107 protein-coding genes (1 of these 107 running past the window's edge) are annotated in these 115,343 nt (G+C 34.2%); 59 read left to right on the top strand and 48 right to left on the bottom strand.

What is annotated here, in order from left to right; translation table 11 throughout:
- On the bottom strand, window positions 1-196 hold the beginning of the coding sequence (locus tag Q1A60_RS17690; RefSeq protein ID WP_299767427.1) for a GNAT family N-acetyltransferase. The gene continues 350 nt to the left of window position 1, outside the view; the window shows 196 of its 546 coding nt (coding positions 1-196); the start codon lies at window positions 194-196; its stop codon lies beyond the left edge, outside the window.
- On the bottom strand, window positions 190-972 hold the full coding sequence (gene dapF, locus Q1A60_RS17685) for a diaminopimelate epimerase (RefSeq protein WP_299767428.1): 783 nt from the start codon (window positions 970-972) through the stop codon (window positions 190-192). The genes Q1A60_RS17690 and dapF overlap by 7 nt, the downstream gene beginning before the upstream one ends.
- Window positions 973-1,104: 132 nt before the next feature.
- Here dapF and Q1A60_RS17680 point away from each other — a divergent pair, with 132 nt between their 5' ends.
- The 5 genes from Q1A60_RS17680 to trmD all read left to right on the top strand — a co-directional run bounded on the left by Q1A60_RS17680 (window position 1,105) and on the right by trmD (window position 6,220).
- Window positions 1,105-2,520: a trypsin-like peptidase domain-containing protein gene (locus Q1A60_RS17680; RefSeq protein WP_299767429.1), complete on the top strand. Its 1,416-nt coding sequence runs from the start codon at window positions 1,105-1,107 to the stop codon at window positions 2,518-2,520.
- Between the two features lie 190 nt (window positions 2,521-2,710).
- A complete protein-coding gene (locus Q1A60_RS17675; protein ID WP_299767430.1) occupies window positions 2,711-4,156 on the top strand; it encodes a glyceraldehyde-3-phosphate dehydrogenase in 1,446 nt (481 codons plus the stop codon).
- A 206-nt stretch (window positions 4,157-4,362) separates the two neighbouring features.
- Window positions 4,363-4,980, top strand: a complete 618-nt coding sequence (locus tag Q1A60_RS17670; protein ID WP_299767431.1) for a hypothetical protein — start codon at window positions 4,363-4,365, stop codon at window positions 4,978-4,980.
- Window positions 4,981-5,034: 54 nt separating this feature from the next.
- Window positions 5,035-5,481: a GNAT family N-acetyltransferase gene (locus Q1A60_RS17665; RefSeq protein WP_299767432.1), complete on the top strand. Its 447-nt coding sequence runs from the start codon at window positions 5,035-5,037 to the stop codon at window positions 5,479-5,481.
- Window positions 5,482-5,539: 58 nt separating this feature from the next.
- On the top strand, window positions 5,540-6,220 hold the full coding sequence (gene trmD / locus Q1A60_RS17660; protein ID WP_299767433.1) for a tRNA (guanosine(37)-N1)-methyltransferase TrmD: 681 nt from the start codon (window positions 5,540-5,542) through the stop codon (window positions 6,218-6,220).
- A gap of 143 nt (window positions 6,221-6,363) precedes the next feature.
- Here the strand turns inward: trmD and rho are convergent, their stop codons facing one another.
- Complete coding sequence (rho, locus tag Q1A60_RS17655) at window positions 6,364-8,121, bottom strand: transcription termination factor Rho (protein WP_299767434.1); 1,758 nt, start codon at window positions 8,119-8,121, stop codon at window positions 6,364-6,366.
- Window positions 8,122-8,321: 200 nt separating this feature from the next.
- Here rho and Q1A60_RS17650 point away from each other — a divergent pair, with 200 nt between their 5' ends.
- Window positions 8,322-8,732: a DUF4293 domain-containing protein gene (locus tag Q1A60_RS17650; protein WP_299767435.1), complete on the top strand. Its 411-nt coding sequence runs from the start codon at window positions 8,322-8,324 to the stop codon at window positions 8,730-8,732.
- A 156-nt stretch (window positions 8,733-8,888) separates the two neighbouring features.
- Here the strand turns inward: Q1A60_RS17650 and Q1A60_RS17645 are convergent, their stop codons facing one another.
- From Q1A60_RS17645 to Q1A60_RS17635, 3 genes are all read right to left on the bottom strand, one after another.
- Complete coding sequence (locus Q1A60_RS17645; protein WP_299767436.1) at window positions 8,889-10,148, bottom strand: aminotransferase class I/II-fold pyridoxal phosphate-dependent enzyme; 1,260 nt, start codon at window positions 10,146-10,148, stop codon at window positions 8,889-8,891.
- Window positions 10,149-10,289: 141 nt separating this feature from the next.
- Window positions 10,290-11,330: a cysteine synthase family protein gene (locus Q1A60_RS17640; protein ID WP_299767437.1), complete on the bottom strand. Its 1,041-nt coding sequence runs from the start codon at window positions 11,328-11,330 to the stop codon at window positions 10,290-10,292.
- A gap of 78 nt (window positions 11,331-11,408) precedes the next feature.
- Complete coding sequence (locus tag Q1A60_RS17635) at window positions 11,409-13,544, bottom strand: S9 family peptidase (RefSeq protein ID WP_299767438.1); 2,136 nt, start codon at window positions 13,542-13,544, stop codon at window positions 11,409-11,411.
- Between the two features lie 68 nt (window positions 13,545-13,612).
- Here Q1A60_RS17635 and Q1A60_RS17630 point away from each other — a divergent pair, with 68 nt between their 5' ends.
- Window positions 13,613-13,936, top strand: coding sequence for a YbaB/EbfC family nucleoid-associated protein (locus Q1A60_RS17630; RefSeq protein WP_299767439.1), 324 nt, complete (start codon window positions 13,613-13,615; stop codon window positions 13,934-13,936).
- On the opposite strand, the gene Q1A60_RS17625 is transcribed toward Q1A60_RS17630, so the two are convergent.
- Window positions 13,929-14,237 carry a hypothetical protein gene (locus tag Q1A60_RS17625; RefSeq protein WP_299767440.1) on the bottom strand — a complete coding sequence of 103 codons (309 nt, stop codon included), beginning with the start codon at window positions 14,235-14,237 and terminating at the stop codon, window positions 13,929-13,931. The two genes, Q1A60_RS17630 and Q1A60_RS17625, sit on opposite strands and share 8 nt — an antisense overlap.
- 106 nt (window positions 14,238-14,343) lie before the next feature.
- Window positions 14,344-14,940: a GTP cyclohydrolase I FolE gene (gene folE / locus Q1A60_RS17620; protein WP_299767441.1), complete on the bottom strand. Its 597-nt coding sequence runs from the start codon at window positions 14,938-14,940 to the stop codon at window positions 14,344-14,346.
- A gap of 250 nt (window positions 14,941-15,190) precedes the next feature.
- On the opposite strand from folE, the gene Q1A60_RS17615 reads away from it, so the two are divergent.
- From Q1A60_RS17615 to Q1A60_RS17505, 23 genes are all read left to right on the top strand, one after another.
- Window positions 15,191-17,629, top strand: coding sequence for a DUF5916 domain-containing protein (locus Q1A60_RS17615; protein ID WP_299767442.1), 2,439 nt, complete (start codon window positions 15,191-15,193; stop codon window positions 17,627-17,629).
- A gap of 57 nt (window positions 17,630-17,686) precedes the next feature.
- Window positions 17,687-18,352, top strand: coding sequence for an ABC transporter ATP-binding protein (locus tag Q1A60_RS17610; RefSeq protein ID WP_299767443.1), 666 nt, complete (start codon window positions 17,687-17,689; stop codon window positions 18,350-18,352).
- A gap of 1 nt (window position 18,353) precedes the next feature.
- Window positions 18,354-20,057 (top strand): hypothetical protein, encoded by a 1,704-nt coding sequence (locus Q1A60_RS17605; protein ID WP_299767444.1) that lies wholly within the window; start codon window positions 18,354-18,356, stop codon window positions 20,055-20,057.
- Window positions 20,050-20,814, top strand: a complete 765-nt coding sequence (locus tag Q1A60_RS17600) for a TIGR02757 family protein (protein WP_299767445.1) — start codon at window positions 20,050-20,052, stop codon at window positions 20,812-20,814. Before Q1A60_RS17605 ends, Q1A60_RS17600 begins: the two co-directional genes overlap by 8 nt.
- A gap of 124 nt (window positions 20,815-20,938) precedes the next feature.
- Window positions 20,939-21,643 carry a hypothetical protein gene (locus Q1A60_RS17595; RefSeq protein ID WP_299767446.1) on the top strand — a complete coding sequence of 235 codons (705 nt, stop codon included), beginning with the start codon at window positions 20,939-20,941 and terminating at the stop codon, window positions 21,641-21,643.
- Window positions 21,644-21,753: 110 nt separating this feature from the next.
- Window positions 21,754-22,866: a hypothetical protein gene (locus tag Q1A60_RS17590; protein WP_299767447.1), complete on the top strand. Its 1,113-nt coding sequence runs from the start codon at window positions 21,754-21,756 to the stop codon at window positions 22,864-22,866.
- Between the two features lie 122 nt (window positions 22,867-22,988).
- A complete protein-coding gene (locus Q1A60_RS17585; protein WP_299767531.1) occupies window positions 22,989-24,620 on the top strand; it encodes an alanine/glycine:cation symporter family protein in 1,632 nt (543 codons plus the stop codon).
- Between the two features lie 45 nt (window positions 24,621-24,665).
- Complete coding sequence (locus Q1A60_RS17580; RefSeq protein ID WP_299767448.1) at window positions 24,666-25,082, top strand: hypothetical protein; 417 nt, start codon at window positions 24,666-24,668, stop codon at window positions 25,080-25,082.
- A 183-nt stretch (window positions 25,083-25,265) separates the two neighbouring features.
- Window positions 25,266-26,288: a hypothetical protein gene (locus Q1A60_RS17575; protein ID WP_299767449.1), complete on the top strand. Its 1,023-nt coding sequence runs from the start codon at window positions 25,266-25,268 to the stop codon at window positions 26,286-26,288.
- A gap of 218 nt (window positions 26,289-26,506) precedes the next feature.
- Window positions 26,507-26,809 (top strand): hypothetical protein, encoded by a 303-nt coding sequence (locus Q1A60_RS17570; RefSeq protein WP_300008078.1) that lies wholly within the window; start codon window positions 26,507-26,509, stop codon window positions 26,807-26,809.
- Window positions 26,810-26,836: 27 nt separating this feature from the next.
- Window positions 26,837-27,694: a hypothetical protein gene (locus Q1A60_RS17565; protein WP_299767450.1), complete on the top strand. Its 858-nt coding sequence runs from the start codon at window positions 26,837-26,839 to the stop codon at window positions 27,692-27,694.
- A 70-nt stretch (window positions 27,695-27,764) separates the two neighbouring features.
- Window positions 27,765-28,127 carry a glyoxalase gene (locus Q1A60_RS17560; protein WP_299767451.1) on the top strand — a complete coding sequence of 121 codons (363 nt, stop codon included), beginning with the start codon at window positions 27,765-27,767 and terminating at the stop codon, window positions 28,125-28,127.
- 149 nt (window positions 28,128-28,276) lie between these two features.
- Window positions 28,277-28,960 (top strand): TetR family transcriptional regulator C-terminal domain-containing protein, encoded by a 684-nt coding sequence (locus Q1A60_RS17555; RefSeq protein WP_299767452.1) that lies wholly within the window; start codon window positions 28,277-28,279, stop codon window positions 28,958-28,960.
- Window positions 28,961-29,036: 76 nt separating this feature from the next.
- Window positions 29,037-30,362: an AarF/UbiB family protein gene (locus Q1A60_RS17550; RefSeq protein ID WP_299767453.1), complete on the top strand. Its 1,326-nt coding sequence runs from the start codon at window positions 29,037-29,039 to the stop codon at window positions 30,360-30,362.
- A gap of 253 nt (window positions 30,363-30,615) precedes the next feature.
- The gene (locus Q1A60_RS17545; protein WP_299767454.1) at window positions 30,616-31,623 is read left to right on the top strand and encodes a beta-ketoacyl-ACP synthase III; all 1,008 of its coding nucleotides are present in this window, start codon (window positions 30,616-30,618) and stop codon (window positions 31,621-31,623) included.
- A 1,279-nt stretch (window positions 31,624-32,902) separates the two neighbouring features.
- On the top strand, window positions 32,903-34,591 hold the full coding sequence (locus Q1A60_RS17540) for a hypothetical protein (RefSeq protein ID WP_299767455.1): 1,689 nt from the start codon (window positions 32,903-32,905) through the stop codon (window positions 34,589-34,591).
- A 125-nt stretch (window positions 34,592-34,716) separates the two neighbouring features.
- The gene (locus Q1A60_RS17535; protein WP_299767456.1) at window positions 34,717-35,889 is read left to right on the top strand and encodes a hypothetical protein; all 1,173 of its coding nucleotides are present in this window, start codon (window positions 34,717-34,719) and stop codon (window positions 35,887-35,889) included.
- A gap of 69 nt (window positions 35,890-35,958) precedes the next feature.
- Complete coding sequence (locus Q1A60_RS17530) at window positions 35,959-37,668, top strand: S41 family peptidase (RefSeq protein ID WP_299767457.1); 1,710 nt, start codon at window positions 35,959-35,961, stop codon at window positions 37,666-37,668.
- Window positions 37,669-37,739: 71 nt separating this feature from the next.
- Window positions 37,740-38,282, top strand: a complete 543-nt coding sequence (locus tag Q1A60_RS17525; RefSeq protein ID WP_299767458.1) for a GNAT family protein — start codon at window positions 37,740-37,742, stop codon at window positions 38,280-38,282.
- Window positions 38,283-38,314: 32 nt separating this feature from the next.
- Window positions 38,315-38,818: a cupin domain-containing protein gene (locus Q1A60_RS17520; RefSeq protein WP_299767459.1), complete on the top strand. Its 504-nt coding sequence runs from the start codon at window positions 38,315-38,317 to the stop codon at window positions 38,816-38,818.
- Between the two features lie 96 nt (window positions 38,819-38,914).
- Window positions 38,915-39,388, top strand: coding sequence for a thioredoxin family protein (locus tag Q1A60_RS17515; RefSeq protein ID WP_299767460.1), 474 nt, complete (start codon window positions 38,915-38,917; stop codon window positions 39,386-39,388).
- 23 nt (window positions 39,389-39,411) lie between these two features.
- A complete protein-coding gene (locus Q1A60_RS17510) occupies window positions 39,412-39,765 on the top strand; it encodes a hypothetical protein (RefSeq protein ID WP_299767461.1) in 354 nt (117 codons plus the stop codon).
- Window positions 39,766-39,901: 136 nt separating this feature from the next.
- Entirely contained in the window at window positions 39,902-40,285 is a 384-nt protein-coding gene (locus Q1A60_RS17505) for a hypothetical protein (protein WP_299767462.1), read from the top strand.
- 105 nt (window positions 40,286-40,390) lie between these two features.
- On the opposite strand, the gene Q1A60_RS17500 is transcribed toward Q1A60_RS17505, so the two are convergent.
- The 3 genes from Q1A60_RS17500 to Q1A60_RS17490 all read right to left on the bottom strand — a co-directional run bounded on the left by Q1A60_RS17500 (window position 40,391) and on the right by Q1A60_RS17490 (window position 43,442).
- The gene (locus Q1A60_RS17500; protein WP_299767463.1) at window positions 40,391-40,921 is read right to left on the bottom strand and encodes a YfiT family bacillithiol transferase; all 531 of its coding nucleotides are present in this window, start codon (window positions 40,919-40,921) and stop codon (window positions 40,391-40,393) included.
- Between the two features lie 151 nt (window positions 40,922-41,072).
- On the bottom strand, window positions 41,073-42,005 hold the full coding sequence (locus tag Q1A60_RS17495; RefSeq protein ID WP_299767464.1) for a peptidylprolyl isomerase: 933 nt from the start codon (window positions 42,003-42,005) through the stop codon (window positions 41,073-41,075).
- Between the two features lie 57 nt (window positions 42,006-42,062).
- Window positions 42,063-43,442 carry an alanine/glycine:cation symporter family protein gene (locus tag Q1A60_RS17490; protein ID WP_299767465.1) on the bottom strand — a complete coding sequence of 460 codons (1,380 nt, stop codon included), beginning with the start codon at window positions 43,440-43,442 and terminating at the stop codon, window positions 42,063-42,065.
- 102 nt (window positions 43,443-43,544) lie between these two features.
- Here Q1A60_RS17490 and Q1A60_RS17485 point away from each other — a divergent pair, with 102 nt between their 5' ends.
- Both Q1A60_RS17485 and Q1A60_RS17480 read left to right on the top strand, forming a co-directional pair.
- The gene (locus Q1A60_RS17485) at window positions 43,545-44,825 is read left to right on the top strand and encodes an acyloxyacyl hydrolase (protein ID WP_299767466.1); all 1,281 of its coding nucleotides are present in this window, start codon (window positions 43,545-43,547) and stop codon (window positions 44,823-44,825) included.
- Between the two features lie 181 nt (window positions 44,826-45,006).
- Entirely contained in the window at window positions 45,007-45,861 is an 855-nt protein-coding gene (locus Q1A60_RS17480; RefSeq protein ID WP_299767467.1) for a mechanosensitive ion channel family protein, read from the top strand.
- A gap of 8 nt (window positions 45,862-45,869) precedes the next feature.
- Here Q1A60_RS17480 and Q1A60_RS17475 read toward each other — a convergent pair whose 3' ends face one another.
- The 3 genes from Q1A60_RS17475 to Q1A60_RS17465 are packed head-to-tail and all read right to left on the bottom strand — an operon-like array spanning window position 45,870 to window position 49,866.
- Entirely contained in the window at window positions 45,870-48,389 is a 2,520-nt protein-coding gene (locus Q1A60_RS17475) for a TonB-dependent receptor plug domain-containing protein (RefSeq protein ID WP_299767468.1), read from the bottom strand.
- On the bottom strand, window positions 48,373-49,293 hold the full coding sequence (locus Q1A60_RS17470) for a FecR family protein (protein ID WP_299767469.1): 921 nt from the start codon (window positions 49,291-49,293) through the stop codon (window positions 48,373-48,375). The genes Q1A60_RS17475 and Q1A60_RS17470 overlap by 17 nt, the downstream gene beginning before the upstream one ends.
- A gap of 48 nt (window positions 49,294-49,341) precedes the next feature.
- Window positions 49,342-49,866, bottom strand: coding sequence for a sigma-70 family RNA polymerase sigma factor (locus Q1A60_RS17465; RefSeq protein WP_299767470.1), 525 nt, complete (start codon window positions 49,864-49,866; stop codon window positions 49,342-49,344).
- 142 nt (window positions 49,867-50,008) lie between these two features.
- On the opposite strand from Q1A60_RS17465, the gene Q1A60_RS17460 reads away from it, so the two are divergent.
- Together Q1A60_RS17460 and Q1A60_RS17455 are read left to right on the top strand one after the other, a co-directional pair.
- Complete coding sequence (locus tag Q1A60_RS17460) at window positions 50,009-51,844, top strand: hypothetical protein (protein WP_299767471.1); 1,836 nt, start codon at window positions 50,009-50,011, stop codon at window positions 51,842-51,844.
- A 241-nt stretch (window positions 51,845-52,085) separates the two neighbouring features.
- Window positions 52,086-54,329 carry an ATP-binding protein gene (locus Q1A60_RS17455; RefSeq protein ID WP_299767472.1) on the top strand — a complete coding sequence of 748 codons (2,244 nt, stop codon included), beginning with the start codon at window positions 52,086-52,088 and terminating at the stop codon, window positions 54,327-54,329.
- Between the two features lie 5 nt (window positions 54,330-54,334).
- On the opposite strand, the gene Q1A60_RS17450 is transcribed toward Q1A60_RS17455, so the two are convergent.
- The 4 genes from Q1A60_RS17450 to Q1A60_RS17435 all read right to left on the bottom strand — a co-directional run bounded on the left by Q1A60_RS17450 (window position 54,335) and on the right by Q1A60_RS17435 (window position 57,513).
- Window positions 54,335-54,985 carry a hypothetical protein gene (locus Q1A60_RS17450; RefSeq protein WP_299767473.1) on the bottom strand — a complete coding sequence of 217 codons (651 nt, stop codon included), beginning with the start codon at window positions 54,983-54,985 and terminating at the stop codon, window positions 54,335-54,337.
- Entirely contained in the window at window positions 54,978-55,922 is a 945-nt protein-coding gene (locus tag Q1A60_RS17445) for a phosphoribosylaminoimidazolesuccinocarboxamide synthase (RefSeq protein WP_299767474.1), read from the bottom strand. Before Q1A60_RS17445 ends, Q1A60_RS17450 begins: the two co-directional genes overlap by 8 nt.
- Window positions 55,923-56,028: 106 nt before the next feature.
- Window positions 56,029-56,529 carry a DUF3592 domain-containing protein gene (locus Q1A60_RS17440; RefSeq protein ID WP_299767475.1) on the bottom strand — a complete coding sequence of 167 codons (501 nt, stop codon included), beginning with the start codon at window positions 56,527-56,529 and terminating at the stop codon, window positions 56,029-56,031.
- A 30-nt stretch (window positions 56,530-56,559) separates the two neighbouring features.
- The gene (locus tag Q1A60_RS17435; protein ID WP_299767476.1) at window positions 56,560-57,513 is read right to left on the bottom strand and encodes a PhoH family protein; all 954 of its coding nucleotides are present in this window, start codon (window positions 57,511-57,513) and stop codon (window positions 56,560-56,562) included.
- Between the two features lie 181 nt (window positions 57,514-57,694).
- Here Q1A60_RS17435 and Q1A60_RS17430 point away from each other — a divergent pair, with 181 nt between their 5' ends.
- Window positions 57,695-58,528, top strand: coding sequence for an SAM-dependent chlorinase/fluorinase (locus tag Q1A60_RS17430; RefSeq protein WP_299767477.1), 834 nt, complete (start codon window positions 57,695-57,697; stop codon window positions 58,526-58,528).
- Window positions 58,528-58,824 (top strand): antibiotic biosynthesis monooxygenase family protein, encoded by a 297-nt coding sequence (locus tag Q1A60_RS17425; RefSeq protein ID WP_299767478.1) that lies wholly within the window; start codon window positions 58,528-58,530, stop codon window positions 58,822-58,824. Before Q1A60_RS17430 ends, Q1A60_RS17425 begins: the two co-directional genes overlap by 1 nt.
- 13 nt (window positions 58,825-58,837) lie before the next feature.
- On the opposite strand, the gene Q1A60_RS17420 is transcribed toward Q1A60_RS17425, so the two are convergent.
- The 6 genes from Q1A60_RS17420 to Q1A60_RS17395 all read right to left on the bottom strand — a co-directional run bounded on the left by Q1A60_RS17420 (window position 58,838) and on the right by Q1A60_RS17395 (window position 63,615).
- Window positions 58,838-59,725 carry a DUF4835 family protein gene (locus Q1A60_RS17420; RefSeq protein ID WP_299767479.1) on the bottom strand — a complete coding sequence of 296 codons (888 nt, stop codon included), beginning with the start codon at window positions 59,723-59,725 and terminating at the stop codon, window positions 58,838-58,840.
- Window positions 59,722-60,930, bottom strand: a complete 1,209-nt coding sequence (coaBC, locus tag Q1A60_RS17415) for a bifunctional phosphopantothenoylcysteine decarboxylase/phosphopantothenate--cysteine ligase CoaBC (RefSeq protein WP_299767480.1) — start codon at window positions 60,928-60,930, stop codon at window positions 59,722-59,724. The genes Q1A60_RS17420 and coaBC overlap by 4 nt, the downstream gene beginning before the upstream one ends.
- A gap of 8 nt (window positions 60,931-60,938) precedes the next feature.
- Window positions 60,939-61,277, bottom strand: a complete 339-nt coding sequence (locus Q1A60_RS17410; protein WP_299767481.1) for a DNA-directed RNA polymerase subunit omega — start codon at window positions 61,275-61,277, stop codon at window positions 60,939-60,941.
- A 12-nt stretch (window positions 61,278-61,289) separates the two neighbouring features.
- Window positions 61,290-62,102, bottom strand: a complete 813-nt coding sequence (bamD, locus tag Q1A60_RS17405) for an outer membrane protein assembly factor BamD (RefSeq protein WP_299767482.1) — start codon at window positions 62,100-62,102, stop codon at window positions 61,290-61,292.
- Window positions 62,103-62,222: 120 nt separating this feature from the next.
- Entirely contained in the window at window positions 62,223-63,101 is an 879-nt protein-coding gene (gene dapA / locus Q1A60_RS17400; protein ID WP_299767483.1) for a 4-hydroxy-tetrahydrodipicolinate synthase, read from the bottom strand.
- 1 nt (window position 63,102) lies between these two features.
- A complete protein-coding gene (locus Q1A60_RS17395; RefSeq protein ID WP_299767484.1) occupies window positions 63,103-63,615 on the bottom strand; it encodes a hypothetical protein in 513 nt (170 codons plus the stop codon).
- A gap of 61 nt (window positions 63,616-63,676) precedes the next feature.
- Between Q1A60_RS17395 and Q1A60_RS17390 the strand changes: the two genes are divergently transcribed.
- Together Q1A60_RS17390 and Q1A60_RS17385 are read left to right on the top strand one after the other, a co-directional pair.
- Complete coding sequence (locus Q1A60_RS17390; RefSeq protein WP_299767485.1) at window positions 63,677-64,441, top strand: 5'-nucleotidase C-terminal domain-containing protein; 765 nt, start codon at window positions 63,677-63,679, stop codon at window positions 64,439-64,441.
- Window positions 64,442-64,445: 4 nt separating this feature from the next.
- Complete coding sequence (locus tag Q1A60_RS17385; protein WP_299767486.1) at window positions 64,446-65,357, top strand: metallophosphatase; 912 nt, start codon at window positions 64,446-64,448, stop codon at window positions 65,355-65,357.
- Here Q1A60_RS17385 and Q1A60_RS17380 read toward each other — a convergent pair.
- The 8 genes from Q1A60_RS17380 to Q1A60_RS17345 all read right to left on the bottom strand — a co-directional run bounded on the left by Q1A60_RS17380 (window position 65,354) and on the right by Q1A60_RS17345 (window position 73,325).
- Window positions 65,354-66,010, bottom strand: coding sequence for a hypothetical protein (locus tag Q1A60_RS17380; protein WP_299767487.1), 657 nt, complete (start codon window positions 66,008-66,010; stop codon window positions 65,354-65,356). The genes Q1A60_RS17385 and Q1A60_RS17380 overlap by 4 nt on opposite strands.
- A gap of 382 nt (window positions 66,011-66,392) precedes the next feature.
- Entirely contained in the window at window positions 66,393-66,902 is a 510-nt protein-coding gene (locus Q1A60_RS17375) for a hypothetical protein (protein WP_299767488.1), read from the bottom strand.
- Window positions 66,903-67,531: 629 nt separating this feature from the next.
- A complete protein-coding gene (locus Q1A60_RS17370; protein WP_299767489.1) occupies window positions 67,532-67,894 on the bottom strand; it encodes a hypothetical protein in 363 nt (120 codons plus the stop codon).
- 352 nt (window positions 67,895-68,246) lie between these two features.
- Window positions 68,247-70,235 carry an NAD-dependent DNA ligase LigA gene (gene ligA, locus Q1A60_RS17365; protein ID WP_299767490.1) on the bottom strand — a complete coding sequence of 663 codons (1,989 nt, stop codon included), beginning with the start codon at window positions 70,233-70,235 and terminating at the stop codon, window positions 68,247-68,249.
- A gap of 184 nt (window positions 70,236-70,419) precedes the next feature.
- Window positions 70,420-71,121, bottom strand: coding sequence for an aquaporin Z (gene aqpZ / locus Q1A60_RS17360; protein ID WP_299767491.1), 702 nt, complete (start codon window positions 71,119-71,121; stop codon window positions 70,420-70,422).
- Between the two features lie 134 nt (window positions 71,122-71,255).
- The gene (locus Q1A60_RS17355) at window positions 71,256-71,846 is read right to left on the bottom strand and encodes a TIGR00730 family Rossman fold protein (RefSeq protein ID WP_299767492.1); all 591 of its coding nucleotides are present in this window, start codon (window positions 71,844-71,846) and stop codon (window positions 71,256-71,258) included.
- Between the two features lie 128 nt (window positions 71,847-71,974).
- Entirely contained in the window at window positions 71,975-72,820 is an 846-nt protein-coding gene (gene prmC, locus Q1A60_RS17350; RefSeq protein ID WP_299767493.1) for a peptide chain release factor N(5)-glutamine methyltransferase, read from the bottom strand.
- Window positions 72,821-72,839: 19 nt separating this feature from the next.
- Window positions 72,840-73,325, bottom strand: coding sequence for a GNAT family N-acetyltransferase (locus tag Q1A60_RS17345; protein ID WP_299767494.1), 486 nt, complete (start codon window positions 73,323-73,325; stop codon window positions 72,840-72,842).
- A gap of 27 nt (window positions 73,326-73,352) precedes the next feature.
- Between Q1A60_RS17345 and ribD the strand changes: the two genes are divergently transcribed.
- The 3 genes from ribD to Q1A60_RS17330 all read left to right on the top strand — a co-directional run bounded on the left by ribD (window position 73,353) and on the right by Q1A60_RS17330 (window position 75,907).
- Window positions 73,353-74,351 carry a bifunctional diaminohydroxyphosphoribosylaminopyrimidine deaminase/5-amino-6-(5-phosphoribosylamino)uracil reductase RibD gene (gene ribD, locus Q1A60_RS17340; protein ID WP_299767495.1) on the top strand — a complete coding sequence of 333 codons (999 nt, stop codon included), beginning with the start codon at window positions 73,353-73,355 and terminating at the stop codon, window positions 74,349-74,351.
- Window positions 74,348-75,214: a DMT family transporter gene (locus tag Q1A60_RS17335; RefSeq protein ID WP_299767496.1), complete on the top strand. Its 867-nt coding sequence runs from the start codon at window positions 74,348-74,350 to the stop codon at window positions 75,212-75,214. The genes ribD and Q1A60_RS17335 overlap by 4 nt, the downstream gene beginning before the upstream one ends.
- A gap of 84 nt (window positions 75,215-75,298) precedes the next feature.
- On the top strand, window positions 75,299-75,907 hold the full coding sequence (locus tag Q1A60_RS17330) for a YigZ family protein (protein ID WP_299767497.1): 609 nt from the start codon (window positions 75,299-75,301) through the stop codon (window positions 75,905-75,907).
- Here Q1A60_RS17330 and Q1A60_RS17325 read toward each other — a convergent pair.
- Complete coding sequence (locus tag Q1A60_RS17325) at window positions 75,904-76,302, bottom strand: thioesterase family protein (protein ID WP_299767498.1); 399 nt, start codon at window positions 76,300-76,302, stop codon at window positions 75,904-75,906. The two genes, Q1A60_RS17330 and Q1A60_RS17325, sit on opposite strands and share 4 nt — an antisense overlap.
- A 203-nt stretch (window positions 76,303-76,505) precedes the next feature.
- On the opposite strand from Q1A60_RS17325, the gene dnaA reads away from it, so the two are divergent.
- From dnaA to Q1A60_RS17290, 7 genes are all read left to right on the top strand, one after another.
- Complete coding sequence (gene dnaA / locus Q1A60_RS17320) at window positions 76,506-77,933, top strand: chromosomal replication initiator protein DnaA (protein WP_299767499.1); 1,428 nt, start codon at window positions 76,506-76,508, stop codon at window positions 77,931-77,933.
- Window positions 77,934-78,073: 140 nt separating this feature from the next.
- Entirely contained in the window at window positions 78,074-79,162 is a 1,089-nt protein-coding gene (locus tag Q1A60_RS17315; RefSeq protein WP_299767500.1) for a serine hydrolase, read from the top strand.
- A 203-nt stretch (window positions 79,163-79,365) separates the two neighbouring features.
- Window positions 79,366-80,340: a hypothetical protein gene (locus Q1A60_RS17310; RefSeq protein WP_299767501.1), complete on the top strand. Its 975-nt coding sequence runs from the start codon at window positions 79,366-79,368 to the stop codon at window positions 80,338-80,340.
- A gap of 91 nt (window positions 80,341-80,431) precedes the next feature.
- On the top strand, window positions 80,432-80,890 hold the full coding sequence (locus tag Q1A60_RS17305) for a low molecular weight protein-tyrosine-phosphatase (RefSeq protein ID WP_299767502.1): 459 nt from the start codon (window positions 80,432-80,434) through the stop codon (window positions 80,888-80,890).
- Between the two features lie 48 nt (window positions 80,891-80,938).
- Window positions 80,939-82,318, top strand: coding sequence for a PQQ-dependent sugar dehydrogenase (locus Q1A60_RS17300; RefSeq protein WP_299767503.1), 1,380 nt, complete (start codon window positions 80,939-80,941; stop codon window positions 82,316-82,318).
- An 8-nt stretch (window positions 82,319-82,326) separates the two neighbouring features.
- Window positions 82,327-83,052 carry an SAM-dependent methyltransferase gene (locus tag Q1A60_RS17295; RefSeq protein ID WP_299767504.1) on the top strand — a complete coding sequence of 242 codons (726 nt, stop codon included), beginning with the start codon at window positions 82,327-82,329 and terminating at the stop codon, window positions 83,050-83,052.
- A gap of 11 nt (window positions 83,053-83,063) precedes the next feature.
- On the top strand, window positions 83,064-83,465 hold the full coding sequence (locus tag Q1A60_RS17290) for a GNAT family N-acetyltransferase (protein WP_299767505.1): 402 nt from the start codon (window positions 83,064-83,066) through the stop codon (window positions 83,463-83,465).
- 18 nt (window positions 83,466-83,483) lie between these two features.
- Here the strand turns inward: Q1A60_RS17290 and Q1A60_RS17285 are convergent, their stop codons facing one another.
- The 6 genes from Q1A60_RS17285 to Q1A60_RS17260 form a co-directional block, all read right to left on the bottom strand.
- A complete protein-coding gene (locus Q1A60_RS17285) occupies window positions 83,484-83,723 on the bottom strand; it encodes a DUF3820 family protein (protein WP_299678937.1) in 240 nt (79 codons plus the stop codon).
- 3 nt (window positions 83,724-83,726) lie between these two features.
- Entirely contained in the window at window positions 83,727-84,053 is a 327-nt protein-coding gene (locus tag Q1A60_RS17280) for a hypothetical protein (RefSeq protein ID WP_299767506.1), read from the bottom strand.
- Window positions 84,043-85,671, bottom strand: a complete 1,629-nt coding sequence (locus Q1A60_RS17275) for an amidohydrolase family protein (protein ID WP_299767507.1) — start codon at window positions 85,669-85,671, stop codon at window positions 84,043-84,045. Before Q1A60_RS17275 ends, Q1A60_RS17280 begins: the two co-directional genes overlap by 11 nt.
- Window positions 85,672-85,731: 60 nt before the next feature.
- Window positions 85,732-86,202: a hypothetical protein gene (locus tag Q1A60_RS17270; protein ID WP_299767508.1), complete on the bottom strand. Its 471-nt coding sequence runs from the start codon at window positions 86,200-86,202 to the stop codon at window positions 85,732-85,734.
- Between the two features lie 257 nt (window positions 86,203-86,459).
- The gene (locus Q1A60_RS17265; RefSeq protein WP_299767509.1) at window positions 86,460-88,235 is read right to left on the bottom strand and encodes a TonB-dependent receptor; all 1,776 of its coding nucleotides are present in this window, start codon (window positions 88,233-88,235) and stop codon (window positions 86,460-86,462) included.
- A 33-nt stretch (window positions 88,236-88,268) separates the two neighbouring features.
- Entirely contained in the window at window positions 88,269-91,289 is a 3,021-nt protein-coding gene (locus Q1A60_RS17260; RefSeq protein WP_299767510.1) for a tetratricopeptide repeat protein, read from the bottom strand.
- A 254-nt stretch (window positions 91,290-91,543) separates the two neighbouring features.
- On the opposite strand from Q1A60_RS17260, the gene Q1A60_RS17255 reads away from it, so the two are divergent.
- From Q1A60_RS17255 to Q1A60_RS17245, 3 genes are read left to right on the top strand one after another with little or no spacing between them, the layout of a single operon-like run.
- On the top strand, window positions 91,544-92,914 hold the full coding sequence (locus Q1A60_RS17255; RefSeq protein ID WP_299767511.1) for a hypothetical protein: 1,371 nt from the start codon (window positions 91,544-91,546) through the stop codon (window positions 92,912-92,914).
- Window positions 92,915-92,941: 27 nt separating this feature from the next.
- A complete protein-coding gene (locus Q1A60_RS17250) occupies window positions 92,942-93,625 on the top strand; it encodes an ATP-binding cassette domain-containing protein (protein WP_299767512.1) in 684 nt (227 codons plus the stop codon).
- Window positions 93,626-93,634: 9 nt separating this feature from the next.
- On the top strand, window positions 93,635-94,522 hold the full coding sequence (locus Q1A60_RS17245) for an acyltransferase family protein (RefSeq protein WP_299767513.1): 888 nt from the start codon (window positions 93,635-93,637) through the stop codon (window positions 94,520-94,522).
- Window positions 94,523-94,543: 21 nt separating this feature from the next.
- On the opposite strand, the gene Q1A60_RS17240 is transcribed toward Q1A60_RS17245, so the two are convergent.
- Window positions 94,544-95,962 carry a hypothetical protein gene (locus Q1A60_RS17240; RefSeq protein WP_299767514.1) on the bottom strand — a complete coding sequence of 473 codons (1,419 nt, stop codon included), beginning with the start codon at window positions 95,960-95,962 and terminating at the stop codon, window positions 94,544-94,546.
- 142 nt (window positions 95,963-96,104) lie between these two features.
- Between Q1A60_RS17240 and Q1A60_RS17235 the strand changes: the two genes are divergently transcribed.
- The 3 genes from Q1A60_RS17235 to Q1A60_RS17225 all read left to right on the top strand — a co-directional run bounded on the left by Q1A60_RS17235 (window position 96,105) and on the right by Q1A60_RS17225 (window position 99,453).
- The gene (locus tag Q1A60_RS17235) at window positions 96,105-97,571 is read left to right on the top strand and encodes a hypothetical protein (RefSeq protein ID WP_299767515.1); all 1,467 of its coding nucleotides are present in this window, start codon (window positions 96,105-96,107) and stop codon (window positions 97,569-97,571) included.
- A 72-nt stretch (window positions 97,572-97,643) separates the two neighbouring features.
- Window positions 97,644-98,531, top strand: a complete 888-nt coding sequence (locus Q1A60_RS17230; protein ID WP_299767516.1) for a glycosyltransferase — start codon at window positions 97,644-97,646, stop codon at window positions 98,529-98,531.
- Complete coding sequence (locus Q1A60_RS17225; protein WP_299767517.1) at window positions 98,524-99,453, top strand: glycosyltransferase family 2 protein; 930 nt, start codon at window positions 98,524-98,526, stop codon at window positions 99,451-99,453. Before Q1A60_RS17230 ends, Q1A60_RS17225 begins: the two co-directional genes overlap by 8 nt.
- Here Q1A60_RS17225 and Q1A60_RS17220 read toward each other — a convergent pair.
- Together Q1A60_RS17220 and Q1A60_RS17215 are read right to left on the bottom strand one after the other, a co-directional pair.
- Complete coding sequence (locus Q1A60_RS17220) at window positions 99,439-99,840, bottom strand: FdtA/QdtA family cupin domain-containing protein (RefSeq protein WP_299767518.1); 402 nt, start codon at window positions 99,838-99,840, stop codon at window positions 99,439-99,441. The genes Q1A60_RS17225 and Q1A60_RS17220 overlap by 15 nt on opposite strands.
- Window positions 99,841-100,671 (bottom strand): glycosyltransferase family A protein, encoded by an 831-nt coding sequence (locus tag Q1A60_RS17215; RefSeq protein ID WP_299767519.1) that lies wholly within the window; start codon window positions 100,669-100,671, stop codon window positions 99,841-99,843.
- 33 nt (window positions 100,672-100,704) lie between these two features.
- Between Q1A60_RS17215 and Q1A60_RS17210 the strand changes: the two genes are divergently transcribed.
- Window positions 100,705-101,853, top strand: a complete 1,149-nt coding sequence (locus tag Q1A60_RS17210; RefSeq protein ID WP_299767520.1) for a glycosyltransferase — start codon at window positions 100,705-100,707, stop codon at window positions 101,851-101,853.
- Between the two features lie 12 nt (window positions 101,854-101,865).
- Here the strand turns inward: Q1A60_RS17210 and Q1A60_RS17205 are convergent, their stop codons facing one another.
- From Q1A60_RS17205 to typA, 6 genes are all read right to left on the bottom strand, one after another.
- Window positions 101,866-102,819, bottom strand: a complete 954-nt coding sequence (locus Q1A60_RS17205; RefSeq protein ID WP_299767521.1) for a Fic family protein — start codon at window positions 102,817-102,819, stop codon at window positions 101,866-101,868.
- Window positions 102,820-102,883: 64 nt separating this feature from the next.
- A complete protein-coding gene (locus Q1A60_RS17200) occupies window positions 102,884-103,624 on the bottom strand; it encodes a transferase (protein WP_299767522.1) in 741 nt (246 codons plus the stop codon).
- Window positions 103,624-105,108, bottom strand: coding sequence for an O-antigen translocase (locus Q1A60_RS17195; protein ID WP_299767523.1), 1,485 nt, complete (start codon window positions 105,106-105,108; stop codon window positions 103,624-103,626). Before Q1A60_RS17195 ends, Q1A60_RS17200 begins: the two co-directional genes overlap by 1 nt.
- Window positions 105,109-106,209 carry a DegT/DnrJ/EryC1/StrS family aminotransferase gene (locus Q1A60_RS17190; protein WP_299767524.1) on the bottom strand — a complete coding sequence of 367 codons (1,101 nt, stop codon included), beginning with the start codon at window positions 106,207-106,209 and terminating at the stop codon, window positions 105,109-105,111.
- Window positions 106,206-107,078: a GNAT family N-acetyltransferase gene (locus Q1A60_RS17185; RefSeq protein ID WP_299767525.1), complete on the bottom strand. Its 873-nt coding sequence runs from the start codon at window positions 107,076-107,078 to the stop codon at window positions 106,206-106,208. The genes Q1A60_RS17190 and Q1A60_RS17185 overlap by 4 nt, the downstream gene beginning before the upstream one ends.
- A 1,316-nt stretch (window positions 107,079-108,394) precedes the next feature.
- Window positions 108,395-110,191, bottom strand: coding sequence for a translational GTPase TypA (gene typA / locus Q1A60_RS17180; protein WP_299767526.1), 1,797 nt, complete (start codon window positions 110,189-110,191; stop codon window positions 108,395-108,397).
- A gap of 772 nt (window positions 110,192-110,963) precedes the next feature.
- On the opposite strand from typA, the gene Q1A60_RS17175 reads away from it, so the two are divergent.
- The 4 genes from Q1A60_RS17175 to Q1A60_RS17160 all read left to right on the top strand — a co-directional run bounded on the left by Q1A60_RS17175 (window position 110,964) and on the right by Q1A60_RS17160 (window position 115,241).
- Window positions 110,964-112,655 (top strand): AIPR family protein, encoded by a 1,692-nt coding sequence (locus Q1A60_RS17175; RefSeq protein ID WP_299767527.1) that lies wholly within the window; start codon window positions 110,964-110,966, stop codon window positions 112,653-112,655.
- Window positions 112,656-112,876: 221 nt separating this feature from the next.
- The gene (locus Q1A60_RS17170) at window positions 112,877-113,893 is read left to right on the top strand and encodes a DUF262 domain-containing protein (RefSeq protein ID WP_299767528.1); all 1,017 of its coding nucleotides are present in this window, start codon (window positions 112,877-112,879) and stop codon (window positions 113,891-113,893) included.
- Entirely contained in the window at window positions 113,874-114,515 is a 642-nt protein-coding gene (locus Q1A60_RS17165; protein ID WP_299767529.1) for a HEPN domain-containing protein, read from the top strand. Before Q1A60_RS17170 ends, Q1A60_RS17165 begins: the two co-directional genes overlap by 20 nt.
- 216 nt (window positions 114,516-114,731) lie before the next feature.
- Window positions 114,732-115,241, top strand: coding sequence for a hypothetical protein (locus tag Q1A60_RS17160; RefSeq protein WP_299767530.1), 510 nt, complete (start codon window positions 114,732-114,734; stop codon window positions 115,239-115,241).
- The last annotated feature ends 102 nt before the right edge of the window (window positions 115,242-115,343 follow it).

Raw genomic sequence — 115,343 nt, 5'->3', positions numbered from 1 at the left:
CTAAACGTAATTGTTTTACCTCATAAATATCTTTATGTGCATTAGCAATATACTCTTTAATATTATATACAGAAAAAGGAACTAAGGTTTCGCTTACAGACCAAAGACGCTCATCATTTTCAATACGATGTATCGCTATCAAGTCTTCTGGCTCCAAAGCTCTTAAAAAAACAGTATTTCCCTTAAGTGTTAGCATACAATCTCTCCTTCAAAAACATATGTTGCAGGACCAATTAAAAATATATGAGTGTATCCATCTTCTTCTTTTTGAAAACACACTTCCAATTGCCCTCCTTCTACGGCAAGATTCACATGGTTTTTAGTCGTTTTGCCTTGATGATGCATAGCAAGTGCCACGGCAGTAACTCCAGTACCGCAACTCAACGTTTCATCTTCTACGCCTCGTTCATACGTACGAACTGCAAAAACGTTAGGCGCTGTTTGAGATACAAAATTAATATTACTCCCTGCACTTCCGTACAGGTCACTATATCGTATACGAGCTCCTTCCATTTTCACATCAAGATCTGGTAAATTTTCCGAAAATTCAACATGATGAGGAGATCCCGTATCCAAAAAACTATACGCATCTGTCGTTTTTATAGCTGCGACATCTTGCATTTTTAAATGCACAATACCATCTTCTGTTATAGATGCTTCATGCAAACCGTCAATAGCCATAAATGTTGTAGAAGATTGTATGACTTGTAACGCTTTCGCGAAAGCAACAATACAACGCCCACCATTACCACACATACTGCTCTGCTTACCGTCTGCATTGTAATATACCATCGTAAAATCTACACGATCATGATTTTCTAAAAGTATCAAACCGTCTGCACCTATGCCAAATTTACGGTCGCAAAGGGTAGCGATAAGTTTGGTATCATCTTTGGGGAAAAATAGTTGTCGATTATCAATAATGACAAAATCATTGCCGGTTCCTTGGTATTTATTAAATGGGATCGTCATGCTTTATTAAAATAAACGACAAAAATACGGAATTAGCATATTGCCTGTGCTGTTAAAAGGCAGTTAAATATGAATTCCGTATATACTAAAATTTTAAATTTAACATTATATAATCACCTAATGAAAATGACCATGAAAAAAATAGCAAGTTTACTTTCTGTTGCTGTCCTAGCAGGTGTTATAACCCTAGGCGCATACAAATTATTTATTGAAGTACCAGCTTCAACTACAAACAATGTTCAAAACCAACCTTCTAGCATTCCTGTATATACACCAACTACATATGCAGCTGCAGCAAATTCTGGTATTGATTTTACCGATGCAGCAGAACGTACTGTAAATGGAGTTGTGCACGTTAGTAACAAACAAGAATATAGACAACCTCGCAATATGATGGAATTTCTTCGAGGTGGTGGACAACGAGGAGGAATTGTAGGAGCTGGAAGTGGTGTGATCATATCTCCCGACGGATTTATCATCACAAATAATCACGTTATTGATGGCGCTAGTGAGATAGAAGTTGCGCTAAATGATAATCGTAAATATACAGCGCAACTCATAGGAACTGATGAAAAAGCTGATATTGCTCTTATTAAAATAGATACAGGAGGAGACGAACTTCCCTATATCCCCTTTGGAGATAGTGATAATGCAAAAGTAGGAGAATGGGTACTTGCCGTAGGAAACCCATTTAACCTTACCTCTACTGTTACAGCAGGTATTATCTCTGCAAAAGCTAGAGATATTGATGAAAACGATGCAAATTACCAATCATTCATACAAACGGATGCTGCTATCAATCCTGGAAATAGTGGTGGCGCTCTTGTAAATACATATGGAGAACTTCTAGGGATCAATACAGCGATCACATCACAAACTGGATCATATGTAGGTTATGCGTTTGCCGTACCTTCAAACAATGCTCGTAAAATTGTAGAGGATATCATGCAGTATGGTTCTGTACAAAAAGGAATCTTAGGAGTACGTGGTACTTCTGTAAAATCGTTGCGCCCACAAGATGTTGAAGAATTAGAAATAAGTACAACAGAAGGGTTTTATGTAGGCGGCGTTGAGTATGAGAGTGGCGCTGAAAAAGCAGGGATTCAAAATGGAGATATCATTAAGCGTATAGATAATATAGAAATCAATAAATTTTCAGATTTATCAGGCTATATAAGCTCTAAACGCCCCGATGATGTTGTTCAAGTATATGTATTACGTGATAACAAAGAAATTACAGTACCTGTAACATTATCCAAATCTGTAACTTATGACATAAACAGATTAGGTATACAAGTCAAAAACGCTTCTGCTAAAGACCTTAAAAAGTATAAAGCAAAACATGGAGTAGTAATTAACAATACACTTACACCAGAAATGAGACGTTACAATATAGAAGGTCTTGTAATATCTGAAATAGATGATCAAAAAGTGTCAGATATAGAAGATGTAAAACGTATTTTTAAAAATAAAAACCCTAACGAACCTGTTAGTATTGTATTTGTAGATCAAAATGGAGAACGTAATCGTTTTATATTTGAAAACTAATTTTTAAATATAAAAGCAAGAGACAAACCTCTAAAATTTATAATAAAATCTTAATTCTAAAGCGCTTTTAAATTAAAAGCGCTTTTTTTTGTTTTTTTCTGTTACGAAAACGTTTGAAATCTATACTTTTGCCGAAAATTTAAAAAGGGTGTCCTAAATAAAAACGACACCCAAAAACAAAAATAGTAGCATGAGTCATCTAGATACTTACGAAACAGAACTTTCTTTTCAAGCAGATCGTCGTAAAGCGGCGGTCGCTTTTATTAAAATTGCAAGCGACCTATGGTATGATAAATCTATAGAGCTAGTACTTTTCAGAAACCAACTCATTGACAGAAATGTAAGTGAGATTTTAGATCTTCACGAGTACGCAGGTGCTTTTGTAGAAAAACCAATCTCTATTTTTGATAGTGTTGAGATTGCTGAGGCTATCAAAACACTTGAGCTTCCTCCTGCCAAGTTAGATATCGGTAAACTTACCTATGAATATCATCTTGAAGAAGATCATATTAGCGCAACTTCATTTGTTGCAAAAAAATTAAAACCAGCAAAAACAACTACTAATATTACTCCTAAAGATGTTGTATTATACGGTTTTGGACGCATCGGTCGATTATTAGCTAGAGAGCTTATGACTCGTACAGGCAAAGGAGCACAAATGCGATTAAGAGCTATTGTAACTCGTGGTAAAATAGATGCTACTGTATTAGAAAAAAGAGCTTCATTACTTAAAAGTGATTCCGTACATGGAGATTTTGCCGGTACTGTCGCCGTAGATGCAGACAAAAAAGCATTGATCATTAATGGTACTACAGTACATATTATAAGTGCAAATGCGCCAGAAGATATTGATTATACAGCTTATGGTATTAATGACGCCCTTGTTATTGACAATACAGGAGCTTTCAGAGATAAAGAGGCTTTAAGTAGACATCTTGCTGGAAAAGGAGTAGCAAAAGTATTACTTACAGCTCCAGGCAAAGGAATTCCTAATATTGTACACGGTGTAAATCATTTAGAACATAATCCAGACGAAACATCCATTTTCTCTGCTGCCTCTTGTACCACAAATGCTATCACTCCAGTTCTAAAAGCAATGGATGATTCTTTTGGTGTAAAATATGGGCATTTAGAAACCATACACGCATATACTAACGATCAGAATCTAGTAGATAATATGCATAGTAAATATCGTAGAGGAAGAGCCGCAGCGCTAAATATGGTCATTACAGAAACGGGAGCTGGAAAAGCAGTGAGTAAAGCATTACCTACATTTGAAGGAAAATTAACTTCAAACGCTATTCGTGTACCTGTACCTAATGGATCATTAGCAATACTAAATCTAGAACTTGATAAAGAAACAAGTGTAGAAGATTTAAATACTACGTTAAGAAAATATGCCCTTGAAGGAAATTTAGTAGAGCAAATAAAATATTCTATTGACAACGAACTTGTATCAAGCGACATTGTTGGATCATCAGCTCCAAGTATTTATGATAGTAATGCTACTATTGTAAGAGAAGGTGGAAAAAATGTAGTACTATATGTTTGGTATGATAATGAGTACGGATATAGCCATCAGGTAATCCGACTTGCAAAATACATCTCTAAAGTAAGACGATTTACATACTATTAGTCGTAGTATATACGTATATAATATGTAAGAAAAATCAAGATTTAAAAGCTCACTTTTTATAAAAGTGAGCTTTTATTTTTCTTCAAAAGAACCAAGTCTTATTTTCAAACGTATTTAAGTTGATTATTTCTAGTATTTTTGTCACCGAACAAACCTAAGAACTAGTCATTCAAAATAGTATAACCGACTAAAACACCCTAAAACCCATGACAAAAAGAACACTCTTCCTACTCATCTTATGTTTTGGTATACTCTTACATGTAAATGCTCAAGAACCACAAACTGAAGACACACCCCCAAAAACTGTTGTAGAACAGTATGACCAAGTTATTAAATCAAGTGGCAACTATAACAATGGAGCAAAACGCTACAAAGTCATTGAGCGCCCTAAACTGGATCGTTACAGAAAACAACTTTCTGATAGTGTTACCACGCTAAAAACTAAAATAACAACGCTTAACAAGCGTATAGAAGACCAAGCTGCAGAGATTACTGGATTAAACACAAACCTTTCAAGCACTCAAAAAAGCTTAGAAGACACCAATCTAGAAAAAGATAGTATGAACTTTTTTGGCTCACAAATGAGCAAAGGCAGCTATCAAACAATGATGTGGAGTATCATTGGTATTTTATTTTTAGGACTCTTATTATTTATCTTTAGATTCAAGAATAGCAATACATTGACACGTCAAGCAAAAAGAAAACTTGATGAGCTAGAGCTTGATTTTGATGACTATAAAAGAAAAGCTCTAGAAAAAGAGCAAAAGCTAGGCAGACAATTACAAGATGAACGTAACAAGTTATTAAAACAGTCTAAGAGCTAGGTTTAACACCATATTTAAATTTAAAATCTGTACTTTCGAGTACAGATTTTTTTTATGCACATACGATTAGCAACACTCCAAGATTTAGAATCATTAATCCCTTTATTTGATGGGTATCGCGTTTTTTATAGACAAACTTCAGACTATGATAAAGCACGTATCTTTCTTAAAGAACGTCTCACACATAACGATAGTGTTATTTATATCGCTTTCGCGAAAGCGGACTCAGAAACAGCCGTAGGGTTTACACAACTGTATCCTATTTTTTCTTCAGTAAGCATGGAACCTATGTATATCTTAAATGATCTCTATATACATACAGACCATAGAAGCAAAGGAATAGGACAAGCGCTTATACATACGGTAAAAGATTTATGTCGCAAAGAGCATCAAAAAGGAATTGTTATACAAACGGAAACCACAAATCCGGCGCAACACCTTTATGAGCGTTTAGGATTTACAAAAGACCCAGATTTACATTACTTTTGGCCCACAAATTAATAAGTCATATAAAAGACCCTAATAGTCTTAGATTTCAAAATCATAATTTATAGTACGCATGCGTATAGATATCATCACCGTTGTACCTGATTTATTAAAAAGCCCATTTGAGGCTTCTATTATGCAACGTTCTATTGCCAAAGGTTTGGTAGAAGTACATTTTCATAATTTAAGAGATTATGTAACTGATAATTATAAGCAAATAGACGATTACCAATTTGGTGGTGGCGCTGGTATGGTCATGATGATAGAACCTATAGATAAATGTATCTCTCAATTAAAATCAGAACGTGAGTATGATGAAGTGATTTATATGACGCCAGATGGAGAAACACTTAACCAAGGAATGGCAAATACGATGTCTCTTAAAGAAAACATCATTATCCTTTGTGGGCATTACAAAGGAGTAGATCAACGCGTACGTGATCATTTTGTTACTAAAGAAATTTCTATTGGCGACTATGTATTAAGTGGTGGCGAACTTGGTGCTTTAATTTTTTGCGATGCTGTTATTCGTTTAATTCCTGGGGTTTTAGGAAACGAAACTTCTGCACTTACCGACAGCTTTCAAGATGGATTGTTAGCACCTCCTATTTATACACGCCCAGCCGAATATAAAGGCTGGAAGGTTCCAGAACTTCTTACCAGTGGTAATTTTCCAAAGATAGAAGCATGGCGAGAAGAACAAGCCTATCAGAGAACTAAAGAACGTAGGCCTGACTTACTGGAAGAAGATTAATCTATAATTTCATAACGAAATTTTATATGATTGTTATTCTTTAAATCTACAAATTTTAAGGCTATATATGCTTTCGCAAAAGCGTAAAACAAAAAAATCCCCTCATTACTGAGAGGATTTATAATTTATATATGTGTATTGAATTATTGATTCATAGAAATCAAGAATTCTTCATTATTACGAGTACTTTTAATACGGTCACTCATAAACTCCATTGCTTCTACAGGATTCATATCGGCAAGATACTTACGAAGTACCCATAAACGCTGACTTGTATCTTTAGAATGTAATAAGTCATCACGACGTGTACTCGATGATGTAAGATCAATAGCAGGGAATATACGACGGTTAGATATATTACGATCTAATTGTAATTCCATGTTACCAGTTCCTTTGAATTCTTCAAAGATCACCTCATCCATTTTCGAACCAGTTTCTGTAAGTGCTGTTGCAATAATACTTAGAGAACCTCCATTTTCTATATTACGAGCAGCTCCAAAGAAACGCTTAGGCTTATGTAATGCATTAGCATCTACACCTCCAGATAGTATCTTTCCAGAAGCAGGTTGAACAGTGTTATAGGCACGTGCTAAACGTGTGATAGAATCTAACAGAATCACAACATCATGACCACATTCTACAAGGCGTTTTGCTTTTTCAAGAACAATATTAGCCACTTTTACATGCTCATGTGCTTCTTTATCAAAAGTAGAAGCAACTACTTCTCCTTTTACATTACGTTGCATGTCTGTAACCTCTTCAGGACGTTCATCTATCAAAAGAATCATTTGATATACTTCAGGATGGTTTGCAGCAATAGCATTTGCCACATCCTTAAGTAACATCGTTTTACCTGTTTTAGGCTGTGATACAATCATACCACGCTGCCCTTTCCCGATAGGTGCAAACATATCCATCACTCTTGTAGAGATACTAGATTGTCTTGCTGCCAAATTGAATTTTTCAGTAGGAAATAATGGTGTTAAATGCTCAAAAGAAACGCGATCTCTAACAATATTTGGACTTAATCCATTAATTCTAGAGACTTTAATCAATGGGAAATACTTCTCTCCTTCTTTAGGTGGACGTATTACACCAAGTACTGTATCGCCAGTTTTTAAACCAAATAAACGTATTTGAGATTGTGACACATAAATATCATCTGGAGACGCTAGGTAATTATAATCTGACGATCGTAAAAACCCGTATCCATCTTGCATAATATCTAACACCCCTTCACTCTCTATAATACCTTCAAACTCAAAATCTGGTTCACGGTAGCGATTTCTGCTATCCTTATTCCCATTTCCGTTATTACGGTTATTATTTTGGTTACGGTTATTATTACGATTATTGTCGCGATTATTATCACGATGCTGTCGTTTATTATTGTTATTGTGACGATTATCGCGTTGATGATCTCTAGACTTCTGTTCGTTAGAACCTCCATCTGAGTTTTTCTCTTTGCTCTTATCGTTTGTATGAGTTTGGGTAGGAGTCGTTTTTTTTGCTTCTTCTTTTTGAGGAGCTTTAGACTCAGTAGAAACTGTTTTTGTCTCTTCTACCTTATTATTTTTTGGGTTTTGACTTCTAGGCCTTTGTGGTTTATCGCGTTTAGGCTTTTCCTGCGCTTGTGTAGGCGCTTGCGTTTGCTTTTGTTGCGTTTGGGGCTTAGTATCTGTGCCTTTGTTTTCTGCAGCTGCCTTCTTTGGAGGCTCAGGTTTAGATGGTTTTACAGCTGCTGTATTAGCTACCTTTTCAGGTTCTGCAGCTTGTACGTCTAAAATTTTATAGACTAAATCTAATTTTTTTAAAGTTCTAAACTTAGGAACTTTAATACCTTTTGCGATTTCCTGTAACTCAGGAAGTTTTTTTGCTTTTAATTCTGAAATGTCAAACATCTAGTAACTAGAGTGAATTAATAATTGTGTGATTTTGAAAATATACCGAAAGAAGAAATCGATAATATAAACTAGCAAGAAAATAAAAAGCGGAGAGCTTATTACGTTATTACATTACAATGATACAATTTTATTTTTAAACTTTTCCAAATAACTCATAAAAGAAACTTATTTTTGCACCTGAAATTTATTTTTACACAGTGATACAACGTATACAATCCATATATTTAGCCTTAGCAGGTATTGTTTCTATAGCTTTGCCTTTTGTTTTTAGCCTTTATGCTGATGCTGAAGGAAATGCCGTGTGGGCTAAGGATGATCCTATTATTTTAGGATTATTTGCGTTAAGTGCTGTTTTATCATTTATTATTATATTTTTATACAAGAAAAGACAAAATCAGTTCGTTCTAGGACGACTAACGATCATATTAAACTTTGTTTTATTAGGTGTATTGGTATACCGATCACAAATCTTATCCGGAGGAACGGCGGTTCTTGAGAAGGGTATTGGAATGATCATTCCGCTTATTTCTATCGTTTTACTAGCCTTAGCCAATAAGGCAATTAAGCGCGATGAAGATCTCGTAAAATCTGTAGATCGATTGCGATAGACCTAAAAATCTTAGTTATTAGTGCGTAAAACCCTTCAGAAATGAGGGGTTTTACTTTTTAAAAAACTAAAATGATTGTATAATTTAATTAGTAATAAAAACAAAAACCCGATTCTATAATATAGAATCGGGTTTTTGTATATATAGTATCTTTTTTTAAGCTCCTAAAGCAGCTTCTACTCCTGCAGATAATCTTTTGTAGGTTCCGTTTTCTAAACGGGTTCTAATAGCTTCAAAAGCCACTAGTGTCTCTTCTACATCTGTAAGCGTATGTGATGCTGTAGGAATCATACGTAAAAGTATTAAGCCTTTTGGTATTACAGGATATACAACAATAGAACAGAAAACTCCATGATTTTCACGTAGGTCTTTTACAAGCGCCATTGCTTCTGGTATACTCCCTTTAAGATATACTGGAGTTACACAACTTTGTGTTGTCCCGATATCAAATCCTCTGTCTTTTAATCCTCCTTGTAATGCGTTTACATTTTCCCAAAGCTTCTCACGAAGTTCTGGCATAGTGCGTAACATATCTAATCGTTTAAGAGCTCCTACAACAAGTTGCATTTGCAATGACTTTGCAAACATTTGAGATCTTAAGTTATATTTTAAATAATCAATAATTTCTTGATCTCCTGCAATAAAAGCACCTGTACTCGCCATAGATTTAGCAAACGTAGCGAAATATACATCTATCTCGTCTTGTACGCCTTGTTCTTCTCCTGCTCCTGCTCCCGTAGCACCAAGTGTTCCAAATCCATGAGCATCATCTACTAATAAACGGAAGTTATATTTTTTCTTGAGTGCAACAATTTCCTTAAGTCTACCTTGTTCTCCTCTCATTCCAAATACACCTTCAGAGATCACTAGAATTCCTCCTCCAGTTTGTTCTGCCATTTTGGTAGCACGTTCAAGGTTTTTTTCAATACTCTCCATATCGTTATGCTTATAGGTAAATCTTTTTCCCATATGCAAACGAACACCATCAATGATACACGCGTGTGTATCTACATCGTACACAATAATATCATCTTTCCCTACTAATGCGTCTATTGTAGAAAGTATTCCTTGATATCCAAAGTTTAGGAGATATGCAGCATCTTTACTTACAAAAGCTGCAAGTTCGTTTTGTAGTTGCTCATGTAATTCTGTGTGACCACTCATCATTCGTGCTCCCATTGGGTATGCACTTCCATAGTCTGCCGCAGCTTGTGCATCAATTTCTCGCACTTCAGGACGATTAGCTAGTCCTAAATAATCATTTACACTCCAAGTAATTACTTCTTTTCCTTGAAATCCCATACGGTTAGAAATAGGACCTTCTAGTTTAGGAAAAACAAAGTAACCTTCTGCTACTGATGCCCACTTCCCTAATGGTCCTTTATCCTTATAAATCTTATCAAATAAGTCCTTCATATTCAAATTTTCAAACGAAATGCAAAACTACATAAATAATATATGTTGACCTAATTCAAAATCATAATCAGTTGGCCACCAAACATAAAAAACTCCTACGTTTAGGTAGGAGTTTTCATTATGCAATAAGTATTACATATATTACTTTATATATTCTATAGTTTGTACTTCTTCATTATGCTCACTATCAAAGAAACCTTGATCACGCATCCATTTATCACTGAATACTTTACTCATATATCGGCTTCCATGATCTGGGAATATAACAACTACTTTACTGGTGCTATCAAAAACGCCTTCTGCAGCAAGTTGTTTTAAACCTTGAACAGCAGCACCACTTGTATATCCTACAAATAAGCCTTCTGTTTGTGCTATTTCTCTAGCAGAATGCGCACTACTTTCATCAGAAACCTTTACAAAGGTATCTATCACATCAAAGTCTGTTGCTGTAGGGATTAGGTTTTTACCTAAACCTTCTATTCTATACGGATAAATTTCGCTAGCATCAAATTCACGCGTAGCATGATACTTTTGGATAACTGACCCATATGCATCTACTCCTATGATTTTAATATTAGGATTTTTTGATTTTAAGAAACGTGCTGTTCCAGAAATAGTACCTCCTGTACCACTACATGCAATAAGGTGTGTTATTTCCCCTTCTGTTTGATTCCAGATTTCTGGTCCTGTTGTATTAAAATGAGCATCTATATTAGACTCATTAAAGTATTGATTTATATATACAGATCCCTTTGTCTCTTCGTGTAAACGTTTTGCTACACTATAATAAGAACGTGGATCATCAGCGCTTACATTTGCTGGGCATACATATACCTTTGCTCCCATTGCTTTAAGAGCATCTATTTTATCTGGAGAAGATTTTGAACTTACTGCTAAAATACACTCATATCCTTTTATGATACTTACCATAGCGATACTAAACCCTGTATTACCAGAGGTAGTTTCTATAATCGTATCTCCAGGTTTTAATACTCCATTACGCTCTGCTTCTTCTAATATATGAAGTGCGATACGATCTTTTGAAGAGTGACCTGGATTAAAAGCTTCTACTTTAGCATAAAAATCTCCATCAAAATCTTTAGTAATTCTATTCAGCTTTATAAGTGGTGTATTACCTATAAGTTGTAATACATTATCATATACGTGAAGTTGATCAGCCATAAAAATTAGGTTAGATGTTGAGCTTATTTCTGGTTAAAATCTATACTCAAATCGGCACAAAAGTACTATATTTTTTTATTATTTATCGATATTTTCCAAATCTAATAAGAATGCATAATCTTTTGCGATCTCTTTTAATGCTTCAAATCTTCCTGAAGCACCTCCATGACCTGCATCCATATCGCAATAAAATAGAATTTGATTATCACTTGTGTTATGTTCTCTTAGTTTTGCCACCCACTTTGCTGGTTCCCAATATTGTACTTGGCTATCGTGATATCCTGTTGTTACAAATACATTGGGGTACGCTTTCGCGAAAGCGTTATCATACGGACTATAACTCTTCATATATTCATAATACGCTTTAGCATTAGGATTTCCCCACTCATCGTATTCTCCCGTAGTTAATGGAATAGAATCGTCTAGCATTGTCGTCACAACATCTACAAAAGGCACCGCAGCAATCACACCGTTATACAATTCTGGAGCCATATTAATAACACTCCCTATGAGTAATCCTCCTGCCGATCCTCCTGAAGCATATAAATGCTTTGCTGATGTAAAATCATTTTCGATTAAATGTTTAGAAACATCAATAAAATCTGTGAATGTATTTTTCTTTTTAAGCAATTTACCATCTTCATACCATTGTCTTCCTAGGTATTCGCCTCCTCTCACATGCGCTATTGCGTATATAAATCCTCTATCAAGCAGTGTTAAACGAATGCTTGAAAATGAGGGATCAATAGTACTACCATAACTTCCATAAGCATATTGTAAAAGGGGTGCTTTTCCGTTTTTCTTTGTGTCTTTATGGTATATAATTGATACAGGTACTTTAACACCATCTCTGGCTGTTGCCCATATACGCTCCATGACATAATTTTCCTTCTCAAACTTCCCTCCTAAAACTTCTTGCTCTTTTTTTACTTCCTTCTCTTTTGTGACCATATTAAAATCAATCACAGAACTTGGTGTATTTAACGCATTATAGCCATACCTAAGTATTTCTGTATCAAAATCTACATTGGTACCTGTATAGGCTGTATAGGTTTCGTTATCAAAAGGCAAGTAATAATCTGCGGTATCATCCCAACGTGTAATACGTATTTTATTGAGTCCGTTGGTACGTTCACTTACAACTAAGAAATCTTTAAATATGTCTATATCTTCAAGTAATACGTCATCTCTATGTGGTATTACTTCGGTCCAATTTTCTTTTTCGGTAGCTGTCTCTGGAGTTTTCATCAGCTTAAAATTGGTCGCATCATCCATATTGGTAAGAATATAGAATTCTTCGCCATAATGTGCTATACTATATTCTAAACCTCGTTCCCTCTTCTGCAACATTGTAAAGTCACTATCACCATTTTCTGCTGTAGTAAATTGGTATTCGGAGGTAAGCGTGCTACTTGACCCTATAACAATAAACTTTCTTGATTTTGTTTTGTAAACAAAGGTGTTAAAGGTCTCATCATCTTCTTGAAAAACCAGTTTATCATCTTCTGGTGATGTTCCTAAAACATGTTTAAATATTTGATTTGAGCGTAATGTTTCTTCGTCTTTTCGTGTATAATACACTGTTTTATTATCATTTGCCCAAACTGCCCTTCCCGTAGTATTTTCAATTTTTTCAGAAAGCAGCTCACCGGTTTCAAGATTTTTAAATTGAATAGTGTATTTACGTCTACTAACAAGATCTACTCCAAAAGCTGCTATGGTATTATCTTCAGAAATTGAGTAACCCGCTTGATTAAAATATGCATGCCCCTCTGCCATCTCATTATTATCAAAAAGAATAATCTCTTCTGATTCTAACGAATCTTTTTTTCTGCAATAAAGAGGATATCCTTTTCCAGTTTCATAACGTGTATAGTACCAATATCCATTTCTTTTAAAAGGAACAGAAGCATCGTCTTCTTTGATTCTTCCTTTCATTTCTTCAAACAATTCTGTTTGAAATTCTTTGGTATGCTCTGTAAGTTTATTGTAATAATCGTTTTCTCTTTCCAAATAATCTATCACTTCAGGATGATCTCTTTCATTCATCCAGAAGTAGTCATCTACTCTTATATCTCCGTGCTTTTCTAGGTTTACTGGCTTCTTCTCTGCTTTTGGGGGAGTGGTATTTTTTGTCAAATTTCTCGTGTTTTTTTTATTACAACTACTTACAAAAATAAGGGTAAGTACTAATAGGGGTACTATTTTTTTCATACTTTATTCATAGATTCAGAACCGTCAATTTAATAAATTTGTAGCAATCATTTTAAAATTAAAAAATTATGTTTGGAGATATGATGGGTCTTATGGGTAAATTACAGGAAGCAAAAGCAAAAGCTGAAGCGACTAAAGAACGTCTTAAAACGGTTCTTATAGATGAACAATCTAACGACGGCCTTCTTAAAGTTACTACCACTGCAAATGGTCGTATTAAAGAAATAGAGGTTTCTGAAAGTCTTTTGCAAGATAAAGAACAACTGGAAGATTACCTCATTTTAACGCTTAATAAAGCTTTAGAGAAAGCTCAAAACATACATGATACAGAAATGGGTGCTGTAGCAAAAGAAGGAATGCCTAATATACCTGGTATGGATTTATTTAAGTGATATCAATAATATCACTTTCTTCTTCCTTAGCCTCTACTTCTTTCTTACTAAATACATAAGTGTATAACCACATTAATGTAAAAGAAGGAATAATATCTGATACAGGCAATATCTCTTCTATAAAGGTAACTGCTCCTGCAATTTTGCCTGCATTTCCTTTATACATTTTTGTCATGATCCAAGCAGAAAGTGGTGCCCAAACAACGTCTGCAAAATCACCTATACCCAAAAAAGCGGCAGACGTTAAAATCCCTACCCCATCCATAATGAGGCCAATAATTAATAATTTGTATTTACTCATAATTGTACTAAATATAACAATTTTGTATGAGCAATTGGTATGCCAAGTATGATTACAGGTAGTTTTAGCTCACTTTACGCTTAAGAAAGCCAATTAAATAAAGTAATTATGACAAATCAGAACTTATTAATTTAAGAAATTCTGTACGCGTTTCAATCTTTTCAAATTGTCCTCTAAAACCAGATGTTGTCGTTGTTGAATTTTGTTTTTGAACACCGCGCATCATCATACACATGTGGGAGGCTTCGATAACCACTGCCACCCCTTTTGGTTTTAAAGTATCGTTAATACATTCTAAGATATCGTGTGTTAATCGTTCTTGTACTTGTAAGCGTCTTGAGAATACATCTACAATACGAGGAAGTTTACTTAATCCAACAATATGACCGTTTGGAATATAAGCGATATGCGCTTTTCCGAAGAAAGGTAACATATGATGCTCACATAAGGAATACAATTCTATATCTTTTACAATGACCATATCATCATAGTCTTCTTTAAACATGGCTCCTTTTAAAATAGCCGCAGCATCCATTTCATAACCAGAAGTAAGATATTGCATTGCTTTTGCAGCTCTTTCTGGAGTTTTAACGATCCCTTCTCTAGACGTATCTTCGCCTAAATCATCTATAATAGATTCAAAATTTTTCTTAACGTTTTCTGTAACTTCAATATTATATTCTTCAAACTTTCTATACGGCATAACTTTCTTATTCAGTAATTATTTTTCTTTGGTTTTGTTTAATCTATCTTCATACAAGCAATATATTTTAAAGAAGAAACGTAAACACAATTATTTTTTTTGTTTAACTAAATTAAATAAAAATTTCACAAAAATGGTGTTTTACAAATATACTTTTTTTGTTAACTAAGCGCTCCTTCTTTTTAACTTTTAATTAGTAGTATGAACCTGAAGACACCTTTAGATTTGCAACTTCAACAAAAGTACTTGTATGTTCAAGGGGGTATCCATTTTTTTATTTGTTTTTACAATTTTAATACAATACAATGCATTAGCTCAAAAGAAAGAGCTTACTGCTACTAGAATAAATACGCCTCCAAAAATAGATGGACTATTAGATGACGCCATATGGAGCGAACTCCCTGTTTATGGGGACTTTAACATGTTTGAACCTGGAAACGAAGGAGACATTGAAAATGATTTCCGTACTGAAGTTAAAATGGCATACGATGATAAAGCAGTGTACATTGCTGCATATATGTATGATTCGGCCCCAGATTCAATCCCTAGTCAGTTTTCTCAAAGAGATGAAGTTTTTGCACAAGCAGATAATTTTGTAGTTGCACTTAACACCTATAATGATGGTATTAATGAGACACGTTTTTACGTAACAAGCGCAGGTACAATAGGAGACCAACGTGTTACTCAAAATGATCGTGATTTTGGTTTTAATGTTGTTTTTCAATGTAGGGTTTCAAGAGATGATAAAGGTTGGTATGCAGAATATCGTATTCCATATAATGCATTACGATTTCCTGAAGTTGATGTTCAAGACTGGAGTGTAAACTTTTATCGTCGACTTTTACGTAGAAATGAAACACATACTTGGAATCGTATAGAGCGTGGTGTAGGTCGAGATACGCAATACAATGGGATTGTAAAAGGAGTAGAAAACATTGATCCCCCTGTGCGCCTTACTTTTTTCCCTTTCGCGCAAGCGCAAACCGTAACATTTGATGGTACGAATGAAACTGATTTTGCAGGTGGATTAGATATTAAATATGGCCTTAGTGATAGCTTTACATTAGATGCGCAATTAATACCTGATTTTGGACAAGTTGCCTTTGATGCTGTACGATTAAATCTAGGACCTTTTGAACAAACTTTTAGTGAAAACAGACCTTTCTTTACCGAAGGAATTGACCTTTTTCAGAAGGGACGCATTTTCTTCTCAAGACGTATAGGAGGAAGTCCCACAGGAAGCGTTGGAGATCTTGCCGAAAATGAAGAAGTTATAGATCAACCTAGTAATGTGAAACTTATTAATTCTGTAAAAATATCTGGACGCACTAGAAAAGGATTAGGTGTTGGTTTTCTAAATTCTATTGGTGAAAACACTTTTGCTACTATACGCGATACCATCACTGGAATATCAAGAGAAGAGCGTATAGAACCACTTACAAATTATAATGTATTTGTATTAGATCAGCAATTTAATCAAAACTCATCGGTATCACTTATAAACACAAGTGTCATCAGAAGTGGGAGTCGTTTTAGAGATGCAAATGTAACAGGTGCTGTATTTGATATAGCAGATAAAGGAAATAATTATAGAGTCTCTGGGCGTGGTATTTTTAGTAATGTACGCACACTTGAAGGTCTTAATAGTGGTTTTCAATCAGAATTTGATTTCAGAAAAATTAAAGGACAGTGGCGTTATCGTTTTGGTCATGACTTTGCAAATACCACACTTGACATTAACGACCTAGGTCTTAATTTCAGAAACAACTTTAATAACTTCACACTTGGTGGCTCTTATGAACTCATACAACCTAAAGGCAAATTTAATGGATATCGTATAGACTTAACAGCAAGACATAGACGCCTATATAGACCTAGTGTGCAAACCAGAAATAGTATTCGCCTAAATTCATTTTTCTTTACTCAAAAACGATTTGCTTTTGGTGCAAATACAGATTACAACTCTCGAAATAACGATTATTTTGAACCAAGAGTAGAAGGAAGGTTTGTTGTATTTGAACCCAATTGGGGAAGCGGTGGTTTTATCTCAACCGACTTCAGAAAGAAATTTGCTTTTGATTTACGCGCAAATACACGGGTATGGTTTGGCAATCAAGATCAAGTAAATTATAGCGTTAACTTTTCTCCAAGGTATCGTTTCTCAGATAAATTCCTTTTAATTCTTTCTTCAGATTATAGTACACGTAAAAAGAATTTTGGCTGGGTAGATAATACAGATACCGAAGTATTTTTAGGACTTAGAGATGTTACCTCTTTTGAAAATACCATTACGGCGAGTTATAATTTTGACCCATTCAAAGCTATTGATTTACGTTTACGTAATTTCTGGAGTGTTGCAGACCATAGTAGCAATGTATATTACATTCTTAACGAAGATGGCTCAAGAACAGAAATAGACGACTACGATACGACTGTACGAAGAGATCCAAATACCAATTTCAATATTTGGAACATGGATTTAAGTTTCAGATGGCGATTTGCTCCAGGAAGTGAAGCCACCTTGCTTTACAGAAACCAAATCTTTAATAGCGATGACCAATCGCAATTAAGCTATACAGAAAGTCTTGGCAATCTTTTTGACCAACCCGTACAACATACCGTTTCTTTACGAGTAACCTATTTTATAGACTACAACAATATCAAAACGATCTTTAAGAAGACTTCATAACCTTTAGCGTTGCTTACTGAGATATATTGTAGTATTTTCACTTCGTAAATAGATGGAATGGTAACAGCAAAACATATTTCAAAATCATACGGTGATCTTCAAGTACTTAAAGATGTATCATTAGATATAAAAAAAGGAGAAGTCGTTTCTATTGTAGGACCCAGTGGTGCTGGTAAAACCACTTTACTTCAAATCTTAGGAACGTTAGATACGCCAGATACTTCTGAAGGCGCTTTTTTAGGAATTAATAATCAATCATTATATAGGCTTTCGCCAAAAGAACTCAGTCAGTTTAGAAATAAGCATATTGGCTTTATCTTTCAATTTCATCAATTATTACCTGAGTTTACAGCCTTAGAAAATGTATGTATTCCTGCTTATATCGCAAAAACGTCTAAAGTCGAAGCAGAAAAAAGAGCCAAAGAACTTTTAGATTTCCTAGGATTATCCCATCGATACAATCATAAACCTAACGAACTATCAGGAGGTGAGCAACAACGTGTTGCCGTTGCAAGAGCATTGATGAATAAACCATCCCTTATTCTTGCCGATGAGCCTTCTGGAAATCTTGATACTGAAAGCGCAGAAAATCTCCATAAATTATTTTTCAGATTACGAGATGAATTTGGGCAAACCCTAGTCATTGTGACTCATAATGAAGAACTCGCTAATATGGCAGATCGTAAACTAACCATGGTAGACGGTTCTTTTGTAACCGAATAATATGATTGCTGTACTTACATACTGGTGCTATCTATTTCTGATCACAAGTGTTGTAGGCGTATCCTTCCAAGATATTTTTAAGTTTGGAAAATCACACCCTGTACTTCCATTTTTCTTAGGCGGATTTGCTATTTCACTTATCGCCAGTAGTTGGGCTATCTTTAATAATTTAAGCATGTATTTTGAAGGGTTCCTTATCCTTCTCACCATAGGATTAGGTATCTGGAAACAAAAAGTATATATCATTTTTTTGGGTTCGCTTAAAGCGAAAATAAAAGCACTCTCCTCCTATCTTAAAATACTCTTAGGAGTCATTACTATTTTTGCAGCAGCTCAATGCGCAAGTGCTCCATACATTATAGATAACGAATCGTATTATATTCAAACCATTAAATGGCTTGATAGCTATGGCTTTGTAAAAGGTCTAGCTAATTTTCATTTCTTCTTAGCCCAAAACTCTGGATGGCATGTTCTACAAAGCGCATTGAATATAGATATCATAACTTCGTATTTTAATGATATTAATGGATTCTACCTTGTCTTAGGAAATTTATATGCATTAGATAAACTCAGTCAGTATTTTAAACAAAAAGAAAAATATTTCTTACTCATAGGACTGTTTCCTATTTTTAATGTATTCCTATTTCAGTTTATAAGCTCACCATCGCCAGATTTACCTATATACTTGCTTTCGTTGATTATTTTTGGGGAGTTTTTATCTCAATATACATTTCATAAAGGAGCGAGCTATAGTAGCTTATTTACTTTGGGAGTCTTTGCCATATTTATAAAAGTGACCGCTGTATTTTTACTCATATTTCCTGTTATTTTATATGTGAAAAATAAAACCTCGCTAAAACAAGATATCTCAAAACTAACCTTATTATCAGGAATTGCTTTTATACTTTTTGTTGTGAAAAATAGTATTATTTCTGGCTATCCCTTATACCCTATTGCCAGTTTTAGACTTACAGATGCAGATTGGAGGTTACCCATAGCCCTTCAAGAATACCTTGTTGAAACTACCAAGCAATACGCATTCTTTTTAACACCTGAAGAGTATGAAGGTACGACACTTATACAACGTATTATTCATTGGCTCAAACTCCCAAAACTTCATGGATTATTTAATATGGCTATGTGTGGTGTTTTATTGATTTTTCCATTTTTTATAAGAAAAATTAATTTTAAAAAACCGCTTTATATACTATATACCGTTAGTGTTCTTCAGCTTTTATTTTTATGGCTTACATCGCCTCAATACCGTTTCTTTTTAGGATTCTTTATGCTTTTATCACTTACTGTCATAGCCATTTGTATAAAAAAAGAACGTATCATTAAAATAGGTTTAACACTAACTACAATACTCATTGCTATCCCACTATTTATTCCTATAAACCTTACAAATCTTACTGAACGTGAATTTCAATTAAGCCTAAGTGTATTTTCTCCTGAATACTTTATACAACCTCATCCCCAAACGAAATACCCAAAGGCTATTTATACAACACATCAAGAAGGAAATATGCGTATACATACCCCAACCAATATTGATTTCTTTTGGGCAACAGGCGATTGTGAACTTCCCTGTATTCAGTTACAACAACTCAACGATTTTAAGGCTTATTTTAGATCGGTGCCGCAAATGCGTACAGATGATCTAAAAGATGGTTTCTATTCATATACTTTTGACAAAAATGAATAAAAAAGAACTGAAGATTTTTCTAGACGAAAAAGCGATACAATATGAACGTCCAGATTTCATACCGCATGATCCGATTCAGATTCCGCATCGATTTGAAAAAAAAGAGGATATAGAAATTACCGCTTTTTTAACAGCGACCATCGCGTGGGGAAATCGTAAAAGTATTATCACCAATGCCACAAAACTGATGGAGATCATGGGCAACGAACCTCATGAGTTTATTCTTAACTATCATCCTGACCAAGCAGACCGTTTTGAAGGTTTTGTCCATCGCACCTTTAATGCTACTGATCTAGAAACCTTTATCAGAGCACTTCAAAATATCTATCATCATCACAACGGACTCGAAGCCCTTTTTGCTTCAGGAATTTCAAAGGAAGGACTGCAACCTGCCATTTCACATTTTAAGCAAGTGTTTTTTGAAGTATCGCATCAACAACGTACACAAAAACATGTAAGTGATCCACTACGGAATTCGGCGGCAAAACGTATTAATATGTTTTTACGATGGATGGTTCGTGATGCTAAGGCAGGTGTCGATTTTGGGATTTGGAAAAACATTTCTCCTTCATTACTGTCTTGTCCATTAGACGTACATACTGGGAATGTGGGACGGAAGTTAAAATTGCTTTCGCGAAAGCAAAACGATGCAAAATCCCTTGCTGAACTTGATGCCTCTCTACGAAAATTAGATCCAAATGATCCTGTAAAATATGACTTTGCTCTGTTTGGATTAGGTGCTTTTGAGGGATTTTAAATAGCTGTTAGTCGTTAGCTGTTAGTCGGCTAGTTATTAGATCATTTTTCATTCTGATTACACAAAATAAATTCTTTAGGTACGATTATTGGTTAAGAAGATTGGAATTAACTTTAATAATTAAATGAAAAAGCAACTACATTTTTTTTCTATACTATTCTTTGTAATCCAATATGGTTTTTCTCAATCCATTGATAGTTTTATAGATACTTCTATTGAAGTAGATAGTTTAAATGTGCCTGTAAACACAAAACAACACTACTTTCCTAAAGAAATGTTTCCTGAAGTTATAGTAGACTGGATTGAAACAGAAGATGGAATTAAAACTAAGTTTAAAATTAAAGAGGGTAGTTATGACGACTTTGTTATGAGTTGGTATTCTAAACACCTTCATACAATGAAAGAGCCTCTCCTTTTTAACAAAAAAATCAATAAAGAGGTTTATCGTTTTACTTGGTTAAGAACTTTTCACAAGCCTATGACTTTTAGGTTTGAAAAAAGAGATGATATTTATATACTATACTGGAAAGTATTAAGTGGTGCTGGCGGTTATGATCCTGGAAAATTAGAAACTCAAAGAATAAAAGTATTGACGAAAAAAGAATGGGATACATTTATCACACTTATCAAAAAAGCCAATTTTTGGGAAATGAGCTTAAGTCGAAAATCAATTGGTTACGACGGGTCTGAATGGATTATGGAAGGGGCTAATACTAAAAATTATAGAGTGGTAAGTGTTTGGTCTCCTAATAAAGGTGATTTTTATAATGCTTGTAATTATTTAATTACTATCTCTGGAGTTCAAATAGCAGATAAAAACAAGTATTAAAAACACGTATTAATTCGGAATAAAATCAATAAAAGATATTTAAAAATTTCTTCTCTAAAATTTAATTAAAAATCTAAGTCATTATCTTAGACATCTAAAGTCTCATGGTAATGATCTTACAATACATACATCTACAACAGCTCAATGATCCTGTATTATTCTTTTATGGGTGGTGGCAGTTTTCTGTATGTTTATTTGCATGTATCGAATTAATTGCGATCTGGTGGCATATAGGTAAAATGCAAAATGACTTTGGGCAAGTATGGTTGGCGCTTTCTGTATTGTGTTGGAGTATTTCAGGTGCTTTTGAAATTTATTTTATCAAAACAAATACCACCTCTGAAGTCATTATTGAGGGTTGGCGTAGTATTTGGTCATTATTGAATAGTCTCTTTATTTTATTGGCATTACCATGGTTTCGATATTTACCTGAGGCTATTGGGCATATCATAAAATCAAAGTATTGGATCTATATTGTGGGAATTCCCTTTTTGTTTTCAATACTCCCTACGTTAAGTCGTATGATATCGGGTACCGTGATTGCGATGATCAATGAACTGGATGTATACTATGCATTGTTTACCTTACTTTTTTTAGGATATGTTTTGTGGGAGTCCTTTTTAAAACGACGCCTCAAAGCATTGGCTTTTTTAGCCTTGTTTTGTATTCTTATTGCTTTAGTCGCCCAAATCTATAAGATATATGGCACCGAAATTAATCTCACCTTATTGTCTGCGATTTTTAAAACTTCACTGATCATGATTTTCTTTGCACTTGCCTTAAGCTGGGTCAAAGAACTAGCAGAGAATATTATTCCAAGTTCGGATGAGTTATATATCATATTTTCAAAAAATAAATTGCCTTCTGGAAAGATAGAACACCTCATCTTTTTAAAAGGATTTCCAGGCACTGAAAAGCGAAAAGTAAAATTGACTCCTGCCCTATTTGAATTATTTTTAAAATTTGCGCAACGTAAACACTCCGAAAATGACTGGTTGGAAATTAAACCCAAGAACTTCTCTATGTCAAATAAGACATTTGATATTAATGACTATAACCAAGTAAAAAGATTGCTTGTTGCTATCCTAGATGGTGTCTTTGGAAAAGACTCTTGGACCGTTGATCATCACTTAAATCCACTCAAAACAACTCTTTTTGAAATGTCAGAAAAACGAGATCGAAAAGTTCGTTTAAAAATACATTCAAAAAACATATCCTTATAAATCAATTATTTACATCTTTTTGTCAGTAGTTTTTTTACTGACATTTTTAGATTCTTTCTGATAAAGTCTCCATTAAAAAATTCAATTTTAAAGATTGCAGTCAAAATCATAAAATTAGAATGATGACTTCAAAACAACGCATACTATTTAGTGTCTTTATCAGCATCCCTTTTATCAATCATGCACAACAATCCAGAGGATTAGACGAACAGATTAATGACGCTTTTATGCCTTTTGCAACATGGTGGGAAGATTTTATACTTTCTACTGTCACCATCTTTGGATATGGAATTCCAATCGTTTTGATTTTATTACTTCTTGGAGCTTTATTCTTCACGATTTATTTTGGTTTTGTAAACATCAAACATTTTCCAACCGCTATTCAAGTGGTGAGAGGAAAGTATGATGATTTAGAGTCATTAACTATTGAAACTACAGCTCAGGTGTATGAAGTAGAAGGAGATCTTGTAGATACCATAAAAGATGAAAGTCATCATGGAGAGGTGAATCATTTTCAAGCGTTAGCAACTGCTGTTTCTGGAACTGTTGGATTGGGAAATATTGCGATGGTTGCGGTTGCTATTTCTATAGGAGGTCCAGGCGCTACCTTCTGGATGATTATTGCGGGATTGCTCGGTATGTCATCAAAATTTGTAGAATGCACCTTAGGTGTAAAGTACAGAGATATTGATAGTGACGGTAATGTGTATGGGGGTCCTATGTATTATTTATCCAGAGGACTTAAAGAAAGAGGTCTGGTTAAGCTTGGTAAATTTCTAGCTATTGTATTTGCTATATTGTGCGTTGGTGCATCCTTTGGAGGCGGAAACGCCTTTCAAACCAATCAAGCGGCAGCTCAGATTATTTCACGATTTGGAATTGAAGGAGCAGCCTCTGGAAGTATTATAGGATTCATTTTTGCTGTAGTTGTTGGTATTGTCATTATTGGAGGGATTAAACGAATTGCAAAAATCACTGAAAAAGTAGTCCCCGTAATGGCTGTACTATATGTAGCTTCGGCTTTATTCATTATTTTTTCAAACTTTAGTTTTATTGATGATGCTATTGGTTTAATCATCACGGAAGCATTTACACCCAAAGCAACGATTACTGGCGGATTTATTGGTGTGATGATTCAAGGTTTTCGTCGTGCAGCATTTTCAAATGAAGCGGGAGCTGGTTCAGCGGCTATTGCACATGCTGCTGTAAATACAAAATATGCAGCTTCAGAAGGTCTCGTAGGATTATTAGAACCTTTTATAGATACCGTAGTAGTTTGTAGCATGACTGCTATTATTATCGTCATGTTTAATATGGATGGTGCTTTTGTGTATGGAGATGTCATTAATGGACAAGCGTTATTGGCAGACGGATCAAGATTAGGTGGTGTTAATTTAACTTCCATGGCGTTTGATAATGCGATTCCAGGATCATCGTATGTACTTGTGATTGCCGTCACCTTATTTGCGTTTTCTACAATTTTATCATGGTCTTACTATGGATTACAATCCTGGAAATATTTATTTGGAAGAAGTAAATGGATGGATCTCACTTATAAAATTATCTTTTTACTATTTACCGTTTTAGGAGCTGCTATCACGCTAGATGCTGTGATAAAATTTTCAGACGCTATGATTCTTGCACTCGTATTTCCTAATATGATAGGCTTATTACTCCTGTTCCCAAAAGTAAGAAGTGAAATGAAACGGTACTTAGATGCCATTAAAGTGCTGAAATTGAAAAATGCCAACTAATTAAATCTTTTCTTATCTTTAAAACACTAACCAAAAGTACATATCATGAATTCAGTGCTTAGAAATATCCTAGCAGTTATTGTAGGATGGATACTAGGAAGTATTGTCAATATGGGATTGATTACCCTAGGGCATTCGGTAATACCTATACCCAATGTAGATCCTGATGATATGGCTGCTATGGCAGAAGTAATGCCTACCCTAGCGCCTAAATATTTTTTATTCCCTTTTTTAGGGCATGCACTAGGAACCCTTATCGGAGCCTTTATTGCTGGAATGATTAGTAAAACAGCTAAAATGAGAAGTGCGCTTATTGTAGGAGTGCTCTTTTTATTAGGAGGTATCGCCATCAATATAATGTTAACAGGTCCTACTTGGTTTACGGTAACCGATATTGCACTTGCGTATATTCCCATGGCATGGATAGGTGGGAAAATAGCACAGCAAATGTTGCGGAACTAATCTATTCAGACGTATTATGTTAACTTTTAAGTAGTATTTAATAATACAAAAGGTTCCTTGAATTTCATTCGATAGTCTCTATACACTTTTTATAGGATACCCACTATCAGGTATTTCAAAAAACACATATTATTGTATATTGGATGCTACTTGAAACAAGAACTCATATTACAATCATCATCTATGAAATCCCTATTTCTTTCAACAACCATTTGTTTATTTTTTATTCCACTAACTCAAGCGCAAGAAATTGAAGAAGCTGGATATATTGAAATAAGTACAGACCGTATTAAAAATACAAATATCAAGAGTATAAAAGAGGAGTCTGACTGTTATGTAGAACAAGAAAAACCACCCTACAAATTTGAAGATTGTGGAGAAAAAACAAAAGAAGAATACGATAAAAATGGTCATCTCACTTCTTTAAAGTTATATGAAGATGGTGATTTAACTGACACCTATACATATCTATATGAAGAAAATAAACTTGTAAGTGAAAAAGAAGATGATGGAGAAGATACTACCAAAAAAACATATCGTTATAACACATCAGGATTACTTATTGAAAAAAAGGAATATGATAACAACACTCTAGAGTATCTTTATACATATGCGTATAATAAAAAAGGATTTATGATAGAAAAGGAATATACTTCCTTAAGGGAAGATAGTGGCGCATTTGGCGGTACCACCTATTCTAAAACAATCTACACCTATAATAATAACGGGAAATGTACGTCAGAAACCGAGTACCACAAAGATGGACGTGAAAAAAATAAAATCATATATGAACATAGTAATACTAATGGACATACTATTCTAGAAAAAGAGAAACATGACGAAGATAAATATGTGCCTCAATATTCTATCACCTATGACACTAGAGGAAATATTACGGAAAAAATCTTATATAGTTATTATGGAAAACAAGAAGAAAGAAGAGTAAGAACTTTTGACGCAAACAATAATGTACTTACTTACGAATCTTATAATGAAGATAATGTTCTTGTAAATCATATTGTTTATAATTATAACGCCCAAAAAGATCCAATTCAAGAGGTTAGCACTAGAAATAAAGACGATCAATATATTAGAAAATATATGTACGAATATGATGAGCGAGGAAATTGGATCACTAGAGTCACATTAAAAGATGGTGATGAATATATATCTAATGAAGTAAAACGGACCATAAAATATTATTAATATATAAATGTCATACTATATACGCTTTCGCGAAATCGAGCTTGCGAGATTCACGACCGCAGGGAGAATGAAATGATAAATTGAGCTTGCGAAATTCACGACCCAAAGGGAGAGCGAAGCGTTAAAGCGTATACAACAAAACAAATAACTTGTAACAAATACCCATATATAAAGACTATTTAAGACGTAGCATTTTAATTAATGATAGCTACATTTCTATGAACAAAAGTATAAAAGAGCAGAAAAAAGAGATTATCGCTAGAGATATCGAAAGATTAAAAAATAACAATCGTTCATTAAAAAAATTAGTGCCATACGGTATAACATTTTTTATTATTATCTCTTTTGTTCTTCCCTTTTTTCCCAATAAGAAAGGAAATATCACGTTTGAAAACCTAGGATATATAGAATCCTCTCTAGTTAATTGTGTCATATTAATTGCTTTCTATATTGTTTTCTTCTTGTTAACCTTACGGATAAACAATAAAAAAATAGATCGTCTTAAAAAAACAGTTTTATAGATATTTGCACTAAAATGTAGAAAACAAATGCCTTCTATAGAAAAATCTAAAAAGTTATTTCCTAGACATACTACTGTTGAAGAACATCCTACCACTATTTGTTATAGATTACCTGCTGTTGTTTTTAAATATCCTTTTTTTAATGAAGGTATTAAGGCATATAGAATGAAAGGACATGCCATCACCAATGAAACATTAGATGCTATAGACATCATTCCAAATAGGCAACTGGATGTAAAGGGTTTTATTTTTCATACGTCACATTGTGGTTCTACTTTACTCGTGAGAATGTTACAAACAACTTCAAGCATCAGAGTTATATCTGAAACAGAAGCCATAAATGGTTTATTACTTTCTTACGTATTACACAATCTTCCAAAAGAAACTGTTCAAAAGCAATTAAAAGAAATTATTGAAAGTTATTGTCAACCTTTAGGAAACGAGAAACATGTGATTTTTAAACTAACTTCCTGGAATGTTTTTATGATAAACCTATTTCTAGAACTTTATCCTACTACAAAATGGATATATCTAGATAGAAAAACAGACGAAGTTGTCGCGTCTCTTAAAAAATCTAATGGTGGCTTTGCACAATGGTGGCAATACCCATCAGACTTTCTTAAAAGGCATTTTACAGCAAAAGGATATTCATACACTACAAAAGAAGATTATCTTATTCATATGGTAGAACAACATCGTAAACAAGCACAGCTACATACGAATAGTCAGGCACTTCATACAAACTATACTACATTACTAGATGATTTTGAAAAAATCATGACACATTTTGACCTGAATCTTACATCTCAAGAAATTGAAAATGCAAAAAAAGCAACAGCATATTATTCAAAATCAGTACGTAAAATACCATTTCCTATACATTAGTATACTACGTTCATAAAATCTTATAAAATTAAGCTATCTTTAAGTCAATATATTTAAATATTGCATCCCTATGGAATACAACGTTACATCAATCAGAGCTTTTATTGGCGCTAAAGATTACGAACTTTCAAGAAACTTTTACCTTGATTTAGGTTTTGAAGAGCGAATAACAGGGCCAAAAATGTCCTATTTTAGACTAGGTAATTTTGGTTTTTATTTACAAGATGCATACGTTAAAGATTGGGTAAACAACTCTATGTTATTTCTAGAAGTAAAAGATCTAGAATCTCACTTACTTCGCATTAAATCCCTAGAACTAGAAAATACCTATAAAAGAGTTAGAATATCACATATCCATTATAATGACTGGGGAAAAGAATTCTTTCTATATGACCCTTCAGGTATTTTGTGGCATATCGGGGAGTTTAAATAATACCGTTTCAGTGACATCTAAATCATATAAGAACGTAATATTCACCACGTTTCTTTCATATATTTTGAAACAACTTTAACATTATATTTTGTTTAACGATATATAAAATTAAGTAAACATTAATTATCTTTACTGTAGAATTTTTCCCTATGGCTACAGCAAAGAAAACTACCAAGAAAAAAATCACTGCAATAGATATCATTTCTAAATACATGGATCATGTATTAGAACATGGTAAAACGCCACCGACTATTTATAAATTCTGTAAAGACATCAAATGTACAGAAGCAGATTTTTATGAATACTTTGGTTCCTTTGAAGGATTAAAGCAACATATTTGGATCGCTCTTTACGATAGTACTGTTGCAACGTTACATAAAGACAAAGATTTTGAAAATTATCCTAATAAAGATAAGATGCTTTCATTCTTCTACACGATGTTTGGAAACCTTACAGCCAATAGAAGTTATGTACTTTTTGTATTAAAAGAGCATGAAATGCCACTTAAAAATTTAGCACAGCTCAAGGAATTACGTGGTAAGATTCGTCACTTTGCAACAACACTTATAGAAGAAGGAAACGAAGGTAAAGCCTACAAGATTACTAAAAACCCAGTACAACTATTCAGTGAAGGCGCTTGGGTTCAGTTTTTATTCTTATTAAAATATTGGATGGATGATAATTCGGCTGGATTTGAAAAAACAGATGTTGCCATTGAAAAGTCTGTCAAAGCTATTTTTGACGTATTTGAAACAACACCTCTAGAAAGTATCATCGATTTTGGAAAATTTATAGTGAAGGAAAATTTCGCTTTCGCGAAATCAAACTCCTAAGATTAAGACTTAAAGTAGAGAGCTAATCGTTAAAGTAACATAAAAAGGATTTCCTTTCTTCGAGGGAATAAAACATATGAAAACAATAGATCACATACCAACTAACAAATTACAACGTGCATCCAAACTCGTAAAAACAGGTGCCAAAGTTGGCGTGAATTATGTAAAATACTATGGAGAGAAAGTGGTCAACCCGTCTCTTTCCAAGGAAAAATTAAATGAAAGTAACGCGGAAGATATATACGACGGCTTAAAAAGTTTAAAAGGAAGTGCACTTAAAGTGGCACAAATGTTAAGTATGGAAAAAAATATTATGCCTAAAGCATATGTAGAGAAGTTTTCGCTTTCTCAATTTTCTGTACCACCTCTTTCGGCGCCTTTAGTTCGTAAAACTTTTAAAAAATATTTAGGAAAATACCCAGAAGATTTATTTGATACATTTGAAGCTCAAAGCGTTAACGCTGCTAGTATAGGACAAGTTCACAAGGCTATACTCGATGGGAAAAAACTTGCTGTGAAAATCCAATATCCTGGAGTTGCAGATAGTATCAGTAGTGATTTGGCTCTAGTGAAACCGATTGCTTCCAGAATGTTTAATCTACAAGGTAAAGGAAAAGAAAAGTACTTTAAAGAAGTAGAAGACAAACTTCTGGAAGAAACCGATTATACACTAGAGCTAGCTCAAAGTATGGAAATGGTTGCTGATTGTGCTGCAATACCCAACCTACAATTTCCAAGATATTATGAAGAACTATCCAGTGAGCGCATTCTTACTATGGATTGGATGGACGGAATACATTTAAGTGAATTTGTAACCCAGAACACAAGCCAAGAAGCTTCAGATCAATTAAGCCAAGCATTATGGGATTTTTATATGTTCCAGATGCATCGCCTTAGAAGAGTACATGCAGATCCGCATCCTGGTAATTTCTTAGTGAATGATAAAAATCAACTCATTGCTATCGATTTTGGGTGTATCAAACATGTTCCTGAAGATTTTTATATCCCGTATTTCGAATTGGCTGAAAAAGAAAACATCAATAACCCTGAGATTTTCAAACAAAAACTATTTGAATTAGAAATTCTTAGAGAAGATGATACACCAGATCAAATCAAATTCTTTTCAGAATTGTTTCACGAGATGTTAAGCCTCTTTACAGAGCCATTCCATCAAGAAACATTTGATTTTAAAGACACTACGTTCTTTGATAAGATTGCATCATTGAGCGAAAAATACAGTAAAGACACTGAAATCCGAAAAATGAATGGAAACCGTGGTAGTAAGCATTTCCTGTATATCAATAGAACATTTTTTGGACTCTATAATCTAATGCACGATTTAGGGGGACGTATTAAAGTGAATAACTTTGAGCAATATGCCCATAAAAATCGCGTCGCATAAAGTATAATAATTGATTAGCTAGACTTTTCACTTATTTGGTTAGGTTGTTTTTAAAGGAGCGCTTTCAGTCAAGCGCTCTTTTTTGTACCCAACATTATTATTATGCACGCATACTAAACGATGTATGCTTTCTTCTTAAAAGGCTACCAAAAACATATATTTGCGTTACGTTTTTTTTCACTTTCGTGAAAACGTATAAAGCAATTACTTGTATATCACCATCTGACTGTGTGACTTTTTAAATAAAATCTATATGTATAATTCTAGAATCGCCGGATTAGGCGCATATGTTCCTGAAAATGTTGTTACTAATGATGATCTATCGAAACTGATGGATACCAATGATGCTTGGATACAGGAACGAACTGGAATTAAAGAACGCCGTCACATCAAAAAAGGAGATGGGAATTCTACTGCAAAAATGGGCGTGAAAGCAGCCACTATTGCCATAGAACGTGCGGGTTTAACAAATAAAGATATCGATATGATTGTCTTTGCTACACTAAGCCCTGATTATTATTTCCCTGGCTGTGGTGTTCAAGTGCAACACCTTATGGGTATGGAAACCATTCCTGCACTAGATGTACGTAACCAATGTAGTGGTTTTGTATATGCGCTTGCTACCGCAGATCAGTTTATAAAAACGGGAATGTATAAAAATGTACTCGTAATCGGATCTGAAAATCATAGTGGTGGTCTGGATTTTACAACACGTGGCAGATCGGTTTCTGTTATTTTTGGAGATGGTGCTGGTGCAGCCGTATTAACACGCGAAGAAGATATGTCTAAAGGAATTCTTTCTTCTCACTTACACAGTCAAGGAGAACATGCCTTAGAACTTTCGCTTAAAGGTCCAAGTACAGAACAATGGGTTCCTGAAATTATAGCAACTAACCCTACAGAAGATATTCCGTACTACCCATATATGAACGGACAGTTTGTTTTTAAAAATGCAGTCGTTCGTTTTTCGGAAGTGATCAAAGAAGGACTTGCTAAAAACAACTTAACGCCAGAAAATATCGATATGTTGATTCCGCATCAAGCCAATCTTCGTATTGCACAATTTGTACAGAAGAAATTTGGTCTTACGGATGATCAAGTATTTAATAATATTCAAAAATATGGAAACACAACAGCAGCTTCCATTCCTATTGCCTTAACAGAAGCATGGGAAAATGGGAAAGTAAAAGAAGGAGATACGGTTGTACTCGCAGCCTTCGGTAGTGGCTTCACATGGGCGAGTTCTATTATTAAGTGGTAGCTTCGATACGATTCCCTTTCAGGAAATCACTCAGCCACCTTACCAACTATATAGTTTATAATGTTAATCTGAGTGGGTGGTTGTTTTCTATTTTTTTGTAATCTGCGTAGCTCAAAAAATAGAAAACTTTCCGTTTCCGAATGAATGTATTAAGTGGTAAGCCCCCTAACCCCCGAAGAGGGAACTAAAAAATAATTCCTTCTCTATCAGGTAGAAGGCTAGAATGAGGGAACAAAAAAGCTCCTTCCCTCAGCGAGGGAAGGTGGATGTATCGAAGAATGAGACACAGACGGAAGGGAGGGAATGTCTCTAATTAATCTATAAGTATGGCCTTAAAAATTAGAGTATTCCTCTATTAATGTTTAGCCATTTTCTATTATTATTAAAAAATCAACAAATATAATTTCACACCTCCCTAACCCTCCTTCTTAGGAGGGAATATAAAACCTCATAAAAATTAAAACAAAAAAGCTCCTTCCCTCAGCGATGGAAGGTGGATGTGTCGAAGAATGAGACACAGACGAAAGGGAGATTCATATCCCTCTATCTCAAAAGAGAAAACTAAAACATACGATCCATGTGGTGGGTGGTTGTTTTCTATTTTTTGTAATCTGCGTAGCTCAAAAAATAGAAAACTTTCCGTTTCCGAATGAATGTATTAAGTGGTAAGCCCCCTAACCCCCGAAGGGGGAACTAAAAATAATTCCTTCTCCATCTGGTAGAAGGCTAGAATGAGGGAACAAAAAAGCTCCTTCCCTCAGCGATGGAAGGTGGATGTGTCGAAGAATGAGACACAGACGGAAGGGAGAGAATGTCTCTAATTAATCTATAAGTATGGTCTTAAAAAATAGAGTATTCCTCTATTAATGTTTAGCCATTTTCTATTATTATTAAAAAATCAACATATATAATTTCACACCTCCCTAACCCTCCTTCTTAGGAGGGAATATAAAAGCTCATAAAAATTAAATCAAAAAAGCTCCTTCCCTCAGCGAGGGAAGGTGGATGTGTCGAAGAATGAGACATAGACGGACGAGAAAGGAAAGCATAGAACCTTTAAAAAGAAATTCACAGACTTGACTATTTGTACGTTATACGCTTTCGCGAAAGCGAACCAAAACCCAAAAGAATCACGAGTCAGGATTAAAAAAGTAATCCCTTTCCTTCTAGAATAAAACTAGGATCAGGGAATCAAAAGGTTTCCGTATTTTTATAAAGTCTGGCGATATTTTTAAGATGTTGCTTTTAGCAAGACAAAAAATACCATAACCATACTCAGATGAAAACAACCACCATCATTCTTTCTCTTTTAGTCATATTTCTTTTTAGCTGTCAAACAGAGACCAAAGAAAAAACGTTAGAAACAACCAAAGAAATCCCAGCTAGCATAGAGAGTTTTACCTCAAATGACTATGCCTCTTTAGTAACCTTGTTTAAGGAATGGAGAACCTTTGAAAAACCACCCCTACTCGATGGCGCTCCTGATTATACTGCAGAAACTTTTGAAAAACGCATACCAAAATTTAAAGAATTACAATCGGGTTTACAATCAATTGACACCACAAATTGGCCTATAGAACATCAAGTGGATTGGATGATTGTTTGGGCTGAAATGAATGGCTATGACTTTAACCATCGAATTTTACAACCTTGGACACGTGATCCTGCTTTTTATAAATCAGTTTGGTCCAGTAGAAGTGATGTTCCTGCGCATGAAGGCCCCACTCATCATGGCACTACCGAACTATGGACCTATACATTTCCATTGTCGATAAAAGAAAGAGAGAGACTCTTAACCGATCTAAAAATAATTACACCCCTCAATAAGCAAGCAAAGAAGAATTTAACTGGAAATGCCAGAGATTTATGGATCACCGGGATTCGGGATATTCAATACCAAAGTGTCGTACTTACCAATCTAAAAAAGCAAGCAGCTATTAAAGAAGATACCGCTTTAGTGTCGGTAATTGATGAAGCGATAGCCTCAACCGACGATCTGGTATCTTGGTTGCAGAATCAATCTAAATCAAAAACGGGTCCCTCAGGAATTGGCAAAGACAATTATACTTGGTATTTACAAAACGTACACCTGGTTCCCTTAACTTGGGATGACGAAGTAATGATTCTAAAACGGGAACTCGCCCGTGCTTGGACTTCATTAAAATTAGAAGAGCACAGAAATAGAAAACTTCCAAAATTGATGGATGCCAACTCTCCTGACGCCTACAATAAAATGGCAGATGAAGCTGCCAACAGTTTAATTACCTTTCTAGATCAGGAAGAAATTGTAACTGTAAAACCTTATTTCGATCCTGCCTTACGTGAGCATCTAGGTGCATTTATCCCCAAAGAGAAGCGCAATTTCTTCACCATAGGAGAACATTACGATCCCAGACCGCTATACTCTCATTTTTACCATTGGTTTGAATTAGCACGTATGGATAATGAACCGCATAAAAGTGAGATACGAAAAGGCCCCTTATTATATAATATTTTCGATTCAAGAAATGAAGGAACTGCCACAGCTGTTGAAGAATTATTCATGCAAGCGGGTTTATATGATGATAGTCCAAGAACTAAAGAGATTGTATATATCATGATTGCACAACGTGCTGCAAGAGGTTTAGGCTCCTTATATGCACATGCTAATGAAATGACCATGGAAGAAGCTGGTGGGATTCACAGCGAATACACCCCTCGTGGTTGGATGAAGACTGAAAAAGAACTCCTCATTTTTGAGCAACATTTGTATTTACGTCAACCCGGATATGGAACAAGTTATATCACAGGTAAATATTTATTAGAAAATGCATTTGCTGATTATGCTAGAATCCAAGAATTACAAAACAAACCCTTTATTCTAAAAGACTTTTTTGATACCCTAAACAGTATCGGAAATATCCCTGTGTCATTAACTCATTGGCAAATGACAGGCTCAAAGAATCACTTAGAAATAATTACGGATTGATGCAAGTATTCCGCTTTCGCGAAAGCGTATATTGATCATTTACCAAAATATGAAAGCGTGCTCTTTTTTCAAAAACTGTAACACTTAAAAAATCATACAGTCTATAAGAAACAAAAACCTTCAAGATGAATCGTAAATCAGCATTATTACTCATACTTATTTTCTTATTAAATCCATTAGTATCTATCGCATGTAGCATGTATAAGATCACAAAAAATGGAATTACCATTGTTGGCAATAATGAAGATTGGCTAAGTCCTAACAATCAGTTTTGGTTTGAAAAAGCAGAAAAAGATACGTATGGAGTAATGTATATGGGACTGCTTAATAATTTTGCACAAGGAGCTATTAATGAAGCAGGTTTAGTATTTGATGGATTTGCCAATCCAGAAATACCAATAGAAAATACTGATGGAAAATTAAATATTCCCATTGGAACTGCCATCAGAAATGTGATGCAAACCATGAGTACTGTAGAGCAAGTAAGTGATTATTTAAACACTATAAACTTAAGCTCTTTATCTAGTAGTCAAATTGTATTTGTAGATAAGTCAGGTACGTATTTAATCGTAGAAGGTGATGTATTTATTATAGGTGAAGACTCTGAAAAAGCATTCTCAAATTTCTATTACTCACAAATCGCTTCTGAAGATGATGTTGAATTAGAAAACTTTCAAAACGGACGTTCATTTCTAAATAAAACGCAAGGAGAATCTTCATTAACTTACTGTGGTGAAGTGATGAAAAACCTATCTAATACAGATCTATTTTCTACACAATACTCTACTATCTATAATTTAAATACACTTACAGTGAGAGTATACCTCTTTCATGACTACACACAATATGTAGATATTGATTTAAAAAAGGAACTGAGTAAAGAAAATCATAGAACCATGATCGCTGACTTATTCCCTGAAGAATCTATTGGTAACAAACACTATCAAATGTATAATGATGTAGAAAATCCTACACGTTTTTTAGAAACTATCATTAGTACTAAAGAATACTCTGAAGAAGAATTAAACAATGAAGGGTTTAATGGTATTGTCAATATGATAGGTTATGAATGGATGAGAAAAGAAAATCCTGCAACTGCTATTAAAGTTTTTGCTTATGGTGTTTCATTAATGCCTAATGATGCCAATTTATATGATAGCTTAGGGGAAGCGTATTTTAAGAATAAAGAATGGAGTAATTCTATTATAAATTATAAAAAATCTTTAACGCTTGATACTTCCAATGAGAATGCAGTAACCATGATCAAAAAAGCAGAAGAGAATAGATCAAAAGGCTAATTTAAAAAGGAATCTTGTGTAACAAATTTTCTGACCATCCGTCAACAGATTGAACTCACATATCAATCAATGAAAAAAATTACACTCCTTCTTTTTGTAATTGGAATCCTATCTTGCCAATCGCAAACAACTAGTAAGAAACCAACAACAAATACCTTTGAAAAAGGGTCTAATATCACGATTTCAAATCTCACGCCAGAGCGTATAGATCATCTAGAGCTATTAGGTAAAATCTGGGGGTTTTTAAAATACCATCATCCCGCAGTTGCGAAAGGAACCTATCAATGGGATCATGAATTATTTGCATTTTTACCTACATACCTAGAGGTAACAACAAATGATAGAGATCAATTACTACTAGAGTGGATAGATGGTCTAGGTGAAGTTCCCGTTTGTGAAAAATGTATCCCTACTGATCCTGATGCGCAACGTACACCTAACTTAGATTGGACGACGCAACATCAAGTAAGTAGTTCCTTAAAAGACAAACTACAAAATATCTATACCAACAGACATCAAGGAAAACAACAATACGTATCTATAAAACCCTATATTGGGAATGCTCAATTTACAGAAGAACCGTATGCTGACGCAACTTATCCAGATACGGGTTATAGGTTATTAGCACTCTATAGATATTGGAATATCATTCATTACTTCTTTCCATACAAGCACATTACCGATAAAAATTGGGACACAACACTAAAAGAATACATACCGCTATTTATCAATGCAAAAAATGAACTTGAATATGAATTCGCTACTATAAAAATAATTGGTGATGTTCAAGACACCCATGCTACACTATGGGAAGGTGATGATAAACTCAAAGAATGGAAAGGAACTAACCTCCCTTCTTTTCGAATGCAGTTTATTGAAAACCAACTTGTCGTGATAGATCATTATAATGAAGCATTAAAACAAGAAAACAACATCGAAATAGGTGATATCATCACCTCTGTAGATGGACAATCTATTGACGAACTAATTAAGAAACTATCTCCCGTCATTCCTGTTTCTAATACCGCTTCGTTACACAGAAAGCTATCAAGTATACTTTTGCGCTCTAATAACGATAGTATCAATGTAGGAGTCATTCGAAATAGTAAAAAGGCATCATATCAAGTAGCTGTATATCCTAGAGAAAAATTAAACCTTCAGCAATGGTTTGATAAAGACAAAGAACAACGCTTTTACTTTTTAGATCACAACATAGGGTATATGAGCGTAAAGCATATTGAGAAAAGTGATATTGCAAGCATCAAAAAAGAATTCATAAATGCTAAAGGAATTATTATTGATCTACGACATTATCCTAATACGTATATCCCTTATTTGTTGGGTAACTATTTTGTAAAAGAAGCGACACCCTTTGTTAAATTCACGGCCCCTAATAAAGATAACCCAGGAGAATTTAAATTTGGGGAGCCACTTTCTATTCCTGGATCAAAACAACCGTATATAGGAAAAGTTGTTGTCTTAGTAAATGAAAACTCTCAAAGCCAATCAGAATATACAACCATGGCATTTCAAGCGGGTATGCATACTACGGTGATAGGAAGTGCTACGGCTGGCGCCGATGGTGATGTTTCAAAAATTGATTTACCTGGAGGACTCGTCACTATGATTTCTGGAATTGGTGTCTATTATCCTGATGGCACAGAAACACAACGTATAGGTATTGTTCCAGATATTGAGGTAACCCCTACCATAGAAGGTGTTAAAAACGGGAAAGATGAGGTACTTGAAGCTGCAAAAGCTTTTATTTTAAAGGACTGAAAATAATCGAATGGCATTATTCTTTTTTACGCTTTCGCGAAAGCGTATATTGATAGTTTAAAAATTAAAAAATGACATTAAGTGTACGAGAAATGCACCTAGATGATATCGAAAAGGTGGTTGACTATTTTATCGATGCAAATGATACCTTTCTAAAAGGAATGGGAGCCGATAAAAGTAAACTCCCTAAACGAGATGAGTGGATTCAAAAAATCACTTTAGAGTATAAAAAATCATGTCCCGAAAAGGAGTTCTACTATATGATTTGGTTACTGGATAACCAACCCATAGGGCATTCTAATGTAAATCATATTAGATATGGAAAAGATGCTACCATGCACTTACACCTATGGAAGCCCATAGAACGAAAAAAAGGATTAGGAGTCAAATTCCTAAAATTAACTATACCTTATTTTTTTAAAAATCTACAATTAAAAAAGCTGATTTGTGAACCTTATGCAGAAAATATAGCTCCAAATAAAACATTAAAAAAACTAGGGTTTGAACTCGTTAAAACCTATGAAACAATACCGGGATGGATTAATTTTTATCAGAAAGTGAATCGATATGAATTAACACATAAACAATTAGAAGATAGTTCATTTAATCTATAAGAAAATTATATTTGTCATATATAATAATTAGTATGAACACCAAAGAAAACCTTATAGAAGCCTTAGATCTCTTACCCCATCCAGAAGGTGGTTATTATAAAGAAGTCTATAGAAGTGAAGGAAGCATTCCTGCAATGGCTCTTCCCGAAGCCTATGATGGTAATCGAAATTATGCTACAAGTATCTACTTTTTATTAACCTCAGATAGTTTTTCTGTCTTTCATAAAATCAATCAGGATGAGATTTGGCATTTTTATGATGGCGCACCGATACGATTACATGTGATTTCTAAAGAAGGGAACTATACATATCATATTATTGGACGTGATATCATATTAGGGCAAGTACCTCAACTGGTAGTACAAGGTGGTGATTGGTTTGCAGCCGAAGTGGTAGGTGATGATACCTATGCTTTTGTAGGATGCACCGTGGCTCCAGGGTTTGATTTTAAAGATTTTGTAATGCCTAGCAGAAAAGAATTAATCCAATTGTTTCCAGAGCATACGGCGATTATTACTAAATTAACGCATTCTTAATACATTCTATGGAACATACTTTTAAATATATAAAGTAGAAAAAACAGTATTGATAGTATAACCATTTCCAAAAACAAAAAATAGAAATCAAAGTATATGAAAAAAACAATAGTTCTTCTCACCCTTATACTAAGTGCAATAACACTCTTTTCTTTTACGAAACATAATACTGTAAAAGCTCCAAAAGTAACTACTATCAATTATTATGAGCAAGACTTACCTCTCAAAGAATTGATCTCTAGTATAGAAAAACAAGACAAAGTAGCTATTATTTATTTCTATGCAGATTGGTGCGGACCCTGTAAACGTTTTAAGAAAAGTTTTAAAAGTGATCTTGTAAAAGAGGCGCTAGCAAATGCCGTCTTCATCAAAATTGATGTTGATGAAGATGTAGAAAAACAAGCAGTCCATGAAAATTATGGTATCAATGTGATTCCAACATTCATAAAAACCAACCCTGAAGCTGAAGTAATTGCTCAAATCACGAGTGATGAATGGGCAGAAGATATTCCTAAAAATATCTCTAAAGTGATGACTTCATTTATAAATACAGATAGGTATCATAAATAAAAAGTAGCAATTATTGATCTCATATGAAACTAAGCCTTCTTGTCATAAGAACCCAAAATCCTGAAGCTTTAAAATCTCAATATGAGTACCTAGGAATGACATTTGAGTATCATAAACATGACAAAGGTCCGTATCATTATGCCTGTGAAACTAAAGGATTTGTTTTTGAAATATACCCGCTTCCAAAATCAATGACAACAGCAGATGCATCGCTACGATTAGGGTTTGATATTCATAATCTATCACAAACGTTAGAAAAGCTAAAAAACAGTAATTGGATCATACAATCTGAAGTAAAAGAAACTCCTTGGGGACGTACAGCCATAGTACAAGACTTAGATGGTAGAAAAGTGGAGTTAAAAGACACTGTGTCGTAGATGCGTTTTAAATTCGTCTATAGTTATAACATCTATTTAATAAAGATTTTTCTTTTTTCTACAGATCATGAAATAAGCTATACGAATACCTGTACCTTTACCAAAGAGTATACGCACAAAAATCACTAGCTACACTATGGATAAAAATGAGTTTTTAGAAAAGCATATTTTCACTGATCTTCAAAAAATACATCAAGAATCAGATGCTGATACTATACCCTATTTTTCAGAAGCAGACTTTGCGGTTATCCTTGAGCGAATTGAACATTTTGGTATTGGCATCTATGGCATTGAACCTTGGTTTGAAGGCAAATTCTATGATGTAAAAACCAATGAAGCCTATAGAAAGAAGGCAACCGACCCTAAATGGTATAAAAGAGCCTTTTTTGAATTTAAAAAACAGCAAGCAAATTTACAGTATGCGGCTACCTATAGGATTTCAGATAAACTACTAGCTAAAGAAACTATAGAAGTTAAAGAAACCAAGGATACCGAAGAAACATCGCAATCAAAAGCATAATTTGTTTAGTTAGAAATTTTCATTGCTTTTAAATAATGAAGCACATAAAAACAGCCTATTTTCTTACTTAGATAATAGGCTGTTCTTATACAATATCAATACTGGTTACGACCAGCCTTCTCTCTTCACAAGGTTTGCTATATGCATATAGTGATGCATCCCATGCCATGCATATTGTCCTACATTTTGACGTAACGAAATTGTTTTATTACCATCTGGATGAATAAACGTACGCTCCAACTGCTCATCATTTAAACTACGCAACAAGCGTACTAGTTTATAATGTACCGCTTCTAAATGCTTTAATGACCATTCTACTGGCATTCCTTTTAGATCTGGAAGATTGGTCCATTCTTTTTCTAAATAAGGTTTTATGATTGGGTTATCTTCTGTAAGTGCCCATTTAAAACGGATATAACTATGATGATGGCTATCAGCCACGTGATGTACTACCTGTCGCACAGTCCATCCTTCTGGACGATACGGTGTGTCAAGTTGCTCATCTTTCATCTCGCTTACCATATCACGTAATTGCGCTGGTAATACTTCTAAAATAGTGATCCATTCCTTTAATTTCTCATCAGAAATAGTCGCTGGTGGCGTAAATGTGCCTATTGGGTATTTAAGTGCTTCCATGGTATAAAAATAGAAAAAGTGCCTATCGAAATAGGCACTTTCTTATGAGTAGTTATTCACAGTTTATACAACTCGTGAATAGGTATTCTTTATTTTCATTATACGCTACTTCGACACACTCAGCATGACATTTCGCGAAAGCGTATATAACTTACTTTACAGCAACTAATTCTACATCAAAAACCAATGTAGCATCAGGTGGAATCACACCACCAGCACCACGGCTTCCGTATCCAAGATGTGAAGGTATAACTAAACGAGCTTTATCACCTACGCCTAATAACATGATTCCTTCGTCCCATCCTGCAATTACCTGTCCTTGACCAATTGGAAAATCAATAGGAGCGTTACGCTTGTATGAACTATCAAAAACAGTTCCGTCAGGAAGTTGTCCTTTATAGTGTACAGAAACGGTTTGTCCAGCTGCTGGTTTTGCTCCATCACCTTTTTGGATAATTTGGTATCTAAGACCGCTTTCTGTTTTATCAAATCCAGCAGCAATTTCATCTAATTGTGCTTCTTGTGCTGCTTTTGCTTCAGCAATTCTTTTTTCTCTTGCGCCTTCAAACGTTCTAAACGCTTCGATAGCATTCCATGCTTCAGCATCAGCGCCTTGGCGTACAATAGTAACCTTTTCCATAAGGTCTCCTTGTCCAATAGCATCTACAACATCTTGCCCTTCAATCACAGATCCAAAAACAGTGTGCTTCCCATCTAACCATGGTGTAGGTACATGCGTAATAAAAAACTGACTTCCATTAGTTCCAGGTCCCGCATTTGCCATACTTAATTTACCTGGTGCGTCGTGAATAAGATCTGGATGGATCTCATCATCAAACTGGTATCCAGGACTTCCTGTACCTGTTCCTTGAGGACATCCCCCTTGTACCATAAAATCAGGAATGACTCTATGAAATTTTAATCCATCATAATATGGAGTTCCCTGTGGCTTAGCACCATTTTCCATGTTTCCTTCTACAAGAGCAACAAAGTTCCCTACTGTACCAGGAGTTTTTTCATGCTCTAATTGTACTAATATTTCGCCTTTTGGCGTACTAAATTTTGCGTAAATACCGTCTTGCATTCCTTCATTTTTTTAATGAGGTGCAAAGATAGTATATCCAAATGAAGGGGTAAACAATTAGTCTTTAGATTTTTTGAAACTACTGAAGTATTTTTTTGCTTCCTTCATGACTCTAGGTGACATATACAAGGTTGCAAACATTGTTGGGATAGCCATTAATGCAAATACGCCATCTATTAAGTTAATCATCATACTCAAAGACGTTGTAGCTCCTAGCATAATACTACCTATATAAAAGATATTATAATACTTCTTATTCTTTGCTCCTACCAGAAAACTCAAACTCTTAGATCCATAATACGAATAGGAGAATAGTGATGAGATACTAAATACTGCGATACAGACTAATAATATATATTTTCCTACACTTGGTATTGCTTTCGCGAAAGCGGTTGCCGTAAGGCTCACTCCATTTGCGCCTGTATTTTCCCAAACACCTGTCACCAAAATAGCCAGCGCTGTCAACGTACATACAATCAATGTATCAATAGCAGGACCTAACATAGCAACAAGTCCTTCGCGTATAGGCTGGTCTGTTTTTGCAGCTCCATGTGCCATAGGTGCCGTTCCGATACCCGCTTCGTTAGAGAAAGCACCGCGTTTAATTCCTAATACAATAAGTGCTCCTAAAATACCTCCGTATAAAGGTTCTCCTTTATACAAGGTTGCAGAAAAAGCATCTGTAAGAATCAATTTAAAATAGTCAGGGACGACTTCTATGTTTACAATAAGAATGTACATGACAGCAATAAAATACAAGACCACCATAGATGGTACTAATCGAGAAGCTGTCTTACTAATACGGTTTAATCCTCCCAAAATAACTATGGAGGTGATGGTAACCAATATCAACCCTATGATTATATTACTTTGTAGACCTACCTCTACGCCTTGTGGTTTTAATAAGATGTCATTAATTGCTTGCGTAAGTTGATTGACATTAAAAACAGGTAACGCTCCTATCAAAGCCGCAACACTAAAGAAAACAGCGAGTGGTTTCCATACTTTCCCCATACCTTCTGTAATAAAATACATAGGCCCTCCTTGAGCAACACCTTCACTATCGGTACCTCGATACATCACTGCTAGGGTACCTGTAAAAAACTTTGTTCCCATTCCTACCACTGCACTCACCCACATCCAGAATACTGCGCCTGGTCCTCCTACAGCAATAGCAACAGCTACTCCTGCTATATTCCCCATTCCTACTGTAGCAGATAATGCTGTCGTTAATGCTTGAAAATGACTAATCTCTCCTGGATCATCAGGGTCATCATACTTCCCACGTAATACTTGGATAGCATGTCCTAAATATCGAAAAGGTAAAAAACGAGAATAAATAAGTAGAAAAAGACCTCCACCTATTAATAAAACCAGTAAAGGAATGCCCCATACTGCTCCTGAAAAATCTTCAATTAACGAATCTAATTTTTCCATAAATGATGCTCCATAATTTGCTTAAATCTACAACTTATAGCTCTTTTTTCGATAGATTAATTAATTAAACTATCTTCCAACTTTGTAAATTTTGAAAACTACATGAAAAATCCTACTTGTATTTTACTTCCTAAAAAAAACATACTACTGCTGTCAATCATACTATTATTCAGCAATTTACATGCATTAAAAGCACAAGAAAATGCTTCTAATATTACGATCGTACCTGAGTTTATTTTTGGCACTTCAGTAGCTTCTAACAAGACATTTCCAGAACGTGGCTTGCAAACACAAGCTGTTTTCAACATACTGTGGCATCATGAAAACAATACACAAGAGTGGGCACAACGACTTAAAAGAGTACGTACAGGAATAAGCCTCGGCTATACCAACTTTGGAAATTCAGAAAGTCTTGGTAGTGCTTATAGTTTGCTCCCATTTTTAGAATTTAATGTATTTAAAAAAGAACGTCTTACCACTCAAATAGGTGTCGGTATATCTTATTTTACTAATGAATTTGATTTTGATACTAACTTTTTTAATAGAGCTGTGAGTACGGATCTTACGTGGTCGTTTAAAGCTTTTATGCATTATAATTTTCTTCAAAGAGAAAAAGTAAATTATAGAATAGGCGCAGGTCTTTTTCATCATTCTAATGGGCATACACGTTTACCTAACCAAGGATATAATTCTTTTTTACTCAGTGTTTCTGCTGAGTTGAAAAGTGCGAAATATAGAACGTATAAAAATAATCTTATAGAACATGAAGTTCCTGAAAGAAACATACAAAACTATATAGCCATACGCACGGGAATTGGTCAAAATGTATTTAGTGATGTTTCTATTTTTAATGATAAAAAAGAAGTGTATACCATCTCTGCTGAGTATGGTAAGATCTATAATAAAACCTTAAAACTAGGTATAGGTGCTTTCTATAGAGTATACGAGCATTATTATGATTATATACGAGGAAATGAATTTCTAGTGAGAGATGGAGAAGAGTTTGCTTCTTTTAGAGATAATCCATGGAATAATGCTTCTAATTATGGTCTTTTTATAAAAGGAGAGCTTCTTTTAAATCATGTAGGCGTCGAACTACAATTGGGTGTGAATTTTCATAAACCTGCTTATAAAATTGATTGGCGTATTAATGAAGGATGGGATTTTGCTCCAAGAGAAATTCCTGATTTTTGGGTCTTTGGAGAGTTTGATTCTAAATTCAAAGCTAAAAATGCGATTGCCACTCGTGTAGGCGTAAAGTATTATCTCATTGGGACTGATAAGGCTCCAAAACATAATATTTATGCCGGTGCATTTATTAATGCCAACTTAGGACAAGCTGATTTTACTGAACTAGGTGTAGGATACGTAAGGGCTTTTTAAAAGGTAAAGGAAAATATCGCTTAATGTTCTAATATCACATTATTATAGTACCTGACAAGAAATAGTTTTATATTTTTATGAAGTCTCCCTTATTTTATAAATATGTGTGGACTGAAAATAATGTAAACACTATCTTACCTACACATTTTAAAACGAACTATTATAGATAAAAGATATTCTTATGCTCACCATATATGATATTATCATACCTATCTCAATTTTACTTATCACAATAGGATTTGCATTTATTATTGATAGATCTTTTAAATTTCAAATTAAGAGAATATCTGAAGACTTGAATAATGATCCAACTAATTATAAATTTTTAAGAAGAGCCATTGTCGTTCTTATTTATATTGTAGGTTGTTCAATTGCTATATACAGTGTTGCGCAACTTCGCGTTTTAGCGCAATCGCTATTAGCTGGAGCAGGAGTACTAGCTGTCGCTGTAGGTTTTGCTTCTCAGCAAGCTTTAGGTAATATTATAAGCGGTATTTTTATTATTATTTTTAAACCCTTCCGTATTAATGACCGATTACAAATAGGAACTAATTCTGGAATTGTAGAAGATATAACGCTAAGACATACTGTGATACGTAATTTTGAAAATAGAAGAATTATTATTCCAAATTCAAATATGGGTAATGAGGTTATTATTAATGCTGATTTTGGAGATGATAAAATATGTAAATGGATAGATATTGGTATTTCTTATGATTCTGATATTAAATTAGCAAAAGCGATCATAAAAGATGAAATATTAAAACACCCATTAAATATAGATCCTCGAACGCCTGAACAAATAGAATTACAAGAAGAGCAAGTTCCAGTAAGAGTAATAACACTAGCTGATTCTTCTGTAAATTTAAGAGGGTGGTCTTGGGCTCAGAATAGCGCAGATGCCTTTTCTTTAGGTTGTGATTTATTAGAAAGTATAAAATTACGTTTTGATAAAGAAGGTATAGAAATTCCTTTTCCTCATCGCACATTATTTCATAAGAATATCATTGAAACTGATCTTAATAAGGATACTTGACATACACATTAATAATACACTCTAAGAACTGTATTAAATGTTGTTTCTAAAGCATCATTTTTAAATTCTTGAATCGTAGCTGTATTATCTACTCTAAAAAACTGTTCTATTGTATTAGAATTATTGGTCAAATTCCATATGGAAAATCCAATATCGGCACGCCACCTTTTATTCGTTTTTAGTTGATATATTGCTGAGAAGTCTGCTCTTATATAATCATCAAGATTATTTGTATTTACATCTTCATAATTTACCTCATCATTAATAACTTCTATTCCTTCTACCGGTAATGTAGTAGGTCTACCAGTACGCCAATTAAGGCCTAAAGCGACCTTTAGATTCTTATAATTATAAGAGGTTCCAAAAGTAAGTGCGTGTGTAATATCAAAATTACTTGGAAACTGTACCTCAGGTAGTTCATTAAAAGTGTACGTATTATCTATAAAAGAATAACTCAACCAAGAATTGAATTTACCGTACCGTTTGCGTAATAATATATCTACTCCTATAGCATCATAACTACCCGTAGTTCGTGTAAACTCATATTTAGTTTGAAACTCTTGACTCTGTGTTGTAATTCCACCTACATTCTTATAGTAAGCATCTATATCTATTAATAAGCCTGAACGATTATAGGAAATTCCCAAAGAGCCTTGTTTACTTTCTATGACAGGTATATCTTCATCATTTGCGAGTTGCCATCTTCTACGCTCTATTCCTAAAAAATCGTTTTGAAAATTAATAAATTGAGAAGCGTTTTGATGTTTAAATTCTCCTAATAGTTCTGCAGAAAAATAGTCCCAAAATTGATGATTCACACTAAGACGTGGTTCTATTAATACTTTTCTAAATTTATCAATATAATTAAAACGCCCTCCTATATGCATCTGCGTATTTCCATCTTTTGCACTATACTCTAATTGTGAAAAGACACCATGTGTACGTACTACATCAGAGCGTAATTCCCTAAACAAGGGTTCATCAATATCATTGAGGTTTGTAATTTCTGTTTCAACAACATGATATCCACTTCTCAAATTAAATGTTGGAGACCATGCATAATGCGCTTGAAGTCGTATCCCTGTTTCTGAAACGACATTCTCTTGTAGAAAACGTTGCGATGCAAAAAGATTTGCATTAAATCCTCGTAAGGTATAATCTGTTTCATAGATTTGAAGACTAGTTGTAAAAGTATCATTCCAAATACGCTCATAAAAAATACCTCCTGCAATACTATTCTGAGTAAGGCTGCTTTGTCGTGTTTCTAATACGGTATCTACATTTGCAGTTTCATTAAAACTCAATTCGTTCTGGATCGTAATAAAATTAAGTCGTAATCTATCTTTATCTGATATTTTATATAACCATCGTACAGAGGTATCATAAAAATCAAAATTCTGATTGGTATTCAAAATAGCAATATCATTATCCTGAACCTCTGTATCCTGTGTAATTCTGTCAAAAAAAGAAACATACGTTGGTGTCGTTACAAAATCATTAAGGGATTTTCGCACACCTATTTGTACGGATGATTTTTCAGAAAAAGGAATATCTACAAAAGCATCTGCACTTAAAAGGTTAACACCTACAGAGGCTTTAAAACGCTCTGTTATTTCTGTATCTGTATGCATAGCAATAGTACCAGATACACCATCTGTATATGCTGCACTTGTTCCATTTTTTTGGATAGAAACTGTATTAGTGATTTGGGGATTAAACCCTGATATCAGTCCAAAGAAGTGGCCAGATTGATACATTTTTACATCATCCCAAAGTAATAGGTTTTGATCATTACTTCCGCCTCGTATATTTATATTAGAGATCGTTTCGTCTAAGCTTATAATACCTGGCAACGCTTGTACAGATTGTAATACATCGGTTTCTATTAATCCTGGAAGGATACTAAATTTTGAAAAATCTATTTGTGTACTACCACTGCTATTTTTAGTAATTCCTTTAACGATATAACTTGTTAAAATCACTTTTGAGAGTAAGGTTTCTTCTGGATATACATAAAGGATTGCACACTTATTTTCAGCAAAAAACGCAGCGTTTCTTGTGATTGTTTTATATCCTAAATGCCTAATCTCTACAAAAGTATTTGGCGCAGTTTCTACAAACTCAAAATACCCTTCATTATCTGTGACAAGAGTGTTTTTTGTTGTTTTTAATACAGCTCCTTCTATAGGTTCATGTGATTCGACATCTAGCAAGTATCCACAAATACGCGTTTCGTTCTTCTCTTCCGTAATGTAATAAATACGGTCTCCTACCTTTGTCAATGTAAGTCCTGTTTGCTCTTGTATATACCGAAGGGTTTCTTCAAGAGTACGCTTTCGCGAAAGCGGTAAAAGCATAATTTCCTCTAGTTCTTGTACTGCATAATTAAACTGAATATCATACGTGCGTTCTAGCGTTGTGAGTATTTGAAGAATAGGGATTTGCTGCACATCTTCTTGAGTAATTCCCTCATAGAAGGGGCAGAAAAAAATAAGTATATAAATATATCTCTTAATGTGTTGTATCATAAATAACAACCATCTTATTGTTTTCTATCTTAAATTCTAAACGAAGAGGGGCTGTAATTGCTGTCAATGCATCTGTGAGATCTGTATGTTCAAATCCTCCAGAGAAAAGTATTGTCGTATCTATTTGATCACTATCTATTGTAATATCAAATTGTCTTTCTAATTCTTTAAATACTTCTAGTATGGTCACTTTAGAGAAAACGCTTCTATTGGAAATCCATTGTGGGGTCTCCATGCTAACTTTGCTTTGAGTCTCTTTAGTATGATCTAATCTAAAGCTTGTGCCAGCGGGAAGTTGAATCGTTTTATCATGATAAGCAACACTTACTAAGCCCTCATAACAAGTGACTTCAAAAAACTGATTTCGTTGCTTAACATTAAAAGAAGTCCCTAGTACAGATACAATCCCGTCATGGGTAAGAACATCAAATTTTGATCCTTTAGCAACATTAAAAAAGGCTTCACCATCTAACGATACTTCCCTTTTTTCTTCCCATGTTTTTTCTTTAAAACGAATAGACGTTTTTGCATTAAGCATTACCTGTGATTGGTCTGGTAACGCTACCAGTTCTTTTTGTGCAAAATCTGTAGAAATAGTAGTTGCTGTATTACTAGTAAAAACATAGTATATACCTAAAGAAATAAGCATTACTGCCGCAATACTACTTACCATTTTTATCCAATGCAATGGTTTAACCGATGAAGGTGTATTGGTAATAGCTTGTTTTTGGGACTTAAATTTCTCAAAATCATCAACAGTATATGTATCAGCTACTTTAAAGCGCTGAGTTTCTTGAATGATTTCTTGATAGAAAGGAGCATCTTCTAATTTGTGAAATGCATCTAACTCTTCTGAGCTTAACTCATCATTCAACCATTTTTTAAGTACGTATTCTTTTTCCATAATACACTGTCTACTACTAAAACAACTATCTCTTTAAAAGTCCTGAAACTATTTTAAATAAAACCCTTCAAGCTCTTCTTTAATTTGCTTAAAGGCACTATAAATTCTGTATTCTACTACCTTTTTGGTAACTCCTAACTCATCTGCAATTTCTTGATGTTTCTTCCCTTCTGCTTTATTGAGTAAGAATGCTACACGTTGCTCTTCGGATAATCTTCCTAATACTGTTTGATAATTTTTTAAAAACTCTTCTTTTTGTAATAAAAATTCTGGAGACTCATTGGTATAGTCTTTCGGTTTTATTTTTCTAAACTTCAAAACCACTTTATGATGTTTTACATGATTAAGCATCATATTGTTTGCAATAGTATATAGATAAGACTTTGCTTTATCAAAAGTTACATTCTTACAATTTTCCCATAATTTTATAAATGCCTCTTGTGTGGTATCTTTAGGATTAAGGATCTCTCCATATTTATAATACAGATGATTTGCAAGCGGTTGTGCATAGGTATCATATAGTTTTGAAAAGATGTGATCTTCACAAACAGAAGTATGTAGTGGCTTTTTCAAAAGGGTACTTTAGTTTGATTACAAAGCTAAAAGAAACTTTTTAATTTTTTTTTCAGGACTTTTAAAGAGATAGTTGTTTTACCTATGAACGTTCGCAATTTAATTTACTAAAAATTTGCTAATCAAAATAAAACGAATACTTATGAAACTTTTTAAGAACATCCCTATTTTAATGTTAGCCGTGTTTTTTCTTTTTAGTGCTTGTAGAACAGAAGATGAAGAAATTATAACACCACCTGAACAAGAAATCCTAGCGATCAACTCTACTACTGCCGACTTAATTACCCGCACTACTACCAATGATGGGTCTAATGATAATATCTTAGATAATGCAAGCTGTTTAAGTATTCAATTACCCGTTACTGTGATTATAGATGGTTTAGAAATTATTATAGACTCCGAAGCAGATCTAGATGTTATTGAAGCTATTTTTGATGAGTTTGATGATGATATCGATGAGCTAGATTTTGTATTCCCTATTACTATAATCCTGAGTGATTTTACAGAGATTACTATTACCAACGCTCAAGAACTACAAGCCTTTATAGATGAATGTTCTGGGGAAAACGAACCTGATGATGATATTGAATGTATTGACTTCCAATATCCCATTACATACGCAGTCTTTGATCAAAACAATGAACTTATAGAAACAGTTACCATCAATAATGATCAAGAGCATTATGAGTTTATTGATAATCTAGAAGATTCTGATATTGTAAGTATTAATTTCCCATTAACCCTTATTCTTGCTAATGGAAATACGGTAACGGTAAATAACATCTTGCAACTTGAAGATGTTATCGAAAATGCCATAGACGATTGTGATGAAGATGATGATAACGATTATGATGATGATGATTGTGAAGATTGTACTACAGACCAATTAACGTCTATTCTTACAGAATGCCCTAGCTGGGTAATAGACAAACTAGAACGCGATGATAATGATCTTGAAGATAGTTATACTAACATCGAATTCTCTTTCAGTACAGATGGTACGATCACTATAGATGACAATGGTACAATCACTACAGGAACTTGGAATGCAGTAACAAATGATATGACAAATATTATTCAAGTAGCTATCGATGTCCCTGGAGATACAAACGTAAGTGACATCTGGATGCTTCATGAAATCGAAGAAGAAATTGGAGAAGTAAACGTAGACTTACGTATAGGAGATGATCGATTACGCTTTGAAAGTACGTGTAATGAAGATGACAATGATGACGACGACGACGATGATGGTAACGATTGTGAAGATTGTACTACAGATCAATTAACGTCTATTCTCACAGAATGCCCAAGTTGGGGAATAGATAAGCTAGAACGTAATGATAATGACCTTGAAGATAATTATACTAACATCGAATTCTCTTTCAGTACAGATGGTACGATCACTATAGATGACAATGGTATGATTACTAATGGAACTTGGGATACCGTAGAAAATGATATGACAAACCTTATTGAAGTAGTCATTGATGTTCCTAATGATGCAGACATAAGTGATACCTGGATACTACATGAAATTGAAGAAGTAACTGGAGAAGTAACAGTAGACTTACGTATAGGTAATGATAGATTACGTTTTGAAAGTACCTGTGAGGATGGAGGTAATGATGGTGGCGACAACACATTCTTAGAAGATGTCCTTACTGCTGAAAACAGTATTTGGATCGTAAGTAGCTACGTCGAAGACAACAATGATGAAACTGCCGATTTTAATGGATTTGAATTTGTATTCAATATTGATGGAACTGCAACTGCTACCAACGCTGGTAATGTAACCAACGGAACATGGGCACATATAAATAACGAGACGGAATTGCTATTAAACTTTGGGACTTCCATGCCTTTAGATGAATTAGAAGACGATTGGGAAATCATTTCTGTTACAGAAACTCAAGTAGAGCTTCAAGATATAAGTGGCGGAAATGGAGGAACAGACATTTTAATATTTGAAAGAAATTAATAGACACAATGCCCCAATAATTGATTTTTATCTCATAGATTTAAATCGTGTTCAAAGTGAGGTTGCCTAAATAATTAGGCAACCTCATTTTCATTACTGCCAAACAGTAATTAAATTAAAGAAAAATCCTACAAATTATTATTTTAAAAATTTAAACAAGTATATTTGTTCTGGTTATCAATATAGTATCCCTCAATCTATTGATAAAGTTATATACTAGCACTTTATTGCTATTTAACTAATGAACAAAGATATAGACCCTACTATTTCAGAAGTTACAGCGCTTTTAGATAAAGCTTACGCATTGCGTGGTGAAAATATGCACCATAGCATTGAACTTGCCCAAGAAGCATTAGAAAAAAGCAGAAAAATTAATAATTCTTCTCTTATAGGCAGTAGTCTTAGTAAGCTTGCTTTATTTCATATGGTGAGTGCAGACAATCAGAAAGCCATTGAAATGTCTGAAGAGGCCATCACTCATTTTAAGAAAGATAATGATGAGCTAGGAATTGCAAAAGCAAAATATAATATAGCAGGGGTTTATTATAAGACAAACAATTATCATCTAGGGATGTTTCATCTTATTGATTGTCTTACCATATTTCGTAAGTATGACGATAAGCATAATGAATCTAGAACCCACAAAACACTAGGTACCATATACGAAGTATTGGGCGATCAAGAAAGCGCTATAAAAGCCTATAAAAGTGCTATTACATGTGCTATAGAAGTGAGTGATAAAAATCTAGAATCTAATGCATATAATCCACTTTCTGGAATTCTACTTAAAAGAGGTGACATTAAACAAGCATTAGAGATTATAGAACTTTCTGTCGCTATAAAAATAGAAACAAAAGACAGACGCGGGTATGCATTTGCTATATATGGACGGGCTAAAGTATACACATATTTAGAACGATATGATGAAGCCCTCAAAGATTTCAAAGAGGCTCTAGTCATTCATGAAGAAGTGGGTGATCAATTTGCTATAGCCATGTGTCATAACAAAATGGCAAAACTCTTTATAAAAACAGAACAAAGAGAAAAAGCTAAGCAATACTTACAGACAGCTATTGATATTAGCACAAAAAATGATCTGTCTATCATGAAATATAAATGCTATTATTTCATGTATACTATTTATAAAGAAGAAAAAAATGCTAAAATCTCACTTAAGTTTTTAGAACATTACATACAAGAAAAAGATGCTGCTCATAACTCACAAACACTTAAAATTATTGAAAATTATGAGCGTATTTCTAAACTTCAATCAAAAGAGAATGAAGCAGAATTAAAACGTCAAAAAGCTGAAATAGAGGCACAACAGGAACGTGCAGAACAAACTGCTTCTATGAAGCAGAACTTCCTATCTGCGATGAGTCATGAGATTCGAACGCCTTTAAATGCGGTTACTAGTATTATCTCTTTACTCAGAGAACGTTCTGATGAACAAGACAAGAAACTCTTAACTTCATTACGCTTTTCTGCAAAAAACCTCATGCGTATTATTAATGACATCCTTGACTTTTCTAAATTAGAATCCAATAAAATGGATTTAGAAAAACATCCTGTAAAATTCAAGGAAGTATTACAAAATATACAACAAACCTATGTGAGTCTTGCTGAAGATAAAGGCATTACCTTAGATTTAACCATAGCAGATACCGTTGCAAATAGCTATGAAATAGATGAGACGAAATTATTCCAAATTATAGGAAATTTAGTAAGTAATGCTATTAAGTTTACAGAAAAAGGTTCTGTAGAGATTAATGTAGATACCACGTCTATAAATAAAGAGACAGATGTTTTATCTTTTAAAGTAAAAGATACGGGTATTGGGATTCCTGAGCTAGAGAGAGAAAAACTATTTGAAAGTTTTTACATGCCCAAATCTATTATGACACGTAATGATGGAGGTACTGGTTTAGGGCTTTCTATTGTCAAAAAATTAATCGAACTACATGGTAGTACAATCTCAATAGATAGTACTGAAGGAGAAGGCTCTGTATTTACATTCGAACTTGAATTTAAAAAGTCTGAAGCTCCAGTCCATATGGACAAAGACCTATTTAAATCGTTGCAAAACAAAACAGCAATCCTAGCAGAAGACAACGAGATTAATGCACTCGTCATGAGGCAATTACTTAACAAATGGGGGATTTCTATTAAACGTGTAAAGAACGGAAAGCAAGCAATAGTACAAGCTTTAGAGTTTAAAGTAGATTTTATTCTTATGGATATTCACATGCCAGAAATGAATGGTTTTGATGCTACACGTATTATCAGATCTACAGAAAACGTAAATCAACAAACCCCTATCTTTGCTTTAACTGCCGATGTCACTTCTGCAAACAAAGACGAATTTGCACATCTATTTGATGGTTTCTTATGGAAACCTATCGAAATTCAACGCATGTTTGATGCGCTTACAAAGGTATATTCAGAAAAAGATATATCAGATACTCGTTTTATAGATGCAAAATAAATGCATTAATTACTCTGTACAGAAAGATTTTTAAAATTCAATTCGTAATCTCGGTTAAGGACATCTATATGTATCACCATAAATGATCGTATATCACTACTTATAAAATATTGCGTAAAATAGCGATTTTCGATAAAGTCAGAAGTCTGCTTTAACTTCAGTTTGACCATTTTATGTCCATTAAACGTTTTAATTCGTTTTTCAATGATTTCAGAAGTTATTCCTAACTCTTGATCTTGCCTTTTCATAGTAACGGCAAAATCACTTATATAATAAGAAGCTGTTTTCTTGTCTAAGCGTATATAAGAACTAGGATATATTGCTATAAAATTGCTCGGCATAAATTCATCTCTAAAAAACACAGGTTTTTTTTCTTTATTCCTGTATTCTTTTGAGGACTGTAGCAACATATTAATCATGGCATCATCTTCTACTCGTGCTAATTCAAAAAGCGCTTCATACGTTAGTTTCTCATAACTAGTAGGTAACCAAACGGTTGTGTTTAAAAACTCAACTTCAAATTCCTCTAATAAAGAAGTGTCTAATTGTTTTGGCGGAGTCGTTGTAACTTCCTTCTTACAGGAAATACAACAAATTGTAACTACCGTACAGAGTATATATATGTATTTTTTATATGCATAGAATGTCTTATCCAAGATAGTTGAGTACGTTTTGTTCAATTCTAGCTTCTATGTTGGTTACGTCCGCTTTCGCGAAAGCTTCCCCAGTAATATTCTCATATAATTCAATATAACGGTCTGACACGGTTGCTATGTAATCATCAGACATTTCCGGCACTGTTTGTCCTTCAAGCCCTTGAAAGTCATTACTGATGAGCCATTGTCTTACAAACTCTTTAGACAATTGCTTTTGAGCTTCTCCCCTCGCCTGACGTTCTTCATACCCTTCTGCATAGAAGTAGCGAGAAGAATCTGGTGTATGAATCTCATCTATAAGGACAATCTCCCCATCGGCAGTTTTTCCAAACTCATACTTTGTATCTACCAATATTAATCCGCGACTAGCAGCGATTTCAGAACCTCTTTGAAACAACTTACGCGTATAATCTTCTAGCACGATATAATCTGCTTCAGATACAATTCCTTTTTTAAGAATGTCTTCACGAGAAATATCCTCATCGTGATCTCCCATTTCAGCCTTAGTAGCTGGGGTGATAATAGGCGTTGGAAAGGCATCATTTTCTTTCATGCCTTCTGGCATCGGCACACCACATAACATACGTCTACCTGCTTTATACTCACGTGCCGCATGACCCGACATATATCCACGTATCACCATTTCTACTTTAAAAGGTTCGCAACGCTTCCCTATAGCCACATTTGGATCTGGAGTTGCCACAAGCCAGTTAGGTACTAGATCTTCTGTATCCTTCATCATCTTGGTTGCAATCTGATTTAAGATTTGTCCTTTATAAGGAATCCCTTTAGGCATCACGACATCAAAAGCACTCAATCTGTCGGTAGCAACCATGAGTAATAAATCATTATCAAGTGTATATACTTCACGTACTTTCCCTTTATATAAATCTTTCTGTCCTGGAAAATTGAAATTAGTGTCAATAATGGTGTTCATAGTCGTGATCAAATTGTATGTTGTGTTTTAAAATACAAAAATAAGGATACTCGTATTTTCATAAAATATAAAAAGAAGTTTAACCGTGATAGTTGCTAACAAAGAGTTACTCATAACTAATAAGGGCTTGAACATTACTTTTTAAATGCTCATAAACAATGCTATTTTCAGGATTGTTAGTTTCAAATATAATTTTGTATGTATCTCCTTTACTTCCATATTTATCTTTAGAAGACACGGTATATTCTTTACCATGTACAGTATAAGTAAACACACATATAGTCGTACTACTGCTATTGGAACGTATGGATACACTATCTGTTATTTTACCTTTTGTTTTCTCTCCATTCAATAAAATGGTAATGATTTTTTTCTTTTTTCGTACCCAAAAGAATAATAAAATAACAAAAAGGATTTGAAAAGCAATAAATACTACTTTTTTAGGAATAGTATCAAAAAAAGTAATCCATCTAGGAGATACGCTAAACATTTCAATGTTTATAAATACACAAACTAAGAGTAAAATAACATATATGTAGTTATCACTATGTACAGCCTTACGAAGCTCCTTTTCATCTTCGATGATTACTTTTTTTACTTTAGCCACTATATACTTACCATTTAAAACTAAATACGATTAATTCCTATTCTCAATGTCCTTATACGCCGCAATGACCTTTTTGACAAGTTGGTGACGTACCACATCCTTATCGTCAAGATATAGCATCCCAACTCCTTTTACATTCTTAAGAATTAATAACGCTTCTTTGAGTCCGCTCGTAACACGTCTTGGTAAATCTATCTGTCCGGGATCTCCAGTAATCATAAACTTAGCACTACGTCCCATACGCGTTAAAAACATCTTCATTTGCGCATGCGTAGTATTTTGAGCCTCATCTAGAATTACAAACGCATTGTCTAGCGTACGTCCTCTCATAAATGCCATAGGTGCAATTTGAATGACTCCTTTTTCTATAAAGCTTTCTAACTTCTCATGCGGAATCATATCGCGTAAGGCATCATAAAGTGGTTGCATATAAGGATCTAACTTCTCCTTCATATCACCAGGTAAAAATCCTAAATTCTCTCCCGCTTCTACAGCTGGGCGTGTTAAAATGATGCGCTTTACAGATTTTTCTTTAAGTGCTTTTACAGCAAGTGCCACACCAACATATGTCTTCCCTGTTCCGGCAGGACCTATCGCAAATACGAGATCATTCTTTTTAGAAAGCTCAACTAACTTACGCTGATTTGCTGTTTGTGGTTTAATTAATTTACCGCTTACACCATGCACAATGGTCTCGCCACTCTCTTTAGAAGTTTCATAATCGGCTTTACTTTGACTGGTGAGTACACGCTCTATTATATTTTCATCAAGCTTATTATACTTACCAAAATGTTCTGTAAGCATGGTAAATCGCCTATCAAATTCTTCCAATAAATCCTCATCACCATAGGCTTTTATCTTATTTCCTCTGGCAACAATTTTTAATTTTGGGAAGTAGCGTTTAAGTAATTCTATATTGGCGTTTTGTTGTCCAAAAAACTCACGCGGGTTGATTTCTGAAAGTTCAATTATTAATTCGTTCAAATGGCAAGCAGTTTTTATGAGATTCCTCAGTAAATTATTTTAGATTTGTTAAAGCAAAGTACGAAATTTTTGAGCGTCTATACCTACGCATGAGTTATCGTATTATTAAAAATAATAAACAATTTGGGGACGGTTGTTGTTTTTGCTTTCGCGAAAGCGTACTATCCCTATATGTATACGTATGGCAATTATCACGTTAACTACAGATTTTGGCGAAAAAGATCACTTTGCGGGTGCTGTAAAAGGTGCGATTTATAGTGAACTTAGCGACATACGTATTGTTGATATCACACATACCATATCTCCATTTCATATTACCGAAGCAGCATATATCATCCAAAATGCGTATAAAAACTTTCCAAAAGGAAGTATTCATATCATAGGGGTAGATAGTGAACTCACGCCTGAAACCAACCATATTGCGGTAAAACTAGAAGATCATTTCTTTATTTGTGCTAATAATGGGATCATTTCGTTAATCACAAGAGATATTGTGCCGCAAGAAATGGTAGAAATTAATATTCATAATAGAGTGACAACCAATTTTACGGTACTTGATGTATTTGTCCAAACAGCTTGTCATATTGCTCGCGGAGGTACATTAGGTGTGATTGGAAAGCCAATTTCTGAAATAAAACCGCTTACAGGAATTCAGCCTATTGTTAATAAGTCTCAAAAACAGATTATAGGAAATGTGATTTATGTAGATAATTATGGCAATGTGGTGAGTAATATTACACGTAAACTTTTTGAAGAAGTTGGAAAAGGACGTCCTTTTAAAATAGAAGCTAGGCGTACACAAATTTCTAAAATACATACTTCGTATAGCGGAGCAATTAACTTCTCTTTAGAAAAACACAAACGAGAAGAAGAGGGTAAAAAGCTAGCGATTTTTAATTCGGGTGGGTATATAGAACTTGCGATTTATAAAAGCAATCCCTCTACGGTTGGAAGTGCCGCAAGCCTTTTTGGCCTTGACTATCGTGATGCGATCACCATAAACTTTGAAGATTAATGTTAGTACGAATTGTCAAATTACGCTTTCGCGAAAGCGAAATACCTACCTTTTTAGCTAATTTTGAGGAGGTAAAAGATAGCATTAGAGCATTTCCTGGATGCCAATTTTTAGAGTTATATAGAGACCAGAATGATACTTCTATCTTCTTTACGTATAGTTATTGGGATACCGCCGATGCTTTAGAAAACTATCGTCATTCTGCATTATTTAAAGGGGTGTGGGCAGCTACCAAACCTTTATTCTCAGACAAGCCAGAAGCTTGGAGTGTCGATAAGCTAGCGAGTTTACAATAAGTTTCCTTCCTTTTTAAAAAGAAATCTGTCTCCAGAATGTAGACTTTGTCGGGGCTATACGATTTAATGTCGTCAATAAATCCGTAATAGGAAGTTGTGGTCCTCCAGAAAACATAGAAGCAATCTCTTCTGCTTTTGAATCAAAAAACACACGGTTTAAAAAGTTGTTAGGACGTTTATTATACATCCCCTTCATCTTTCCTATCGCATCCATTACTGCTTTCTTACCCTTCTTAGAATCATCTGCCATGATATCTAACCCTAATCTGTGGTAATCATACATGACATTACTAAATTCTCTAAAGTTTGGAGAAATTAAGTCTTCATTTAATCTATATCTAGATTGTGGTCCGTCTTGAGGTCTCCACCCTCTATTATTGCTTCCTTGTGCTGTTGTTACTATTTGCTTTGCAATCTGGAAGTACTTATCCCCTTCATTACGCTGAAAGGTATTACTATCATATCCTAAGATAGTATATACATAATAAGAGATCACAGACACTAAGTTAGAGTCAAAATTATTAGGATTAAAAATAAGCGGTTGGAATTCTACATACTCAAAATCAAAGTCTCTGTCATTAAAATTAAAAACAGGACTATCATAATTAGAATTAAATACTGGACGTGATGATTGTACTTGTATACTTGCTCTAAACGCATCAGAATTTACTTCCTGAACAATAATATTAAATGAGCAATCAATACGTTCTTGTTGCTTATATCTTCTATCGGTCCACTTTGTATTATTGATAAACTCGGTAAGTGAACGTTCTAGGGTTCTAAAAACCTGAAGTTCTGCTTTTCCAGTTTGTTCTGCATTAATAATCACTACGCCATTTAGCTCTTGCGCTTGCATAGATAGTGAACATAAAATTACAAAGATTGCGATAAGTGTTCTCATGTCGTTTTTATAAGTATCTGATCAAAAATATCTGCAGCTACTTCTTTTTTTGATTTCAAATCATAGGAAGTAGGTGATCCATTTTTGTCTATAAACGTAATTTTATTGGTTTTGGTCTTAAAGCCAGCACCTTTATCTCTAAGCGAATTTAATACAATTGCATCTAAATTCTTCTTTTTCAATTTTTTTAGTGCATTTTCTTCCTCATTTTGAGTTTCTAACGCAAATCCAACAAGAAATTGTCCTTGTTTTTTTTCACCCATAGAAGCAAGAATATCTCTCGTCTTTACCAAATGGATGGTAAAGGTATCATCATTCTTTTTTATTTTCTCATCAGCTACATGCGATGGTTTATAATCGGCTACAGCTGCTGCGGCAATAGCGATATCACATTGCTCATATACTTTATGTACTGCTTCATACATCTCATCTCCAGAGACTACTGAGTGAACCGTAATAAGGTCATGCACTACCTTGATAGCACTTGGTCCTAGTATTAAATCTACAGAAGCGCCTAAGTTGGCAGCTCTATATGCGAGTTCTGCTCCCATGGTTCCGCTACTATGATTTCCTATAAAACGTACAGGATCTATCGCTTCGTATGTAGGTCCAGCAGTAATAACTACGCGTTTACCTCTTAATGGTAATTTTTCTTGCATATGGTTTTCTATAAAGCGTACAATATCTTCTGGTTCTGCCATTCTTCCTTGACCAACTAATCCGCTAGCTAGTTCGCCACTTGTCGCTTCTATCATAATATTCCCATACGATGTAAGCTTTTGAAAGCTTTGTTTTGATGATGGGTGAATATACATATCAAGATCCATTGCAGGTGCAAAATAAACAGGGCATTTTGCACTGAGATAGGTTGCAAGCAAAAGGTTATCACAGGTACCCTGTGACATTTTAGAAAGTGTATTTGCTGTTGCTGGAGCAATCACCATAAGGTCTGCCCACAGTCCTAGCTCTACGTGATTTGTCCAAACCGCATTATCATCTTCTTCCTTTGTAAAGGAGCTATGAACTGGGTTTTTAGAAAGTGTAGATAATGTGAGGGGTGTTACAAAGTCTTTTGCCTTTTCTGTCATAACCACTTGCACAGAAGCGCCAGCTTTAATAAATGCTCTTACTAAAGTGGCGCTTTTATAAGCGGCTATGCCAGCGGTAACACCTAACAGTACTTTTTTACCGCGTAATATTGACATATATGTAATTATGCGTTTGTATCGTCTTCAGAAACACTAGTATCTCTGTAATAAATACGATCTTCTAACCACTCTTGAACGGCAAGTGCGTGTGATTTAGGAAGACGTTCGTAGAATTTAGATACTTCTATTTGTTCTTTGTTTTCAAAGATTTCTTCAAGACTATCATTAAAAGTAGCAAACTCATCTAATTTATCAGAAAGCTCTTTTTTAATTTCTGTATTGATTTGCGTTGCACGCTTAGCAATAATAGATATTGCTTCGTATACATTATCTGTAGGGGCATCTACTAGATTTTTATCTATAGTTGTCGTGTTTACCGGTGCATCTGTATCCTTAATATTCATCGTATAAATTGTTTAATTTATGGTCTCTTCTATTTGAAGTCGTTCATTAATATCTTCTATCATTCTCGCAACTTCTTTTGCATATTTCCCTGATGGGTAATATTTTTCTAATACTTCATATGCCTCTTTAGCTTTTGCTAATCGTTCTGCCATAAGGTCTTGTCGACTTCCTAAAGCATATTGATAAGCAGAATCAAATTTCCAGTACATGGCATCTTCTTTATACTCAGATCCTGGATAGGCAGATATAAAATTGTCAAATGATTTTATAGCATTTGGAAATGTATTACGACTTGCGCCTATGGTATTATATCCTTTTGCGATTTCGTACTCTTTTCTTTCTAGTTTAGTTTGCAGTTCTTTTACCATGGCATTCGCCTTATCCTGTCTTTCAGATTCAGGATATGAATTGATAAACTCTTGTAGTTTATCCATTGCTTTATTAGTATCTGCCTGATCAAGATAATAACTTGGTGAAAGCTGGTAATAACTCTCTGCACTTTTAAAAGCTGCTTCTTCTCTCTTACTACTCTGCGGATACGATTTTACAAAACGTTCAAACTGATATCCCGCTAGATAATAATCTCCTAATTGGTAATAGATATCTGAATAAGAATACATCACACGTTCTGCTTGTGGACGCCCTCTATACAATGGTACTATTTGTTCATATAGCTTCAACGCTTTTTTATAACTCCCATTTTGATAAAGAGAATCTGCAAGTGTATACTTGAGTTTGATATCATCAGACTTTAACGCATCTTGGTAGGTTGAACACGAACAAAATACGATTGCAAAAACTAAAAGGATAAGAATATTCTTCATAAGACTAAAACAGCAGGCAAAATTACATAAAAACTATCACATATTAAAACGATATATGCTGATCCAAAAATAAACCGATTTATGGCTCCTATCGTAGGATTAGCATAAGATTAACGCTTTTTATAAAGTTTTAAGATATGCAGCTATTTTTTTATCTAAACCTTCACTAGCCTTCATAAGAGGTAATCTCACAAAATCTTGACAAATATCTAAATGAGCCAATAATGATTTAATTCCAGCAGGATTCCCTTCTTCAAAAATAAGATCTATACTCGGCATTATTTGATAATGTGCTGTGTACGCTTTCGCGAAAGCGCCCTCTAAACCATCTCTAATGAGCGTAGAAAAAGAACTCACCAAACCTTGTCCTATAACAGAAATCACGCCATCTCCTCCAGCCGAAACTATTGGCAATGCCAACATATCATCGCCAGAAATTACCAAAAAACCTTCAGGTCTATCTCTTAATAATCGCAATGCTTGGGTCATATCTCCTGCAGCTTCTTTAATTGCAATAATATTCTCAAAGTCGTTAGCTAGACGTAAAGTCGTACCAGCTTCCATATTACTTCCTGTTCGAGAAGGTACATTATACATAATAATAGGAAGAGGTGAAGCTTCAGAAATAGCCTTGTAATGCGCATAAATTCCTTCTTGTGTAGGTCTATTGTAATACGGAGATACTGATAAAATAGCATCAAACCCTTCTACAACTCCCGCTGTAGTAAGCTCTGCTATAATAGCCGCTGTATTATTCCCTCCTAATCCTAGTACCAGTGGTAAACGTCCTTTGTTTACAGATACAATATGCTGTTTGACCTGTTTCTTCTCTACTGCCGAAAGTGTCGCACTCTCTGCGGTAGTTCCTAAAGCAACTAAATAATCAGTTCCTTGATCTATATTGTGTTCTATAAGTCTTGTTAACCCATCAAAATCGATAGATAGGTCTTCATTAAAAGGAGTGATAAGGGCTACTCCTGTGCCTCGGAAGGATTGCATGTTAACTAATTTTAAGTATTTGTAAATATTTTTCTAATTCATTAATAAATAGTGTTTCTTCACCAATCGCAGTAGTAATGACTAAATCCTGAAAACTTTGCTCATCTTTGATAAGTCCTACTTTAAAGGTCGCCTTAGAAAGTCCAGATACTATTTGGAGCGGTAGTCGGTCTTCTGTATAATAACTTAATAAAATATCAAAATCTCTTGCTACAAACTCTTTAAGAACCGTTGTTTTTAAGGTCGCATTCCATCCAATACCTTTTTCTGAATACACTCCTGGATCATTTTTTTGATCTTTAGGAAGCTTTGGCATATAGGAAAGTACTTCAATATCTTTTTCTTTAATCCCTAATATTGTAGCGAGTTGTTTGATTTTTTTCACATCAAAGGGTACATTCCCTTCTTGCAAGATACCTATACTACGTATAGATCTACCTGAAGGAGAATACACTCTACGTTCAGTCTCATTTTTAAGTTTTCTTATAATGGATTTTGCCTTTAATCCGTTCAAAAACATCTATCTTAGCTTTTTACGCAAATGTAGCTAAAAACAGACTAAATTTGACCCAAGAATGGTACTTAAAAAAATAACACATCTACTCTTTTTTGTTTGTATTTTCACAATCTTCGCTAGCTGTAAACAAGAAAAATACAATACCACTAGAGTAGACGCATCACTGGTATCTATTGATAGATCCATAAAAGAAGATACTTCTATCACCGCATTTATTACACCTTTTAAGACTGCTGTCGATAAAGAAATGGATAGTGTTCTTGCCTATGCGCCTACTTCTATTTCTAAAAATGACAGTAGGTATAATACAGCCATTGGTAATATGATGGCAGATGCCGTTTTTGAATTGGTAAATCCCGTATTTAAAGCACGAACAGGATATACGTTTAATGCTGTTATTTTAAACCATGGAGGAATTCGTGCTCCTTTAAACAAAGGAGATGTCACTACAGGTACAGCGTATGAGCTAATGCCTTTTGAAAATGAAGTTGTAGTCGTAGAATTAAGTGGTTTCCAAATGAAAGAACTATTTCAATACCTAGCAAAAGGGAAAGCACACCCTATCTCTAATCTACAAGTCATTCTTGGTGAAGATGGGAGTCTTAAAAAAGGGTTGATACAAGGTCATGAAATTATAGATAATGAAACGTATTTTATTGCAACAAGTGATTACCTACAAAAAGGAGGAGATAATATGACTTTCTTAAGCAAACCTGTGAGTTTACTTACGCTAGATTATAAAATTCGTAATGTACTTATAGATTATTTTAAAAAATATGATACGATCGCTCCCGTACGAGATAATCGATTTATAAAAGAATAAGGATATGAAACGTAGACATTTTATAAAACAGACTGCTGCTGCAGGAAGCCTTATTGGATTGGGTGGTATTGCCATGAGCACTACATCATTGGTTCCTAAAAAACATATTACCATCTTACATACAAATGATGTACATAGCCATATAGAACCTTTTGCTGCAAATGACCCTAAGTATGCAAATCAAGGAGGTGTTGCTAGACGATTAACACTCATTAATAGTGTTCGAAAGGAAAACCCAAATGTGTTATTATTAGATGCTGGTGACATTTTTCAAGGAACTCCTTATTTTAATTTTTATGGCGGCGAATTAGAGTTTAAACTCATGTCTATGTTAGGATATGATGCTGCCACTATAGGAAATCACGATTTTGATAACGGTGTTGGTGGTCTTGCACAACAAATGCCTCATGCCTCTTTTGAACTACTATCTGCCAATTATGATTTTACCAACACCATTATGGAAGGGCTTACTAAATCCTATCGTGTTTTTGTAAAAGATGGGATACGTATTGGTGTATTTGGTATTGGTATTCAGTTAGAAGGACTTGTAAATAAGCGTCAATTTAAAGAAACAAAACATTTAGACCCTATCGAATTAACCGATGATATGACGCGTATCCTAAAAGAAGAGGAAGCGTGTGATCTTATTATCTGTCTGTCTCATTTAGGATATGATTATAGCAATAAAGAACGTATTTCAGATCTTAAACTGGCAGCTGCAACTAAAGATATAGATCTAATCATAGGGGGTCATACACATACCTTTCTCGACAAACCAACCATTACTCAAAATAAAGAGGGCAATATCGTACTTGTAAACCAAGTAGGATGGGGAGGTATCCATGTAGGTCGTGTTGATTTTCACTTAGATCCTATCAAAGGAACTGAACATACGAGTACATTTTATAATATTTAATTATAGTCATTTTCAGTTGCTTTAATATCTTTTATGCGTACTAAATATGTAGCAAAAAGAACTCTAAAAAAGGTCCCAAAAATGAATGCCAGAACGATAAACAATCTATAATCAGATATATATTGATATACAAACCCAAAAAGCATTTCTCCAGTAATTCCTCCACCTATTCCCCATAACATAATATTATCAGGGTGTTTATTAAAAAAAGGAATCCCAAAAATTAGTAATACCGTAAGTATAAATGCTATGGAAGAAGGTAAAAAAAGTGCTACGTTGGGAATTAAAGGAAAAAGCAAATAGAGTACATATACTATTATAAAACTAATTCCCACAAAACCTATAATGAGTTCTAGTAAATTATGCGTACTAAAATTTTTAATTTTTATATCTAACATAGGCTTTAAAAGCCATAAGAAACATAATTGACTCACCAAGTAAGCAAAAGTAACAGGTACTATGTAGGTCTCATAATCATATAAGAATCCTACTTCAGCGATCATTAATAGTGTTAGAAATCCAAAATAAATACTATTAAATCTTCCGGTTGCCTTGTAATCATATACTGTAAAAAGCACTAAATTGATTAAGAATAATACAAATGTATATTCTATATCAAAAAAAAATGTGGCGATCACTAAAAGTATAGACACTACTATCGCTAATGATCTATAAATTCTCCCGTGTATGTATGATGCTTTTCTTATAGTATAGTATTTAAAATTCCTATGACGAGATCACGATGACTTCTATTTTCATGATTTTTAATAGATCTCACTTCATCTCTTGAAACAAGAAATGAAGAGTTCTAAGATATAGAACTAAATACACTCTTCCAGTATCTTATATTATTTTTTTACTATTACTCGGTATTCCAAAAAACACATTTTCTCTTAATAAACCAACCATTACTCAAAATAAAAAGGGACATTACACTAGTAAATCATGTGAGATAGGAAGGTATTCAGGTAGACCTGTGGGCTTTCATTTAGCCCCTATCAAAGGGGCTGAACATACGAGTACATTTTATAATATTTAATTATACTCATTTTCAGTTGCCTTAATATTTTTAATACGTATAAGGTACATCGTAAATATAATTTTTATAAAAGCTCCGAAGAGATGAGCCATCACCAAATAAGCTCCATGATCAGACATATACTCATAAATAAAACCACAACTCATTTCTCCTAGTAAACCTCCACCTATTCCCCATAACATAATATTATCAGGATGCTTATTAAAAAAAGGAATCCCTATACAGATAATTACCATTATAAAAAAAACAATGACAGATGGTAAAAACAATGTTAGGTCTGGTATTAATGGAAAAATTAGATACAGTAAATATCCAACGATATAACTAATTCCTATAAAACCAACAACAAGCTCTATTAAATTATGCGTACTATAGTTTTTAAAATTTACTTTAAGTATAGGTCGTATAAGCCAAAAAAAACACATCTGACCTACGAGCTGCGAAAAAGACAATACATTTATATATTTTTCAAAATCATATAAAAACAATACTTCTGCTATCAACATAGTTATCAAGTAAATTAATAAAACAACGTTAAATTTTTCTGTAGCTTTATAATGATACAAGAATAGAAATAGCATATATATAACAAAAAGTATTGATGTATACTCAACATCAAAAAAAACACTAGCTAATGCTAAAAGCAAAGACATTATTATTGCTAATGTCCTATATATTCTACCGTCTATGTGATCTGCTTCTCTAATTTTATTATATTTTAAGAATTCTTATGATGATACCTCAATGGCTTCTATTTTAATAATTTTTTAATTGATCATATTTCATCTCTTAAAACAAGAAATGAAGTGTTCTAAGATAAGAACTAAATACATTCTCCCAGTATCTTCTATTATTTTTTTCATCATTACTCGGCATTTCAAAAAGTACATCTATTTTGACAAACCAAACATTATTCAAAGTAAACTACCTCGGGGCAAGTCCACGAGACATTTATACGAAACTGAATTTTAATTTCGAGGCAAGCCTCGGAGTATTAAACCCTTTGGCGGTGCCAATAAAGAAGGTACATTATACTAGTAAATTATGTGGAAAAGGAAATTATTCAGATAGGTGTGTTGATTTTTATTTATCTCCTATTGAAAGTACTGAATATACGAGTACGTTTAATATCTAATTACAAATACTCTTCATCTAGCGTATCAGCTTCTTTTAAACGTATAAGATATATAACAAACACAATCTTTAAAAACGCGCCAAAAACATGAGCCATCACTATAAAGACTCGAAGGTCTGATACATATTGAAAAATAAAAGCACACATCATCTCTGCAATCATACCACCTCCGATACCCCAAAGTAAAATATTATCAGGATGTCTATTAAAAAAAGGATATCTTAAACAAAGTATGGTTAGGAGTATAAATGAGATAACCGAAGGAATAAATAATGTTAAGTCTGGTATCAAAGGGAAAATCAAATACATTAAATACCCTACAACATAACTAAATCCTAAGGTTCCTATAATTAGCTCTGTCAAATTATGAGTGCTAAATTTTTTAATATCAACTTTTAATATCGGTTTTAAAAGCCATAAAAAACATAACTGACTTGTTATATGCAATACTGAAACAATATTAACATACTTTTCAAAATCATATAAAAATAGTAGTTCAAAAAGCATTGCAGTTATTAGATATACAAGAAGCACTTTACTGAATACTTTCGTAGCAGTATAATGATATAAGAACAGAAAGAGTGCATACAAAGGAAAAAACACAAACGTATGCTCTATATCAAAAAATATAGTTGCAAGCGCCAATAGAACAGATACGACAATCGTCAATGTTCTATAGATTTCACCTCCTTTTATGTTTATTTCTTTTTTAATCTTAAAGCATATTTAAAAATTCTTGTTCAGAAATCATAGTCACTCCTAAACTTTCTGCCTTTGCAAGTTTGCTAGGTCCCATTTTATCTCCAGCTACTAGAAATGAAGTTTTAGAAGATATAGAACTTGATACTTTTCCTCCATTATCTTCTATTAATTTCTTCAACTCATTACGAGGCATTTCAAAAACACCCGATACTACAAAGGTTTTTCCTTGTAATACATCAGATTGATCTGCCAATTTCTCTGCTGAGATTTCAAGTTGTACGCCATATGATTTTAATCGTTCTAATAAGATATTATTTTCCGCTTTCGCGAAAAATGCCACAACACTCTCTGCGATCTTCTCTCCTATTTCGTCTACACTTACCAAATTTTCTTCTGAAGCCACAGCAATAGCGTCAATCGTTTTATAGTGTTTTGCTAATTTTTTAGCAACGGTCTCTCCTACATATCGTATTCCTAAACCAAAGAGCACACGTTCAAAAGGAATGGCTACAGATGCCTGAACACCTTGAACTAAATTTTCAGCACTTTTTTGTGCCATACGTTCTAATGGTAATAACTGCTCGACAGTTAAGGTGTATAAATCGGCGTAGCTTGTAATTAATCCTTCTTTTACTAGTAAAGCCACCGTCTCTCCTCCTAAGCCTTCTATATCCAATGCTTTACGCGAAATATAATGTTGAATCCTTCCCACAATCTGAGGAGGACAGCCAGCTTCGTTTGGACAATAGTGTTGTGCTTCGCCTTCTTTACGAATAAGTGATGTTGCACACTCGGGGCATTCAGAAATATACGTTGTAGGAATAGAATTTTCGGGTCTTTTTGTAAGATCAACAGCAATAATTTTTGGAATAATTTCGCCTCCTTTTTCTACAAAAACGACATCCTCTTCACGTATGTCTAACTTTGCTATTTGATCGGCATTGTGCAATGAAGCTCTTTTTACGGTGGTTCCCGCAAGTTCTACAGGTTCTAGGTTTGCTACAGGTGTAATCGCTCCCGTTCGACCCACTTGGTAGGTGATTTCGCGTAAGCGTGTAGATACTTGTTCTGCTTTAAATTTATATGCCATTGCCCATCGCGGAGCCTTTGCCGTATATCCTAACTCTTCTTGTTGTTGTAAATTATTTACCTTCACCACAACGCCATCTGTTTCATAAGGCAAGTCATGACGTGCTACATCCCAATGATTTACAAATGCCAATACTTCATCTATATTTTTAGCCAGTTTAGACGCATCCGGTACCTTAAAGCCCCATGCTCTTGCTTTTTCTAGGCTTTCCATTTGACTGGTGATTCCTAGATTATTTCCTGTAATATTATACAATAAACAATCCAACGGACGTTTTGCAACCTCTGCACTATCTTGTAATTTTAGACTACCAGAAGCTGTATTTCTAGGATTACGATATAACTCTAATCCTTGTGCTTCTCTCGCTTTATTTATTTTATGAAATCCGTCCCAAGGCAAAATAATCTCCCCTCTAATATCAAATTTAGGAGGATAATCGCCTTTGAGTTTTAGAGGTACCGATTTAATTGTTTTGATATTTGTTGTGACGTCATCACCTTGAATCCCATCACCTCGCGTTAATGCTCTGGTTAATTCTCCGTTTTCATACGTAAGACTTATAGAAGCACCGTCATATTTTAATTCGCATGTATATGACACTTCTCCATCTACTTGCTTTTTAACACGTACTTCCCAATCTTCTAAATCTTGTTTTGAATACGAGTTATCTAAAGAATACATACGATGTTCATGTACAACCGTATTGAAGTTCTTAGTCACATCTCCTCCAACTCTTCTAGAAGGAGAATTCGGATCATCAAATTCAGGATGTGCCGCTTCTAATGCTTGCAACTGCTTGAGCATTTGGTCAAATTCAAAATCTGAAATTATGGGATTATCAAGCACATAATATCTATGATTATGTTCTTGAAGCTCTTTACGTAGGGATCTAATTTGTTGTTCTGTATTCATTAATTATATGCTTTCGCGAAAGCGAACTATGTTATAGACGACTATTTATTTACTCACCACAAAATAACAATTTTAATAGGACTATAGTCTACGATTTCTAAAAAGCTATAAACATAAAGAGCCATTAAAAAATGGCCCTTTACTAAGCTCTATTACTCTTAAAATTTAGTTGTAAACGACACTATCAATCATCTACAAATACTTTACGTAATAAAGCTGCAAAGATGCCACCTGCAAGTGGTGCGACTATAAATAGCCACAATTGTTGTAATGCGATACCTCCTGCAAAAAGTGCTGGTCCTAAACTACGTGCTGGATTTACGGATGTTCCAGTAATAGGAATAGCCACAAAATGAATTAATGCAAGTGATATACCAATAGCAAGTCCTGCCATTTGCGGAGATGCTTTTTTTGCTGTTGTTCCAAAAATGACCATTAGAAATAAAAATGTAAATACAAATTCTGCTGTAAATGCCGATTTTAGATCATAAGCGCCTAGATATCCTTCTCCCCATCCATTACTTCCTAATGCCCAAGGCACCATTTCAAAACCTGCGCCTCCGGTAGCCAAAACATATAATATGGCCGCTCCGATAATCGCACCAATACATTGTGCAATCACATATCCTATAAGATCTTTTACTGATAATTTTCCTGCAACACACATCGCTACAGATATAGCAGGATTAATATGGCAACCAGAAATAGGTCCTATCGTATAAGCCATCGCTACGACCGCCAAACCAAAGGCTAAAGAAATCCCTAGAAGCCCTAATCCTGAAGGTCCTGTTGCAGATACACCCGCTATTGTAGCGGCGCCACAGCCAAATAAAACCAAAGCAAAAGTACCAAGTCCTTCTGCAGCGTATTTTTTTATTGCACTCATAATTAATTGATTTTTAGTTAGTCAAACTAAATTAGCAATTAAATTTTGAGTCCCTGATTAAAAAGGTTTTACAAATCAAACCTCGGCAAAAAACACAAAGCTCTCGATTAAATACAAACTAAATCAAAAAGATACTAGGTACGATCTCCTTTTAACCATTTAGGGACGTCTTGTGGTTTATAGTTTTTCATTTTTGTAATCAATCCTTCTACGGTAGTGTCTACTAGTAAGAGTTCGTAGTTCTCCATTTTTAAGAAACCTCTACGTACCATATGTTCTAACATTTTCAATAAGTCATCATAAAACCCATTTACATTTAAGAGTCCTATCGGTTTTTGATGCAATCCTAATTGACTCCAAGTGATGATTTCAAAAAGCTCTTCTAAGGTTCCAAAACCACCAGGAAGGGTAATAAATCCATCTGATATTTCTTGCATCGTCATTTTACGTTGATGCATATTTTCATTGGTAATCAATTCTGTGAGTCCTAAATGAACTACTTCCTTTAGTTTCAAAAATTCTGGAATGACACCTATCACTTTTCCTTTCTGATCTAGACTTGCTTGTGCCACTTGTCCCATCACGCCTATTTTGGCTGCCCCATATACCAATGTGATATCATTTTGTGCTAGGTATATTCCGAGTTCTTTGGCTTTTTCTTCTACTTGTATGTCATTGCCTTCACTGCTTCCGCAGAATACGCAAATGGATGTTATAGCTGTCATTGGTTATATTTTATGTATTTCCATAGATATGGAAATGGTTGTTTGTTAGTTATATGTTGCGTGTATACTATTTAGCTTAAAGCGAAATAATTAGATGAAACACTACCTATGTGATCATCTTTAATTATTTATTTACTCGCCTTCACCATTCGATCATTTCCGAATATATCTTTACGCAGTAGTATGTTTTTAAATCCGATATTCTTAAGGAGTTGTACCGTTTCTTTACCAAGATACTGATTGATTTCAAAAAATAAACTACCGTTTCCTGATAAGTTATCAAATGCTAGTTTTCCAATAGTACGATAAAATACCAACGGATCTGTATTTGATACAAATAGCGCTGTATGTGGCTCATGATCTAATACATTGGATTGAATCTCTTCCTTTTCGAGTTCGCGTACATAAGGAGGATTGGAGACAATGCAATCGAAAGTGTCATCTAATGTTTTTGTCTGCAAAATATCTACCTGATTAAAAGTAACATTCACTTCATTAGAAGTTGCATTTTCAGAAGCCACCTTTAAAGCATCTTCTGAAATATCATATCCCATTACTTTCGCATTTGTAAGATGTTTGGCTAGGCTAATCGCTATACACCCAGAACCTGTCCCTATATCTACTACCTGAATCTCTTTATCTGCTTGATAGTCTTCTAGAATCCAAGCAACAAGTTCTTCGGTTTCTGGTCTTGGAATTAATGTAGCCGGAGTTACTTTAAAAGGAAGTCCATAAAATTCAGTATCACCTAGTATATATTGTATAGGCTCATGATGTTGTAATCGATCGCAGGTATCTAAAACTTGTTTCATTTTCACATCACTAACCTCCTCATTGAGATTAAGTGCAATTTCCATTCGGCTATACCCCAAGAAATGTTGTGCTGTGATCTGGAAAAAGCTTTGCACTTCTTCAGGCAGATACTGATCCTGTAAACGAGCTACAAAAGTGGTGCGAAGGTCTTTTATTTTCACGAAAGTGTATCTACAATTTTTATAAATCAATAAGCATATGTACGGGACACGAGAAATGTCCTGTATCTCCCATAGGACCCTCTATATAATGAAACCCAGTGCGTTGATACAATTTTTGAGCAGCTTCCATATAGGGCATGGTTTCTAAATAACATTGGTCATATCCAAAACGACGCGCGGTATCGAGACAGGTTTTCATCATCTCGCTACCGAGCCCTTTGCCTCTGGCTTCTTCCAAGAAATACATTTTCTGTAACTCACAGACATTCCCTTTATAATGATCCAGTTGTGCAACGCCTGCAGCACCAATCACTTTTGCGTCTGATACGACCACAAAATAAGCCGCTTTAGGGCGATCATATGTTTCAAACATACGGTCTAAAGAAGCATCTTCATAGGCGGTACCCACTTTTGGAACTCCAATATCTATAAGTATTTTACGAATCATCGCAGCAACTTGCTCATTGTCTGCCTTTTCTATAGGGCGAATAATAGGTTTGCTCATCGAAAGTTATAGTTCTATTTTTGCAGTGTGAAGATACAGGAAAAGTACATAAAACGTTGTATAGATTTAGCTAAAAATGGACTACCAAGTGCAATGCCTAATCCATCTGTAGGAGCGATTTTAGTTGTAGATAACTGCATCATAGCCGAAGGATACACCAGTGCCTATGGAGGACCTCATGCCGAAGTAAATGCGATTACATATGCACAAGAGCATACGCCTGATCTCCTTGAGAAAGCTACCTTATATGTTACTTTAGAACCCTGCAGTCACTATGGAAAAACACCGCCTTGCGCAGATCTTGTCGTTGCTTCTGGTATTCAGAAAGTAGTGATAGGCACTACAGATCCGTATGCGAAAGTAGCGGGTAATGGTATTAAAAAATTATTAGAAGCAGGTATCGATGTGACTGTTGGTGTATTAGAAACAGAATGCTATGAGGTCAACAAGCGTTTTTTTACCTATCATGAGAAAAAGCGTCCTTATATTATATTAAAATGGGCAGAGACCTTAGATGGTTACATCGCTCCCAAGCATAGAGACAAAAAAGCGCCTGTGTGGATTACAAATTCATATTCAAGGCAATTAGTGCATAAATGGCGTAGTGAAGAACAGGCTATTTTGGTAGGTGCGCAAACTGTACTTGCCGACAATCCTTCATTGACAACAAGAGATTGGCATGGTATATCACCCATACGTGTTGTCCTTACCAATAAAACAGACCTACCTAAAGATGTGCAGGTCTTTAATGATCAAGCGGAAACCATCGTGATTACATCACAAGACCCTAAAGAAGTCGTTGCGCTACTTTATGAAAAAGAAATACAATCTATGATTGTAGAAGGGGGCGCCAAAACATTGCAACGTTTTATAGATAGTGGCATCTGGGATGAAGCAAACGTATTTACAGGAAAAACAACTTTTGGTGAAGGTACCAAAGCGCCTATATTTCACAAACAACATACAGCCACCTCTCAAGATATAAAAGGAGATATCCTTACGACTTACAAAAACAAAACCTCGTGATCTATTTACTACTTAGTATTGCCTCTTCTAGTATCATTTTTGTGGTCTTTAAGTTATTCTCTCGTTTTAAAATAAACACCCTTCATGCTATTGTTGTCAATTATTTTACAGCAAGTACACTAGGACTCCTATTATATAATGGAGCGATTACAATCACATCAGTCCCTCAACAAGATTGGTTTTTTTCTGCTGTAGCTCTGGGGTTCTTATTTATCCTCATTTTTAATTTAATGGCACTCACCACACAACGTAGCGGACTCTCTGTGGTTTCGGTTGCCACAAAAATGAGTGTGGTCATCCCTATACTCTTTGGAATACTCTATTATAAAGAGTCATTAGGTTTCTTTAAAACAACAGGAATTATCATCGCACTTATTGCCGTGTATCTTGCTTCTATAAAATCTAAAGATGGAATTGCATTTAAAAAAACAGATCTCATTTTTCCAGTACTTGTCTTTTTAGGAAGTGGTGCTATTGATACGAGCATCAAATATCTAGAAGGGAAATATCTTAGTCAAGGAGAACTCCCTATATTTTTAACCATGGTTTTTGGGACAGCTGGTGTTATAGGCGTGCTTATCATTGTTGGACAAATCCTTCGAAAGCGTTTTACTTTTGACAGTAAAAATATCATCGCGGGTATCTGTCTAGGCATTCCTAATTATGGTTCTATGTATTTTTTGGTCAAAGCACTGCGAAATGACGCTTTTGATAGTTCTACGATATTTACAATTAATAATGTAGGCGTGGTTATGATCTCTACCTTATTAGGTATTTTATTATTTACAGAAAAATTACATCTTAAAAATTGGATAGGTATTGCCCTTGCAGTGATTTCTATTATATTCGTTTCACTTTCGTGAAATCATATACATTCTTAACTTATACGCTTTCGCGAACCTGCCTGTCGGCAGACAGGAACGTATAAAAAACACGTACAGTTTACTATGAAAGACACCTATAAAACAATTACAACTCCATCGCCTGAAGCATTATTTAAGGACCGAAATAGTAAGTTTTATGGATATGCTTTTCCTGTTGAGAATGAAGATCAGATAAAAGAATGCATTGAAACCCTTAAAAAACAACATCATCAGGCACGTCACTGGTGTTATGCATGGGTCCTTGGAAAGGAGTATAATCGGTATCGTGCTAATGATGATGGAGAACCTTCAAATAGTGCTGGGGCACCTATATATGGTCAATTACAAGCCTACGAACTTACCAATACACTTGTGGTCGTAGTACGTTACTTCGGGGGAACTAAACTAGGCGTTGGTGGATTAATCAATGCCTACCGTACTGCGGCACAACTTACATTAGAAAAAGCCGCTATTCAAGAAAAAACCATCGATATCGAACTTACAATCACATTTGAATATGCACTCATGAATAAAGTAATGCGAGTGATTAAAGAACAAAATATTCGAATTATTGGTCAGAAATCTGAATTAGCTTGTGAGTATACATTAGCCATCCGAAAGAAAGATTTTGAGCAAAAAAGTATACTTGTAAAAAATATCTACGGCGTAAAAGTCAAAGAAAAAGAAGATTAATCTTGTAGTTTATCGAGAATATAAGCAGGACATCTTATCGGTCTATTTTTTGCTGCATCCATAAAAATTAATTCTGTATGTGCAGTTGTTAACAATTCATCATGCTGATTATAAATTTTATAATCAAAAATGATACGAACTGTAGGCAAATCCCGTAAGCTAACTACAACCTTTAACTCATCATCAAATTGTGCTGGTTTCTTGTAAGTTATACCGATAGTATATACAGGTAAAAAGACACCGTTTTCTTCCATGGTTTTATAAGATATACCTAAGGCATCTAACCACTCAAGCCTTGCTATTTCAAGATACTGCGGGTAATTGCCGTGATGCACCACTCCCATTTGGTCTGTTTCGGCATATCTAACTTTTATAAAAGAATTATGTGTTTTCAAGAAATGGTATGTTTTTTTTTTGTAGATTTAAAACATGTAAAGTATGCACAAAAATTAATCGAAAAACAACCCCTAAGTCGTTTTTTTTTTCAAAAAATTGTTCACATATTTGCTGCAGGTTAAAACGGGGAACAATTATGTTAATAATTGAAATATTTTTAACCTCCTATTACAACTAACAACCAAATAATTTAAACTAACGAATGAGTAGAACTGCGCAATCTGTATGGGATAATTGTCTGTCTTTTATAAAAGACAACATCACACCCCAAGCATATAAAACGTGGTTTGAACCTATCAAGGCTGTAAAGCTTACAGATGTGGCATTAAATATACAAGTGCCTAGTAAGTTTTTCTATGAGTGGCTAGAGGAGCATTATGTTAAGCTTTTAAAAGTGGCACTTAATAAGGAACTGGGGGAGAACGCAAAGCTGGTGTATGTAATTAAAATGGAAAACACCTATGGTAATAATCAACCATTTACGGAGAAAATACCTAGTGCAAATAGAACTTCTTTAAAATCTCAAGAAGTAGATGCGCCATTAAAGAATAAAAACCCTGAGTTAAAAAATCCATTTGTAATTCCGGGTATCCGCAATTTACAAATTGAGTCTCAACTCAATCCAAGTTATAATTTTGATAATTTCCTTGAAGGGGATTCTAACCGCCTAGCTCGTTCTGCAGGAATGGCTGTGGCTAATAAACCTGGGGGAACCTCATTTAATCCATTACTTATATTTGGAGGCGTAGGTTTAGGAAAAACCCATTTAGCACATGCTATTGGTGTTCATATTAAAGATCAATATCCAGAAAAAACAGTTCTTTATATCTCCGCAGAGAAGTTTACACAACAATATATAGAGTCTGTAAAGAAAAATAATAGAAATGATTTTATTCATTTCTACCAAGTAATAGATGTACTCATCGTTGATGATATTCAATTACTAAGTGGAAAAGCAGGTACACAAGATGTATTCTTCCATATCTTCAACCATTTACACCAAAATGGAAAACAAGTGATCCTTACTAGTGATAAGGCTCCTGTAGATATGCAAGACATAGAACAACGCTTATTATCTCGTTTTAAATGGGGATTATCTGCCGAGTTACAACATCCTGGCTTCGAAACACGTATCTCTATTATAAAACACAAACTCTACCAAGATGGTGTGGAAATGCCAGAAGAGATCGTTGAGTTTCTAGCTAATAATATCAAAACAAACATTCGTGAGCTAGAAGGTGCCATCATTTCATTAATTGCACATTCTTCTTTCAATAAGAAAGAAATCACATTAGATCTTGCGAAAAAGATTGTAGATAATTATGTGAAGCATACCAAACGTGAAGTATCTATCGATTATATCCAAAAAATCGTATCTGATTATTTCCAAATGGATGTAGACACCTTACAATCTAAAACACGTAAACGTCATATTGTACAAGCAAGACAACTTGCGATGTTCTTTGCTAAGAAATTAACAAAAGCATCACTGGCAAGTATTGGTTCTCAAATAGGACAACGAGATCATGCCACTGTATTACACGCATGTAAAACTGTAGACAACCTTGCTTCTACTGATAAGCAATTCCGTAAATACGTAGAAGATTTAAATAAAAAATTAACTGTATAAATACAGTTCGCTTAATTCAATTCAAAAAGGGATCAAATAGTACTATTTGATCCCTTTTATGTTTTATTTAATTCTTTTCTAAAAATTCAGTATTATTTTAGAAGCATCATTTCTCTAAAGTAATAGCATCTTCATCTAATATGAACATAAAAAAAGTATATTCGTTTTTTCTTATTCTTCTTTCCTTTTCAAGCTTTGCACAACAAGCATATACATATACACCTCCTGCACACTATACAGATGGTTGGAAAACCGGTGATTTACAATCACAAGATATTGATACCACATTACTACAAAAAGGATTTACACAATTGGCTGGTATAGATCATAAAATACATAGTGCATTAATTATTAAAAATGATCATATTGTTTTTGAACACTACTATCAAGACTATGCGTATGATAAACAACAGGATTTACGCTCTGTAAATAAAAGCATTAAATCCATTCTTATGGGAATAGCGATTGACAAAGGATTTATAGAAAATGAAAACGATCTTATTTCTAAATACCTAAAATCCCCAGTCCCCGAGAAAAACTTAGATCCTAGAAAAGAAAAGATTACCATCAAGCACTTACTTACCATGAGTACTGGACTAGAATGTAATGATTGGGATAAAAAATCAAAAGGACAAGAAGATCGGGTATATAAAAAGAAAGACTGGTTACAATATACATTAGACCTTCCGATGGTACGCGAACCCGGAGAGACATCCTTATACTGCTCTATGGGAACCTTACTAGCCGCCGAAATTATCCAACAAGCTTCGGGGATGCCTCTAGAAGAATTTACTCAAAAGTATCTCTTTGATCCGTTAGGAATTACAAATATAAAGCGAGGACACACAACCACCAATAAAGAAGTCATTAATACGGCTAAGCGTATTTACATGACTCCTAGAGATATGGCTAAAATTGGAAAACTCATGCTTCAAAAAGGAAATTGGAACGGACAACAAATTGTCTCCGAATCATGGATTAATAGAGCTACTGCCATTCATACACAAATCACTGGAATTGATTATGGCTATTTATGGTGGCAATTTCCTTTTAACTTACAAGGACAACCTATATCTGCTACACTAGCAACAGGAAATGGAGGTCAATATATTATGGTATTTCCAGAGCAAGATATGATTATTGTGTTTACAGGAGGTGCTTATAACTCTCAAGAAGATAAGCTTCCTTTTAAGATTGTACAGGATTTAATTTTACCTTCTTTGAAATAAAAGTATGGTAGTATACGCTTTCGCGAAAGCGTATATACATTAAAAACAGTAATCGTATGAACTTAATCTAAAGTAGTCATCGTACACTTTTAAAAAGCAAATTTTTATCGGTATAACCCTGTATAACAACTGTTTCATGTTCTTTTGACGTTATAACCACTTCCGATACTTTAATAGATATCGAAAGTTTACTAGATAACACCATGAAAACACACTACTTAATTTTGATTTGTAGTCTATGTATGATCTCTTGCTCAAAAGAAGAAAATGCAGTAGACATCGTTTTTAATAATGTGCGAACGGGGGCCGTCTTACGAACGCTTGAAATAGAAAATTTAACTTTTGATACCTCAGCACCAGATCGTCCTATTTCTATACGATTAGAGCATCAGGATGAACAACGTGGAGATTTATTAGATACCGTCGAACTTTTCCTCTCTTTTGAGGATAGAACTTCAGAAAATGGAGATCGTACAGAAGCGTCACGATTATTTAAGACATTATCTAGAAATGATTTTGATCTAACTGCAGAACTCCCTATTACAAACATTGTAATCACAACTCAAGAACTACTCGATTTTTTTGGATTTAGCACGAGTGATATTCAGTGTACTGATCGTTTTGTTTTAGATGTGAAACTATGTTTAACAAATGGTTTATGTTTTACAAACCTCAATAGCATAGGTCCAATTATTAGCTTAGGAGGGCGTTTAAATTCTCCTTTTACATATGATATTTATGTGGTAGATGGTGTAGATGATCAATTATTTATAGGGAGTTATAGCCATACAAGTATTCAGGATGGTTTTCAAGGTCCCACTATTATCACTCCTGAGGTGATTGAAATCACAACAAATAGACCTAATACCAGACGTTTTGAAATTTTTAGAGACGATCAAGACATCCAAGGTGGGCTTTTCCTTAGAGCAGAGGTCGAGTTTGTAATTGCGTGTGATCAAGCAATATTAACACGCTATGTACGATCTGCCATTATTTGTGGTTTTGGTGTTGAAGGAGATATACATGTACTCCTAGGACCTGAAGAAAACCTCAACGAAACGGTAAGTATAAGTGATGAGACCGTCTTTAGTTTAAAATTCTTAGAAGCTTTTGAAGGAAATGACGGTTTTTGTGATTGGCCACTCACGAGTTCTGAAGTTCGGTTTTCAAAACAATAAAGGTAATACGCAGCACCGTATAAACTTCTAGGCCACTTTGATCCTAAAAAGCATAACAATCCCTATTTTAGTATCCCCAAAACCAATCGTTATGAATAAAACTAAGGTCCTCATGGTATGCCTTGGCAACATCTGTCGGTCTCCACTGGCTGAAGGAATTCTACGTCATAAAGTAGATACCAATCGATTTATCGTAGATTCTGCTGGAACTGGAAACTGGCATGTAGGAAATCCACCTGACAGAAGAAGCATTGCTGTGGCAAAAAAATATGGATTAGATATTTCTAGTCTTCGCGGAAGACAATTCACAAGCATCGATTATAAAGATTTTGATCATATTTATGTAATGGATAGTTCTAATCTAGAAAATGTACTCGCACTTGCTGATGGTACTAACGATCGCGCAAAAGTCTCTATGATTTTAGATACGCTATTCCCAGGAGAAAGAGTTGATGTTCCTGATCCGTATTATGGTGGCGATGATGGTTTTGAGCGTGTCTACAAAATGCTAGACGAAGCGTGTGATATTATTGCTAAGAGAATAAGTTAGTTGACTATTTATATACAGATTTTGTATATTTAGAAAAACTATCTTATTATGAAAAAATTTAAAATCCTACTTACATTATTTTTAGCAACCTATATCGCGTATGGTCAAGATCCAGATATTGATATTTTAGAAATTGCTTCGGGCTTTAATCGTCCTGTGGACATACAAAACGCAGGAGATGATCGACTCTTTATTGTAGAGCAATCGGGCTCTATTAGAATTATTAATGATGATAACACTGTAAACAGCACTCCTTTTATTTCGATTGCTGTAAATGACAATGGTAATGAACAAGGGCTTTTAGGTCTTACTTTTCATCCAGATTATGCAACCAATGGCTTCTTTTATGTGCATTATACAAGAAGTAATGGTGACTCTCAAATATCAAGATATACCGTAACAGGGGATCCAGATATTGCAGATCCAAATTCAGAATTTCCAATCTTACAAGTAGACCAGCCGTTTGGAAATCACAATGGAGGTGGTCTTGCTTTTGGCAATGATGGCTTTTTATATATTGGCTTAGGTGATGGAGGAAGCGGCGGCGATCCTGGCAATAGAGCTCAAAATCCTAGTATTCTATTAGGTAAAATGCTACGTATAGATGTTGACAATCAAGATAACGGACTAAATTATAGTATTCCAGATACAAATCCTTTTGTGGGCCAAACTAGCTTTAGAGGGGAAATATGGGATTATGGACTTCGTAATCCATTTCGTTTTTCTTTTGATGATGAAACTGGTGCAATGTGGATAGGTGATGTGGGCCAAAATGCCGTAGAAGAAATAGATCGCGGCACTGGAGGAGGTCATAATTATGGATGGCGTTGTTATGAAGGAAGTAGTACATTTAATACTTCTGGATGTCCAGATCCAAGCGAACTTACATTTCCTGTAGCAGAGTATACACATGACAATAGTTGTGGCTTTTTCTCTGTTGTAGGCGGATATGTATATAGAGGTGCTGACTTCCCAACAATGCAAGGACTGTATTTCTTTTCTGATACCTGTGCAGATGATATTAGATATGTAGATGCTACGACACCAGCGGCGATTACTTTTAGTGAATCATTTAATGGAAACTCATTTGTGACATTTGGAGAAGATCAAAACAAAGAATTATACATCTCAGGTCTTGCAGGTACTGTATACAGAGTGGTAGATGCCAATTTATTAAGTACAGATGAGTTTACACAAGAAAATAACATACGTGTATATCCAAACCCAGCATCACAAACGGTAAACATTGCATTTTCAAATGTACCAAGTACTGATACCGTAAGCATTTTTGATATTACTGGAAAGCTTGTCAAATCAGCTCCTATACAAACACTTGAAACAACAATAAACATAGGAGACCTAACGGCTGGTGTATATCTTTTACAATTAAAAAATACTAGATATACCCAGAAACTAATTATTAAATAATAATTCCTATGAGTGAACCCCAAACACTAGGCAAATTATACCTTATCCCTACAACTTTAGGAGAAACAAGTGCTCTTGAAGTGATACCGTTATCGGTAAAGAAAGTCATAGAATTAATAGATCATTATATCGTTGAAAATGAAAAAACAGCACGCCGATCTATCAAAGCTATTTCCCCAGGGAAATCACAGCCTAAATTGCAGATCAAACTCTTAAACAAGTATACAGATGAGCAAGAACTACCTTCGTATTTAGACCCTTGTTTTGAAGGTATTTCTGTGGGGTTACTCTCAGAAGCAGGAGTACCAGGTGTCGCAGATCCTGGTGCCGATGTGGTGAAAATTGCACATCAAAAAGGCATTCAAGTTGTACCGCTCGTAGGACCATCTTCTATTTTGATGGCAATGATGAGTAGCGGCATGAATGGACAAAATTTTGCTTTTAATGGCTATTTACCCATAGAGCAGAAACAACGTAAAATGGAATTGAAACGTCTCGAAAAATTATCTTTCGAGACGGGTCAATCTCAATTATTTATTGAGACACCGTATCGTAATGACAAAATGCTCACCGATATTGTTAATACGGTTCGTCCTGACACTCTTGTTTGTATAGCGTGTGACATTACCTTACCCACCGAGTTCATCCAAACGAAGAAAGCCAGTTTTTGGAAAACCAATTTACCAGATCTTCATAAACGCCCAGCTATATTTATTATACATAAAGGATTGTGAAAACATTAGTAATGAACGTAATTGAAGACAAAATACCTCTAAGAGTATATCAACAAATGAGAGTTCATTGCGGTCTATCTGCAAAAACGAGTGAAGCATGCGAAGTTGGATTAAATAATTCAATATATTCCTTGATGATAAAAGAAGAAGACAACGTTATTGGAATGGGAAGGATTATAGGAGATGGCGGATGTTTCTGTCAAGTAGTAGATATTTGTGTAATTCCTGAAAAACAGGGTAACGGAATTGGCAAAATAATAATGGAATATATAGCTACTTTTATAAAAACAAAATTACCCAAATCATGCTATACAAGTCTAATAGCAGATGGAGATGCTTCATTTTTATATGAAAAATTCGGTTTTAAAGATACGTTACCTGAATCAAAAGGAATGTATATAAAAAACGAGTAAAAAGAATATCATATCGATTTACCTTAAATTAGAAGGCTTCCCATAGGACCGTTGTACTTTTTTAATCATAGGCTCTAAGCCATTGACTTTGATCTCATACATTTCCTGAAGTAAACGCCCTAGCTTTCCTTCTGGAAATCCTTTTTGCTTAAACCACACATAGTAATACTCTGGAATATCAACTAGGTATTCACCTTTATATTTACCAAAAGGCATTCTATAATGTGCGAGTTCTATAAGGTGATCTTGAGGTGTCAATGATTACTCTTTAGAGGTTAGTTTCCAGTATTCAAACAAGACTTTCCATCTCATTAACAGTGTCACTCTGGGATTAGTATACCCAGTATCTTTTTCTAGATATCGTACAAAAAGCCATAATCCTATATCTCTTTGTCTATTTTGAACACTATACAAATTAGCTATAGAAACATCTTTTTGTTCAGCTAATTCCCAATATTCTTGTTTTTTTTCTTCTATTTCTATAGGATCACTACTAAATCTATACACATAACCTGCTACTCTAGGAAAAAGCAAAAAGATCAATAAGGCTGCTGTTCCAAAAGCAAAAATTGTTTTTTTACTCCCCATATACCTTCTCTCCTCCTACATAGGTTGCTCTTACTTCTAGGTTTGGAATTGCATCTTCAGTTACGGTCATGATGTCTTTATCCATGATAATAAAATCGGCAAACTTTCCTGTTTCTATACTTCCTTTTTCGGCTTCTTCAAAATTAGAATAGGCTGCCCAAATCGTCATTCCTTTTAAGGTTTCTTCTCTGGTTAATGCATTTTCCATTTGATATCCTCCTTCTGGATATTGTTTTAAATCTTTACGTGCTACGGCGGCATAAAACGTATAAAACGGACTTACCTGTTCTACTGGAAAATCGGTTCCTAGTACAACAATTCCAGACTTCTTTAATAAATCCTTAAAGGCATAGGCTCCTTTAATACGCTCTGCTCCTACTCGATCTTCTGCCCAGTACATATCACTTGTAGCATGTGTAGGTTGTACAGACGGAATGATTTTCTGATTAAAGAAATCAAAATCATTTTGTGCGACTACTTGTGCGTGTTCTACTTTCCAACGTGGATCTTCCACATTTTGTAACGCTTCCTTATATGCTCTTAGTACTACAACATTTGCACTATCTCCGATAGCATGCGTATTCATTTGATAACCTGCTGCAGCAATACGCTTCGAAAGGTTTTGAATATCTGCTACAGGTGTAATCATCGCGCCAAAATGTCCATCTTTATCACTATACGATTCTTTTAATGCAGCGCCTCTAGATCCTAAAGCACCATCCCCATATACTTTTACAGAACGTACATTCAAATAGTCTGTTTTCACTTTACCAGTCGTTAGGTAATGATCTAAGTTCTTAGGGTTATTACTAATCATGGCATATACACGCATTTTTAGATCTCCAGCCGTTTGAAGACTATCGATGAGTTCGATAATAGGTTTATCTAATCCTGCATCATTTACGGTTGTTAATCCGAAGGAGAAACAGAGTTCTTGTGCATCTTTAAGAGATGTAATATTTTGTGCTCTACTCGCTTTGGGCATAACAGCGTCTACCAATTCTTGTGGTCGATCTACTAATACCCCTGTAATCTTTCCGTTTTCTTTAACGATTTCTCCGCCGGCTACTACTGTTGCATCTGTAATTCCTGCTAGGTCTAATGCTTTTTGATTTACAAGATATGCATGACCATCTACACGTTCTAATGCGACGGGCACATTAGGGAATAAGGCATCTAATTTTTCTTTGGTGGGAAACTCTTTAACTTCCCAGTCGTTTTGATCCCATCCTCTTCCTCGTAAGAAAGTGGTGGCTGGGTTCGCTTTCGCGAAAGCGGAAACACGTTCCAACACCTCATTATAACTTGTTGTACCTACCAAATCTACTACTTGTAGGTTTTGGCCTAATCCGAAAAAATGACAATGAGCATCAATTAATCCTGGAAGAATCGTTTTTCCCGAAGCATCTATCACTTCTGATGCTGTGTATGTGGCTGTGATTTCTTGAGAGGTTCCTACTGCTACAAAAGCGCCATCTTTAATGGCAAATGATTCTGCTTTCGCGAAAGCGTCATTAACCGTATACACCGTTGCATTGGTAACAATAAGGTCTACTTCTTGTTTTGAGGTACAAGAAACAGCAATTATAAAAAGAGATAAGAAAGTAACTATTCGCATGACAAAGATTTTGCACTAAAGTACAAAACATCGTCCTTTTACAATAGTTTCAAAATACTTTTAAAACAACAATCTATAAATACCAAATTCTGTATTTTCAATTTGCACGTTATCTGCATCTATAGCAACATTGCTATAATTATTACCTAAACAGCATGGATCTTCTATAACTTCTACTGAAAAGCTAAATCCAAATTCAAATATCTCAGGTATTGTAATTAAATAGTTTTCTAGGTCGCTACTTTCTACAAATGTAGGAAGTGAGATAATAGTGCGTTCTGTTCCTGCAGTTCCTACTCCAAAAGAAATAGCTTCGTTGGTTTGCATATTTCTAATCTGTAAACTCTCTACAGGGAAGGTTTCATTAGATAGTAAATCTTCACCTGTTTCGCTAGACACAAATTGCAAGGCTAAACTTACGGTAGCACAATCTACTAACTCACAAGCACTTTCTGCCGTTTCTGGATCATCAGATGCGCAGGAAAAACACATGATCAATAGAAATATATAGGTTATAGTTCGTTGTAACATAATTTAATATTCTAGGGGGTTATATAAAAATACGTAAAATCAAATTAGTCGTATTTTATATTTAGAAGATTCATAAAACTCAAAAAGGTTGCGTCACTTTTAATGAAAGTGCTACAACCTTTTAAAAAAATGTATCTATACTTATTTTCTAAGCCATTACGAGAAACATACTATTTCTTAACATCATTTTGTTTGCTCTTCCTTAAAGTGAGGAAAACCGTATTATACATCGTCTCATAAAAAGACTTCCCTCTTTATTAAAAATCAAACTTATAGGTAGCTCCTATCATTCCTTGAAGACCTTGTACCTCATAGTTTAACCATTTTTGATAATCGCTATCTAGAATATTATTTACCCTTCCAAAAGCAGAGAGTCTATCATTAAAGCGATATCCTACATGTGCGTTTGCATCTAAATAACTATCTAAGGTTGTGATTTGTGGTTGTGCTAGAATATCTGTAGGGTCATTTGAGAATACTAAATCTTGACGTTCTCCTACAAAGAACAGATTGATTCCTGCAAACCATTGTTGCGTGATTTGATAATCTGCAAATACAGAAGCTCTTAATTCTGGTAAGTTCCAAGCTTCTGCTTGATTATCTGTTGTATATGAGTTGTATTGTCCGTTAATCTTCATTTTGAAGTTACTATTTACATCAAAATTAAGTTCTCCAAAAACGCCTAATGTCTCTACATCGTCATAAATAACACTAAACGAATTACCATTTAAAAATGCTACTTCAGAGGCTACTTGTGCGGGATTAAATATGAATAATGCTTTGTTGCTCTCGGAAGCATAATTAGCTCTTAGATTATAGCTTACATTATTAGAAAGCTTACCTTTCATTCCTACATATCCATCATATTGTTGATCGGTAGGTGTAATAGCAAGTGATGGTGCAACAAAAGGATTTTCTTGTACAAAGTCATAATAACTGTTTTGTTGTAGGTTTCCTTCTAATCCTCCATAGGCGATAAAATAATCACCGACCACACGATAGGATGCTGTAATTCTTGGATATACAAAAATGTCTGTATCACTATTTTCGCTATCTAAACTCACAAAACCAGCAACTCCTAAATTTACAGTAAGATCATCTCTTAAAATAACTAAGCTTGGATTTACGCCTACATTCAAAATACTGTGATTTGTTTCTTCAAGGTTTGGAGCAAAGTCATTTGCAAAACTACCACTCACATAATCTACTGTAAATGCTGTCGTGATATTTTCGCCAGCGATAGGAAACTCTATCGTTGGTTTTACAATAGCACGTAATTCATTACTACTTTCTGAATCACTTAAATAACGTACAGTACCTCTTCCTCCTTTAAATATACCATCTTTAAAAGCTACACTTCCATTAATAGCTCCTGTGATATACGAATGTGTGACATCAAAATCATCGGTAAGAATAGGAGCTTCTGGAGCACCTGCATCTACAATTGTAGGAGATATTCCATACCAATTAAATACTTGATGTTGCACATCAAGATCTGTACGCCAAGAGAAATCACGTTCTCTGGCGCCATAATTTAAGTTTAAACGGGTATCATAGAAGAAATCATCTACGCGTACATTATCAATACCTCCTTGTGAGGAGTTATGATTTAAGAATACACCAAAATCTTCTGTACGACTTATTTGAAAGTTACTATAAAACTCAGCGAGCACCGATGTAAAGCTTCCAAAACCTATGGTTGCATAATTATCATACAACTTCAATTTAGGCGCTTTCTTAACTGCTGCTGCTTTTCCTTTGGCAGGTGTAAACGTACTTGCTACTGGTACAGAGAAAATACTGTATGTAACTTTCTTCTTAGCGGTGTTTACAGAGTCATTCAGCTTTGGGGTTGCCTTTACTTTAAACGCATCACTGATGGTAGGTGTATAGGGTTTTACTACATTAACCACTTCTGTTCCTAAGTCTTGCTTTTCTTCTTTCTCTTCTTCTTGCGCATATGCTTGAGAAGCGCCTAATCCTAAAGCAAGTAGGAAAATAGTTTTATATGTTTTGATCTGATGAATTATCATATATAAATAGATTATGTCTGTGATTGATAAAAATTAGTTACCGCCTTCTTCTACAGAAGAATTTGTTTTTGCTTCATTTGCTTTGATCAGTGCGAGTTGCTCTTGTGCTTCTTGTACAATCTCTGGATAGTCAGAGAAATTAGTGATCACACTTTCTAGAATATACGTGGCTTGGTAGGCATCTTCTAACGCATAGAAATTTTTTGCCATGAGCACAAGACCTCTAGCGCCAAACTCTTTATAGCCACTATAATCTCTAGCAAGTTCTTGCACAGTGGTGTTTGACCCTTTAAAATCATTGGCTTTGTGTTTAAAATAGGCATCGTAGTACAATGCTTCTGCTGCCAGTGCTCCTGTTGCAATTTCTTGTACCGATGCATAGGCTGTTTTTGCACGGTCTTCATCTCCTGTTTTAATAGAGGCTCTTGCAATAATGACTTGTGCATCACTTTTTACCGCATTATCAATTTTTGTATTGGTCAGTACTTTTTCTGCGTAGGTAACTGCATCTGCATAATGTTCTAACTCATAATGTGATTTCATCAAGTTAGATTGTGCAAAAATGACATTCTGCGGAAAATCGGCTTCGGTTTCTAAGCGTTGTAATACCGGAATTGCTTCGGCATAGGTACGTTCAGTTAAAAATACTTGTCCTAGTCTAGCCAATGCTTGCTCTGTAAATTCAGAGCGTTCTTTAGCAATCACAAACTGGTAATGTGGAATGGTTGTGGGATAGTCCGCTTTCGCGAAAGCGAGTTGTCCCAGATAAAAATGGGCTTTCAGAGCGTGCTGTCCATTAGGATAACTCTCAATATACTCATCCAGCAAACGTGTTGCTTGTGTTGTATTGTTTTCTAAGTATTGTTTTTCTGCCGAAGCATAGGCTGCATCATCAAGTTCTGCGTCTTCTACATCTATAAAGTCTAACGTACTCACCCATTGCCCATACTCATTCACACGCCCTAAATCTATATAGATCAGTTTTGCAGTTGTTACAGCTTGTAGGGCTTCTGGAGTTCCTGGGTAATCACCAGCAACCTTTTTAAGAATCGTAAGTGCTTGGTCTGACTGATTATTATTATCATAAATCAATGCTTTTTTAAGTAATGCACGAGAGACATACGAACTTCCAGGCACATCACGAACCAATTGATCATATGCTGCAATCGCTTGATCATTATTATCTTGAGAGACGTATACATTTCCTAGTTCATACAGCGCGTCATCTCTATAACTAGATTTTGGAAAGCTTTGCGTGAAATTTTTAAGACCATTGATTTTATCTTCATTTCGGTTTACAAACCCATAACTCATTGATTTTTGAAAGGTCGCATAATCTCTATCGGCGGCATTAATTTCGATGGCTTTATTATAAGCTTCGAGTGCTGGCCAGTATTTACTAGAAATAAAACGACTATCGCCTAAACGTAAATAAGCATCATTGCGTCGTACTCTATCTTCTGCATTTTCTGTCGTGAACTTCTCAAAATAAGAAGCTGCATTTTCATAATCTTTATCAGAAAAATAAGCGTAGGCAAGATTATAATTAAGGTCTTGATATTCTGGGGTTGCCATAGCATTGCTACTCTGCGCATATTGCTTATACCCTATTACGGCTTCTTTATGATTTCCTAATACATAATCACACTCTGCATTCCAATAAGTTGCTCTTGTCACAAATTGCTCATCTCTAGGTTCTTTTAAAGACTTCTTGAACATATCTTGTGATTCTAAATAATTTCCTTCATTATATAGCTCTACGCCTCTGTAGAAAGCTACTTTTTGGAACGCTACTTTACTCTCAAAAGAATTGTTCTTTTCTAAAAGAACTAATGCTTCTTTATAGTTTTTGGACGTGATATAAGAATCTATCAATAATTCCTCTAATTCAGCTTTTGCAGGTGTTTTAGGATATTCTTTGATATAGTTTGCAATGACTTGTGGTACGGTTTGATATGCATTTCCGATCTCATAACTAAGCTTCACATAATTCAACCCGCTATCTTCCTTTATCTTTTCATCAAAATCCATTTCTGATGCATTTTTAAAGGCATTGAGAGCTTGCTGTTTCTTTTCTGTTTTTAAATAGGATTCTGCTAAGTGGTAGTAGGCGTTTTGAGCAACACTATTTTTACCGTCAACGATTTTGTTAAATTCATTAATAGCATTTTCATAATCACCTTGCTTGTAATACGTATATCCTAATTGATAGTAATCTGTATTATTCCATCGGCCTCTTTTCCCTTTATATTCCTTTAAATATGGGAGTGCTTCTGCATATTTCTCTTGATTGAAATAACTTTCTCCTATAATTTTATTGAGTTCTGATTTCTCTTTAGGATTTGCGGTAGGCAATTGTGATTTTCCTTCGGCGATGGCTTGATCAAATTTTCCTAATTTAAAGTTTAAGTCGGCTTTAAAATAGGCGAGTTCTTCCTTATAATCTTCTTTATCTTCTACGGCATCAAAAAGTTCATCGGCTTCTTCGTATTCATCACCTTCATAGGCCATAAAACCTAAATAATACTTTGCTTGTGATCCGTATTTTTGAGAGTCACGCACACGATTTAAAAACTTTTTGGCTTGATCAAATTGCTTATTCTTATAATAGGAATATCCATTATTAAAATCATAGGTTTCTCTGGCACCACCTGTAAGACTTCCTTCATCTACTCTATCATACCATTTACGAGCATAGGCATACTTCCCATTTTCAAAATAAAAAGAAGCGACATCTAGAAATGCCGAATTACGCTTTGTACTTGTTGGGTATTCATTTACAAATACTTGCATTAAATTATCGGCTCCTTGTTGGTTTAAACGAACCGCAGCATTTGCAATATAATACGCACAGTCCCCTTGAACTGTCGTATCATTTGTTTCGTTTTTAACTTCTTCAAATAAGGTTTGTGCAGCAAGATATTGCTGACTATTGTAGAGCGATAATGCCTTATTATATTTTACAAGATCATCTGTATAAATGGCGGTTTGCTGTGCAGAGAGTATACTTGTATATAGTAGAAATGCGGTAAATACCGTGATGAATTTCTGCATAATGATTGTTTTTGATATGATGTATGAGATTGGGTCTATTATTTCTAACTCAAAGATAGTTTTCTTATATATGGATAACGGTAGAAATCCTTTATAATTATGTCGAGTTTTAAAAAGGAAATTAACAATCAGATAGTATCTAAAACTTAGTGGTTTAAACGGCTATATTTTCTTGGTACGCTTTCGCGAAAGCGTATATAAAAAATTACTATGAGAGATTGTCATCAAATGAAAACCTTTATTTTTATATCCACATGAAGGTATTTATACATCACATACAAAAAATAGCTTTAGAAAGACCTATACTCTTTTTAGTGATTATAGGTCTTTTTAGTAGAATACTGATTGCCATAACATATAGCAATCAAGTGTCTATTTTTAATGACTCTCAAAGTTATGTCCCGCTAGCAGAACAATTAGGAGCGTTCAGCTTAGATGGTTATAATGGATTACGTACACCAGGATATCCATTCCTATTAATGCTTACAGGGATTAACTTTAGTATCGTTGTAATTATTCAAATGCTACTTGGCATCCTATCTTCTATTTTCCTGTATAAAACAAGTTTAAAACTTATTTATCATATTCCTCTTGCCTTATTTAATGGGTTGAGTTTGTCATTCTTTTTACATATTCTATTTTATGAAAGGGCGATCTTAACAGAGTCATTAACCTTATTCTCATTAGTTGTTTGTTTATGGTATATCGTTCATATCAACTTTTTTAGGCAGAAACAGAAAGGCACTATTACGTATGTGCAAAGCGGTGTGTTAGGTATTTTAATAGCTATTATTTTTCTGATTAGGCCTATGTTTATAGTCTTAACGCCTCTTGTTATTTTTTGCTTTTTAATAAACTATAGACATCTCCGTTATACGGCTATTATAAGTAGAACTCTCCTATTATGTATTCCTGCCATTATGAGTTATCAGGGATGGAGTTTACTTAATTTTCAAAATACAGGCTATAAATCTGTTACTGCATTTTCAGGAATTAATCTTGCTCAAAGCTGTGTATCTTTTGTAGATAAAGCGAGTGACACGCATGCTGATTTGCGTGATTTATATGTACACAAAAGAGATTCTGTCATCGCTGCTGATGGCGATGTATCTATGACGGTGTGGCGGGTTTATGAAACGCTTAAAGCGAAAGAAAACATTACTGTTTCTGAACTCTCTCAGCGTTTTGATCCTATGACCAGAGAACTAATTAAAAACAATCCTTCAGATTATTTACAACAAGTGGGCGTCTCTTGGGTAGGTTTTTGGAAAGAATCTATATTGTGGAATCATGACAAATTTAACTACAAAATCCCAAAAAATATCTTAACAGGTACATGGCTTTATATACAAATGCCTATCTTATATATGATCAATGTTATTTTCTTGATCATAAGTCTGCTTTTGATTACAGCACATATTAGGAAAAGAATTTTTCATTTTGATTTTTACTTTTTTTGTATGGTTCTCATAGTAGGCTCTTCATTGGGACAAGCACTTGTTATCTATGGTAATAATGGTCGGTTTTCTATTCCATTTCTCCCGTTTATTATTTTAATTATATCACATTATTTGTATAAAAAAAGAATTTTTAAAAAGATTACCCCCGTAAATAATAAGATTTAATCTATTTTTATCGTTAGTTATTCTATTATGTCAGAACCCGTACTTCATCTCAGAAATGCAGCTATATATCAAAGAGAAAATATGATTCTCTCTGATGTACAAATCACTATTCACAAAGGGGATTTTGTGTACCTCATTGGGAAAACAGGATCGGGGAAGAGTAGTTTTATGAAAACACTCTACGGAGATTTACCTCTTACTGAAGGGGAAGGTGAAATTGTAGGATTTACTTTAAATGGTTTAAAAGAAAAACAAATCCCTTTTTTACGAAGAAAACTAGGGGTTGTATTTCAAGACTTCAAACTTTTAAATGACCGTACGGTAAAAGATAATTTACTCTTTGTATTAAAAGCTACGGGTTGGAAAGACAAAACAGCTATTGATGCTAAAATTGAAGAAGTCCTTGCCAAAGTAGGTATGAAAAGCAAAGGCTTTAAATTTCCATATCAACTGTCTGGAGGAGAACAACAACGCGTCGCTATAGCTAGAGCATTACTTAATGATCCTGAACTCATCCTCGCCGATGAGCCTACAGGGAATCTAGATCCGCAGACGAGTGTAGAAATCATGGAAGTATTACAGGAAATTAATAAGAATGGAAATACTATTTTAATGGCTACACATGATTATGCCTTACTACTTAAGTATCCGTCTAAAACATTAAAATGCGACAACAATAAGATTTTTGAAGTCGTACAACGAACGGTGTAAATAAGGCATATGAAGTATGGTATAGAAATCGCAAGGCTTATAGCCGTCTTACTCATCACTTTTAATCACACAAAACATAATCTTATAGAAGGAGGAACTGCCTATTGGATTTTTGAACAATTACCTCTTTTTGGAACCCCGCTATTATTACTTGTTTGCGGTTACTTATTTTCTGCTGTTTCAAAAAGAAAAAACGAACCGCTATTTCGAAAAAAAATAAAAAGTTTACTTATTCCTTTCTTAATGGCAAACTTGGTGGTATTACTGCCTGTTGCTTTCTTTTATTATGTACTCGATATTAATTATCTAAATAGACTCGTCTTTGATTATACCATCATTACTGACGGAATTTTTGCTCTCAATAATGTTCCTATCAATCCTCCTACTTATTTTATAAGAGACATTTTTATCGTTTTTGTTGCTGTAGAGCTTATTCTTTATAAAAACTGGAAAATGCTTTTTATTCTAGTTCCATTATTAATTTTTGGAAGAGTCATTATACGATGGGATATTCCTTTAATTTTTGCCGTAGGGTATTTATTAGATGCTTATGCACATTATCTTAAAAAATATTGGCTGTATAGCGTAGCAGTTATTCTAATCATCTTAAGTGTTATAAATGACAATTTGTACCTCAACAATGCTGTTGGTCTTTTACTATTTTTAGTAAGCTTAGAAATAAAAGTGAAGTTTATTAAAACAGGAGCCTATACGTATTTACTACACCTCTATCATTCTCCTGTGATGGTATTTAGCTATCCCATTTTGTCACTATTTATAGAAAATGAAGTCATTAATGTTACTTGTCAGATTATAATATCTATGGTATCTATATACCTATTATACCTGTTGACGCGTCGCTTTAGTAAGCTTCAAATTTTAAGCGGATTTAGATAATACTAGTTTTACAAAATGGTATTACAAATCTGAATGATGCTTTCTATAAAGTATCATTTCTACTCCCATAGATGTATATTCCTGAACAACTTCCCAATGAGTTTTTAGTTCTACAATATCCTCATCTGCTGTCTTATTTTCAATATTTGAAAACAAATAATATTCATTTTCCTTGATGTCTGGACTAGCAAAGTTATTTTCCTTAGATGGTTTCTCTTTTGCATATGCCATCCATCTGGTATGCATTGGAAGATTTGTACCTACTATTTGACTAGGTATATTTTCTTGTTGCATATAAGCAAGCATTTTGTTTTCAAGTTTAAAATAGCGCATATGAGCCAAAGAACTGTCCCAACTTTGTGCTATTGTAACTGGGTATATCCATAAATGCCCAGTAATAAATGATAGTGCTATTATAAAAACTACAATCTGTTTTTTAATAAAAAATGTATTTCTTGAGTAAAATACATTAAAGAATAAAAGTATTGCTATTAGGTTGCATATCATTAGGTACCTAGTACCCATAGGATTACTAAAAGGAACCATTCCTATGAAAAAGATGCCTAGAAAGCAACATAAAGGTATAAACAGTATCAAAAACTGCTTGCCTATTTTCTTATGTTTCTTGTAATGTGTTATCAAAAGAAAGAGCAATGGAATCCAGATTACAAAACGACCATATTCAAGTAGATTTTTGACAAATGCAATACTGTTTTTAAATGCATTAAATAGTGTAGTACTTTCTCTATGTTGAGAATACGATTCATTTTTAGTAATTAAAACCCATCCTAGTTCTTGATATTGGTACATCAAAAATAGTAGAAAAATAGAAAGACCTACACCATAGCTATAATACATCTTACGCTTACTTTCTAAGATTGCATATCGTATATATAGAATATGTATACAAATAAAAGCTATAGAAATATAGATACCTCTCAAGTTTGTAAAAACTAGACCTGTAATTCCTACAGCATACCAGATCCAATTATTTTTTAATAAGCTATTCATCCCTAACAATGAAAAGAACAAGAGTAACATATCATTATTTAAGCTTGTCGTTTGGGCAACTAACGTAGGCTCTATAAAAAGTAACAATATTACTATTTCTGGGACTTTAGGCAATTTTGTTTTCTTAAACAAAGAGAGTAATTGATAGATGACTCCTATATTAACGATCAATAATAATAATCGTGCAGACCATATAGCTTTTCCTAATCCTTTCCAAAATAATGCGATGCTCCATATCCATAATGGAGGATGCCCAGAATTATATTCGGTGGGCACGACTAGTTGCTCAAAGTCAGATTCAAACAGCCAATTGGCTCTTGAAAATTTACTTTTAGCATCCCAAAAAGCAGGAATATCCATGAGAAGAAAAAATTCTAATACCAACACTAAAATGCAAATACCAAATATTGTTCTCTCTCGTGTAGTCATTTATTTTTTTATAGTTCAAAAATACTTTTAAAAAATAATTTGACAACCAAAAGCATGAGCTTATCTTCAATATTTACATATTATATTAGTAGTTTTAAGGCATATTAGATATTCTAGATTGTTAGACATAAATTAAAGCGCATTGAAAAGAAAACAATATTTCATAACAAATAATAAAGAAATAAGTTTTTCTGATAAAGAGTATAGTCAACATAATATAGCTACATATTCAATATTTCATCATGATGACCTTGCCTTCACAACTGCACAACTTAATGATCAACATATTATTTTATTAGGTTTTATAATTGATCCATATAATCCTACGTATTCCAATCAACAAATTATTGATTCACTCGTAAAATACGAGTCCCGTAAAGATTTTTTCAAAGCCCTTGAAATAATGTCTGGGAAGTACACTATTTTTTATATTTCCAAAGGAGAAGAAATACTAGTGACTGATTGTTTCGCTGAAAGGCAACTTTATTATAGGAAAGAGGAAAGCTTATATTATATATCGTCATCTGATAAATTATTATTAGACATTCTTAATCTTACGCCCGAAATATCAACTGCAAAAAAGCAATTAAAAGAATCTACACTCTTTTTAAATATTAATGAACATTGGTTGCTTTCTGAAGAGGATTGGGATGATCGTTTCAAAAAACTACTTCCTAACCACTTTTTAGATATAAAATGTCAGAAGGTCAAGCGACTTCCCATTTTTACTAACTCTAATATAGATGAAAAAACTGTTTCCTTAGAGATCCAAAAACTTCTTAAAAATACTATTGAAGCTATTACTTTGCGATATGATGATGTATATCTTCCAATAACTGCTGGTTATGATTCTAGATTACTTCTTACCGCTAGTATTAATCTGAAAGATAAAATCAACTATTATATATTTAATACTGGAAAAACGTATGTAATACGAGATGTAAAAATAGCAACCAAATTAGCTCAATATTTTAAACTTAATTTTAAAGAGATAAAACTTAAAGAATTAACTGAGACTTTTAAACAAGAATTTTCAAATTATTTTATAGTTCCTCGTTTTCTATCAAAAACGCGAAATATCGCTTGGTTTAAAGAAAATATCAAAAAACCTTCTATCAATTTATCTGGTGGAGGAGATTATCTAAGAGGGTTTTATAATGAAAATGATTTTTCATCAATACAAAAAACCTTATCCACTATTGAGTATGAAGATATATCCATACACACAAAGGCTATAAATGAATGGCTTATCAATGTAAGGCCTTATGCAAAAGAACATAATTTAAGAATAAGTGACCTCTTTTATCATGAATTACGAATGGGAAAATGGGCTTCAAAAATGTATCACGAATCTGATATGACAGCTATGGAATACTTTTCTCCCCTTAACAACAGACATATAGTATATTCTATTTTATTTAATATCCCAGAGCCTAAAAGACATGCCACTAATTGCCCTTTCTATAGAGAACTTATGGAAACTATGCTACCAAATGCAACTAAAATTCCATTTAATCCAAAAACTTGGAGGGATTATATAAAAGATATTATCCCGTATCATCTAATAAAAAAGCAATTTCGGTTATTGAGATATCGAAATTCAAAATAAGTTTGTCAATTCAATGCTTTTTAAAAATACTATAAATGATCTTCCTTAATATCGTATTTTCGTAAGTAAACTATGCTTTCTATTCTAATTCCTACATATAACTATAATATATATGCGTTGGTTGAAAACGTATATACACAATTGAAAGCATTAGATATTGTTGCTGAGATTATTGTTTCTGAAGACAACTCATCCTCTTATATAGAAATCAATAGAGAAATTGTCACTTTCTCTAATACTAAGTATCTACTTCAAAACATAAACTTAGGAAGAACTAAAAATCGTGAAGCACTTGCAAAAGAAGCAACTTATGATTGGTTGTTATTCCTAGATGCAGATATAATGCCAGCAACTTCTTATTTTGTAAAAGATTATATTGACGCTATGCAAGAACATTTAGATGTTCTTTTTGGAGGGATTCAATATCAAGAAACAGCACCAAGTACAGATAAGTATTTACGTTGGTATTATGGAAAACACCGAGAATCTCAATCTATAGAAAAACGAAATCAACAGCCCTGGTTTATTATTTCTCAGAACTTACTCATAAAAAAAGAACTTTTTTATAAAGCCAATATTAGTAAAGAAAATAGATATGGATTAGACAATCTTTTTTCAAATAGATTAAAAATGTTGAATGCTCAAATATTACATATAGATAACCCAGTTATTCATTTAGGTTTAGAAACAAATACTTGTTTTCTTAAAAAAACACTGGATGCAGTAGAAACAACTATTTATTATGAAGATAATGGACTTATGGAGCATAATTTAAATGGATTACAAAAAAGTTATACCTTATTAAAAAAGAGAAGAATTTCAAAATTATTTCTTAGGCTAATAAGACCATTTAAGAGTAAAATACGAAAAAACTTAATAGGGAAATCTCCATCTTTATTTCTTTTTGACCTATATAAATTACAGCACTACACCTCTTTAAAAAAGAATAAAGATGCCTAAGTTTTCTGTTATCATATCGGTATATAATAAAGAAGCATTTATTAAAAAAACACTTCAAAGTGTTTTTGCTCAAACATTACAAAACTACGAAGTCGTAGTTGTGAACGATGCATCTACAGACAGAAGTGAAGAAATGATTCAATCTATGGGCAATGAAATTATTTATCATGCCTTTACAGATAATAAAGGAGCTGCTGCTACTCGTAACAAAGCCATTCAACTAGCTACAGGAGAATATATTGCATTATTAGATGGAGATGACCTTTGGCATCCTTATTATCTCGAAGAGATTAATAATTTAATGCGAGAATTTCCAACACACGACATATTTGCAACAGCTATTGACATAGAAGATCATGATGGAAAACGAACATCCTCATACACATTCCCTAATCCAAAAAACAAACAACACTTAGAAGTTGACTATTTTGAAGGGAGCTATAAAAACACAGTCTTAACCAGTAGCTCTACAGTGATTAAAAAAAATGTTTTTGACACTATAGGATATTATGACGAATCTATCAAAAGCGGACAAGATACAGACCTATGGATTCGTATAGGTCTCCAATACCCAATTGCTTTTAGCACAAAACCCTGCGCCACATATACATATGCTCCTATAAGCCTTTATAAAAGTATAGGCTCTGTAAAACATAGACCTAATTTTGTAAAATTTGAAGAGATAGAAAAAAGGAATAAAACGCTTAAAAAGTTTTTAGATCTTAATCGGTTTTCTCTAGTAATAAGAGCAAAACTTTGGAATGAACCTAAAGAAGCTCAATTTTTCACAGAACGTATCGATAGTTCCAATTTAAATAAGAAACAATTGAAACTACTTCATGCCCCAGCTTTTATAATAAAACTTTTATTTCGCATAAAAAGGATATTAGAAAAATTAGGGATACGTTTAGGAGTTTATTGAAGCTATAAATACTTCATATTCTCGGATATAATCTGCCTCTTCATATTCTTCTGAAGCCAACACCAAACAAACAGCACCCGAAGAAAAATTCTCTAATTCTCGCCATATTCCTGTAGGAATCAGTAATCCTTTATTAGGTTTATTTAAAGTCACTCGCTTTTTAGAAGTTCCATCATCCAATACCACTTCAAAACTACCACTTAGCGCCACTAGAAACTCCATGCATTTTTTGTGAGAGTGACCTCCTCGATATGCATCACTAGGCACATCATATAAATAATACACCCTTTTTAAGTCATAGGGAAGTGTATTATTTTCTATTACTGCCAGATTTCCGCGAGGATCTGTAATTCTTGGAATTTCTATGATCTTGCTGTTATCTATCATTTATCTACGTTCTTCGCCAGATGTTAAGAGTTGTTTATATTTTTTAATTCCTGAAAAAGCTGTTTTTGCTTTCGCGAAAGCGTCATTAGCCTTAATATATTTATGACGCATCAAAAAAAACACATATTTAATCACCCAAAGATAACTTAAAACTCCATAATACTTATAAGCCAAAGCCCCTCTAAGGAATAATAAACGATCACTCCCTAAATCTTGACCTGAACTCATATCCGGATGCTTTAAAATAATTTCAGGCACAAAATACGCAGGTAATTGTGCTTTTAATACATTCTTCATAAATACATACTCATTGGCCCCATTAAATATTGTCCCTAATCCAAAATGAGGATTATACAATGTATTTGTATTAAGAAGTATATCTTTTTTAAAACTAATCACTACGCCATTTACTGTTTTAAAAGATTCTTTATCATGCTGTATCACATCTGGATACTCTCTAAATAAAGTTCCTTTGGTATTTACTAACTGAAACGTAATGACAGCAGCATCTGGATAGGTTTTATATCCATTTAGAATAATGGACTCTAAATTATCTACATAGAGTACATCATCGTCTGCAACAAGACACACGTCTCCAATTGCATTTCGAATCCCCATATTACGGCTTTGTGGTAAACCGCGTTCTTCAGTATTAATAACTCTTACATTGTTTTCATTAGAATGTAATTGTCGTTCTGCATCTGTTTGATTGATAATCAAAATAGGATAGTGACTATAATCTCCATTAGGAAACATAGCTTCCAAAAATGAAAGGTCTGTTCGAAACATCGTCGCTATTATAATTTCAAAAGGAACAGAATCAGGTTTCATCTAATGGATTATAGTATATTTGATATCCTCGATATGAAGATACTCTTAATAGGCGAATATAGTCGTTTTCACAATTCTTTAAAAGAAGGATTGACTTCTTTAGGTCATACCGTTACTCTTGTAGGAACGGGCGATGATTTTAAAAAATATCCGGTAGATATATCTATCGCTTCAAGCTGGTGTCGTAATAATTGGTTCATCACAAAAGTGCGTCGCGCCATCTATAAAATCACAAAAATTGATATGGCGCTTGTAGAAACTGGAAATAAATTCTGGAGACAACGAAAGCAAATGAAAGGATACGATGTGGTGCAGTTTATTAACTCATGGAGTATCCGTACAACCATCGCCAAAGAAAAAAAATGCATTGCTTTTTTAGAAGAACATAACAATGCACTTTTTTTATCTGCCTGCGGAACCGACACCCCTTGGGTAGAAAATCTTTTAAGCAATCAGATTCTTCCCTATCATATACTAACGCCTTATGTAACAGATAGTACTTTAAAAGACAGTTATAGACCTGCACTGAAATATATAGATAAGAAACATAAAGAGTTATATACGTTTGTAGAACAGAAAGTAAAAGCAATCATTCCTACAGATATGGATTATTATCTAGGTCTACAAGGAACTAAAAAAGCAACAACACTTGTGCCTACACCTATTCAAATAGATAAACTAGAATATACACTCACTCCTATACAAGATAAAATAGTCATCTTTCATGGAATTAATCGTTCTAGTTATTTAAAGAAAGGGAATCCTATTTTTGAAAAAGCCTTAGAAATTATTACTGCAAAACATGCATCAAAAATAGAAGTGATTACTGTTGAGTCGCTTCCCTATGCAGAATATATCAAAGCATATGACAAAGCACATATCTTACTAGATCAGGTATATTCCCATGACCAAGGATATAATGCACTAGAAGCCATGGCAAAAGGAAAAGTAGTATTCACAGGTGCTGGCACATACTTTAAAGAGCATTACCAACTCACCCATACCGTAGCCATTGATGCAACACCAGACCCAGAACAAATTGCTTCTGAGTTAGAACAATTAATCCTGTATCCAGAACGTATCGCAGACATAGCTAAAAACGCCAGAGCTTTTGTAGAAAAATATCACGACCATATCGTAATAACAAAAAAGTATCTTGATATATGGAGAAAAGAATACTAAACTAAAAACGCACTATCTTTTTCTGAGACGTTTATCTCTATAAGCTAGAATGGCTTCTTTTCGAGTATACCAAACCCTTCCTTCTTTATAGGCTTCTATTTTTCCTTTTCTAGCTAGTAAACTAACATACTCCTGTCTGTAAGGGATTTCTGGCTCACTCACAATATCAGGAATAGGTTTATATCCACTAGACCTATCTTCAAGATTACTTAAATAGATAGATAAAGATCGTTCTGTAGCCTGTGTGATTAGAAAAATCAATTTTGAATAGTCATTGGTATTTGCCAGATTTAATGCTGTATAATACTTTTTACGATCTACTTTTAAAATAATTGCTGGAGGAAAGCCTTCATTCATTAAAAGTAAATTATATAATAAACGGACTGTACGTCCATTACCATCATAAAAAGGATGAATCCAAACAAATCTGTGATGAAAGATACTCGCTTTTACAACAGGATGCATCCCTTTTGCTTCTGTTATATACCAATGTAGAAGTTCTTCTAAAAGCTCTTCAACAAATAAAGCATCAGGAGGTGTGAAATTTGCTCCAGAAATACGAACACCGCTTGTTCTAAATACACCAGCTATATCTTTATCAATCTTATCTAAAACAAGGGAATGTATTTGAAGTATATCTCGTTTTGTGAGCACAAAGTTTTTGTTTGAAATTTTCTCTATGTAATGAATTGCTTCCTGATGATTTACAATTTCAAGATGCTCACGTAAAGACTTCCCTCCTATAGTTAATCCATCTTGAACAACAAGTTGCGTCTCAACAAGCGTGAGGGTATTACCTTCTATACTATTAGAATTATAGGTCCATTCTAAATCGAGGTTTTCTCTTATATTACGTATGATATAGTCTGGAATTGGGCGGTGCGTATCTAGTTGTTGCTTCTGTGTAGAGATACGTTCTAACAGCGCTTTTTGTTCATAATCAACAACTATATTTTTCCAATCCATACCCAAAGGTACATATTTTCCCTTAAAGATCGGGTATATTCAATTATTTTTTTTCCGATATTAACTATTTTCTTACAAGCTTATCTAACATAGATTGCTCCCCTTCCCAGTCACGTTTTACATCAGTTTGAAGCAGTGTTGCTGGCACACCACCTATCACAATATAGTTTCCTAAATCTGTATAATCTTTCGTACATAAAGAATTAGACCCTACCGTTGTATGATCTGATGTCTTTGTCCCTTTCATAATGGTAGAGCGACTTCCTATCCAATTATAAGTACCTATATGTATAGGTGCTGTTTTAGGTTTCTTTGTATTTGTTTTTAGATCTATAAGTTGATGAAACATAGAATCAATCACTTGCGTTTGGTAGCTTATACGAGCATAATCTCCTAAAACAATACGCTCACGACAAATAAAAATCACTTGATATCCTAAAGATGTAAAATTCCCCATCTCACAATAAGCATCATAACCTACTTGAAAATAAACATCTCTCTCTATATGTACATTGCCTTTAAAGACAACCGTTCCTGCAATAACAATCTCTCCTAATCCACAAGACCGTGTACGCCCTGCGAAATGATGACCAAAACCAATCATTCCTCTTTTAATAGGTGCATCTATAATCACCTTTCCGCCAAGATTTGTCAGTTTATAATCGCCGTAGATAAACACAGGCAATTTCATCGCTGTTTTAAAAGGGAACATCTTTAGGTTAAAATAATATGTTTTGATCCAATTCACATACCAAAACGCTTTCCAGCGTTTGCGTAGTTTTCGTAAAGGATTCAATACACTCATTATTTTTTTCTTTTTAGGATCGTATCTAGGAACGATTTAAATCCAATTTTGGTATCTAATAATCGAAATGAATATAGGGAAGAAATTACAATTAACCCGACAAGTATACCATATTTAAGTACCTCTTCCTGTATGTAAGTAGCACCAAATGCTCCAACACTAAGAAGTAAACATATCAAAAAGACAGGATAAAATTCGGTTTTCATTTTAAAACCATAGCGATAATACGTTAGGATACATACCCCTATATAATGAATCACAAAATAAATAAGTAAACTGACTCCTATTCCTTCTAATCCCCAATAATGGTAGCCTATTAGATTAAGTAACAGTAACACACTATTAAATCCAATAGCCGTTTTTGTAAAGAGCTCAGAATCACCTTTAGCTATAATTACATACCCTATAGACCATGAAACAGCTTTAAACAACATTCCTAAAATTCCCCAGCGAACTAACGAAACAGAAGGTTCAAATTCGGCAGAGTATAATAATGTAATTAACAATGGTGCAAAAGCAATAAATATAATGACGATAGGCGTAATTAATAAGATCGCAATAAATGCCTGCTCAAAAACGGTTTTAACAACTGCTTTTAGATCATTACATACTGCGGCAAGTCTAGGATAATAATCAGTAGACATAGCATTAAAAATAAGTCCTACATACGTATTCAGAATGACGATTCCTGCTCCATAAAACCCTGCTTCTATTTCACCTCCTTTCGTCCTAACAAATACTAAAATAAGATAGGCAACTGTCAATCCGATAATACTACTAAAACTTAATGCCAATCCAAGTTTAATCATCGGTTTTCCCTCAGATAGAACAACACTATTGGTTACTGAAGCATGCGCCTTTACTGTTCTTTTAGCAAAGAAATAGGCAAAGAGAAATACAAAGCCTGAAGTTGCTACAATCGCTGGTAGAATCCCATCTAGCTTGAAATAGTAATACAACGGAATCGTAACCAAAAGTCCAGCAATAGCACCGTAAATATTGGCTTTAGCGAGAAAGGTGAGTTTTCGTAATCCCTGTAAAACAGCAAGGTTACTCATGGCTAATTGATTAAATACAACTGCCAATCCTAACCACATAAATGTATAGGTATACTCATACGAGTCAAATGTAAACTTGCTTAAAACACCTGAAAAGACAATCGTAAACACAGCTCCTATAAGTGCAGTAATCCAAACCAAGCGTTTTAGAATCGCAATCATTCGATACGCTTTCACTTCATCTCCTTGTTTGTATTTGGACGAAATCTCTTTAACGGCACTTTTATCGAGCCCTAATTGCGTTGCTGTAGTAATCAACTGTAAGGGACGTGTCAATAAATTTGAGATTCCAACCCCTTCAGGTCCTAGCAAAGCAGCCATCACCTTTGATCGAATCACAGTCACTAGAATACGAAGTACTTGCACACCTCCAAATAGTGAAGTTGCCTTCATCACTTGTTGATATGACTTCTTTTCGTCTTCCAATTAATATGAATTTAAAATTGAAATTACCTGAGATACCATCGCATTATCCATCACAGGATTCAGCGGAATACTGACTACCTCATCATGGATTTGTTCTGTCACTGGAAACGATACATCATTATAATCTTTCAAAGCCGCTTGCTGATGTGGCGGTACTGGATAATGTATAATCGTTCCCACACCATTGGCTTTTAAATAATCACAAAGATGATTTCTCGTTTTACAGCGTATTACAAAAAGATGAAACACGTGATTTTCGTCTCCATTCCAAGTAGGAAGTGTGATTTTAGGGTTTTTAATTTCGTTTATATAACGTGTCGCAATCGCTCGTCTACGCATATTAGAAATATCTAAATCTCGTAGTTTTATACGTAAAAATGAGGCTTGTATTTCGTCCAGACGTGAATTCAACCCTTCGTAAGCACTTACATAGCGTTCTTTAAACCCGTAATTACGATACGATCGAACGACCTCAGCGAGAGCTGTATCGTTTGTGGTAATAGCACCTCCATCACCCAATGCACCTAAATTTTTTGTTGGGTAAAAACTAAACCCAGAAGCATCTCCTAAACTCCCACTTCGTTTTCCCTGAGAAGTTTTGGCTCCATGTGATTGCGCCGAGTCTGTTACGACTAGTAATGTATTTGCTTTCGCGAAAGCGGACACCACCTCCATATCGGTTAACTGACCATACAAATGCGTAGGCATGATCACCTTGGTTTTTGCCGTTACTTTCTTTTGAAGATCTGCAAAATCAAAATTATAGGTTTGTAGATCGGCTTCTATTAGAACAGGTACTAATCCTGCCTGACGAATCCCCAAAATCGTGGCGATATACGTATTAGAAGCGACCAACACCTCATCACCTTCAGAGAGTTTTCCAAGTATTTTATACCCATCTAAAATCAATCGAAGCGCATCGAGACCATTTGCCGTTCCTATGCAATGTTTTGTCCCACAATATGCTGCAAACTCTTCTTCAAATAGACGTACTTCCTCGCCTAAGATATACCATCCTTTCTCAAGGAATGTTTTAAATTTTTCTTGAAATTCCTCGTCATAAGGAGCGTTCAACGCACGTAAATCTAAAAATGGAATCATAGGAATACGTTGTTTAAAAGGTGATGGTTTGCAGTCTCAATCTCATAAAACCGATGTACGTAGGTACGCGCACCAAAACATTCTTTCCAATAGGAAAGTCCTTTATTGAGTTTGGTGCCTTGTTGCTCATTAGAAATTCCAAAATCAAAATACCACAAATCAGCAAACGTTTTTATAATTAATTCTTGAAAAAGGAAATCTAAGGCGCCTAATTCTTGTTTCTGCTCATTGGCAGATATGTATTGTACATGCGCTGTCGTTTTCGTTTGAAAAATCGTAGCTCCAGCCACTATTTGATCTTCTTTATAAACATTAAACTGTCTGATGTTTTTAGGAAATTTCGCGTGAAGCGAATTAATCTCTTCTAGCGTATGCGTTGGCTTAGCAGCATGTCGTTTTTCTAAATTTGGTAACAAAATCTCATTCCAAAACGATTCAAAATCTTGTGTTTCCTCGATACGCAATCCTTGTTTCTGCGCTTTTTTCACTCCTTCTACTCTATTGGACTGTATCGCTAATCGGTTACGATAATCAATCACAGAAGCAGTATCAACACGTATACAGCCTGCTTGTACTAACTGTAGGATATACGCCATTTCTTCGGAAGGTAATGCACTGTAAAACGAAGGAATTTCTTTTAGATGTAATGTAGTGATTCCTTGATCATGCAAATGCTTCAAAAGTGTCTGACAGATTTCAATGACATCAGCAAGTTTGGTTTTAGGAGAGACTACCAATCCGCCATAGGTCAATCCTTGATGGCTATGCAAAACCTGATCTATACGATTTGCAGGTAATACCGCAACGAGTTTTGATCCTTTATACACCAGTAACGAATGATCCACAAACCGATCCCTGTGATACTCCATAAAATCCCGGTGGAATAGAAAAGTGGCATTTTTCGCGAAAGCGATAAAATCATTCCACGCAGCGCGATCTTGATCTTGATACGTTTGTACGGTATATAGCGTAGTCTTCTTTATAATAATGGTTTTGGTTACTTAGTGTCTTATGGATAACGACAAAATTGGAACTATCGTTTACAACCCTGTAATTATCTCTGCTAATATATAAAAACGAGAAGCTATCTTATCATGTTCAATTAAGTTTTAAATATGTTAGAACACCTCCCTAACCCTTACTTCGACATGCTCTGTACATCGCCTTTCTAGGAGGGAAAACTCATATATGATAGTTTCCTAGTGGATTGTCCCTTCGAGCGCAGTCGAGAACGCTTACGTATGCGAGTATAGCTCTCGACTGCGCTCGAGCAGACAGTAGTTTTGCTATACGCTTTCGTGAAAGCGTATACAGAAATCAAAATAATAGCTCCTTCCCTCAGCGAGGGAAGGTGGATGTGTCGAAGAATGAGACACAGACGGAAGGGAGAGAAGACTAGTGCCTGTGCTGAACTCGTTTCAGTAATGAAGGAAGCCTCACATTAAAAATAGAGTAATGCTCTATTTTAGAGTACTACTCTATTTTTGGTTTTGATTTTTCATAGATAAAACAATGATACCTTTTTTACTTCTGTCCGTTCGAGCGCAGTCGAGAACGCTTACATATAAATTATAGACAACTCCCCTACGTCTACATCTCGTATCCTCGATGTAGCCACCTCCCCTCAGAGAGGTGAGGAGCCGTTATGATATTTTTATACGCTTTCGCGAAAGCGTATACAGCAATCAAAATAAAAGCTCCTTCCCTCTCTGAGGGAAGGTGGATGTGTTGAAGAATGAGACACAGACGGAAGGGAGAGAAGACTAGTGCCTGTGCTGAACTCGTTTCAGTAATGAAGGAAGCCTCACATTAAAAATAGAGTAATGCTCTATTTTAGAGTACTACTCTATTTTTGGTTTTATTTTTTCATAGATTAAACAAAGACACCTCCTTTTACTTCTGTCCGTTCGAGCGAAGTCGAGAACTCTTACATATAAATTATAAACAACTCCCCTCCGTCTACATCTCGCATCCTCGATGTATCCACCTCCCCTCAGAGAGGTGAGGAGCCGTTATGATATTTTTATACGCTTTCGCGAAAGCGTATAAAAGAAAAATCCCCGTTTGAAAACAAACGAGGATTTCTATATCATCTTGCTACGTCAACCTGAACTTGATTCAGGTTCTCATAACAAAAGCTTTTTTATGTGATTCTGAAATAAATTCAGAATGACGCCAACGCTACTTATACAATCTTGTTACGCTTACGGTCTACTTCTTTTAAGTATACTTTACGTAAACGTAAGTGATTTGGTGTCACCTCTACATATTCATCTTTCTGAATGTATTCTAAGGCTTCTTCTAAAGAAAACTTGATCGCAGGAACAATCTTTGCTTTATCATCGGCTCCTGAAGAACGTACGTTAGAAAGCTTTTTTGTTTTGGTGATATTTACTGTCATATCATCCTGACGGCTATTTTCTCCAATCACCTGACCTTCGTAAATATCTTCTCCTGGATCTACAAAGAATTTTCCTCTGTCTTGAAGCTTATCAATAGAATAAGGAATCGCGTTTCCGTTTTCCATAGATACTAACGACCCGTTAATACGTCCTGGAATATTTCCTTTAAGTGGTTGATATTCTTTAAAACGGTGTGCCATAATCGCTTCTCCAGCCGTTGCTGTCAATAACTGATTACGTAAGCCGATGATACCACGAGAAGGAACGATAAATTCGATAATCATACGATCTCCTTTGGCTTCCATAGAAAGCATCTCTCCTTTACGAAGCGATACAAACTCTACTGCCTTTCCAGATACGTGCTCTGGAAGATCGATCGTAAGCTCTTCTACCGGCTCACATTTTACACCATCTATTTCTTTAATAATTACTTGTGGTTGTCCAATCTGTAATTCATACCCTTCACGACGCATCGTTTCGATCAATACAGATAAGTGCATGACCCCACGACCGTATACCATAAATTTATCGGCACTATCAGTCTCTTCTACACGTAGTGCTAAATTCTTTTCAAGCTCTTTTGTTAAACGGTCTTTGATATGGCGAGATGTTACAAATTTTCCATCTTTTCCAAAGAAAGGTGAATCGTTAATGGAGAATAACATACTCATGGTAGGCTCATCAATCGCAATGGTTGCAAGTCCTTCTGGATTTTCTAGATCGGCAACGGTATCACCAATTTCAAATCCTTCTAATCCTACAATCGCACAGATATCACCCGCTTGTACACTTTCTACCTTCTTACGTCCTAAACCGTCAAACGTATGTAATTCTTTAATACGTGTTTTCTTAATCGTACCATCGCGTTTTACTAAAGAGACTTGCATTCCCTCTTTCAGTTCACCACGATTTAAACGTCCTATCGCAATACGTCCTGTAAATGAAGAAAAATCTAAAGATGTAATTAACATCTGTGTATTTCCTTCTTTTACCTCTGGTACTGGGATATGCTCCATCACCATCTCTAATAAAGGCTCGATAGAATCTGTTGGGTTTTCCCAGTCATCACTCATCCAGTTATTCTTTGCACTACCATATACAGTAGGGAAGTCTAACTGCCATTCTTCTGCACCTAGTTCAAACATCAAGTCAAATACCTTCTCATGTACTTCTTCTGGCGTACAGTTTTCTTTATCTACTTTATTGACAACCACACAAGGCTTCAAACCAAGATCAATTGCTTTTTGAAGTACAAAACGCGTTTGTGGCATAGGTCCTTCAAAAGCATCTACCAAAAGACACACACCATCGGCCATGTTTAATACACGCTCTACTTCTCCTCCAAAATCGGCGTGACCAGGGGTGTCAATGATATTAATTTTTGTACCCTTATACATCACAGATACATTCTTTGATGTAATGGTAATTCCACGCTCACGTTCCAGATCATTATTATCAAGGATGAGTTCTCCTTTCGATTCGTTTTCACGAAAAAGTTCACAGTGATACATAATCTTGTCTACCAGCGTAGTCTTACCGTGGTCTACGTGTGCAATAATGGCAATGTTTCTAATATCCATAATATATGCCCGCGAAGGCGGGTACCTTGTTTATTAATAGACAAGCGTTCATACTATATAATTAAGAGCATGCTCGCTTAGCGCGTGCAAAAGTACTCTTTTTTAATGGATAAATGAATGTATGTATTGGAATATTGAAATGATAACGTTTTCGTAGCATTAGAGAGGGTTTCTGAGGTGTGGCGAAAGCGTGGGTTTAAAGGGTGTTTATGGTGGTAAAAGGAGGTTAATTTTTCTAGTGAAAGGATTGATTTTTTATGCTTTCGCGAAAAGGTAACTAGTAACTTATACTGAACGTCACACTGAACTTATCGAAGTGCGAAAGTCAATATAGACATAAGACTGTAGAACGTATGACTCATTTCTTTAGGAAGTGTCTTATGTCTTTCAGCGAAGCTGCCTGCCTGCCTGCCTGCCTGCCGTAGATAGGACCTTAAGTCTGTATCTCTTAAATCAGAAACTTTCTTTCTATTACGATCTTACAAAAACACGCTAAAGATGTTTTATACCTATTTACGGGTTTCCGTAAGGTGGTGTGTTTAGTAATGGGTAGATTTCATTCTAAATACAAACGCTTATAAGTATTTGTAGTCGTTTATAAACGGCAGGAATACTAATTTCAACACAAACAAAATAGCTATATAACAGCGAATTACATCGCTACTTCTTAAAATTTAAATTACATTTGAAAAGAAATAACTTTATATGAAATTACTATATAGGTAATGATATACAGTAGTTAGGCACCATATAAAAAAACATCATAGAATAAATGGATATTAGAGAACAAATAGTAGAAGACCAAATTGAAAAATTAAATCTAAACTTAGGTCTTAATGATGTAAATAAAGCATTTCAAATATTCGGACATAGCTTGTTTATTGACAATAGTGTTCATTCTTATGATGATAATGATGATGTTGATGGTGGTCAGGATAAACAAATTGACAATATAACAGTTGAACAAAAAGATGGTGAAGGAATAATTTATATAACACAAGCTAAAAATGAAAGCTCATTTTCATCTAATTCTTTAATACAAATCAGAAATGGTTTAAACTGGGTCTTTAATAAAAAAAGAGCTGATATTGACACATTAACCAATATTAAGTTCCGTGATAAAATAAAAGAGTGTAAAGACCTTATTTCACTTATAGGACCTTCAAATATTGAACTTAAAATAGCCTATATTACAAATGCTTTATCAACAAATATTTCTGATGAATGTTTACAAGAAATAAAGTCTATAAGAGAACAATTCGATAATGACACTTTTTCAAAATTTAGCTTCGAAATGATTGGAGCTATTGAAATTGTAGATAGATTAAATGCTCAAGAGAAAAAGAATAAAAAGATTCACGCTGACATACAAATTAAGTACGACACCAACTCTCCTTCTTTAATTAAATATCATTCGCACGGGTTAAAAGGTATTATTTGTACAACAACCGCTAAAGAAATCGCACGTATTGTAAACGAAGATGAGAAAGGATTTGTTTTTGATTTAAATGTTCGGAAATATTTAGGAAACTTAGGTACTGTAAATAAAGATATTAAAGAAACTTGCTCTGATGAAGATACAAGTTATCTTTTTTGGTTTTTAAATAATGGAGTTACTATTGTTTGCGATAAGGTTGACCCTGTTACAGACCCTGACAATCCTCATTTAAAAATTGAAAACTTGCAAATCGTAAATGGATGTCAAACATCTTCATCTCTTGCTATAGCTCAAAAAGAAGGAATATTACAAGAAGACACTACAGTAATTCTAAAAGTCTTTGAAACTTCAGACTTAGAATTAGTTGATAAAGTTGTTTTGACTACAAACAATCAAAACAAAATAACAAATAGAAACCTTAGAGCAAATGACAAAATCCAAAGGGATTTAGAACGTGCTTTTTCTATTCATTCTTATTTTTACGAAAGAAAACCTAGACAATTTCAAGACAAAGATTCTTCTAAAATTATCCCAAATGAATTAGCTGCTACAGCTTATTTAGCTATTGCATTAAAAAGACCTTCTGATGCAAGAAGTCGCAAGTACAAAATTTGGAGTGATTATTACGATAGTATTTTTAAAAACATTCACGTAGAGACATTTATTGTAAATCACTTAATAAAACAAAGAGTCATCAAATATATAAGCAATTCTGGTCTAAAAGAAAGCACCGATGATTTAAAAAGATATATTGCAAAAAACGGACAATTTCACATAGCAAGGATGACAAGTTTCATTTTTCGTAAATCAGATAAATGGAATGATGTTGACTTATTAAAAAATCAATTATCACAACTTGAATCTGACCTAAATCATATAAATGAACACGTACAAACAGGCTTTGATGCAATTATTACTGTTCTAAATGAAAATGACACACTAAAAGTTGATTTAAATAACACTCTGAAATCTTCTTCATTTGATAATTTATTAAGCGCTGAATTACATAAAAAATACAGTGCCTAACAGGGTATAAAAAACATAGGGCGATTTATGCTTATCGAAAGGTCTGTGTTTTTTTACAAAGTCGCCAAATATAAAATTTGGCATTTATAGAAGAAAAGATAAAAGCAAAATATTTATATTTAGCTAAGTAATAAACCGAAACGATAGTGCTTATCAACCGCCCTACGTTTCTTATACTGAACGTTGGCAAACATTACTCACTCAAACTCTAAAATAAATAAATGGAAAGACAAATACTGAATTTATACCCTATTGATTATCCTTTCGAAACTCTGGTTGCTAGAGCTACAGCAAATCCACCTAAATTAATCTTAAATCCAGATTTTCAAAGAAAATATAAGTGGGATAAAGATGGTAATGTAAGAGCTAGTAGATTCATAGAGTCTTGTTTGATGAGAATACCACTTCCAGCTTGTTATTTTGCAGAAAATGCACAAAGCAATCATTCTGTAATTGATGGTGTGCAAAGGATTACAACTATAAAAAACTTTTTTAATGATAAATTTGAACTCGAAGGTTTAACAATTTACCCTGAATTGAATGGAAAGAAATTTTCAGAATTAGGAGAGTTGAAAAGTGAACTTGAGAGTACTACTATAAGATGTGTAATTCTACGAAAGGAAAATCCTAAAGAACTTGTTAGAGAAATTTTTGCTAGATTAAATCAGGGGGCTGTTAAACTTTCCGACCAAGAAATAAGACACGCTATTTATCCTGGCTTATTTGATAACTTATTGAATGAATTAGGAGATAATGAGTTTATAAAAAGTTTTAGAAAAAGTGGAGCTAAAAACGATAGAAGCAATGAAGAGCTTGTTTTAAGATTTTTTGCCTTAAACAATGATCTGGGTGATTACGATAGTAAACTCACAGAAACCCTTAATTCATTTATGTCTGCCAAACAAGATATTACATCAGAAGAAGCGAGTTTACTAAAGGAAAAATTTAATTCTACATTAGACAAATGTTTAAGAACATTTGACTATCCATTTGTTGATACCACCCAAATTAAACCTAGACAAGGTCTTGCATATTATGACTTACTAATGTGGAGTTTTAGTAATAGAAGTGATGATTTTATAGATAATAATAGAAATGAAATAATTCAAAAGTTCAAAGAATTATGTGGTATTGATTTATTTAAAAAATCACTTGCTGGTGCATTACAACAAAAAGTATATATTTTGAGAAGAAGAGAAATGTGGGAAGAAAAATTAAATGAAATTGATGGTAACTAAAGCTTTTCACAAGTATCAAGAAAAACTATTAGACTTGAGAAATACGATTACTGATTGCAATAATATCATAATTTCTGATAATCCAACAGGTTTTGTTTATGATAACGCAAACTTTCTAACTAAATCGTTTTTAATAACTCTTTGTGGATATTTAGAGAGTTACCTTAAGGATGTACTTGAAATACTTATTATAGATTATAATGATAGAATAAAAAACGAAAACTATCCATATAACTTAATTAGATGGAGCATAGAAAATAAAGACAAGTCTGATTCTAAAGTTCAAACATTACTTGATAAAAAGAAAACACGATTTGAAAATCTTGAAATAAAACTAAAAAAGAAAGATTTAGACTCTTTTATATCAGGAAATCCATTCAGAACAAATGACTTATTCAAGATGTTCGGATTTGAATTAGATAAAAACGAAAAATTTATCCAATCCAGAGAAAAAATTAATCTTATTGTAACAAAAAGAAATAATATTTTACATCACAATGATAGTGCATCAGATATATCAAATTCAGACATTTTAAGTTATATAGAGGAAATCGAAATTTATTCAAAGAATATTGATGAACAAATTGAATCAAAAGTAATAGACAAAACTCATTGCATTTAATAAAAATAACGATTTGCCAACAATGGCTATAATTAATACGGGTTTAAGTGTTTAATCCAAAGTTCAATGTATTTTTATAAAGTCCGCCAAATCTTTTAATTTGGCTTTTAAAATAAAAAATTAAAACAAAATAAAAAGTTTTGGCTAAATCCTTAATCGGAAACTAATCGCTTATTTATCCCCGTACTAATCATAGCCGAAGCCGTTACCACACATTTGAGAAAAATTCTGTACATATTAACAATTTTGGTTTTTAGAGTCACTTATGCTCAAGAAACAAAAACTTCTGATTGCAGTTTGCAAGCGGAAAATAAAGTATGGAAAATGGAATTTGAAAAAGCGGAATCGAAATCTGAACGGATTGAATTGATAAAAGCTAAAATAAAAACTGACTCAATTTACAAACAATCTGACCTAAAAATAAAAACTGCTCATTCACCGACAATAATAAATGAACACGAAAATCAATATGGAACTGAATGCGGATGTAAAATTTTATTTGTTTTACATTATAAAAATCGGAGAGCGATAATTGTGAACCTGAATGAAAAACCTGAATTGAGTGTTGTGGTTGACAAATTGAACTCTGAAAATGTTGCGCAAATTTGGTCTGAATTTAAAGAAGAAAATGCTGGAACCGTTTATGGAGTAGCTGGAAAATGCGGGTTTGTACAAATGAAAATTAATGACAGAAAATTAAAACGATTAATAAAAAACGTGTGGTAACAATGGTAACCGTTGCACAAGTCCGTAATTTTAGTAAAAACGACTGATTCTAAGCCTCTCTATGGAAACTTATTTTATACAATCTCATATGAAGGTCTTATT

This window comes from uncultured Dokdonia sp. (assembly GCF_947492535.1).
Lineage (GTDB): Bacteria > Bacteroidota > Bacteroidia > Flavobacteriales > Flavobacteriaceae > Dokdonia.
This window is presented reverse-complemented; position numbering and strand designations above follow the sequence as displayed.

Excerpts from the sequence above, each read along its gene's own strand:
- dapF (WP_299767428.1), bottom strand. The coding sequence starts at position 972 with ATGACGATCCCATTTAATAAATACCAAGGAACCGGCAATGATTTTGTC.
- Q1A60_RS17680 (WP_299767429.1), top strand. The coding sequence starts at position 1,105 with ATGAAAAAAATAGCAAGTTTACTTTCTGTTGCTGTCCTAGCAGGTGTT.
- Q1A60_RS17675 (WP_299767430.1), top strand. The coding sequence starts at position 2,711 with ATGAGTCATCTAGATACTTACGAAACAGAACTTTCTTTTCAAGCAGAT.
- Q1A60_RS17670 (WP_299767431.1), top strand. The coding sequence starts at position 4,363 with ATGACAAAAAGAACACTCTTCCTACTCATCTTATGTTTTGGTATACTC.
- Q1A60_RS17665 (WP_299767432.1), top strand. The coding sequence starts at position 5,035 with ATGCACATACGATTAGCAACACTCCAAGATTTAGAATCATTAATCCCT.
- trmD (WP_299767433.1), top strand. The coding sequence starts at position 5,540 with ATGCGTATAGATATCATCACCGTTGTACCTGATTTATTAAAAAGCCCA.
- rho (WP_299767434.1), bottom strand. The coding sequence starts at position 8,121 with ATGTTTGACATTTCAGAATTAAAAGCAAAAAAACTTCCTGAGTTACAG.
- Q1A60_RS17645 (WP_299767436.1), bottom strand. The coding sequence starts at position 10,148 with ATGAAGGACTTATTTGATAAGATTTATAAGGATAAAGGACCATTAGGG.
- Q1A60_RS17640 (WP_299767437.1), bottom strand. The coding sequence starts at position 11,330 with ATGGCTGATCAACTTCACGTATATGATAATGTATTACAACTTATAGGT.
- Q1A60_RS17635 (WP_299767438.1), bottom strand. The coding sequence starts at position 13,544 with ATGAAAAAAATAGTACCCCTATTAGTACTTACCCTTATTTTTGTAAGT.
- Q1A60_RS17630 (WP_299767439.1), top strand. The coding sequence starts at position 13,613 with ATGTTTGGAGATATGATGGGTCTTATGGGTAAATTACAGGAAGCAAAA.
- Q1A60_RS17625 (WP_299767440.1), bottom strand. The coding sequence starts at position 14,237 with ATGAGTAAATACAAATTATTAATTATTGGCCTCATTATGGATGGGGTA.
- folE (WP_299767441.1), bottom strand. The coding sequence starts at position 14,940 with ATGCCGTATAGAAAGTTTGAAGAATATAATATTGAAGTTACAGAAAAC.
- Q1A60_RS17615 (WP_299767442.1), top strand. The coding sequence starts at position 15,191 with ATGTTCAAGGGGGTATCCATTTTTTTATTTGTTTTTACAATTTTAATA.
- Q1A60_RS17610 (WP_299767443.1), top strand. The coding sequence starts at position 17,687 with ATGGTAACAGCAAAACATATTTCAAAATCATACGGTGATCTTCAAGTA.
- Q1A60_RS17605 (WP_299767444.1), top strand. The coding sequence starts at position 18,354 with ATGATTGCTGTACTTACATACTGGTGCTATCTATTTCTGATCACAAGT.
- Q1A60_RS17600 (WP_299767445.1), top strand. The coding sequence starts at position 20,050 with ATGAATAAAAAAGAACTGAAGATTTTTCTAGACGAAAAAGCGATACAA.
- Q1A60_RS17595 (WP_299767446.1), top strand. The coding sequence starts at position 20,939 with ATGAAAAAGCAACTACATTTTTTTTCTATACTATTCTTTGTAATCCAA.
- Q1A60_RS17590 (WP_299767447.1), top strand. The coding sequence starts at position 21,754 with ATGATCTTACAATACATACATCTACAACAGCTCAATGATCCTGTATTA.
- Q1A60_RS17585 (WP_299767531.1), top strand. The coding sequence starts at position 22,989 with ATGACTTCAAAACAACGCATACTATTTAGTGTCTTTATCAGCATCCCT.
- Q1A60_RS17580 (WP_299767448.1), top strand. The coding sequence starts at position 24,666 with ATGAATTCAGTGCTTAGAAATATCCTAGCAGTTATTGTAGGATGGATA.
- Q1A60_RS17575 (WP_299767449.1), top strand. The coding sequence starts at position 25,266 with ATGAAATCCCTATTTCTTTCAACAACCATTTGTTTATTTTTTATTCCA.
- Q1A60_RS17570 (WP_300008078.1), top strand. The coding sequence starts at position 26,507 with ATGAACAAAAGTATAAAAGAGCAGAAAAAAGAGATTATCGCTAGAGAT.
- Q1A60_RS17565 (WP_299767450.1), top strand. The coding sequence starts at position 26,837 with ATGCCTTCTATAGAAAAATCTAAAAAGTTATTTCCTAGACATACTACT.
- Q1A60_RS17560 (WP_299767451.1), top strand. The coding sequence starts at position 27,765 with ATGGAATACAACGTTACATCAATCAGAGCTTTTATTGGCGCTAAAGAT.
- Q1A60_RS17555 (WP_299767452.1), top strand. The coding sequence starts at position 28,277 with ATGGCTACAGCAAAGAAAACTACCAAGAAAAAAATCACTGCAATAGAT.
- Q1A60_RS17550 (WP_299767453.1), top strand. The coding sequence starts at position 29,037 with ATGAAAACAATAGATCACATACCAACTAACAAATTACAACGTGCATCC.
- Q1A60_RS17545 (WP_299767454.1), top strand. The coding sequence starts at position 30,616 with ATGTATAATTCTAGAATCGCCGGATTAGGCGCATATGTTCCTGAAAAT.
- Q1A60_RS17540 (WP_299767455.1), top strand. The coding sequence starts at position 32,903 with ATGAAAACAACCACCATCATTCTTTCTCTTTTAGTCATATTTCTTTTT.
- Q1A60_RS17535 (WP_299767456.1), top strand. The coding sequence starts at position 34,717 with ATGAATCGTAAATCAGCATTATTACTCATACTTATTTTCTTATTAAAT.
- Q1A60_RS17530 (WP_299767457.1), top strand. The coding sequence starts at position 35,959 with ATGAAAAAAATTACACTCCTTCTTTTTGTAATTGGAATCCTATCTTGC.
- Q1A60_RS17525 (WP_299767458.1), top strand. The coding sequence starts at position 37,740 with ATGACATTAAGTGTACGAGAAATGCACCTAGATGATATCGAAAAGGTG.
- Q1A60_RS17520 (WP_299767459.1), top strand. The coding sequence starts at position 38,315 with ATGAACACCAAAGAAAACCTTATAGAAGCCTTAGATCTCTTACCCCAT.
- Q1A60_RS17515 (WP_299767460.1), top strand. The coding sequence starts at position 38,915 with ATGAAAAAAACAATAGTTCTTCTCACCCTTATACTAAGTGCAATAACA.
- Q1A60_RS17510 (WP_299767461.1), top strand. The coding sequence starts at position 39,412 with ATGAAACTAAGCCTTCTTGTCATAAGAACCCAAAATCCTGAAGCTTTA.
- Q1A60_RS17505 (WP_299767462.1), top strand. The coding sequence starts at position 39,902 with ATGGATAAAAATGAGTTTTTAGAAAAGCATATTTTCACTGATCTTCAA.
- Q1A60_RS17500 (WP_299767463.1), bottom strand. The coding sequence starts at position 40,921 with ATGGAAGCACTTAAATACCCAATAGGCACATTTACGCCACCAGCGACT.
- Q1A60_RS17495 (WP_299767464.1), bottom strand. The coding sequence starts at position 42,005 with ATGCAAGACGGTATTTACGCAAAATTTAGTACGCCAAAAGGCGAAATA.
- Q1A60_RS17490 (WP_299767465.1), bottom strand. The coding sequence starts at position 43,442 with ATGGAAAAATTAGATTCGTTAATTGAAGATTTTTCAGGAGCAGTATGG.
- Q1A60_RS17485 (WP_299767466.1), top strand. The coding sequence starts at position 43,545 with ATGAAAAATCCTACTTGTATTTTACTTCCTAAAAAAAACATACTACTG.
- Q1A60_RS17480 (WP_299767467.1), top strand. The coding sequence starts at position 45,007 with ATGCTCACCATATATGATATTATCATACCTATCTCAATTTTACTTATC.
- Q1A60_RS17475 (WP_299767468.1), bottom strand. The coding sequence starts at position 48,389 with ATGATACAACACATTAAGAGATATATTTATATACTTATTTTTTTCTGC.
- Q1A60_RS17470 (WP_299767469.1), bottom strand. The coding sequence starts at position 49,293 with ATGGAAAAAGAATACGTACTTAAAAAATGGTTGAATGATGAGTTAAGC.
- Q1A60_RS17460 (WP_299767471.1), top strand. The coding sequence starts at position 50,009 with ATGAAACTTTTTAAGAACATCCCTATTTTAATGTTAGCCGTGTTTTTT.
- Q1A60_RS17455 (WP_299767472.1), top strand. The coding sequence starts at position 52,086 with ATGAACAAAGATATAGACCCTACTATTTCAGAAGTTACAGCGCTTTTA.
- Q1A60_RS17445 (WP_299767474.1), bottom strand. The coding sequence starts at position 55,922 with ATGAACACCATTATTGACACTAATTTCAATTTTCCAGGACAGAAAGAT.
- Q1A60_RS17430 (WP_299767477.1), top strand. The coding sequence starts at position 57,695 with ATGGCAATTATCACGTTAACTACAGATTTTGGCGAAAAAGATCACTTT.
- Q1A60_RS17425 (WP_299767478.1), top strand. The coding sequence starts at position 58,528 with ATGTTAGTACGAATTGTCAAATTACGCTTTCGCGAAAGCGAAATACCT.
- Q1A60_RS17420 (WP_299767479.1), bottom strand. The coding sequence starts at position 59,725 with ATGAGAACACTTATCGCAATCTTTGTAATTTTATGTTCACTATCTATG.
- coaBC (WP_299767480.1), bottom strand. The coding sequence starts at position 60,930 with ATGTCAATATTACGCGGTAAAAAAGTACTGTTAGGTGTTACCGCTGGC.
- Q1A60_RS17410 (WP_299767481.1), bottom strand. The coding sequence starts at position 61,277 with ATGAATATTAAGGATACAGATGCACCGGTAAACACGACAACTATAGAT.
- bamD (WP_299767482.1), bottom strand. The coding sequence starts at position 62,102 with ATGAAGAATATTCTTATCCTTTTAGTTTTTGCAATCGTATTTTGTTCG.
- dapA (WP_299767483.1), bottom strand. The coding sequence starts at position 63,101 with ATGCAATCCTTCCGAGGCACAGGAGTAGCCCTTATCACTCCTTTTAAT.
- Q1A60_RS17390 (WP_299767485.1), top strand. The coding sequence starts at position 63,677 with ATGGTACTTAAAAAAATAACACATCTACTCTTTTTTGTTTGTATTTTC.
- Q1A60_RS17385 (WP_299767486.1), top strand. The coding sequence starts at position 64,446 with ATGAAACGTAGACATTTTATAAAACAGACTGCTGCTGCAGGAAGCCTT.
- Q1A60_RS17375 (WP_299767488.1), bottom strand. The coding sequence starts at position 66,902 with ATGTTGATAGCAGAAGTATTGTTTTTATATGATTTTGAAAAATATATA.
- ligA (WP_299767490.1), bottom strand. The coding sequence starts at position 70,235 with ATGAATACAGAACAACAAATTAGATCCCTACGTAAAGAGCTTCAAGAA.
- aqpZ (WP_299767491.1), bottom strand. The coding sequence starts at position 71,121 with ATGAGTGCAATAAAAAAATACGCTGCAGAAGGACTTGGTACTTTTGCT.
- Q1A60_RS17355 (WP_299767492.1), bottom strand. The coding sequence starts at position 71,846 with ATGACAGCTATAACATCCATTTGCGTATTCTGCGGAAGCAGTGAAGGC.
- Q1A60_RS17345 (WP_299767494.1), bottom strand. The coding sequence starts at position 73,325 with ATGAGCAAACCTATTATTCGCCCTATAGAAAAGGCAGACAATGAGCAA.
- Q1A60_RS17330 (WP_299767497.1), top strand. The coding sequence starts at position 75,299 with ATGAAAGACACCTATAAAACAATTACAACTCCATCGCCTGAAGCATTA.
- dnaA (WP_299767499.1), top strand. The coding sequence starts at position 76,506 with ATGAGTAGAACTGCGCAATCTGTATGGGATAATTGTCTGTCTTTTATA.
- Q1A60_RS17315 (WP_299767500.1), top strand. The coding sequence starts at position 78,074 with ATGAACATAAAAAAAGTATATTCGTTTTTTCTTATTCTTCTTTCCTTT.
- Q1A60_RS17310 (WP_299767501.1), top strand. The coding sequence starts at position 79,366 with ATGAAAACACACTACTTAATTTTGATTTGTAGTCTATGTATGATCTCT.
- Q1A60_RS17305 (WP_299767502.1), top strand. The coding sequence starts at position 80,432 with ATGAATAAAACTAAGGTCCTCATGGTATGCCTTGGCAACATCTGTCGG.
- Q1A60_RS17300 (WP_299767503.1), top strand. The coding sequence starts at position 80,939 with ATGAAAAAATTTAAAATCCTACTTACATTATTTTTAGCAACCTATATC.
- Q1A60_RS17295 (WP_299767504.1), top strand. The coding sequence starts at position 82,327 with ATGAGTGAACCCCAAACACTAGGCAAATTATACCTTATCCCTACAACT.
- Q1A60_RS17290 (WP_299767505.1), top strand. The coding sequence starts at position 83,064 with ATGAACGTAATTGAAGACAAAATACCTCTAAGAGTATATCAACAAATG.
- Q1A60_RS17280 (WP_299767506.1), bottom strand. The coding sequence starts at position 84,053 with ATGGGGAGTAAAAAAACAATTTTTGCTTTTGGAACAGCAGCCTTATTG.
- Q1A60_RS17275 (WP_299767507.1), bottom strand. The coding sequence starts at position 85,671 with ATGCGAATAGTTACTTTCTTATCTCTTTTTATAATTGCTGTTTCTTGT.
- Q1A60_RS17270 (WP_299767508.1), bottom strand. The coding sequence starts at position 86,202 with ATGTTACAACGAACTATAACCTATATATTTCTATTGATCATGTGTTTT.
- Q1A60_RS17265 (WP_299767509.1), bottom strand. The coding sequence starts at position 88,235 with ATGATAATTCATCAGATCAAAACATATAAAACTATTTTCCTACTTGCT.
- Q1A60_RS17260 (WP_299767510.1), bottom strand. The coding sequence starts at position 91,289 with ATGCAGAAATTCATCACGGTATTTACCGCATTTCTACTATATACAAGT.
- Q1A60_RS17255 (WP_299767511.1), top strand. The coding sequence starts at position 91,544 with ATGAAGGTATTTATACATCACATACAAAAAATAGCTTTAGAAAGACCT.
- Q1A60_RS17250 (WP_299767512.1), top strand. The coding sequence starts at position 92,942 with ATGTCAGAACCCGTACTTCATCTCAGAAATGCAGCTATATATCAAAGA.
- Q1A60_RS17245 (WP_299767513.1), top strand. The coding sequence starts at position 93,635 with ATGAAGTATGGTATAGAAATCGCAAGGCTTATAGCCGTCTTACTCATC.
- Q1A60_RS17240 (WP_299767514.1), bottom strand. The coding sequence starts at position 95,962 with ATGACTACACGAGAGAGAACAATATTTGGTATTTGCATTTTAGTGTTG.
- Q1A60_RS17230 (WP_299767516.1), top strand. The coding sequence starts at position 97,644 with ATGCTTTCTATTCTAATTCCTACATATAACTATAATATATATGCGTTG.
- Q1A60_RS17225 (WP_299767517.1), top strand. The coding sequence starts at position 98,524 with ATGCCTAAGTTTTCTGTTATCATATCGGTATATAATAAAGAAGCATTT.
- Q1A60_RS17220 (WP_299767518.1), bottom strand. The coding sequence starts at position 99,840 with ATGATAGATAACAGCAAGATCATAGAAATTCCAAGAATTACAGATCCT.
- Q1A60_RS17215 (WP_299767519.1), bottom strand. The coding sequence starts at position 100,671 with ATGAAACCTGATTCTGTTCCTTTTGAAATTATAATAGCGACGATGTTT.
- Q1A60_RS17210 (WP_299767520.1), top strand. The coding sequence starts at position 100,705 with ATGAAGATACTCTTAATAGGCGAATATAGTCGTTTTCACAATTCTTTA.
- Q1A60_RS17205 (WP_299767521.1), bottom strand. The coding sequence starts at position 102,819 with ATGGATTGGAAAAATATAGTTGTTGATTATGAACAAAAAGCGCTGTTA.
- Q1A60_RS17200 (WP_299767522.1), bottom strand. The coding sequence starts at position 103,624 with ATGAGTGTATTGAATCCTTTACGAAAACTACGCAAACGCTGGAAAGCG.
- Q1A60_RS17190 (WP_299767524.1), bottom strand. The coding sequence starts at position 106,209 with ATGATTCCATTTTTAGATTTACGTGCGTTGAACGCTCCTTATGACGAG.
- Q1A60_RS17185 (WP_299767525.1), bottom strand. The coding sequence starts at position 107,078 with ATGGAGTATCACAGGGATCGGTTTGTGGATCATTCGTTACTGGTGTAT.
- typA (WP_299767526.1), bottom strand. The coding sequence starts at position 110,191 with ATGGATATTAGAAACATTGCCATTATTGCACACGTAGACCACGGTAAG.
- Q1A60_RS17175 (WP_299767527.1), top strand. The coding sequence starts at position 110,964 with ATGGATATTAGAGAACAAATAGTAGAAGACCAAATTGAAAAATTAAAT.
- Q1A60_RS17170 (WP_299767528.1), top strand. The coding sequence starts at position 112,877 with ATGGAAAGACAAATACTGAATTTATACCCTATTGATTATCCTTTCGAA.
- Q1A60_RS17165 (WP_299767529.1), top strand. The coding sequence starts at position 113,874 with ATGAAATTGATGGTAACTAAAGCTTTTCACAAGTATCAAGAAAAACTA.